At 57.8% G+C, this 115343-nt stretch carries 83 protein-coding genes and 1 pseudogene (2 of these 84 cut by a window edge); 35 read left to right on the top strand and 49 right to left on the bottom strand.

What is annotated here, in order from left to right:
• From Mal65_RS23890 to Mal65_RS23880, 4 genes are all read right to left on the bottom strand, one after another.
• Positions 1-253, bottom strand: the start of a protein-coding gene (locus Mal65_RS23890; protein ID WP_145303593.1) for a chorismate synthase. 998 nt of this gene lie to the left of the window's left edge; 253 of the gene's 1251 nt are visible here — the first part of the coding sequence; the start codon lies at positions 251-253; its stop codon lies beyond the left edge, outside the window.
• A 184-nt stretch (positions 254-437) separates the two neighbouring features.
• Positions 438-2291 carry a sulfatase-like hydrolase/transferase gene (locus Mal65_RS23885; RefSeq protein WP_145303590.1) on the bottom strand — a complete coding sequence of 618 codons (1854 nt, stop codon included), beginning with the start codon at positions 2289-2291 and terminating at the stop codon, positions 438-440.
• 285 nt (positions 2292-2576) lie between these two features.
• Positions 2577-2747: a hypothetical protein gene (locus Mal65_RS26720; RefSeq protein ID WP_165701497.1), complete on the bottom strand. Its 171-nt coding sequence runs from the start codon at positions 2745-2747 to the stop codon at positions 2577-2579.
• Positions 2748-2857: 110 nt separating this feature from the next.
• The gene (locus tag Mal65_RS23880; protein WP_145303587.1) at positions 2858-4234 is read right to left on the bottom strand and encodes a glycerate kinase type-2 family protein; all 1377 of its coding nucleotides are present in this window, start codon (positions 4232-4234) and stop codon (positions 2858-2860) included.
• Positions 4235-4375: 141 nt separating this feature from the next.
• Here Mal65_RS23880 and Mal65_RS23875 point away from each other — a divergent pair, with 141 nt between their 5' ends.
• Positions 4376-6862: a DEAD/DEAH box helicase gene (locus tag Mal65_RS23875; protein ID WP_145303585.1), complete on the top strand. Its 2487-nt coding sequence runs from the start codon at positions 4376-4378 to the stop codon at positions 6860-6862.
• A gap of 90 nt (positions 6863-6952) precedes the next feature.
• A complete protein-coding gene (locus Mal65_RS23870) occupies positions 6953-7444 on the top strand; it encodes a DinB family protein (protein WP_145303582.1) in 492 nt (163 codons plus the stop codon).
• 42 nt (positions 7445-7486) lie between these two features.
• On the opposite strand, the gene Mal65_RS23865 is transcribed toward Mal65_RS23870, so the two are convergent.
• The 17 genes from Mal65_RS23865 to Mal65_RS23785 form a co-directional block, all read right to left on the bottom strand.
• Positions 7487-9184, bottom strand: coding sequence for a vWA domain-containing protein (locus tag Mal65_RS23865; protein WP_145303579.1), 1698 nt, complete (start codon positions 9182-9184; stop codon positions 7487-7489).
• 66 nt (positions 9185-9250) lie between these two features.
• A complete protein-coding gene (locus tag Mal65_RS23860) occupies positions 9251-10675 on the bottom strand; it encodes a magnesium chelatase ATPase subunit I (RefSeq protein WP_145305164.1) in 1425 nt (474 codons plus the stop codon).
• A 433-nt stretch (positions 10676-11108) separates the two neighbouring features.
• Positions 11109-12764: a hypothetical protein gene (locus Mal65_RS23855; RefSeq protein ID WP_145303576.1), complete on the bottom strand. Its 1656-nt coding sequence runs from the start codon at positions 12762-12764 to the stop codon at positions 11109-11111.
• Positions 12765-12793: 29 nt separating this feature from the next.
• The gene (locus Mal65_RS23850) at positions 12794-13576 is read right to left on the bottom strand and encodes a TIM barrel protein (protein ID WP_196784411.1); all 783 of its coding nucleotides are present in this window, start codon (positions 13574-13576) and stop codon (positions 12794-12796) included.
• 240 nt (positions 13577-13816) lie between these two features.
• A complete protein-coding gene (locus Mal65_RS23845; RefSeq protein ID WP_145303573.1) occupies positions 13817-16219 on the bottom strand; it encodes a carboxylesterase family protein in 2403 nt (800 codons plus the stop codon).
• Positions 16219-16875, bottom strand: coding sequence for a hypothetical protein (locus tag Mal65_RS26715; protein WP_165701496.1), 657 nt, complete (start codon positions 16873-16875; stop codon positions 16219-16221). The genes Mal65_RS23845 and Mal65_RS26715 overlap by 1 nt, the downstream gene beginning before the upstream one ends.
• Positions 16872-17480 carry an RNA polymerase sigma factor gene (locus tag Mal65_RS23835; RefSeq protein WP_145303567.1) on the bottom strand — a complete coding sequence of 203 codons (609 nt, stop codon included), beginning with the start codon at positions 17478-17480 and terminating at the stop codon, positions 16872-16874. Before Mal65_RS23835 ends, Mal65_RS26715 begins: the two co-directional genes overlap by 4 nt.
• 4 nt (positions 17481-17484) lie before the next feature.
• Positions 17485-18171 (bottom strand): FHA domain-containing protein, encoded by a 687-nt coding sequence (locus tag Mal65_RS23830; protein WP_145303564.1) that lies wholly within the window; start codon positions 18169-18171, stop codon positions 17485-17487.
• Between the two features lie 288 nt (positions 18172-18459).
• On the bottom strand, positions 18460-19242 hold the full coding sequence (locus Mal65_RS23825) for a lipoate--protein ligase family protein (protein WP_145303562.1): 783 nt from the start codon (positions 19240-19242) through the stop codon (positions 18460-18462).
• A 3-nt stretch (positions 19243-19245) separates the two neighbouring features.
• Complete coding sequence (gcvPB, locus tag Mal65_RS23820; protein ID WP_145303559.1) at positions 19246-20712, bottom strand: aminomethyl-transferring glycine dehydrogenase subunit GcvPB; 1467 nt, start codon at positions 20710-20712, stop codon at positions 19246-19248.
• A 79-nt stretch (positions 20713-20791) separates the two neighbouring features.
• A complete protein-coding gene (gene gcvPA / locus Mal65_RS23815) occupies positions 20792-22162 on the bottom strand; it encodes an aminomethyl-transferring glycine dehydrogenase subunit GcvPA (RefSeq protein WP_145303556.1) in 1371 nt (456 codons plus the stop codon).
• Between the two features lie 144 nt (positions 22163-22306).
• Entirely contained in the window at positions 22307-22699 is a 393-nt protein-coding gene (gene gcvH / locus Mal65_RS23810) for a glycine cleavage system protein GcvH (RefSeq protein WP_145303553.1), read from the bottom strand.
• A 59-nt stretch (positions 22700-22758) separates the two neighbouring features.
• Positions 22759-23874, bottom strand: coding sequence for a glycine cleavage system aminomethyltransferase GcvT (gcvT, locus tag Mal65_RS23805; RefSeq protein WP_145303551.1), 1116 nt, complete (start codon positions 23872-23874; stop codon positions 22759-22761).
• Between the two features lie 250 nt (positions 23875-24124).
• Positions 24125-26404, bottom strand: coding sequence for a ribonuclease R (gene rnr, locus Mal65_RS23800; protein ID WP_145303549.1), 2280 nt, complete (start codon positions 26402-26404; stop codon positions 24125-24127).
• A 134-nt stretch (positions 26405-26538) separates the two neighbouring features.
• On the bottom strand, positions 26539-28737 hold the full coding sequence (locus Mal65_RS23795) for a bifunctional SulP family inorganic anion transporter/carbonic anhydrase (RefSeq protein WP_145303546.1): 2199 nt from the start codon (positions 28735-28737) through the stop codon (positions 26539-26541).
• Between the two features lie 236 nt (positions 28738-28973).
• Complete coding sequence (thiC, locus tag Mal65_RS23790; RefSeq protein WP_145303543.1) at positions 28974-30302, bottom strand: phosphomethylpyrimidine synthase ThiC; 1329 nt, start codon at positions 30300-30302, stop codon at positions 28974-28976.
• 346 nt (positions 30303-30648) lie between these two features.
• Entirely contained in the window at positions 30649-32157 is a 1509-nt protein-coding gene (locus Mal65_RS23785) for a c-type cytochrome (RefSeq protein WP_196784410.1), read from the bottom strand.
• A gap of 368 nt (positions 32158-32525) precedes the next feature.
• On the opposite strand from Mal65_RS23785, the gene Mal65_RS23780 reads away from it, so the two are divergent.
• The 7 genes from Mal65_RS23780 to Mal65_RS23750 all read left to right on the top strand — a co-directional run bounded on the left by Mal65_RS23780 (position 32526) and on the right by Mal65_RS23750 (position 40517).
• The gene (locus Mal65_RS23780; protein WP_145303540.1) at positions 32526-33443 is read left to right on the top strand and encodes a UDP-2,3-diacylglucosamine diphosphatase; all 918 of its coding nucleotides are present in this window, start codon (positions 32526-32528) and stop codon (positions 33441-33443) included.
• 300 nt (positions 33444-33743) lie between these two features.
• Positions 33744-34949 (top strand): BtaA family protein, encoded by a 1206-nt coding sequence (locus Mal65_RS23775; RefSeq protein ID WP_145303538.1) that lies wholly within the window; start codon positions 33744-33746, stop codon positions 34947-34949.
• Positions 34946-35674 carry a class I SAM-dependent methyltransferase gene (locus tag Mal65_RS23770; RefSeq protein WP_145303535.1) on the top strand — a complete coding sequence of 243 codons (729 nt, stop codon included), beginning with the start codon at positions 34946-34948 and terminating at the stop codon, positions 35672-35674. Before Mal65_RS23775 ends, Mal65_RS23770 begins: the two co-directional genes overlap by 4 nt.
• Entirely contained in the window at positions 35671-37533 is a 1863-nt protein-coding gene (locus tag Mal65_RS23765; RefSeq protein ID WP_145303532.1) for a methyltransferase, read from the top strand. The genes Mal65_RS23770 and Mal65_RS23765 overlap by 4 nt, the downstream gene beginning before the upstream one ends.
• 30 nt (positions 37534-37563) lie before the next feature.
• Positions 37564-38055: a DUF1801 domain-containing protein gene (locus Mal65_RS23760; protein WP_196784409.1), complete on the top strand. Its 492-nt coding sequence runs from the start codon at positions 37564-37566 to the stop codon at positions 38053-38055.
• A gap of 160 nt (positions 38056-38215) precedes the next feature.
• Positions 38216-39601, top strand: a complete 1386-nt coding sequence (locus Mal65_RS23755; RefSeq protein ID WP_145303529.1) for a Gfo/Idh/MocA family protein — start codon at positions 38216-38218, stop codon at positions 39599-39601.
• Between the two features lie 133 nt (positions 39602-39734).
• Positions 39735-40517: a hydroxypyruvate isomerase family protein gene (locus tag Mal65_RS23750; RefSeq protein WP_231131233.1), complete on the top strand. Its 783-nt coding sequence runs from the start codon at positions 39735-39737 to the stop codon at positions 40515-40517.
• Positions 40518-40543: 26 nt separating this feature from the next.
• Here Mal65_RS23750 and Mal65_RS23745 read toward each other — a convergent pair whose 3' ends face one another.
• The 4 genes from Mal65_RS23745 to smpB all read right to left on the bottom strand — a co-directional run bounded on the left by Mal65_RS23745 (position 40544) and on the right by smpB (position 45030).
• On the bottom strand, positions 40544-42031 hold the full coding sequence (locus tag Mal65_RS23745; protein WP_145303523.1) for a sulfatase: 1488 nt from the start codon (positions 42029-42031) through the stop codon (positions 40544-40546).
• 136 nt (positions 42032-42167) lie between these two features.
• Positions 42168-43682, bottom strand: coding sequence for an ABC transporter permease (locus Mal65_RS27035; protein WP_196784408.1), 1515 nt, complete (start codon positions 43680-43682; stop codon positions 42168-42170).
• Positions 43683-43778: 96 nt separating this feature from the next.
• Positions 43779-44453: an ABC transporter ATP-binding protein gene (locus tag Mal65_RS23735; RefSeq protein ID WP_145303520.1), complete on the bottom strand. Its 675-nt coding sequence runs from the start codon at positions 44451-44453 to the stop codon at positions 43779-43781.
• Between the two features lie 76 nt (positions 44454-44529).
• Positions 44530-45030: an SsrA-binding protein SmpB gene (gene smpB, locus Mal65_RS23730; RefSeq protein WP_145303517.1), complete on the bottom strand. Its 501-nt coding sequence runs from the start codon at positions 45028-45030 to the stop codon at positions 44530-44532.
• A 123-nt stretch (positions 45031-45153) separates the two neighbouring features.
• On the opposite strand from smpB, the gene lipA reads away from it, so the two are divergent.
• Positions 45154-46077: a lipoyl synthase gene (gene lipA / locus Mal65_RS23725; RefSeq protein WP_145303515.1), complete on the top strand. Its 924-nt coding sequence runs from the start codon at positions 45154-45156 to the stop codon at positions 46075-46077.
• Positions 46078-46212: 135 nt separating this feature from the next.
• On the opposite strand, the gene Mal65_RS23720 is transcribed toward lipA, so the two are convergent.
• Positions 46213-47778, bottom strand: coding sequence for a sigma-70 family RNA polymerase sigma factor (locus Mal65_RS23720; RefSeq protein WP_145305159.1), 1566 nt, complete (start codon positions 47776-47778; stop codon positions 46213-46215).
• A gap of 1235 nt (positions 47779-49013) precedes the next feature.
• On the opposite strand from Mal65_RS23720, the gene Mal65_RS23715 reads away from it, so the two are divergent.
• Positions 49014-49562 carry a hypothetical protein gene (locus tag Mal65_RS23715; protein WP_145303512.1) on the top strand — a complete coding sequence of 183 codons (549 nt, stop codon included), beginning with the start codon at positions 49014-49016 and terminating at the stop codon, positions 49560-49562.
• Positions 49563-49679: 117 nt separating this feature from the next.
• Here Mal65_RS23715 and Mal65_RS23710 read toward each other — a convergent pair whose 3' ends face one another.
• From Mal65_RS23710 to Mal65_RS23700, 3 genes are all read right to left on the bottom strand, one after another.
• A complete protein-coding gene (locus tag Mal65_RS23710; RefSeq protein ID WP_145303509.1) occupies positions 49680-50489 on the bottom strand; it encodes a class I SAM-dependent methyltransferase in 810 nt (269 codons plus the stop codon).
• Between the two features lie 134 nt (positions 50490-50623).
• The gene (locus tag Mal65_RS23705) at positions 50624-51181 is read right to left on the bottom strand and encodes a DinB family protein (protein WP_196784407.1); all 558 of its coding nucleotides are present in this window, start codon (positions 51179-51181) and stop codon (positions 50624-50626) included.
• A 139-nt stretch (positions 51182-51320) separates the two neighbouring features.
• Positions 51321-51812, bottom strand: coding sequence for a hypothetical protein (locus tag Mal65_RS23700; protein ID WP_196784406.1), 492 nt, complete (start codon positions 51810-51812; stop codon positions 51321-51323).
• A gap of 198 nt (positions 51813-52010) precedes the next feature.
• Between Mal65_RS23700 and Mal65_RS23695 the strand changes: the two genes are divergently transcribed.
• The 4 genes from Mal65_RS23695 to Mal65_RS23680 all read left to right on the top strand — a co-directional run bounded on the left by Mal65_RS23695 (position 52011) and on the right by Mal65_RS23680 (position 58006).
• Complete coding sequence (locus tag Mal65_RS23695; protein WP_145303506.1) at positions 52011-54059, top strand: efflux RND transporter periplasmic adaptor subunit; 2049 nt, start codon at positions 52011-52013, stop codon at positions 54057-54059.
• A 73-nt stretch (positions 54060-54132) separates the two neighbouring features.
• Positions 54133-55098, top strand: a complete 966-nt coding sequence (locus Mal65_RS23690; protein ID WP_145303503.1) for an efflux RND transporter periplasmic adaptor subunit — start codon at positions 54133-54135, stop codon at positions 55096-55098.
• Positions 55099-55181: 83 nt separating this feature from the next.
• Entirely contained in the window at positions 55182-57419 is a 2238-nt protein-coding gene (locus Mal65_RS23685) for a site-2 protease family protein (RefSeq protein ID WP_196784405.1), read from the top strand.
• A 188-nt stretch (positions 57420-57607) separates the two neighbouring features.
• A complete protein-coding gene (locus tag Mal65_RS23680) occupies positions 57608-58006 on the top strand; it encodes a DUF3467 domain-containing protein (RefSeq protein WP_145305155.1) in 399 nt (132 codons plus the stop codon).
• Positions 58007-58097: 91 nt separating this feature from the next.
• On the opposite strand, the gene Mal65_RS23675 is transcribed toward Mal65_RS23680, so the two are convergent.
• A complete protein-coding gene (locus Mal65_RS23675; RefSeq protein WP_145303500.1) occupies positions 58098-59900 on the bottom strand; it encodes a PQQ-binding-like beta-propeller repeat protein in 1803 nt (600 codons plus the stop codon).
• A 243-nt stretch (positions 59901-60143) separates the two neighbouring features.
• On the opposite strand from Mal65_RS23675, the gene Mal65_RS23670 reads away from it, so the two are divergent.
• Positions 60144-60728, top strand: coding sequence for an LURP-one-related family protein (locus Mal65_RS23670; protein WP_145303498.1), 585 nt, complete (start codon positions 60144-60146; stop codon positions 60726-60728).
• A gap of 16 nt (positions 60729-60744) precedes the next feature.
• Here the strand turns inward: Mal65_RS23670 and Mal65_RS23665 are convergent, their stop codons facing one another.
• Positions 60745-61455: a hypothetical protein gene (locus Mal65_RS23665; protein ID WP_165701495.1), complete on the bottom strand. Its 711-nt coding sequence runs from the start codon at positions 61453-61455 to the stop codon at positions 60745-60747.
• A 453-nt stretch (positions 61456-61908) separates the two neighbouring features.
• Between Mal65_RS23665 and Mal65_RS23660 the strand changes: the two genes are divergently transcribed.
• Both Mal65_RS23660 and Mal65_RS23655 read left to right on the top strand, forming a co-directional pair.
• A complete protein-coding gene (locus Mal65_RS23660; protein WP_165701494.1) occupies positions 61909-66216 on the top strand; it encodes a hypothetical protein in 4308 nt (1435 codons plus the stop codon).
• 60 nt (positions 66217-66276) lie between these two features.
• Positions 66277-72423 (top strand): protein kinase domain-containing protein, encoded by a 6147-nt coding sequence (locus Mal65_RS23655; protein ID WP_145303490.1) that lies wholly within the window; start codon positions 66277-66279, stop codon positions 72421-72423.
• 39 nt (positions 72424-72462) lie between these two features.
• Here Mal65_RS23655 and Mal65_RS23650 read toward each other — a convergent pair whose 3' ends face one another.
• The 3 genes from Mal65_RS23650 to Mal65_RS23640 all read right to left on the bottom strand — a co-directional run bounded on the left by Mal65_RS23650 (position 72463) and on the right by Mal65_RS23640 (position 77131).
• The gene (locus Mal65_RS23650; protein WP_145303487.1) at positions 72463-74562 is read right to left on the bottom strand and encodes an HlyD family efflux transporter periplasmic adaptor subunit; all 2100 of its coding nucleotides are present in this window, start codon (positions 74560-74562) and stop codon (positions 72463-72465) included.
• A 107-nt stretch (positions 74563-74669) separates the two neighbouring features.
• Positions 74670-75761 (bottom strand): HlyD family efflux transporter periplasmic adaptor subunit, encoded by a 1092-nt coding sequence (locus Mal65_RS23645; RefSeq protein WP_145303484.1) that lies wholly within the window; start codon positions 75759-75761, stop codon positions 74670-74672.
• The gene (locus Mal65_RS23640) at positions 75755-77131 is read right to left on the bottom strand and encodes an efflux RND transporter periplasmic adaptor subunit (protein ID WP_165701493.1); all 1377 of its coding nucleotides are present in this window, start codon (positions 77129-77131) and stop codon (positions 75755-75757) included. The genes Mal65_RS23645 and Mal65_RS23640 overlap by 7 nt, the downstream gene beginning before the upstream one ends.
• 135 nt (positions 77132-77266) lie before the next feature.
• Between Mal65_RS23640 and Mal65_RS23635 the strand changes: the two genes are divergently transcribed.
• Positions 77267-79183, top strand: a complete 1917-nt coding sequence (locus Mal65_RS23635; RefSeq protein ID WP_196784404.1) for a TolC family protein — start codon at positions 77267-77269, stop codon at positions 79181-79183.
• Positions 79184-79203: 20 nt separating this feature from the next.
• Here Mal65_RS23635 and Mal65_RS23630 read toward each other — a convergent pair whose 3' ends face one another.
• The 8 genes from Mal65_RS23630 to aroF form a co-directional block, all read right to left on the bottom strand.
• On the bottom strand, positions 79204-80862 hold the full coding sequence (locus Mal65_RS23630; RefSeq protein WP_145303476.1) for a putative manganese-dependent inorganic diphosphatase: 1659 nt from the start codon (positions 80860-80862) through the stop codon (positions 79204-79206).
• A 1-nt stretch (position 80863) separates the two neighbouring features.
• Positions 80864-81427, bottom strand: coding sequence for a flavoprotein (locus Mal65_RS23625; protein WP_145303474.1), 564 nt, complete (start codon positions 81425-81427; stop codon positions 80864-80866).
• Positions 81424-81696 (bottom strand): DNA-directed RNA polymerase subunit omega, encoded by a 273-nt coding sequence (locus Mal65_RS23620; RefSeq protein ID WP_145303472.1) that lies wholly within the window; start codon positions 81694-81696, stop codon positions 81424-81426. Before Mal65_RS23620 ends, Mal65_RS23625 begins: the two co-directional genes overlap by 4 nt.
• Before the next feature lie 3 nt (positions 81697-81699).
• Positions 81700-82359, bottom strand: a complete 660-nt coding sequence (gene gmk, locus Mal65_RS23615; RefSeq protein WP_196784403.1) for a guanylate kinase — start codon at positions 82357-82359, stop codon at positions 81700-81702.
• Entirely contained in the window at positions 82356-83291 is a 936-nt protein-coding gene (locus Mal65_RS23610; RefSeq protein ID WP_165701492.1) for a YicC family protein, read from the bottom strand. Before Mal65_RS23610 ends, gmk begins: the two co-directional genes overlap by 4 nt.
• Positions 83292-83408: 117 nt before the next feature.
• The gene (gene secG, locus Mal65_RS23605) at positions 83409-84017 is read right to left on the bottom strand and encodes a preprotein translocase subunit SecG (RefSeq protein WP_145303466.1); all 609 of its coding nucleotides are present in this window, start codon (positions 84015-84017) and stop codon (positions 83409-83411) included.
• A gap of 150 nt (positions 84018-84167) precedes the next feature.
• Positions 84168-84923 (bottom strand): triose-phosphate isomerase, encoded by a 756-nt coding sequence (tpiA, locus tag Mal65_RS23600; RefSeq protein ID WP_145303463.1) that lies wholly within the window; start codon positions 84921-84923, stop codon positions 84168-84170.
• Positions 84920-85957, bottom strand: coding sequence for a 3-deoxy-7-phosphoheptulonate synthase (aroF, locus tag Mal65_RS23595; RefSeq protein WP_145303460.1), 1038 nt, complete (start codon positions 85955-85957; stop codon positions 84920-84922). Before aroF ends, tpiA begins: the two co-directional genes overlap by 4 nt.
• 446 nt (positions 85958-86403) lie before the next feature.
• On the opposite strand from aroF, the gene Mal65_RS23590 reads away from it, so the two are divergent.
• The gene (locus tag Mal65_RS23590) at positions 86404-86838 is read left to right on the top strand and encodes a GNAT family N-acetyltransferase (RefSeq protein ID WP_145303458.1); all 435 of its coding nucleotides are present in this window, start codon (positions 86404-86406) and stop codon (positions 86836-86838) included.
• Positions 86839-86871: 33 nt separating this feature from the next.
• On the opposite strand, the gene Mal65_RS23585 is transcribed toward Mal65_RS23590, so the two are convergent.
• The 3 genes and pseudogenes from Mal65_RS23585 to Mal65_RS27350 all read right to left on the bottom strand — a co-directional run.
• Positions 86872-87291: an SseB family protein gene (locus Mal65_RS23585; RefSeq protein ID WP_145303456.1), complete on the bottom strand. Its 420-nt coding sequence runs from the start codon at positions 87289-87291 to the stop codon at positions 86872-86874.
• Between the two features lie 80 nt (positions 87292-87371).
• On the bottom strand, positions 87372-88193 hold the full coding sequence (locus tag Mal65_RS23580) for a TIGR00266 family protein (protein WP_261343548.1): 822 nt from the start codon (positions 88191-88193) through the stop codon (positions 87372-87374).
• Positions 88194-88337: 144 nt separating this feature from the next.
• Positions 88338-88427 (bottom strand): annotated as a pseudogene (locus Mal65_RS27350) (MJ0042-type zinc finger domain-containing protein); the annotation flags it as partial.
• Between the two features lie 447 nt (positions 88428-88874).
• Between Mal65_RS27350 and Mal65_RS23575 the strand changes: the two are divergent.
• From Mal65_RS23575 to Mal65_RS23555, 5 genes are all read left to right on the top strand, one after another.
• Positions 88875-90242, top strand: a complete 1368-nt coding sequence (locus Mal65_RS23575; protein ID WP_231131231.1) for a Gfo/Idh/MocA family protein — start codon at positions 88875-88877, stop codon at positions 90240-90242.
• 226 nt (positions 90243-90468) lie between these two features.
• Positions 90469-91779 (top strand): O-acetylhomoserine aminocarboxypropyltransferase/cysteine synthase family protein, encoded by a 1311-nt coding sequence (locus Mal65_RS23570; RefSeq protein ID WP_145303450.1) that lies wholly within the window; start codon positions 90469-90471, stop codon positions 91777-91779.
• A gap of 101 nt (positions 91780-91880) precedes the next feature.
• Positions 91881-93632, top strand: coding sequence for a homoserine O-acetyltransferase MetX (gene metX, locus Mal65_RS23565; RefSeq protein WP_145303448.1), 1752 nt, complete (start codon positions 91881-91883; stop codon positions 93630-93632).
• Between the two features lie 81 nt (positions 93633-93713).
• Positions 93714-95051, top strand: coding sequence for an MFS transporter (locus Mal65_RS23560; RefSeq protein WP_145303444.1), 1338 nt, complete (start codon positions 93714-93716; stop codon positions 95049-95051).
• 73 nt (positions 95052-95124) lie between these two features.
• Positions 95125-97200 (top strand): BPL-N domain-containing protein, encoded by a 2076-nt coding sequence (locus Mal65_RS23555; RefSeq protein WP_165701491.1) that lies wholly within the window; start codon positions 95125-95127, stop codon positions 97198-97200.
• A gap of 94 nt (positions 97201-97294) precedes the next feature.
• Here Mal65_RS23555 and Mal65_RS23550 read toward each other — a convergent pair whose 3' ends face one another.
• Complete coding sequence (locus Mal65_RS23550) at positions 97295-97663, bottom strand: hypothetical protein (protein WP_145303439.1); 369 nt, start codon at positions 97661-97663, stop codon at positions 97295-97297.
• 413 nt (positions 97664-98076) lie between these two features.
• Between Mal65_RS23550 and Mal65_RS23545 the strand changes: the two genes are divergently transcribed.
• The 3 genes from Mal65_RS23545 to Mal65_RS23535 all read left to right on the top strand — a co-directional run bounded on the left by Mal65_RS23545 (position 98077) and on the right by Mal65_RS23535 (position 104724).
• Positions 98077-100818 carry a cation-translocating P-type ATPase gene (locus tag Mal65_RS23545; protein ID WP_145303436.1) on the top strand — a complete coding sequence of 914 codons (2742 nt, stop codon included), beginning with the start codon at positions 98077-98079 and terminating at the stop codon, positions 100816-100818.
• Positions 100819-101020: 202 nt separating this feature from the next.
• Entirely contained in the window at positions 101021-102505 is a 1485-nt protein-coding gene (locus tag Mal65_RS23540; RefSeq protein ID WP_145303434.1) for a sulfatase-like hydrolase/transferase, read from the top strand.
• A gap of 110 nt (positions 102506-102615) precedes the next feature.
• Positions 102616-104724, top strand: coding sequence for an FAD-dependent oxidoreductase (locus tag Mal65_RS23535; RefSeq protein ID WP_145303431.1), 2109 nt, complete (start codon positions 102616-102618; stop codon positions 104722-104724).
• Positions 104725-104820: 96 nt separating this feature from the next.
• Here the strand turns inward: Mal65_RS23535 and dapB are convergent, their stop codons facing one another.
• Entirely contained in the window at positions 104821-105627 is an 807-nt protein-coding gene (dapB, locus tag Mal65_RS23530) for a 4-hydroxy-tetrahydrodipicolinate reductase (RefSeq protein ID WP_145303428.1), read from the bottom strand.
• Positions 105628-105686: 59 nt separating this feature from the next.
• Positions 105687-106997, bottom strand: a complete 1311-nt coding sequence (gene purD / locus Mal65_RS23525; protein WP_145305152.1) for a phosphoribosylamine--glycine ligase — start codon at positions 106995-106997, stop codon at positions 105687-105689.
• Between the two features lie 740 nt (positions 106998-107737).
• On the opposite strand from purD, the gene Mal65_RS23520 reads away from it, so the two are divergent.
• From Mal65_RS23520 to Mal65_RS23495, 7 genes are all read left to right on the top strand, one after another.
• Positions 107738-108565 (top strand): cupredoxin domain-containing protein, encoded by an 828-nt coding sequence (locus tag Mal65_RS23520; RefSeq protein ID WP_196784400.1) that lies wholly within the window; start codon positions 107738-107740, stop codon positions 108563-108565.
• Positions 108566-108698: 133 nt separating this feature from the next.
• Positions 108699-110108, top strand: a complete 1410-nt coding sequence (locus tag Mal65_RS23515) for a cytochrome c (RefSeq protein WP_145303427.1) — start codon at positions 108699-108701, stop codon at positions 110106-110108.
• A gap of 117 nt (positions 110109-110225) precedes the next feature.
• Complete coding sequence (locus Mal65_RS26710) at positions 110226-110399, top strand: hypothetical protein (RefSeq protein ID WP_165701490.1); 174 nt, start codon at positions 110226-110228, stop codon at positions 110397-110399.
• A 95-nt stretch (positions 110400-110494) separates the two neighbouring features.
• Positions 110495-111562, top strand: a complete 1068-nt coding sequence (locus Mal65_RS23510; protein WP_145303424.1) for a COX15/CtaA family protein — start codon at positions 110495-110497, stop codon at positions 111560-111562.
• Between the two features lie 137 nt (positions 111563-111699).
• A complete protein-coding gene (locus Mal65_RS23505; RefSeq protein WP_196784399.1) occupies positions 111700-112761 on the top strand; it encodes a protoheme IX farnesyltransferase in 1062 nt (353 codons plus the stop codon).
• Positions 112740-113648 carry an SCO family protein gene (locus tag Mal65_RS23500; protein ID WP_196784398.1) on the top strand — a complete coding sequence of 303 codons (909 nt, stop codon included), beginning with the start codon at positions 112740-112742 and terminating at the stop codon, positions 113646-113648. The genes Mal65_RS23505 and Mal65_RS23500 overlap by 22 nt, the downstream gene beginning before the upstream one ends.
• Positions 113649-113661: 13 nt before the next feature.
• Entirely contained in the window at positions 113662-114120 is a 459-nt protein-coding gene (locus tag Mal65_RS23495; protein ID WP_145303421.1) for a DUF420 domain-containing protein, read from the top strand.
• A 200-nt stretch (positions 114121-114320) separates the two neighbouring features.
• On the opposite strand, the gene Mal65_RS23490 is transcribed toward Mal65_RS23495, so the two are convergent.
• On the bottom strand, positions 114321-115343 hold the 3' portion of the coding sequence (locus Mal65_RS23490; RefSeq protein ID WP_145303418.1) for a Gfo/Idh/MocA family protein. Its footprint extends 153 nt past the window's final position; the window shows 1023 of its 1176 coding nt (coding positions 154-1176); its start codon lies beyond the right edge, outside the window; it ends in the stop codon at positions 114321-114323.

Genomic DNA, 115343 nt, shown 5'->3' with positions numbered 1-115343 from the left:
GGATCTTGGTTCCGGTCAGCAATTCGTCGTGATCGTCTTGATACAGCCCCGACAGAAAGACCACCTTGTCTTTCTCGTTACGCGGCGTGCCGTGCTTGTTGCCACCGGGACGGCGTCGGTCCAGAAAAGTCTGGACCTGCTGGCGACGGAAAAAGAAGCCGGGCGGACATCCGCCCACGATGGTGGTGACCGCCGGCCCGTGGGATTCACCCGCGCCGGCGACCGTAAACAGCGGCCCGCCTAGGATTTCCATCGTGACCTGTCTTTGCCTTGGATCGATTCAATTCAACACATTCGTGGCCACATGATCGGCCGCGACATCGCCCCGGGGCGGGGCGATGGAAGTGCCTAAAGCCTAAAAGACAGAATCCGAATTGGCCATCGGTCCGGCCCCCATGCATCGCGGGGCGGCGGCGCCGGTGCCAAGCGGGTGCCAACTAAGGCAGCGACTGAACGTGCTTCAGCAGGCGACCGACATAGCCGGAAACACGCTGCGGGGCATCTTTCGTTTTTTCCGGCAACGCTTCGACGCGTTCTCGTAAATCATCGGGAAGCTCGGACCAGTACTTGTCCAGAACGTTCAACGCCGCGACCGGCACCAATTGGCCATAGTTATCCACGTCGGCCAGATTCGCCAGCACGGCCGGAGCACGCTGCCGTAAAGGACCGTCCATTTGCATGGCGACTTCCGCCGCGGCCACACGGACGCTGGGGGAATCATCCAACATGGCGGCTTCCAGCATCTTGGCGATCGATGCGTCGTTCTTCCACGCATCGTCCGGTCGGCACAGGAAACTGCGCACCGCCCAGTAGCGGACGCCCGATTCACTGCTGCGAACCCACTGATTCAACTTGCCCAATGACGGCGGGTTTTCTCGATCGGTGCAGGCATAGGCGACCTGAACCAACTGTTCGATTTCATAGTCGGGGCTCAATCCGAACGTCCGCGGCGCCTGGTCGCCGCTGCGTCGATGGATTTCCGCTTCGGTCAGCAAACCCAAGTCACGGGTTTCGATGCTCCAGTCTTGCATCGCCTGACGCATCCGACGAAGCCGATCAGCATGCTCGGGGCGACCAGCCACGTTGACGGTTTCATCAGGGTCGCTTTCCAGATCGAACAATTCCTCCGACGGCTTGGGTTGCCAGAACTTGCTTTGGGCATCGTTCAGCTTGCCTTCGTCAAACATCCGTTTCCACACTTGCGTGGTCGGTGTTTGAAACATGAATTCGACGTGCTTCAAGTAGGGACGGTCCGGATAAAAGTGTTTCATGTACACAAAGCGACCATCGGTACAGCTTCGGACCTCGTCGATTCGTTCGTCCATCCGGCCGCGATAACCGAAGATGAACGGCTTGGCTTCGCCGGCGAACTGACCCGCAAAAGGAACGCCTTGCATGTTTTCCGGCGGTTGGATGCCCGCCATCGACAACGCGGTGGGGGCCAAATCAACAAAGGCAACCAATCGGTCCGACATACCGCCGGGAAGATAGTTCTCCGGTGCAACGGGACGAAACTTTTCAGGGACATGAACCAACAGGGGGACGTGCAGCCCCGAATCAAACGGCCAACGTTTGCTACGTGGCATGCCGCTGCCATGATCCCCGTAGTAAAAGACGATGGTGGAATCGTCCAAGCCGTCGGCCTTCAAGTCATCCAAAACCTTGCCGACCATCGCATCCATTTCGGTCAACCGGTCGTAATACTGCGCCCAATCACGCCGGACCTCCGGTGTGTCGGGATGGTAGGCGGGCAATTTGGCTTTGGCCGGGTCATGCACCAAGGTGTGAGGCTTGTTACGGATCTTGCTTTCGTGGCTGACCGTGAAGTTGAAAACGGCAAAGAAAGGCTGGTTTTCGGCGCGACCACGCCAGTGCGCTTGGCGACTGCTGTCGTGCCAGCCGGGTTCGGGATTCGCAAAGTTATAGTCGGTCTTGTTGTTGTTGCTGGTGTAATAACCGGCGTCGCGAAAGACCAGCGGATACAGACGCATGGCATCGGGCAACCCGACGGCGCTTCGCATGTGATGCGCGCCCAGGCTGGTGGCATACATGCCAGACACGATCGTCGTTCGCGCCGGCGCGCAAACCGGGGCGTTGGACCAGCATCGCTTGTATCGAAGCGATCGCGATGCCAACGCGTCGATACGCGGCGTGTCGGCGTAAGCGTCGTTGTAGCAACCCAGTTCGGGCCCATTATCCTCGCTTGTGATCCACAAAATATTCGGGCGGTCGTCGGCCCGCGCCGTGTGGATGGTTCCCAAGATGAACGAAGCCGCAGCGATGGCGATCATCGTTCGGGTAACGATACGGGTGTAGCGTCTACACATTCCATTTCCCCCACGTTTCTTTGGAAAGCCGACAACATTGGGAAGACCCACGTGTCGGGACAGACTGTTAATGCAATCGTTTGACTCACCCGATCTTTCGGCCGAGGGATTTTGTCAAGCGTTGGTCGTTGGCGCCGTTGGCGACAACATTGAAAACGACGACAGTCTACCAAAGGGTGGGGGGGCAAGGGCTCGCTAGTGGCCGGAGTAAGGCGAGCGGGGAGAAACGGTCGGGCCCCAGACGCAGGCCTACCAGTTGAACGGCCAGAACCAATACTTCTTCAAACGCCTTTCGCATTGGTGACAGCCATAAACCGCCTTCACCAACATCAGCTTTTCGTACCACCGCCTTCGTTCACGATAAGCCGTTGTGCCGCAACGTTGACAATGCCCTAAATCGGTCACGAGTGTGGTCGTCATTGGTTGCTCCAAAGACGGGAAAGTCGACCCCCCGGTATACACAGAACACCCGCGTGCGGTCACGCCGGTTGCACGCCTTTGTTGTAGCGATCAAACGGCAAGACGCACTATCAAAAACAAGATGAATTTTTGATAACCGCGACGCGGACGTCACAAACGTTCGTTCCGGTCGGTCCAGTGATCAAAAGTCCGCCGCAGTGTAGGAAAAAGGTATACGCGTCGTTCCGTTGAAGGTGGTCTTGGACATTCAATCCCGCTTCGCGAGCGCGTCGATGCACCTGAGCATCGATCAATGCACCCGCCGCATCGGTGGGTCCATCTTCACCATCCGTGCCGCCGGACAAGATGCAAACTTGTTCCCACTGTTGCGGGGTAAGGTCGTGCTTTAACAATTCCTCGTACGCGGCCAGGACCAGTTGTTGATTCCTACCGCCTTTACCGCGTCGTTCGGGTGGGGCAAGTCGAACGGTCGGTTCACCACCACTGATCAGACAGTTCACCGGGTGGGCGGAATCACCACGTCGCAGCATGTCGGTGGTCATGCGGGCCAAGTGTCGCCCAACGTCTTCGGCGAGACCTTCGGATTCGCGAGCCGATTGCATGACGTGGTTGTAGCCAAGTGATTCTGCGCGAATGCCGGCTTCGTCGATGGCCAAAGGATTATTCCCCAAGACAACGATGTCGTGCGGCATGTTGCCCGTGGTGTCCGACTTGCGGGGATGTTGCAAACAACGATAGACCGATGGTGGCAGCGTTTGTTGCGGATCGTATTTTCGCAGCACTTCGATTGCGTCAGCGCCGCTGGACGGGTCCATCACGGTCGGCCCTGATGCAATCAGATCCAGCGGATCTCCCAAGACGTCCGACAAAACCAATGTCACCAGTCGCCCCGCCCGGCAGGCCGACAACAGCCCGCCGCCTTTGATCCGGCTGAGGTGTTTGCGAACGGTGTTCAGTTCTTTGATGTCGGCGCCTGCACCGCTGAGCCATCGGGTCACGGCAACCTTGTCGTCCAGAGTGATGCCGGCCGATGGTGCGGGCAACAGGGCACTGCCGCCGCCGGAAATCAACGCGATGCACAGGTCGCGTGGACCGGCCTGTGCAACGATCTCCAAAATGCGATTGGCCCCGATTACGGCGTCTTCGGTCGGTTCGTTCACGCCGGCCGGTCGACCGACGTGGACCGTGATTCCCGGCAGATCGCTTTGCGTGCCGTCGGGAACATTGATCCAGCCGCTGACCGGGACGACGTCTTGGACGGCATCCAACAAACCTGTCGCCATCGCGGTTGCCGCCTTCCCGGCACCGACCACAATCAACCGGTCAAACTGTGTTCGTTCGATCCGGACGTCTTCGATGCACAACGCATCGCCGTCGAAACGAATACTGCGCGTGACCAGCGGTCGGGCTCGCACGGCGTCCAGGCCGGCATGCCAGATACTTGTCGCGTCTTGACGAGGTGTCGTGGGGTGGGCGGCATCGTTCATGTCAATCGAAATCCGGTGACGTGCGAAGCGGCTGATTGGATGAAGATTTGCCGTTCGCTCTCGGCCATCGATTGTTCGATCGCAATCCTCGACCTGGGCGGCCGGAGAACCAGCGGCAGTAATCTGCTACAACCGTCCAGCATGAGCACTGAAGAAGGATCCACCAAGACGCCTCCGACCCGCGACGATGTCGCGACGGAGTATTTTGATCTGCTGAAATACGACCCCTATCCGGTCCAGGAAGAGGCATTGCTGGCGTATTTTGCCGAGCCGGCCGAAGATGCATCGGACGTCGGCGAAGGGGTGTTGGTTTGCGCGCCCACGGGCACCGGCAAAACGTTGATCGCCGAAGCCGCCGTCTATGAAGCGTTGCGGACCGGCAAACGGATGTACTACACGACACCGTTGATCGCGTTGACCGATCAAAAACTGGACGAATTGCGTTTGTCGGCCGTTCGTTGGGGATTCGACGCGGATCAAGTCGGGCTGGTCACGGGAAACCGCACGGTCAACCCACAGGCGCCGGTCTTGGTCGTCGTCGCCGAAATCCTTTTAAACCGCCTACTGAATCCAGAGGCCTTCGATTTTGCGGAGGTTTCATCCGTCGTCATGGACGAATTTCATTCGTTCAACGATCCCGAACGTGGCATCGTTTGGGAATTGACATTGGGATTGCTGCCACCCCATGTTCGCTTGCTGTTGTTGTCGGCAACGGTTGGCAATTCGATGGAGTTCACGTCTTGGCTTTGGCGATCGCACCGGCGAAGAGTGAAGCTGGTGCAGGGGACCGAACGAAAGGTCCCGCTGCAGTATGAGTGGGTCGAAGACGAGATCTTACAAGGTTTTGCCGAAAAGATTTCCGCGGGAGACGATGAGGTTCGGCGAACGCCTGCGTTGCTGTTCTGTTTCAGTCGGTCCCAATGTTGGACGACCGCCGAAATGTTGAAAGGCAAAAAGCTGATCGACAAAGAACGTCAATCAGCTTTGGCTGATTATCTGGATGACATCGACATGGCCCAGGGCGCCGGACCCAAATTAAAAGCGATTCTGCAGCGAGGCGTTGGCGTGCACCATGCCGGAATCTTGCCACGCTATCGGCGTATCGTCGAAGATTTGTTCCAACGCAAGTTGCTTTCGTTTTGTGTGTGCACCGAAACCCTGGCCGCGGGCATCAATCTGCCGGCCCGCAGCGTGGTTTTGCCCAGTCTGCTTAAGGGACCCCGGGACAAAAAGAAACTGGTCGATATCGCATCCGCGCAGCAAATCTTTGGACGCGCCGGACGCCCACAATTCGACGATCGCGGTTACGTGTATTCGCTGGCGCACGAAGACGATGTGAAGATCAATCGCTGGCGGGAAAAGTACGATGCGATTCCCGAAGACACCAAAGATCCGGGCTTGCTGAAAGCGAAAAAGCAACTGAAGAAAAAGATGCCTAAACGTCGGTCCGGCGAATCGTACTGGACCGAATCGCAGTTTTTGCAGCTTCAAGAGGCGTCCGCCGCTAATCTGGCCAGCCGTGGGCGTTTGCCGTGGCGATTATTGGCGTACTTGCTGCAGCGAGATCCGGACGTCCAGCCCATACGTGATCTGGTGGCCAGTCGTTTGCTGTCGCCCAAAGGTGTTGAAAACGCCCAGAAAGATCTGAACCGCATGTTGATCACGCTGTGGTCGGCCGGCTACATCGAATTGGATCCCAAACCACGGCCTAAATCGGCCACTCCCAAATCCAAAGCGTCGGATTCCGAACAGGAACAACCCACGGCCGGCTTGTTTGGCCATCTGTTGGATGAAATGAAGGCCCAGGGGCATGACGTGTCGTCGGAACAGGCCGATGATGAATCCGAAAACGTCGACCAAAGCCGTGGTTACGAAGTTGAAGATTATCGGCCCGATACCGCGACGCCGACCGAACGTCTGCAACGCTTGGTGTATCTGCGAAGCATCAATCCGTTGTACGGCGTCTATCTGGCCGATCAGCTGGCGATTGCTGACCCCAACGAACGCATCGCGACGCTGGAAAGCGTTTTGGAAGTGCCCGGTACCGTGGCAAGATTGGCTCGAGTGCCGCAAGCCGATGAAATGCCGCCGGGCCCCTTGGCGACCACGCGATTGGATTCCCAGTTATTGCAGTTGGGCTTAGCGACGCCGGAAGAATTGGGTGCCCGCGCCGACGAAGACGATGACGAACCGGTCGCCAACCGTGGGTTTGGTCGCGTCATGTTTGATGAACCTCGCGTGTGGCCACTGACGATCGGCGAAAAGCTGCTACGGATGTTTCGACACGAGTTTCCACGTGTGGATGACGTTCGTGTCCGGCCTGTTTGGATCGTCGGCGAACTGTTGGAATTCGGCGGCGATTTCAACAAATACGTGACCTCGCGCAAGTTACAGAAAGAAGAAGGCATTCTGTTTCGACATTGCCTGCGAATGATCTTGTTGCTTGATGAAATGGCAAACGTCCCGCCGTTGGAATCGACGATCGAAACTTGGGAAGACCCGTTGGACGAATTGGCCGAACGTTTGACCGAAACTTGCAAGCAGATTGATCCGCAAAGCACTGACGAGATCCTCAGCCCCAACCATCAGCGAAACGATGACCTGTTGGCTCCGGGGCGACGCAAGTGACCCGTTCGGTGCGATGGGAAGCCCTCTGCTATCACCTTTTTTCAAGTCTTGTCCCCTGTTCCCGTTGAAACTACTTTTCCGAGATTGACGATGAATGCAAAAGACGCGATTCGATATTCGATGCAACTGAGCGACCAAGTCTTCAAGTCGTACCTATCTGATTTTGACGATGGCGAAATCATGAATCGTCCGGGCGAAGGTTGTAATCACATCGCCTGGCAGTTGGGACATTTGATTTCATCGGAAGTCCATCTGCTGCAGCAAGCTTGTCCAGGGCAGGGCATTGAACTACCCGACGGCTTTGCCGAAGCCCACAGCAAAGAACAGGTGGGTTGTGACGACCAAACCAAGTTTCATTCGCTGGGTGAATACCTGGAGCTTTATGACCAAGCCCGCGCCGCTTCGGCCAAAGCACTTGATGCGATGTCGGACGATCAACTCAGCGCCGCGGGCCCCGAAGCGATGCGGGAATTTTGCCCGACCGTCGGGAGCCTTTTTACCTTGATTGCCACGCACCCCATGATGCATGCGGGACAGATCGTGCCGATTCGTCGACGACTGAACAAGCCGATTCTGTTTTAAGTCACCCCGACGTGACGATCGGTTTACGGTGCCTTGGGGGCATCAACCGATGATTTCCCGACGGTGATTGACATAGTCCCAGACGACAAAGCGGTCCAAATTGTTACCGCTGGTGAAAAAGACGCGTCCGCCGGTGCTTTCGGCCATCCGACGCGCAAAGCGGATGTCTTCTTCGCTCTGTGACCAACTGGGGACCAAGAAGATGTTGATGGTGATCCCTTCTTTGTTGCACAGCATGGCTTCTCGCATGGTGGCCGCTTCGGTCCGCGGGTCTGGCGGATACAGCATGTACAACCATTCGTCCTCCAGGTGCGCGGTGGGCAATCCGTCGGTGATCAGCACGATTTGACGATTGGGAGTGTCACAGTTTGCCAAGTTCTTCCTGGAAAGCTGTAACGCGTGTTGAATGTTGGTGAAGTGGGGGTGAATTTGATGTTCGCTGATCTGATCATCGGACATGTCACATTTCAGTTGCACCCAAGGGTCGTGGATGGTGACCGGTTTGGGCATCAGTTCGATGATTTCGCCGGGAGCCCTTAATTTGGCGAACGTATACATCTCAATGAAGCGAAGAAAGTCACCGGGGTATTCACTGGTGATCAATCCCTGCAGGGCCAGGGCCATCCGTTTGACGTTGATGTACTGGCCGTCGTAGCGCATCGACCCTGACATGTCCATGATGACACTGGTCGCGCACTTCGGATGATTGCGTGTTTTATGAACGACGATGTCATCGCTGTGCAATCGAAGCGGTCGTTGGTCGCCATGTCGCAACAAGGCATTGGTAACGGTTTGCGGCAGGTCGATGTTGGCGACGCTGTCACCGAATTCATAGGGCTTGGTCTGCTGCAGTTCCACCGCACCTTCCCCAATCACATCACCGTGGTGGCGACCACTTCGTGATGGTTGCAATTCGCTGAAAATACGCTGCAGCAATTTACCTTGAAAGATTTTGTAAGCTTGGGGTGTCAAGCGGAATCCGCCACCAGGCTTGTCCTGTTCCAGACCCTGGCGTTGGGCGTGTTCCCGCACCAAGTTTTCGACTTGCTGTCGCATTTCCTCCAAGGATTGCATGTCGCCGGGTTCGGCAAACTCGCTTAACAGATCCATGTCGATAATGCCGATCTGCGCCGTTTCCGCAGCCTGTTCCAATTGCTGCAACAGTTCATCGATCTTTTCCAGTTCCTCCTTGATTTCTAGCGATTTGGGGACGGACATGGACTGCTGGCCGGTGAAGTCGTACTTGCTGGCCAGTTCTTGAACCTGGTGTTTGTCCGACATCCGTTCGGTCACGTTCAGCAAACCTCGGGCGGTGTCGCCACCGTCGTCACCGGCTTGAAACCAGAGTCGTTCCAAAAGATACGGCTGTTCCCGATGAATGGCTTGGCGGAACAAGCTTTCCATTTTCTTTGGGACTTTGACGCGTTTGGCCGCGTTCTGAAATGCCTTGCGAGCCTTCTTTTGAACGGAGTACGTCTCGTAGGTCTCCAATATCTTCCGTTTGCGCTCCTCCAGCATCGCCCGCAACATGTCCAGGCTGGGACCAAGGCCCGCGATCTGGCTGGGATCCAAGCGAACAGCGTTGGCCAATTCCTCTTCAGTCAGTTCACGATAATTCCCATACATCATCGCCTGTTCAAACGCCGACGACACCAAGTCGGGCGGCGGTGCCGAAGGCGGTGGGAACTGGACGGGATCGTATTTTTGGTAGGCGTGAATGACGCCGCCGACTCGTCGCATGGCGATGATTTCGTTACGGGATAAATGCTGGAATCGTCAGAGACAGGGACGCGAAGGTCATGCCGCCTAGAATTCGTATTCGATTTTGCCGAACTGCGTGGAACGGCTGATTTTGTCCATGGCGTACAGGCCTGCTAGCACGAATTCCACGCACGATGCACGGACCGCTTGGTCTTCGCTGGCATTGACTTCGAAAGCCTTTTCCCATGCCGGTGGTACGCTTTGCAGTCGTTGGGCGTATTGGCTGCTGGGCAGTTGGTCGCCGACTTCGACACGGACACCGCCGCGGAAAATCTCAGCGATCTCTGCCAACCCGTGTTCTTCGACATATTCACCGAAAACGGTTTCAATCGCCTGGGCAACGATCGAATCGATGATGTGCTTCTCGCTCATTTGATGCGAACCCATCAGGTCCAATTCCAATTTGCCCAGTGCACTGGAATAAAGGTGCCCCAGATCGCTGATTCGCGGCACGGCGGGTTTTTCCCCGTGCAGGATGCCACGCTGTCGGGCCGAGGCAACCATGTTGCGAAAGTTCGCCAAGGAAAAACGAGCTGATACACCGGAGGCTTGGTCGATGTACTTGCTGTGTCGTGCCTGCGCCGTGATTTCTTCGACGATCTGATACATAAAGAACGGCACCTGGACCGGGTAATCACCATCCAGGTCATCGGCCAGTTCTTGACGCAGGATCTCAATCCCCTCCACACGATCGTGTGGGTAGTGAGTCTGGATGATGGATCCGATTCGGTCCTTCAGCTGCGGTATCACCTTTCCGCTGCGGTTGTAGGTCGCGGGGTTTGCCGAAAACAGAATGGCGATGTCCAAGTCGAATCGAATCGGAAACCCGCGGATTTGAACGTCGCGTTCTTCCAGAATGTTGAACAAGCCGACTTGGACCAAGTCGTCCAACTCGGGAAGTTCGTTCATGGCAAAGATGCCACGATGCATGCGAGGGATCAGCCCAAAGGAGAGCGCTTCTTCGGCACCCATGCTGACGCCACCGGTCAACTTGGCCGGGTCAATTTCACCAATGATGTCGGCAAACTTGGTTCCGGGGCTCAAACGTTCGCTGTAGCGTTCGTTTCGGTGCCACCACGCGATCGGGATGTCTTCGGGATCGTGTCGTGCAATCAGGTCCTTGCCCAGCGAGGTGATCGGGCAATGGGGATCTTCGTGAACCGGCAACTCGGGGTGATCGATGTAGGGCACCCATGGATCCAAAAATCGCGGCAACAACCGCATGATCTTTGACTTTGCTTGGCCTTTTTCCCCCAGAAAAAGCATGTCGTGCCCGGCCAGAATCGCCAGATTGATCTCGGGGATCACGGAATCTTCATAGCCAACGATGCCCGGAAACAGTTCTTGACCGTCGGCCAGCATCCGAGTCAGGTTGTCACGCATTTCGCGTTTAACCGTCTTGGATTGCCAACCGGTTTCGCTGAGCTGACGAAGGTTTGATGATTTCGGTGGAGCCAAAACGGCATTCATGGACATCTCAAGTCGAACGGGCGATGGAACAGAAAGGGCTGCGGCGACGGCCAGCGAACGGAACGCGAAATTGTATCGGCTGGTGCAGTGGCACAAAGAAAAGACGTTCGCCAAGTGCGGTCCGCAACGACGTTTCACCGCTGACGGCGTTGGTCAAACAGCCGATCGGATTCCAGCCGGACACCTGGTCAATCACGGTCGGTCAATGACGGTCGGCGCGACAGCCGACCCAAAACCAACATTTGCATCGCCCCCGCAACACGGCGGTCCGGCGGTCGGCCGACGAATCGTGCGTCACATTGGGGGTGGTCTGATGCCTTGGGGCAAAGTTTTCCGTGGCATGATTGCGACCAATAGCCAAATGCCGCGATCCAGAGGCCGCCGGATAGAGATGGCGCATTGGGACGACGATCCGACGGATCCGCGTCCGACGTCAGTTCGCCGATTGTACCGCGGGCATGGAATCAAGAATCTTGTCCAAATCCAGCCGTTGCAAATTCGTGGCGACTGCGGCCGCCCGTTGCAACTGGTCGCGGACGTACAGGTGAATCGATTCGCGTTCCCGACCCGATTCGTCGTCCGCGGTACGCAGCCACAGCTGTGCAACGCGAATCAGTTCGCGCACGTCGTGGGGGTCGCGCCGCAACTGTTGCTGGGCACTGCGTGCGAATCGTCCGCTGGCGGTCGGCGGCACCATCGCTAATCCGCTGTCCCAATCACGCAAGATCAAACAGCGGTAACGGGCGGTCAACAGTTGAGTCTCCGGGGACTGTTCGAACAGTTGTTGGAATCCGCCCACGCGTTCGGCGACGACTTTGGCTTGGTCGACATCCTGCCGCATTTGATCCCACTGCTGCCGCTGTTGATGCGACAAGTTCATCGTGTCGACGGAATCGATCATTACATCGCAAGCATCGAATGCTTCGTGGCGAAGGCTGGTCTCGCATGCGTCCAAGCCGATTTGTGACCACAGGATCATTTGATCGGTGCTGGTGGTCTGCTCGGCTGCCCACGCGAAAGCGGTTGCACACCGCTGGTCCGGTGCGTCAATGAAAGACCGTGTCGATCCGGCGATTGTTCGAAAGACGGATGCAAGGTCCGCGGTCAAATCGTTCCAGCGAATCTTCAGAAGGCTTTGTTGCCGTGCATCAAGCTCGCTTTGCCGAGGGTCCGATTCACCGTCAAATGGCGACGGCGTGTCGGCATCCGGTCCAGACGATTTGGCCGAGTCGTTGCCCGTTTTGCTGCGGAGCGAATCAAAGGACTTGGCATCGATTTCCGGGGCTCCGGGCGTCATGCCGGTGGATGATGCATCCGTTGCAATGATGCCGGATACCGATGGATCTGGTTGCGTCTTCAGCGAAGTCGAATCGGGTGTCGGCAAAGTCACCCGGTCCGTCGCATTTGGTGTTGGCGGGATCACTTTACCGTTGGTGCCAAGGGGCATGACCGCGGCGGGCAAGGACGCATTGGCTGGCAACGCATCGTTGGTCAAGGCTTCCGCTGGGCGATCGGACGAACGGATCGATCTCAGTACCGGCAAAATGCAAGCCAACGCGATCACGCAACCCGCGGTGAACCAAGCCCACTGACCGATCCATTGGGCAGGTCGATTGCCGCCGCGCGGCCGACGTGACCGAGTTGGGGGCGTCACAATCACGACGGGATCGTTGCAAAACCGCTGGTCGGTTTGACCTTGATGCCCACCGGGGCGATCCGCATCGGCGGACAGCCATGGCGTGGTGCGGTCATCGGGCAGAATCAGCGGCTGGAACTGTGATTCGGCAATTTCGGAATCCGCCAACTCGCAGGGCAGGATTCTCGCCACGTGGGCACGCTGCACAAAATCGACACGGCGTCGTGGATCCAACAGCCGATAGGTGGACGTCGCAAGTCCGGAAAGGTGATTCGATGTTTCTTTTAAGTCAAAATGCTCCGATGCCGCCTGGCTGAAAATGGCTTCCGCGATTTTGGAAGCGCGATGTGCGGCGGCTTCGCGGATGACCGCTTGTCGACATTCGTCACGTCGGACTCCCAAACGACGGAAGTCGTTTCGCAGGTCGTCGTTGTGTTGAATGTCTTGGACCATCCAAGGGGCTCAAAATACCTGGTAAAAAATCATCCCTGGCAAATCTGGAAAGCGTGTTCCAGCGACGCCATGGGGGTTTCGGCGGTGGGGATGAATTCTTGGGCCAAGAATCCGTCAAATCCGGTCCGCCGTATCTCTGTTATCACTGCGGGATAGTTGATTTCTTGAGTCTCGTCCAGTTCGCCGCGTCCTGGATTTCCTGCCGTGTGATAATGCCCCACAAAGTCGTGATAAAGGCGAATGTGACGGATCAGGTCTCCGTGCATGACCTGCACATGATAGATGTCGAAAAGTAGTCGAAAGTTCCGGGAATCCATCGACCTGACCATGTCGACGCAGCGGTGAACGTCGTCGCCAAAGTATCCCGGGTGGCCCTTCATGGGATGGCTGTCGTCGACGCTGTTCAGGTGTTCCAAGACCAGCGTGATCCCCTTGCTTTCTGCGTAAGGGAGCACCCTTTTCCAACACCGCAAGCAGTTGGCGGTAGCGGCTTCATCCTGAATGCCCTTTTCCCGCATTCCGGTGAACGTGATGACATTGGGGGCCCCGTTTTCGACCGCCACGTCGATGGCTTCCACCAATTGGGCCTCGACCATGGCGTGATTTTCGGGGTTCACCGGCCCCTGGCGAAATCCGTGGCTGCTGACCAGGCTGATCTCGAGGCCCATTTCTCGGACTTTCGGATAAGCCGACCGGTCGATGCCTTCGAGCGCAGAGTAGCCGATGCGTTTGGCATGTTGCGCCAGAGTCAACTCGTCCATGGGTTTGAAGCACCAGCCCATGATGGATTGTCGGAACGTCGTGTCGGTCATTTTGGGGGTCTCCGAAATGGAAGTTGGAGACAACAGTATGACCAAGTTGTCGCCGAGATTTCGGCACGCGACTCCCGCGATCCGCCGATGATCACCGGCCACGAACGGGTTGATCGTGTCGTGGGCGATTCGCCCAAGAAGGTCGCATCCCTCTGACGCCGATGATCGACCGACTTGAGGGTTGCTAGGCGAAAGAGAAACACTCAATACGCCCTGACGAAATCGGCAAATCCGACGGCGTCAGGGAATTTGAATGAACATCCAAAATGGACGACGTCGATCCGCACGACTACGGACATCATCCAGCATGGATTGCACACCACCGTCATAATCGAACGACGCACGGCTGTTGGTGCCATAGCGGACGATGATCGGTTCGGCCAAGTCGATTCCCATGTCCGGGGTCAAACCGATCCGAAACTCTTTGGCTGGTCCTTTGACGCGGATCTGATTCCCTTCATTAACCTTGGAATCAATGGAACCGGCGCGACGAACGTTTTCCCACAGCACCGGATCAACCAGAACCGCATCGTTCATTTGGTTCAATTCCAGCCACCAAAAATAGTTGTCGGTCGGTCGCATGGTGGCCAGTTCCAGATCACGCGGAATGGCGGGGCGGCGATGCGAAGACAACTGCATCCATTGAAACAAGTCGGGCGATTCTTCGAAGAAATGTTCGTTGCCGCGGCCACGGTATTCAACCACGACTGAATCGTCATTGGGTTTCAAGTAGTCGTCATAAATGGCACCGTTGCGTGCCAAGGGAGGCGGGCTGCCGTCGATTTCCCCGATCACAAAGTACTTGGGGATGTAACGCGAATTCTTGTCATAGTGCAGAATCGTCTTGTCTGGTTCACCGCTGATGGCGATCAGCCCGGCCCAGTGATCCGGATGCGACACCGCGATGTCCCACGCGGCGGTGCCGCCGTGGCCGTGGCCGGCAATGAAGACGCGATCCGAATCGATCGACACGCGACGCATCGCGTGACGTAACGCCGACAGGACGCGATGGTGTTCGGTCGCGGTGTATTCATAACTGCGCTGACCTGGTCGATTCCATCGCGGCGCGACCACAACAAATCCGTGACGGGACCCCAAGCCGACACGCTGTTGCAGGCCTTCGTTGTACTGGCCTGCCCACCAAATGATCTGTTGTCTCGGGCTTCCACCGGCCGGATGCAATGCAACGATGCAAGGATAAGAACGTCGGGGATCGTATTCCGGCGGCAATTGGACTTCGTACTGAAAATCGGTGGTCACCGGATCTGAATCGATCTCCGGTGCATCCGTTTGTGCCTGTGGTGGCCACGCGATCAAACCGACACGATCTTCGACAAATGCTCGATCCGGATACGTCAGTGCCGGTGGAATCAGCGGAAGCATCCGAGCGATGTATTCAGGTTGGCCACCTTCCAGGCGATTGATGCGATCCAGGATTTCCGTGCGTCGCCGGGCGGTCGTTTCCCCCAAGTACTCTACGACCAAGTCACGGACTTCGATCAGTGAAGTGGCGACCTTCAGGTTCTGTTCACCCGAACCACCGCCCATGATCCAGCCGCTGACCGCAAGCGCGACTCGGCTTTCGAGCGGCAAATTGTCCAGTTCACCCAGGCGGAGATAGTCGCTGAGTCGATCCAGCGTTGCCGGGTTAAAGTCCCGGGCCAATTCATCCAGCCATGTCTGAAGCGCGTCGGCGGAATGCTGTGGCAATTGGGCGACTTGCTCGGTCAAACGCTCGCGGACTTCATCGACACGCTGCTGCTGCGACGTCATGGCCGCCTTTGCATCGGACACCTGCAGCCGACGTTCACGGCTTAGTTCGCCGACGGGAATTCGGTTCAAAATGTCGGAAGCCAGCTGGGGTTGTCCGGCATCCAATCGCGTTTGTGCTTCCTGCAAATACTGCATCGCGATTTGTTCGGACATTTCGGTGATGCTGGCATCAAGATCCAAGCCGTCATTGGCGTCGGGAAAGTCCTTCTTGATCCTCTGAAGTTCTTCTTTCGCGTCGGCGTAGCGTTCGGTGGAGATGAAAAAGCGAACCGCCTTCAATCGTTCTTCACGACTTTGTTGGTCAAAGATGGAACCGAACAAGCTTCGCAGTGAATCGCTGCTGATGGTCGACGTCGCCACTCGCATGTCCCACTTGTAGGACGGTCGACCGGTCAATGCTTCCAAGCTGGCGTAACGCGGCGTCAATTCGGTGATGCCTTGCAGCACGGCTTCGGTATCGCCCTTGGGACCGCGGATAAAAATCTCACGGCGTCCATGGGCGTTCAGCGGGCTGACGCCATAGATGCGACCCAAACCACCGACGGGAGTCCCGCTGCCGTGTTTGGGCTGCCAGATCTCGATGGCTTGACCACGTGGATCGATCTGATTGACGCGAACGACCATGCCGCGTCGATGCACGTAAGTTCGTTTCAGTCCGTCGTCGATCATCGCGATGGTCAGCGCACCGCCGCCGGTGGTCCCGCCGCCGGAAAACGCGTTTTTGTCGATCGTGGGGATTTCGATATAGTTGCCACGCAGTTCCATGCCGTTGCGCAGCAGGACCAACTGTTCCGCAGCCACGAATGTGGGGCGAAGCAGGGTGGCACCGCAAAGGATGACAGACCAAACGAAGAACCAGATCCGATTCATTAACTGGTTTCTCCGGCCCGATCTGAAGTCAACAATGCCATGGCTTTCAGAAGGGACCGACCGACCGGTGCAACACTGCTGCGAACCGAACGGACGACCGGCATGGTTTGACCGACCCACATGTCCGGTCGCCATTGTTGCCACGCCGATGCCGACGGGCTCGGCGTCGGACTTCCGGCCAGCCATTGATCCGAAAGCACTGATTGTGGCAGTCCGGGATCCGTGTTGGTGATGCGGTCGATTGGCGATGTCGGATCGGACGTCTCGACTAGCGCGGGTTCTTTGGGCAGAATCGCTTTGGCGTAACGATTGGCCTGCGTTTCGGACCGACCGGCGGTCTGCACCGATGGGCTGGCTGGATCTGGCCATGCGTAGATCATCAAACCTATTGCCACGCACGCCGCCGACGCCCAGGCTATCGAAAACGGTTTGGTGCTGTGATTTCTGGTGTTGTGGTGCTCGGTGGAAGGTGCTGCCGACGGATGGTTCGCGGTGGTGGCGGGTTCCATCTGTTGGATTGAACGGGCCACCGAGAGATTCACCGCGCATGTCGAGCAGTGTTTCGCATGCTCGATCAGTTGCGAATCCTGATGGACCGGTTGGCGGCGGTCCATTTGATCATCCAATCGCTGTTGGAATTGTTCGCATCGGATCATGGTTGGGTCTCCGAAACGAAAGACGGCGTCGGGGCAACCGCTGGCGTCACCGGTTCGTCGGGGCGAATCGCCGGCGTGACATCACGGTTCCGCAAGTGCTGCATCATGGCACGGCGTGCACGGTGAACCCAAGTCTTGGCGGTTCCGGTTGGGCAACGCAGTCGCCTGGCGATTTCGTCGTAACCGATGCCATGTTCATGAAACAATTCGAAGGCCTCACGCTGCTTGACGGGCAACTGCCGCAGCGCGAGGTGCAATTCTTCACGAAGCAGGACCGTGTCCGGTTGGCCCACCGGGCAATTGGCATCCGCCAACGCCGACATGGCCGGTTGACGCGATTGTTTGGACAGCCAAGTTCGACAACGGTTGGTCGCGATCGATAGAAGCCACGGACCAAAAGGCTTGTCGGGATCGAAACGATCGATGTACTTCGCCGCGCGTGCGAACGTTTCCTGTGTCACGTCTTCGGCATCTTGGCGATGTTGAAGCCAGCGAAAACAAGCTTGAAAGACGACCGATTGATGACGCACCAGCAATTGTGACAGCGCGGCCCGATCGGAACACGCGCGACGTGCCAGAGCCGCGTTGGTTTCGGCTGTCGACACGGAATCAGCGTCCGGTGAAGAAACGTTTCAACGCGTCGTCGGCAGCGTCGCGTGAGTTTTCCGTCAAGTTGCGTCGCACATTGTCGGGCAACTTGCCCGGCTTTTGTTTCGAAGGTCGCTTGGGCTTGTCCGATTCTTCGACGGACAATTCGCCGCTGTCACTGTCGCTGTTGGTGCCGTGTTCCGCGTCCACCGACTCCGATGCATCGATATGAAACTGTCGGGTTTCTGGATCCGCCAACTGACGCACGCGATCAATTTGGTCGGCTTCGTCCAGCCAACTGCTGACGTCGATATCTTCGAAGCGGCTTTCCTCGGCACCCGATTGAACCACGCGTTCGGCCGCATCACCCACGTTTTTGACTTCGGGCTTCTTGGCGGCATTCAGACCGTGTTCGATCAGAATTTCAAATTCCAGTTTGCCGATTCGCAAACGATCACCGGGCTTCAGAACCTTGGCCTTGTCCGGTGGCAAGCGTTTGTCGTTGACAAAGGTTCCATTGCGGCTTTTTAGGTCCTGCAGCAGGACGCGACCGTTTCGTAACACCAAGATGCAATGCTTGCGGCTGACCGATTCGCTCTTGGGGCGAAGTTGGCAAGATTCGCTGCGTCCGACCAAGAACTTCTCGGACGCGACCGCGATCTCTTTTCCTTCGTGACTTCCCGTGCAGACTTTCAGCTTGACCAGCATGCGACACCCTTTTTGTCAATTCATTGCCGTGTCGAGGCTCCGGAAACTATCGAGCCATAGGCTCGCTTGGAAGAATCGAAACCGCGACATGGTTTCAATTTACAGCCTTCGTCAAATCTCCAAACCGTCTTCCGCAGGTTGAAGGGGAACCTGTAAACCGATCCCCCAGTTTATACCGAAACTTGGTGGGAATGAATGCCGATAACACGCCGTTACAGCGATAATATCGCCCGTCGCGGGCTTCAAATTTTTACTCTCCGCCGTCTCTTTTGTTTGCATTTTTCGGACTTAGCGGCGGTGTGTCCAAGAAGATTCGTCGAATCTTTGGTCGCGGATGATTGCGGCTCGGTCAACTACCGACGCGGGGATTTCGGCTTCCTGGAACCGCCAATGCTGGTTTTCGGCCAGCGTTGCGCACCATCGATCGGCGATTTCTGTTGCCGTCAGCCGGGTCCCCGACAGCTCGGCAATTCCCGGTAATTCAGGGGCGTGTGGGCTGACAGACAGCACCAGACTGCCGTGTTGCAGCACCGCGTCACCGCTGCGACGTTGGGCGCTACCCAGCACTTTGTAGCCGGCCACCAGCAGATCTTCGTCGGTGCGTCGCTGGAAACAAAGGAAAGGTGACGGTGTTGACCCGTCCGCCGGCAACGGCACCACGGATGGCCTGGATACGCTTGCCCAACGGACCGCGGAGATTCCATACCCGCGAAGCATGTCGGTCACGCTGCCGTGCATGATTTCATACAGATCGGTTCGCGTGGCCGCTTGCCGACGGGGTTGCGGGACGACCAGGCTGTACGTCAATTCCCGATGGTGGACGATCGCGCCGCCGCCGCTGCTGCGACGTACCAAGTCGATGTTTCGACTGTGTGCGTGATCGTGGCGGTCGGCCGACGACTGAAAGTATCCCAGTGAAAGTGTCGGGCCCTTCCAGGTGTAGAAACGAAGACATCCGGGGGCACCCGATGCGACCGATTCCAACAGCGCCTGATCGATGGCCATGTTGGTCGGGCCGTCAAATTCGCTGGGTTGAAACAATCGCAGCGAGAAAGGTTTCGCGACCGTCATCGATCAATCGGTTTCGGATTTCGGCTGCCACCGCAGCACGGGACGCCGCGCCGCGGTCACGTCGTCCGGTCGGCTGATACGTGTCGTATGAGGCGCCTGGTGAACCAAGTCGCCGGCTTCTTCGGTGATTCGGAACAGTGCTTCGGCAAATGCGTCCAGCGTTTCTTTGCTTTCCGTCTCGGTCGGTTCGATCATCACGGCTTCATCGACGACCAGGGGGAAATAGACGGTGGGGGCATGAAATCCGTAGTCCAGGATTCGCTTGGCCAGGTCCATCGCTGATAAACCATGTTGTTTCTTCAGCTTGGTCGCCGATGCGACGAATTCGTGCATGCAGCGTTCGCCGTGCGGAACATCCATGATGTGCTTGACTTTGCTTAGCAAATAATTCGCACCCAGTAGTGCGTCTTCGCTGACGCGACGGAGTCCTTCGCCACCGTAGGTCCGGATGTAAAGGTACGCCCGCACCAAAACGCCGACATTGCCAAAGAAGCTGCGAACACGACCAATGCTGCTGTCCGGTCGTCGCAATCGGTACGTTCCCTGATCGTCTTTATCAACGATCGGTGATGGCAGGTACGGCGCCAGGAAATCACGAACACAAATCGGACCGGCACCTGGGCCACCACCACCGTGCGGTCCGGAGAACGTCTTGTGTGGATTGAAGTGCATCAGGTCGGCGCCGAAATCACCAGGCCGCGTGATGCCAAGGATCGCATTCATGTTGGCACCGTCCAAATAAATCAGGGCTCCCGCCTGGTGCACCAGGTCGGTGATTTCCTTGATCTGTGAATCGAACAAGCCCAAGGTGTTGGGGTTGGTCAACATGAAGACGGCCGTTTGGTCATCCAGCTTGGCGCGTAAATCGTCCATGTCGACCAAACCGTCGGCATTGCTTTTGACCGCCTTGGTCTTGAATCCGGCCATCTGGGCGCTGGCCGGGTTGGTGCCGTGCGCCGAATCGGCCGTCAAGACGATTTTGCGGTCTTCACCGGAGTCACGGAAATAGGCAGCCGCCACCAGCAACGCAGTCAGTTCACCGTGCGCACCGGCGGCAGGTTGCAGCGACACACCGGGCAGGCCGCTGATTTCCGCCAGCATGTTTTGCAGGTCATACAACAACGCCAGCAAACCTTGCGTGGTGCCTTCGGATTGCATCGGGTGCACATCAAGGATGCCGGGCAGCGATGCCAGGCGTTCGTTCCGCTTGGGGTTGTACTTCATCGTGCAGGAACCCAGCGGATAAAAATGGGTATCCACGCTCATGTTCAGCGTCGATAAACCGACGAAGTGACGGACGACATCGCCCTCAGCCAACTCCGGCAACGGTGGTGGTTGATCGGCCCGATGTTCATCAGGAATCAAGTGTTCGACGTCTGGCGAATCAATGTCCAGGTCGTCCAACCGATGGGCACGGCGTCCGGGACGGCTTAATTCAAACAGCAGATTGGTGGCTTGTTGGTTTCGCATGATGCGGACAAATGACTCGGAACCGGATGGCGAAGATGGAAGACGCGTGGCACGCTTGATCGGGTGCCGTCATGACGGCCTAGGCGGATGCCACGGCCGAACGGCAGGGCGCGTCGGAGAGGACAGCGGCCAACCGGTCGATGTCGTCGCGGCTGCGTTTTTCCGTCACCGCCACGAGGAAGCAATCGTTCATGGACGGGTCGAACTGGCCCAAGGCAACGCCGGCCAGGATGCCCTGGGATTCGGCATGCCGCAGCAAACCGTCGACATCATCGGATCGGTCGCGGACGACGAACTCCTTGAACACCGGTCCGTCGTGGACGATGTCGAATCGGTCCGACGCGGTGATGCGTCGCTTGGCGTAATCAGCTTTCCGCAGGCAGTGTGACGCGGTTTCGCGTAGGCCTTCGGGGCCCAGCAAACTGAGGTAGACGGTCGCCCGCAACGCCAGCAACGTTTGGTTACTGCAGATGTTACTGGTCGCCTTTTCGCGACGGATGTGTTGTTCCCGCGTTTGCAACGTCAGGACCCAGCAGCGATTTCCGCGGCGGTCGGTGGTTTGCCCGGCGATTCGCCCCGGCAGGCGTCGTACCAGATCTTCGCGGCACGCCATGATGCCCAGGTAAGGACCGCCATATTGCAATGGGTTGCCCAGACATTGGCCTTCCGCCACCGCGATGTCGGCCCCCAAGTCACCGGGGCGTTTCAGCAATCCGGTGCTGATCGGATCGAATGATTGAACCAGCAACGCGCCCTTGGAATGTGCCGCATCGGCGATGGCGGTGACGTCTTCCAATCGCCCCAAGAAATTGGGGTGCTGGATCAGCACGCAGGCGGTTTGTTCATCGATGGCCGAAATGATCGCTGACGAATCCCCGTTGTCACCAACGGGAACCGTGACCAAAGTGGCGCCGATGTTTTTCAGATAGGCTTCCAGAATATCGCGGTATTCCGGGTGGACGGCTTCGCTGGTGATGACCTTTTCACGGTTGCGAACCGACGCCAACGCCATCAGGACGCCTTCGGTGGCCGCCGAACCACCGTCGTATAGGCTGGCGTTGCTGACGGCTAATCCGGTGATTTGGGTGATCAAAGTTTCGTATTCGAACATCACCTGCAGATTGCCCTGGCTGACCTCGGCCTGATACGGCGTGTACGAGGTGTAGTATTCGCCGCGAGATGCAATTTCATCGACCGCTGCGGGGATGAAATGGTCGTACGCGCCACAACCTAAGAAGCACGCGTGGCTGGAGGCCGAAGAGTTTTGGGCGGCAAGCCGACGCATCTCCGATTCAAGCGTTAGTTCACCGGCCGCATCGCCCAGGTTCAGCGACCGCTGCAGCTGGACATCTTGGGGGACTTGTTGGTCGATGATCTGCTGGACCGAATCGGCGCCGATCGATGCCAACATTTGTGCACGGTCGGCGTCGGTGTGAAATAGATAGGCCATGACGCTGTCGCAAAGGTTTTTCAGAGGCGTGTTTGATCGCTTCCTTGACCAGAGCGTCGGTCGTCCTGTCCGACGTTTCGTAATGCTGTGACGGAATTGCAGCCGTGTCTGGCAAGCCAGTCGGGCAAACCTGTGAGGTGCGGGTCAGCCCGCTTCGCTGCACTGTTTTTCGTAGGCCGCATGGTCCATCAAGTTTTCGACCTCCGACGCATCGGTCATCTTGATCTTGATGATCCATCCGAATTCGTATGGGTCTTCTTTCAGGTTGTCCAAGTTGTCTGGCAACTCGGTGTGAACTTCGACCACCTGTCCGGATACCGGGCTGTACAAAGGGCTGACCGCTTTGACCGATTCGACTTCACCGATTTCGTCACCCACGGCGACATCTTTTCCGACTTCGGGCAGGTCCATGTAGACCAAGTCGTTCAACTGTTCGATCGCGAAGGCGGAGATGCCGATCGTTGCGACGCCGTCATCGCCGGCATCGACCCACTCATGAGTTTCCGCGTAGCGAAGTTTGGATGTGTCACGGGCCATCTTGGGTCTCCTGAAAGATCTGAAAACGGAATTCGTGGGGGAACGCGTGTGCGCGGGGTTCAGCGTTTGTAGAAGGGCAGGGCGGTCCGAATCGCCGCGACGCGTTTGCCGCGAATGTCGATTTCGAATCGCTGGTTGTCGGCTTGGGCCGCATCGATGCTGGCCATCGCGATCGGTCGTCCCAGAGTCGGCGATGGGGCGCCGCTGGTGACACGTCCGATCACTTGGCCGTCGGATGAAACGACGTCACAACCTTCGCGGGCCGGACGTTTTCCTTCGGGCAACAATCCAATGCGCACCTTTTCGGGACCGCGATCGGCAATCTGACGCAGCGCTTCGTCGCCGATGAAAGATCGGTCCTTCAGGTTGCAGGCGAACGAAAGTCCGGCCGACAACGGGTCAATCTGTTCGGTCAATTCGTGACCGTACAATGGCATGCCGGCTTCCAAACGCAGCGTATCGCGTGCGCCCAGACCCGCCGCAATCACGCCATGGTCCCGTCCGGCCAACAACAAGTTTTCCCATACACGCGGTGCGTCTTCGGCACGCACGATCAATTCAAATCCGTCTTCGCCGGTGTAACCCGTTCGGCTGACGATCGCAGGTTTCTGGAACTGTTCGGTGACCGTGGCGCGGTAATACTTCAGACGCGACGGCGGCACCTTGAACAGGCGATCGCACAGTTCGATAGCCTTGGGGCCTTGGACAGCGATCATCGCGGTCAATTCCGTCCGGTCGGTCAGTGTGACGCCGGGGAAATCGTCCAAATGAGGTTGGATCCATTTCCAAATCTTTTGGCGGTTGCTGGCGTTGACCACCATCAGGTGATACCGCTGGCCGGACGGTGTTTCCAGATGTGAAACCAGGACGTCGTCCAACACACCGCCTTCGGCATTACAGAGCAATCCGTATCGCACTCGGCCAACCGGCATGTCACTGACGCGGCGTGTCAGTAAGTGATCCAGCAACGCTTCGCTGCCCACGCCATCGAAACGCAGGCGTCCCATGTGCGAGACGTCAAAGAGTGCCGCCGCTGTGCGGCATGCTTGATGCTCGGCGACGATTCCGCCCCCGGCGTATTGAACCGGCAGCGCGTAGCCGGCAAAGTCGACCATTTTCCCACCGGCTTGGCGGTGCCAGGAATCTAACGGCGTGGTGGCCGGGGCCAAATTCATGAATGCTGGTCCTGGGTGCACAAAGGTATCGCCGTAGCAAACGCAATGAATTCATCGCGATGCCGTAGGAATCAATTGCCGTGATGGAAAGGATCAGTGTTGGGGCGACCGTATCGGCCGCCTCGGGCATTCAGTGTAAACGACCCGTCACGACCGCCTACCCCCGATTTCACATTGCCGCGATGCCTGGGGGGGAAAGCCGAACGGGCCATCGGGACGATGATGCGCGGAATCACCCCCGTGTCGGCGATTAGCGTTTGCGACGTTTCTTTTTCGCACGCCGTTCCGTCTGTCGCTTGGCTTTGTATTTCGGTTTTTTGCTGTTCCGCTCGCGCGGACGATCCGCCGACGATGAAGCACTGTGGTTGGTCACCACTTCCAAAAACAATTGACGGTCCTGTAGATCGACGTTTGCGATCTTCACCGTCAGTTGGTCGCCGAGGCGAAATTGGTTCCCCTTTTTGAATCCGACGATCATTTGACCGCGTCGTTCAAAACGGTACTGGTCTTTGGGCAAACTGGAGACGGGAATGAATCCGTCGACCGGTAATTTGATGCATCGCGCGTGCAGCCCATCGGCGAAAACGCGGCTGATGACCGCGGACAACGTTTCACCAACCTTCTTTTTCAAGAAGTGCAGCAATTTCAGTTCGATCAGTTCCCGTTCGGCCTGTTGCGCGTTGCGTTCCATGTCGCTGCAATGATGGCCGAGCTTGACCAATTCGGCGAACGAATCGTCCGGACGTGAACTTTCGTTCGCAGGCGAACGATTTTCAATCAATCGCTGGACCAATCGGTGCACCGACAAATCGGGATACCGACGGATGGGGCTGGTGAAGTGACAATAGTGTTCCATGTCCAAGGCGTAGTGACCTTCGCGGTTGGGCGCGTAGATCGCTTTGCTCATCGCTTTCAGCACGGCAAAATTGACCGCGTTTTCAAGCGGCTTGCCCGCAACGGCATCCAGGATCGCCTGGATTTCAAATCGGCTTTCAACCGACTGTTTGGTCAATCCCAGGTCTTGTAGGAACGTCGACAGTTGCCGCAACTTGCGCCGCTCGGGCGGGGCGTGAATGCGGTGCAGGAAATTCAATTCTTGGTCGTCCAGCCAAGTTGCCACCGCTTGGTTGGCCGCCAGCATGAATTCTTCGATGATCTGGTGGCTTTCGGTGTGTTCGACCAGATAGGCACCTTTGACTTTACCGGTGCGATCCAAATCCAGTTTGATGTCGGGCATGTCCATCGACAGTGATCCCGATTTGAATCGACGTCGCCGGATGTGCATCGCCAGTTCATGCATCCGTGACAACAGATCGCAAACCGCGTCGCCCCATTTGCCGCGATGCTGTAGCGGGTCGGCCAAGAAGCGATCGACTTGTTCATAGTTCAATCGCATGTCACTGCGGATCGCCGCGTTGTGCACTTCGGTGTGCGTGATGACCAGGTCATCGGTGTATTCAATTTCGACGGTTTTGGTCAGCCGCATCTTTTCCGGCTGCAAGCTGGCCAAATGGTTGCTGATGATTTCAGGGATCATCGGTACAACGCGGTCGGGCAGGTAGACACTGGTCGCACGGTTCTGGGCGTCGCGGTCCAGCGGGCCGCCGGGACGTACGAAATGACTGACATCGGCGATGTGGACCCACAATCGCCAACGGCCGTCTTCGCGTTCCAGCGAGATCGCGTCGTCGAAATCACGCGCGTCACGCGGGTCGATGGTGATCGTCAGTTTGTCGGTCAGGTCCAGCCGGTCGTCCGGCACCGATTCGTCGTCAAAAGCGTCGGCGGCCTGGCGGGCGTCGTCTAACACCGCTTCGGGGAAGTGGTCGGGCAATGCAAATTGCCGCATGATCGACAGTGTGTCGATCGCAGGGTTCTTGCTGGTGCCCAGTCGTTCCAGGATGACCGCTTCACCGCCCAAGCCGTCTTCACCGGGGAATTCCACCAGTTCGACAAAGACTTTGTCGTCGGCCGTCAACGGCATCCCCCGAACGTCCCCGACATGGACCGGGTGTTCGTACGGCGTCCCATCCAGGTAAACGACCGGAGATCCCTGTTCGTTTTGAAACGTGCCGGTGAACTGGCGGCGAACCCGCTGCAGAACCTGAACGACTTCGCCCTCGGTGCCGCCACGCCGTCCGGGTTCGATGCGGACTTCGACAATGTCGCCTTCCAAGGCCCCCATCGTTTTGCCGGGTGGCACAAAGATATCGTCGGGGACTTCGGCGTCACGATCGTTGCCGCCATCGCCGGGGCGGACGAACCCGAATCCGCCGCCCATGGCGCGGCGAAACTTGCCGCGCAGAGTGTCCGATCCGCCTTCGAACGCACTGGCCGGAATGACCAAATGGTTGCCGCCGTAGACCAAGCGGCCTTCGATGACCAATTGTTTGATGACACGCCGCAATTCGCGATACTCATCCGGATCCAGCTTCAAAGCGGCTGCGATGTGTTTCGGTTTGCTGGGGCGATATTCGGCCGTATGGACCAACTGCATGAGGCGGTCGGTCAATTGTTGAGAGACTTCCATGGGGCGCAGGATACCCGTGCGTCGCGGGAACGGTAAGGATCAAAGATTGCCGAAGTGGGCGTCGCGGCGAAGTGACATGCAGGGCCCGGCCCGGTGTGACGCCGGGGCGATGTCGGTGTCGCGGGCCGTTTCGGTCAAGTGGTCGCCGTGTCGGAGAGGCGTTCGATCATGCCGCCGAAGAAATCGACACGGCCTTCTTTTAGGTGGTACATGCCGCCGACGATATCGACTTTGCCCTCTTTGATCAGGTTCGCAATGATTTCGCTGCGACGGATGATTTCGTCGATCACGTGCAGAACATTTTGCTTGGCAACTTGATCGACAAATTCGGCGTCTTCTTCGCCCGTATGGTGGCTTCGGACGTTCTGCGCGATCGGCGAAATCTTTTCGATCAGCTCGGTCACATGGCCCAGTTTGACGCCTTGGCAAGCCGCGGTAACCGCACCGCACCGGGTGTGTCCCAAGACGACGATCAGGTTCACTTCGCCGACTTCTGCGGCGTATTCCAGCGATCCCAGGACATCTTCGTTGACCACGTTTCCGGCCACACGAACGGAAAAGATGTCACCGATGCCGACGTCAAAGACCAATTCCGCCGGGACGCGACTGTCGATGCACCCCAGCAGCGCGGCCATCGGGTGTTGAGCCTCGGATGTTTGGTCGCGTTGGTGTGACCAATCACGTTCCAGCATTTCGCCAGATAAGAATCGGTCGTTGCCCCGGCGAAGCAAGTTCAACGTTTCCAACGGTGTCAATTCCGCTTGCTTGGCTTGGGTCACAACATCGCTGTATCCCTTGCGGTCTTCCAACGCATAGCGATCACGGAAGCCGACAAAGCTGACATCGATCTTTTTGGCGGGCGCTTTGACATCGCGGAAGTCACGGATCGTGTCCAAGACGTCGGGGTCGATGTATTCGGTTTTGCTGGCGTCCAAAATCAGGTGACTGCCTTCGGCAAACTTGTCCAACGTTTTGCGGACGCGGGATTGATTCAAGAACGTCAGGTGTTGACCGAATTTCAAGCGTGTCACATTTCCCGTGACCGGGTTTTCTTGCTCGCTTAAAAATGGCGTGCGTTCCATCGATCGAAGAACAAAGATCACACCGACGATCAAACCAATGACGATTCCGATCAGCAAATCGGTGAACACGATTGCCAGCACGGTCAGGGCGAACGGCAGGAATTGGTTCCATCCCTTGTTCCAGGCGTCCATAAAGATCGCCGGTTTGGCCAGCTTGTAACCGGTGAACAATAGGATCGCGGCCAAAGCTGACAACGGAATCTGTTCCAGCAACCAGGGGATGGTGAACACGGTGCCGCCCAGCCAAATGCCGTGCATGATCGTGGACGCTTTGGACTTGGCTCCCGAGTACACGTTCGCGCTGCTGCGGACGATCACGCTGGTCACCGGCAGACCACCGATCATACCGCTGCAGATATTGCCGATGCCTTGGGCGTACAGTTCGCGGTTGGCCGGGCTGACGCGTTTCTGTGTGTCCAAGCGGTCGACCGCTTCCAAGTTCAACAATGTTTCCAGCGATGCGACCAAGGCGATGGTGACCGCAGCCAGATACAGCTGGGGATCTTGCAGTGCACTGAAATCAGGGAACGTAAACAGGCTGGACGACGAATTGGCGCCGCCGGAAAGTTGCACTCGGTGGCTTGCGCCCAGGGCATAGTCGGGGGCGATCAGCCCGACCAATTCGTTGATCAGCGTGCCCACGACGACCGCCACCAGGGGGCCGGGAATGGGAGTCTTTCCGGAAAAGCGTTTTTCCCAGAAAACCAGAATGCACAGGCATCCCAGGCTGATCACCGTGGCCGTGACGCTGAACGCTTCGAACATGTGCCCCAGTTCGGTGAACGTGTTGTAACCGTCGGCTTGAAAGAAACTGAAATCGCCTTCGGCATCGCGGTCATAGCCCACGGCGTGTGGCAATTGTTTCAAAATCAGGATGACGCCGATCGCCGTCAGCAGGCCTCGAATCACACTGGACGGAAAGTAATAGGCAATGACGCCGGCCCGCATCGCGCCTAAGAAAATTTGGATCACGCCGGCCAGCGAAACGGCCAGGACAAACGCCTCGAACGATCCCAACGCTTCGGTTTGGGCAATCACGATCGCAACCAAGCCGGCCGCCGGACCGCTGACACTGGTGTGCGATCCGCTGATCGAACCCACCACGATTCCACCGATGATGCCCGCGATCAGCCCGCTCATCAGCGGCACGGGGACCGCGTCGCTGCTGGACGCAAGTGCGATCCCCAGACACAAGGGCAACGCCACCAAAAAGACCGAAATGGAGGCGGGAAGATCGTCGCGAAGTTTCATACAACCGGGCGGTCTTTGGGGATCTATCGTGTCGCCGGGCGTTCACCAATTCAGCCGACCATCGGAAGGGCAAACGCGTGGCGGCGGTGGCGTGGCGGTCGTGTTGCACCGAAGCGACCAAGCGAGGTGCCGGTGGCACCATCGGGAAACGCGCTCAGGCCTGGGGGCTTCGATTCGCGTGGTCGCTATGGAAAAGGAGGCTGAATCGGCGTGTGGCGTGGCATTGCCGTCGACGCTTACGGTTCCAGATTCACCAGCTTTTTCTCGCGGGCCATTTTGCGAATGTCTTCGGTGATCTTCATTGAACAATACTTCGGGCCACACATGCTGCAAAAACTTGCACTTTTGAAGGTTTCTTGCGGTAATGTCTCGTCGTGATAGCGGCGAGCGGTTTCCGGATCCAGTGACAGGCGAAACTGTTCGTTCCAGTCGAATTCGAACCGTGCTTTGGACAGAGCGTCGTCCCGGTCCTGGGCACCCTTGCGGCCCCGCGCGACGTCGGCGGCATGAGCGGCGATCTTGTAAGCGATCACACCCTGTTTGACGTCTTCTTCGTTGGGCAACCCCAAGTGCTCTTTGGGCGTGACATAGCACAGCATTGCGGCGCCGTACCATCCGGCCATCGCGGCACCGATCCCGCTGGTGATGTGGTCGTATCCCGGTGCGATATCGGTGACCAGAGGACCCAAGACGTAGAACGGGGCGCCGTTGCAGACTTCGATCTGCTTTTCGATGTTCATTTGGATCTGGTGCATCGGGATGTGTCCCGGGCCTTCGACCATGACCTGCGTGCCGTTTTCTTGCCCGCGTCGGGTCAATTCACCCAGCACGTCCAGTTCGGCAAACTGCGCTGCGTCGGAGGCATCGGCGATGCTTCCCGGCCGCATCCCGTCGCCCAGGGACCAAGTGACATCGTATTGCCGCATGATGTCACACAGATCGTCAAAAGCATCGTACAGCGGGTTTTGTTTGTTGTGCGCCATCATCCACTTGGCGATCAATGATCCGCCGCGGCTGACGATGCCCGTGACACGATTGACGCTCAGGTGCAAGTGTTCCAGTTTGACGCCACAATGAATCGTCATGTAATCGACACCCTGCTTGGCTTGGTGTTCGACCATGTCCAAAAAGTGCTGGGCGTTCATGTCTTCGATGTTGCCGCCCAGTTCTTCCAGCATTTGATAGATCGGCACTGTGCCGATCGGAACGGGGCTGTTGTCGATGATGACGCGGCGGATGTTGTCGATGTCTTTTCCGGTCGACAGGTCCATCACCGTGTCGGCGCCATGATGGATGGCGGTTCGCAACTTTTGCAGTTCTTCGTCGGCGTTGCTGGTGACCGCGCTGTTGCCGATGTTGGCGTTGATCTTGCACTTTGCGGCGATGCCGATGCCCATTGGTTCCAGCGCACCGGCGGCGTGAACCTTGTTGGCGGGGATGACCAATCGGCCGGCAGCCACTTCGTCTCGAATCAGTTCGGCATCCAAGCCCTCACGCTCGGCAACGAACTTCATTTCTGCGGTCACTTCGCCGGCGCGAGCGGCCAGAATCTGTGTGCTGGTCATCGAATCGAACTCCTTAAATTCTGGTCGCCACGGCGCGAGGCCTCCTCGACGCAGCGGCCGTTTAGGTCGGTGTTGGCGGCGACGATGGGCGGCCGTTGGGCACCCGCCATGCGTCGCCGTCGAGCGAACACACCGTTATACGCATGCCCGGGCCTGCCGAGTAGACGGGCGATTTTCGCTCGACCGGCGACCGATGTGACGGTTCGCGACCGCGATGCGGTACCGGCACGTGGGGGAGCGACGACGACGGCCCGAAAGAAATCGAAAGCCGTAAGACTTCGATAGCGAAACGTGACGACAAAGAAGAGGCGTGACGGGACATCCATGGCGACACATGGGAGCGTCGCTACAGCGTCTTCAGATACTCCAGCACGGCACGTTTCTCCAAGTCCGTTAGGACATCGGGATAATCATGGCCGGTGCGACTTTTGCCGGGCAGACGGGTGTCGAAATAGGTGCGGCGGACGGCGGCGTCGGAAACGATGACGGGGACTTGATCCACCACTTCGTGACGCAGCCCGATATCCCGGGAATCGAACTCCAGGCGATCCGAACGCCAAACCGCCGGTCGTTGCTCGGGATTCAAAACACCCCACAACGTGGGCACGCTGCCGTTGTGAAAGTAGGGCGCGCTAGCCCAGATGCCGTCCAGCGGTGGTGCGACGTAACCATCGGGAGCCGCAATGCTGCGGCGTTCCGGCGTTTCCGTTTTGGCGAACCAACTGTCGGCGTACTTCTGGCGGCCGCTAACCGACAGCGCATCAAAGCGCACGCGATCGGTGCCGATGTCATCGATCGGAACACGCTGGTTGGGATAGGTCCCGTCGGTTCCGTAAGTGCCATGGCACCTGGCGCAGTGTTCTTCGAACAATACTTTGCCTTGTCGCGCGACGGCCGTGTCGATCTCTCCTTCGAATTTCGGCGGCGTCAACGAAGACAGGTATGCGTAGACGTCGCGGAAGTCGTCTTCGTGGTCGGAAAAGAAAGTCGGGCCGTTCTCGGGCACCAACATGAACTGCATCAGTCCACGATGGCCTTTTGCCGCGAACCCGTCGATGTAGATGTACGGTCGCTTTGCGAAGTGCCACCAAGGCGGTGCGTCCATGTCATGGTGCGTGAACTTGCCCGGAATCTTCGGTTGGAAATTCAGTTCGGCGTCGCGGTAATGCATCAAGCCCATGCCGAAGACCACCGCGTTGGTGGTGCCGTGAGTGCTGCCCAGCGGAATGACCATGGCGCCCAGATCCATCCGCGCCAACGGCTTGCCCAAGATCCATTTGGTCGCCCGAATTTCTTCGGTAAACGTTTGTAGTGCAAATCGGTTGTTGGGGGCTCCGGGGGACGGTTGCCCGTCGACCATGCCGCCGTGACAGGCGAGGCAATTCATCGTCCAGCGTCCCTGATCATCGACGACATACTGCATCGGCCGTTCATCGGGCCGGTCGTCGACGTCACGAAGGCCCGCCGGACGTGGCGTCAGACCGTAACGCTCGAACGCCATCTGTCGTCGAATTTCCGGGGTGGATTGTTCGGCGCGGCTTCGTAGGGGCTCCGGCCAGCTTTGCCAGACCGCGTCAAACGTCTCCTGGTCAAAGTCGGAGGGGATCAGGGGGGTCTCGAGCAGCAGACGGAGCCCACGCCGGGCATCGCCGCCGACTGCCTCGGCAGACGCCTCGACTGACGTGAAAGAATCGGAGTTTTCGGCGCAAACGATCGATCCCAACAGGCTCGTGATCAGAACCAGCGCGAACGAGCGGATCAATCGCTGGACGCTCGGTGGGCACCGTTTGATCCGACCCACAACGATGATTTTTTGATAAATCCAGGCAATCGACGGGACGGGAAAGCGACGCATGACGCGGATTGGACCGATGACGGAAGGGACAAAAGGCAAGCAATTTCGGACGCCGGAGCGGCAAGCCGGCAAAATTTTGCGATTGCCACGTTTCCTTCACTGTATCCCGCAGTCGATCGGCCCCGTTCACACCACCTTGATCGATACGGCCCAGCGGCGATGTTGGTTGTCGGGCGGCGGAGCCTACAAAACTTCAATTGACCAACGATTTTTGCCTCCAATGCTGACAAACTTTGCACAACACGTATGTCAGCGTCATCGAATCTGAACACTCAGTTGCTAAGGTTCGACTCGTTCGCCAGGAAGCGAAGTATCCCGATCGCGGTCGCCTGTCGGTGCCGCGGATTCCCGAAACGACGGAACACCCCATGGCCTCTGCTGCAACGTCGGTCCGGACCCTTCTGATCAGCGACGTTCATCTCGGATGCAAGCACGCGCAAGTCAAAGCCTGCTTGGACTTTTTGCAATCCTATCAGCCAGAACAGATCTATCTGGTGGGTGATTTCATCGACGGCTGGAAGTGCAACAAAGGCTGGCACTGGCCGGACGAATGCAACCAGATCCTGAATCACTTGGAGCAGTTGATCCGCGAAGGCACCGAGGTGTTTTATGTGCCCGGCAATCACGACGCGTTTCTGCGAAACGCCGACTATCTGCGGATGATTCCGGAAGCTTTTTCCCAAGTGAAAATCGCCGACGAATTCGTGTTTGAAACGCTGCAGGGTTGGCGTTTGCTGATCACCCACGGCGACCTGTTCGACTTCTTTGAAACCCGTGCACAATGGGTTTCACGCGCGACCGCCGGTGTGTACGACTTCGTGCTCAGCCTGAATCGGTGGGTCAATCGACGACGTGTCGGGTCGAATCCCTATGGTGCGTGTGCGTTTTTGAAAGACCGAGTCAAACGAGGCGTTCGGTTCATCAGCAGTTTTGAAGCCTCGATCATGCAACACGCGCGACAGCGACGCTGTGAAGGCGTGGTGTGTGGGCACATTCACACCCCGGCCATCGTCCGCCGCAAAGACTCCATTTACTTCAACACCGGCGATTGGGTCGAAAACTGTACCGGGTTGGTGGAACACCACGACGGCACGATTCGCTTGGAATCGACCTATGGAACACCCCAAACCCTGCAACTGAATCCTCACGAACGATTGGCGATGCGGACCCGGTCGGCTTCGACCGACGATCGTTCGGATTGGTATTACGGCAGCGATGCCGAACGTTTCGATGGAAACGCCGGTGTGGAATCGGAATTCGAAAAAGTACGTCAAATTGCGGGCTAGTTCGCACCGCACGAGGTCAGGGATCCGCACAATTCGGCTGATCCACCTGCGACGCTTCTTCGACCGTCAACCTTTCGAGGTTTCGGTCGATTTTTTTGCGCCGCGGGTCGCCGTTTTGGGCTCTGAAGCCAAGGCCGATCTTCGCCGGACGCCGTCAAGCTTAGCGGAACGTCAACATCGGCAAAGTTGTTGTGATGTTTGTGTAAACGTTTGGGTGTGATCGCGTGGCCAGAGCCGGCCAGTCTGGTATTTTTCCGGCATCCACCCGCGTGAATTTTCGAATAGGACCGTTTGCCCGCCATGGCATTTCAAGGTATCGCCAACCGTTGCTTTAACGTCGTTCACAAGCAAAACCTGATTTACAACACGTGCTGGGAAGATCCGTCGCTGGATCGCCAGGCGTTGCAGTTGGGGCCACAAGATTCAGTGGCTCTGATCACATCAGCGGGATGCAATTCGCTGGACTATGCGTTGGAAGGCCCGGCGGAAGTCCACGCCATCGACGTCAATCCGCTTCAAAACGCCCTGCTGGAGCTGAAAATCGTCGCCATTCGTTCGCTGGAGTTCGATGATTTCTTTCAACTGTTCGGACATGGACGCCACGCGGACTGGCAATCGATTTATCGCAATCGCGTTCGTGCCCAGTTGTCGGATGTGGCCAAGCGGACTTGGGACAAACGGATCAATTTCTTTGACGGCAGCCATCGTCGACGCAGTTTCTATTTTCGGGGCACGTCCGGGCTGTTTGCGTGGTTGATCAACCGGTACGTCCGTCGGCGACCAGAACTTCGGAGCGCCGTCGATGAATTGCTGGAAGCCGATTCGCTGGAACAGCAGCGTGAAATCTATCGTCGTCGCAACGTCGATCATCTGCTGTGGACCCGTCCGCTGCGATGGATGCTGCGTCGCGATGCGACAATGGCGATGTTGGGGGTGCCGCGCAGCCAAAGAAATCAAATTGACCGTGACTATCCCGGCGGCTTGGCAAAGTTCATCCAAGACCGGATCGCGCATGTGTTTCAGAACATGCCGCTGAAGGACAACTATTTTTGGCGGGTCTATCTGACCGGCGAATACACCCCGGATTGCTGTCCGGAATATTTGCGTGCCGACAATTTTGACGCACTCAAAGCGGGATTGGTCGATCGCATCCAGGTTCACACATCGACGGTGGAAGGCTTTCTGCGGCAACATGATCGGCCGATTTCACGCTACGTGTTGCTGGATCACATGGATTGGTTGTACGACCGTTTTCCGGATCTGTTGGTCAGCGAATGGCAGGCGATCGTCGATCGTGCATCGGCGCAGGCACGTGTGCTGTGGCGCAGTGCCGCGTTGGAGGTCGATTTCGTCGATCCGCTGCAAGTGACGGTCGATGGCAAGCCCGTCCGCGTCGGCGATCTGTTGACCTATCAAAACGAATTGGCGGCATCACTTCACCAAGACGATCGCGTCAACACGTACGGCAGTTTCTATATCGCAGATTTGCGAGGGTTGGCGGCATGACCGATTGGGCAAGCGATCTGCGGGTGCTACGGCAATTGCTGTGGCATCGAACCACCGGCGATACGCACCAAGAACGGCTGGAGAGTTTCTATGGCCGACAAGCCGGCGATTACGATTCCTTTCGGCGTCGTATGTTGCACGGTCGTCGACCGTTGATCGATCAGATCGATTTTCCCGAAGGCGGGACCTGGGTCGACCTGGGATGCGGCACGGGTGAAAACGTCTTGTTTGCCGGGTCAAAGGCGGCCCGGTTGAAAGACATTCATCTGGTTGATCTTTCACCGTCGCTGTTGGAAAAGGCGGGACAGCGTCACGTTGCCGACAGTTCCACCAAAATTCAAACGCATTTGGCTGATGCGACGTTGTTCGATCTGCCGGATCAGTCGGTCGACGTCGCTACGTTCAGCTATTCGTTGACGATGATTCCCGACTGGTTCGCCGCGGTCGAAAATGCATTGCGCATGTTGCGGCCGGGTGGCATTTTGGGCGTCACGGATTTCTTTGTTTCACGCAAGCACGCTGACGAGGATTTGGTTCATCACGGCTGGTTGAAACGCACGTTTTGGCAACAGTGGTTCGCGATGGACAACGTGTTCTTGTGTGGCGATCACTTGGCGATGTTGAAGCGTCGAACGCGGGTCGTTCACTTGGAACAACATGGGGGCAAGGTCCCTTACTTGCCGCTGTTGAAGGCACCTTACTACGTCTTTTTGGGGCGAAAATGAGTACGGCAACGACACGAACCGCATCCCAGCATGCTGTTGATTGGATCGGTTGGTGGACTTTGGTCAGCCAAGCCGACGCGCGTCAGCGTTGGCAAACGTTGTCGCTAGAATTTCTTCGCTTTCATCGTCGGCCGCTGAACAATCTGTTGCACGGGATCACGACGCCCGTTTCATTGCTGGGGTTGCAAGGCTTGTTGGTGCTGGCCCATCCATGGTTATTGCTGTGGACGCTGCCGTACTTGGCGGTCATTTGGTTTTGGATTCCGGCGGTGGTGTTCGTTCCGACCGCCGCCATTGTCTTGGGATCTGCCGCGATCGCGTATTCGTCACAGTTGGGCTTGTGGGTTTGTCTGGGACTGTTTTTGGGCGGGTACTTTGGCCAAGACGTGGCTCACCTGCTGACCGGCGAACGAACGTTCCAGAGCAGTTACAGTCGCACTGGCAATCGCTGGATGCACTTCGTTTGGCATCTGGTCTATCAGGTGCCGTTGGTCGTGTTGTCTTGTTTGCAGCGGACAACGTCACCGCTACGCATGCTGGTTCAGCGAAAAGCAATCCACTTTCACAAGTTGGAAGATTCGCAATCGGAGTCGGATCTGCATTCGATTCGCCAGTGGGCAACCGAACTGCATCCCAACCCGTCGCAAAGCGTGCACTATTGGCCGGCCGATATGCAGGGTGACCCCAAGGCAGCGTTCGATCGTTTGGCCGTCCAATCGGACTTGATGCGCCGGATTCAGCGTTTCCATGGGGCCGGGTACGAAGTGGCCCCGGTCTTTGGCATGAACGAGTTGTACGTCACGGGACCGCCCAAACGCAGCACGTCCGATACGGTCTTTTACATGTCACATGTCGACGGGCCATTTTCGGTGTTCCCGGGCGCTAGACTTTATCGATGCATGGTGGCTACCAGCCCAAACACAACGGTGACCACTCATTTTCCGATGGTCGGTGCCGCCTATGACCAACCGGAAAGCTTTCGACTGGAAACCGGCCAAACAGTCGCCTTTGATTTCAATCGCGAATTGCATTACATCACTCGTGACGCATCCGCCGACCAGGTCGGGCCACGCGTGAATTTGAAGTTGCACTTCGTGGCGTATCCCAAAGTGATGCGTTGGTATGGAAAGCTGCTGGATCGTTGGACGACGTCCTACGACATCAAAGCTCGAAACCTGTTCTTGCAGACGATCGCGCCCGATGCGTTTTTCAGCCGATGGAAGGCGAAATGGGTTTTGGCATCCACAAAGTTTTACGAATGGGCGGTGCGGTACGTTGGATGGACCAATGTCGCGTACGTGGCGTTAGTCGCAATCATTGCCGCATGCGTGGGTGATTATCGCTGGTTTGTTTTGGCCACCAGTTTTGTGCATTACCTGATTTACTTGGGAACACTCCGCGAACGTCGCGGGGTGGCATTCGGATTGTTTGTCCGGGACGCGATCTTCTTCAAAGCCGTGGCGATGGCACAGCTGATCGGCTTGTTTGTCGGGACGCTGTCGTCCGTGGCACCCTCGACCGCGGGGATCGCCATCGCCGTGGTGACGATTGGGTTTTCGTTGTCCGGCTATGCGGCACATCTGTTGGGTCTGCGGCGAACGTATTTTTCGTCGGAATTGGGGTTGGATCCACCAAAGCGAATCGATGCGTTTCCTTACGGATACATTCCACATCCGATGATTGCCGGTACTCTGTTGGCCCTGGCCGGCATTGCTTGGGTGGCACCCGTCGGTGAATTCCTGTTCTGGGTGGCGGTGATTCACTCGATTTTTTACTTGTGTGTTCTGCTGCACGAAATCGTCGTTCACCGCGAACGATCCGGCCACCAATCCGACGCCGATGCGGTTGGGGTATCCTGATGGCTTTCCAGTCACAACGGTGCAGCAGCCATGGTGCAAAGCAAAGCCACGTCGGTCGATCAGTATCTGGCGGAGCTAAGTCCGGAACGGCGTGAAATTGTTTCGGCGGTTCGCCAAGTCATCCAAAAGAATTTGCCGGCCGGATACCAGGAGGGGATGCAGTACGGCATGATCGGCTATTACGTGCCGCATGACTTGTATCCGGCGGGGTACCACTGCGATCCCAAGCAGCCCTTGCCGTACGCCCATCTGGCGTCGCAGAAAAACTATTGCTCGCTGTATCTGTGTATCTATCAAGACAGCGACGACATGGAATGGTTTTCCGAACAGTGGGCAAAGACTGGCAAAAAGCTGGACATGGGAAAATCGTGCGTTCGGTTCAGGAAACTGGATGACCTGCCGCTGCCGTTGATTGGAAAGGTCATCAAACGCTATCCGGTCAAGAAGTTCATTCAGCGATATGAAACGCTGATGGAAGATCACGGGCCCAAACGCCTGCGTCGCAAGAAAAAGTCGACCTAGGCCTGGCACGTGACCAACGGTCTCTGCCGCGGCTGACGCGCATGCGGTGTCGGCTGTCCGTTTCTTCTGGGTCCAGTGTGGAAATCCCCACGGCGACGTCCGCTGCTCCTACAATCGGAGGCCCCCCACTTTGTTTCCACAGGCGTGAGTAGACCCGACCATGAATCAGCGACCGAACGAGGACCAGCTTGGGTCAAACGCAAAACTGGATCGCCGCACGTGCTTGAAGAAAACACTCGCAGCCGGAGCGGCCACCGTTCCGGCCGCGATTCAGGCGAAGGCGTTTGCGGCGGGATCGGATGAAATCAAAGTGGGTTTGATCGGATGTGGCGGCCGCGGCAGCGGGGCGGCGGCCCACGCCATGACCACGGGAAAAAACGTCACGTTGACCGCGATGGCTGACGCGTTCGAAGATCGTCTTTATTCCAGCATGATGTCGTTGTCGAGCGGCAAGGCGGGCAAATCAAAAGTCGAAAAGGGCGAAGGTTTCGGCGGTGCGATGCGAGTCCCGGGCGAACAACGGTTTGTCGGTTTGGATGCATATCAACGCATGATGGACAGTGATGTTGATCTGGTCATCTTGACCGGGCCTCCCGGGTATCGCCCGCTGCATTTCGAAGCGGCTGTGGATGCCGGCAAGCATGTCTTTATGGAAAAACCGTTGGCCACCGATCCGCACGGGGTGCGCCGCGTCCTGGCGTCCGGTGACAAGGCAAAGGAAAAGAAGCTGAAGGTCGGCGTCGGTCTGCAACGGCACCATCAAGCGACCTACCAGGAAGCGATTCAACGGATTCACGACGGTCAAATCGGACGTATCGTCGCCATGCGTTGCTTCTGGAATGGAGGGCCGCCGGCCAAGAATGCGATTCCACGAGACCAGATGACGGAATTGGAATATCAGGTTCGAAACTGGTACTTCTTCGATTGGCTAAGCGGCGATCATATTTGCGAACAGCACATCCACAACTTGGATATTTGCAATTGGGTCAAAGGCGGCTTGCCGGTCAGAGCCCAAGGCATGGGCGGACGTCAGGTCCGCACCGACAAGCGTTTCGGAAACATCTTTGATCATCATGCCGTGTTGTATTTCTACGAAGACGGCGTTCCGATGCACAGTTACTGTCGCCAGCAATTGGGATGCATGCGGCAGGTCGGTGAGATCATCGAAGGCAGCGAGGGAACAGCGGAGCTGGGCACCTCGCGTTGCAGCCTGACGGCGCCCGACGGAACGGTCATTTGGCAGTCACCGCGACGGCGTGGCGACGACTACATGAGTCCCTATCTGGTCGAATGGCATGATTTGATTGATGCCATCCATGGTGAAAAGGATTACGACGAGGTCGACTATGGTGCAACCAGCACAATGACCGCAATCCTGGGCCGATTCGCGACCTACAGCGGAAAAGAAATCGGCTGGGATGAAGCGTTTGCCAGCCAAAAGGTGACCACCACCGATTCGGTCGACTGGAAGTCGCCGGCTCCGGTGCAACCGCTTGCCGACGGTTCCTATCGTATTCCCACCCCCGGTGTCACCAAAGTACTGTGATCTAGCGATGAAACGACGAGAGTTTTTACAGGTCGCCGCTGCGGCATCAGCGGGTGTTGTGGCTACGACGCCATCGGTCCACGCTTCAGAATCTGTCACGCGTTTTCGGATGGCTTTTGCGCCCCACTTCGGAATGTTCGCAAGTTCCGCAGGTGACGATCTGGTGGACCAATTGAAATTCGCCGCCGACCAAGGCTTTACCGCTTGGGAAGACAACTTGATGCGCGACCGAAGTGTGGCGGATCAAGAGCGAGTCGCCGCGGCGATGCAGCAGTTGGATATGAAAATGGGAGTGATTTCCGCGCTCCGCGGAATCAAGAAGGCGGTCAGTTTTGCCGGCGACAACGCGAAGGAACGTGACATCATCGTCCAGGCGTTACGCGACGTGGTTCCGGTTGCAAAACGCGTGAACGCGACCCACATGACGGTGGTTTGCGGTTTGTCCGATCCGAAGCTGCCCCGCGACTATCAGACGGCCAATGCGATTGATCTGCTGAAGCGATGCTGTGATGTCGTTGAGCCACATGGTCTGGTGATGGTTTTGGAACCGCTGAATAGCAAAAAGAATCATCCCGGTATGTTTCTGAGCGAATCACCACATGCCTATCAAATCTGCAAAGCGGTGGGGCGTCCGTCCTGCAAAATCTTGTTTGATATCTACCACCAGCAGATCACCGAAGGAAACCTGATTCCCAACATCGATCGTTGTTGGGATGAAATCGGCTATTTTCAATGCGGTGATAATCCGGGACGCAAAGAACCCGGAACGGGAGAGATCCATTATGGAAACGTTTTCCAGCACCTAGCCGACGCGGGATACGACGGGATCGTGGGGATGGAACACGGTAATTCCAAGCCAGGTGTGGCGGGCGAACAAGCGGTAATCGACGCATATCGCAGCGTCGATCCCGCTTGAACGGTACCGCATCAACGTCCGCCAACTTATGGGTCGATCAAGATCGGCAGGTATTGCGGATGCTTGATCTTTGGGGTGTCGCCGTCGGGTGATGCGACGGAGATCGCATCCGTTAGGGTGTTTTCCAGTTCCAGACAAACACTTGCGAATTCCGGTTGGGCGGCCAGATTGGTGTGTTCCAGCGGATCGGCGGCGTGGTCATAAAGTTCGACCCCACGTTTCGCGTCGTCCCAGCGGGTGTACCGAAATCGGGGCGTCCGCAGACTGTATCCCATGTAGGTCTGTTTCTTTTGTGTCCGCCGCACTTGGGTGATCGACCATCCTCGCCCCGGTTCGGTCGGATCGTCCAACATCGGTACCAGGGATTGGCCGGTGATCGGCGACGGTGTGGGCACGCCGCACAGTTCGGTTAGTGTCGGGTACAAATCCACCAAGCCCACCGGAGCTTCGCTGGCGACGGCGGACTTTCGACCGGGGGCGGCAATGATCAACGGGACTCGGGCGCTTTGTTCAAACAGGCTCATCTTTTGCCACAGGTTCTTTTCGCCCAAGTGATAGCCGTGGTCACTGGTGAAAACCACGATGGTGTCATCGGCCAGCCCCAGCTCATCCAGCTTGGCCAGGATTTTGCCGACCTGGGCATCCATAAAACTGGTGCTGGCATAATAGGCTTGGATGCATTCACGCCGCAGGGAATCGGTCAGTTTGTCCTGTTCCTTTTTCTGGCTCAGTAGCGCCGCTTCGGGGACGTCCTGGATGTCTTCTTGGATGTTTTGCACGACCGGCATTTGTTCGACGTCGTAAAGATCGAAGTACTTTTTTGGCGCAACGTACGGGGTGTGGGGGCGATACATGCCGACGGCCAAAAAGAATGGGCGGTCGTCACGCTGGGCACAGCGTTCCAGAACCCAGCAAGCTTCGTCCGCCATCATTCCATCGGTGTGCTGTTCGTCGCTGCGAGGTGATGCGTACCAGGAAAGCGTGCCGCCAAAGCTGCCTTCACGTAGCGAAAAGATGTCGGGTTGTTCAATCAATCGATCGCATCCGGCCGGATTGATTTCCATTTCCCAGGATGCGGGATCGTCGTTCCCGTTGGTGCCCATGCTGCGGGGGACGTGATAGTGATAAAGCTTGCCGATTCGTGCCGCGAAGTATCCGGCACGTCGGAACGCTTGCGGCAAACTGACTTGTTCAGGAATGCTTTGACGAAAGATGGCGGCGTTGACCAGGATGCCGGTTTGGTTGGGATACAGCCCGGTCAGCATTGAATTGCGACTGGGACCACACAATGGGTATTGGCAATAGGCGTGTTCGAACCGGACACCACGCTGCGCCAATGCGTCTAGATTCGGTGTTTGGACTTGTGGATCGCCGTAGCACCCGATGCGTGTGTTCAAGTCATCGGAAATGATAAACAGCACGTTGGGGCGATCGGCAGCCGGCAAAGGGGCAGGGCAGGAAGCCCCTGCGGCGATCAACACGATCAAAGATAAAACGGATCGATGGATCAGCATGACAGTGGACCAGTCGCGATGGAGGGAGGGGCGGGAAGGCAGGATTATCGAAACGACAATTCTAGTTTCCCCCGTCACGTCGCGGTGGATGCGTGTGACGGTTCCGACGCGTGATGATCTGGTCCGACCGCGCCGTTTACGCGGAAAGGTTGCTGCCCACGTCCGTCCGGTAAGCCGACCAAGCGGGCAACAGACCGGCCAACAATGCCAAGATTAGAACCAACGGCAGAACGGCGATTTCCATCTTACTGGTGGAAAGAAAGCCGACTTGGATACCGGTCTGGGATTCGATGTAACCGCTGGCGAAGAAGATCGCCGCGTGTGCCGAAACCCATCCGACGATGCCGCCAATCAGTGCGATGATCAGGCTTTCCATCAAGATGATCGTCGTTACGGTTCCTCGCCTTGCCCCCAAAGCTCGCATGATCGCGATGTCTTTGCGCCGATCATTCATGCTGTTGTAGATCGCCACCAAAATGCCCACGGCGGCGACAATGCAGGTCAGCAATGTGATGGCCATCAGCGCGGTCAGCAATGGTCCGACGATCGCGCCCATTAGTTTGTTGATTTCCCCGATCGGTGCGACCGCCTGGCGAGTCTTCGTTTCCTTGATCATGTTCTGCATCATCGGTGCGAACATGAGATTACCGTTGCGAATCAAGATCGCCGTGATTTCGCGTTCGGGGATCGACAGCGGTGTGACTTCGGCAGACTGCTGAGCTTGTTGTTGTTTCAATTCCGCCGCGGCGACCGCATCCTTCGCTGTTTGGGCGGCGACCGGCACGGCACTGTTCAGTTGATCGGTCATGGTTTCCACGAACGCGTCGTCCAGGTCGCCATCGAACTCCGATGCAATCGTCTGTTTGACGGATTCGCCCAGGGTGTATTCAAACACCGTCGCGCTGTCGACGGGCTTGGCGTGCCCCTTCATCAGATAGAAACCTTCCAGGTTGATGAACGCGGCACGGTCATTTGGTGTGCCGGTAGGGTTCATCACGCCGACGACGGTGAATGCTTCGTCGTGTTGCTTGCCTTCGGGGTCGCCGTGCGTGGGATAGATGACATCGCCGACATTGATGCCCATCTCAGCCGCGACACGGGATCCCAAGACGGCTTCGAAGTATCCGTGTTCTTCGCTTTCGGTGACGAAGGCACGCCCATCGCGAAACGTGAACTCTTGATCCACCATCGGGCCGAAGCGAAGCTTTTCGAAGAAGTCCGGTGTCGTGCCGACCAAACGAAACGTGCCGTAGTAGTCACCCAACGCAAGTGGAATTGCATAACCACCGGCCAGGAAGTCATAGTACTTTCCGTCGTCTTCGGCCAAACTCGGGTCGCCACCGAACTGTTCCACCTGATCGGCCCTTTGCGCCTGGGACATGAAGTCCATGTAGTCGGTGTAGTCCAGGTTTTCGATTGGTTGGCTGAGATAGAAAATGCTGTTCAGCGTCAACTGCAACCCGCTGCCCGCGGCGCCCACGACCAAGTTGGGCCCGACCGAAGCGTTGCGTACGAATGCTTCGCTGATGATTCCGTAGATCGACAATACCAATACCACCAAGCCGACCCCCAACGCCAATGACAGCGTGGTCAGCAGACTGGACAGCGTTCGGAAACGAAAGTTTCGCCAGGCGATTCGAATCAGCGACATGACGGCATTGCGAAAAAATGGAAAGTGGGCGGGCAGGGCGGTCCGACAAATCAGCCGGCCGTTTGGAACGATTGGGGACGCGGCGTCTGGCGACGGTCAAACGCCGGTCAGCGCGCGGTTGATGTCTTCCAATCGAACGGTCGTGTCCGTCATCGCGGCAATTTCCATGCTGTGGGTCACCATCAACAGGGCGATGCCTTCGTCACGACATGACCCGCGAATCAAATCCAAAACGGTTTGGGCGCTGGACGGGTCGACGTTGGCCGTGGGTTCATCGGCAAGCAGGATCTTGGGTCGGCCTGCCAGAGCGCGGGCAATCGCAACACGCTGCTGCTGGCCGACGGACAACTGGCCGGGACGATAGCCCGCACGATCGGCCAAGCCGACTTTGTCCAACAGGTCCATCGCGCGTCTGGGGTCGACGCGATTGGGGCCAAAGGTCATTCCCAGCCGCACGTTTTCCAGTGCCGTGAACGCGGGCAGCAAGTTGAACGTCTGAAACACATAGCCGACGGTCGCGGCGCGGAAACGATCACGGCCTTGTTCGCTGAGTCGGGTCAATTCGGTCCCGGCCAATCGGATTGATCCGGCGTCCGGTGCCAACAAGCCGGCGATTAAATGCAGCAGCGTCGTTTTGCCGCCACCACTGGTCCCGATCAACGCCATTTGTTGGCCATCGTCAATCAAGAACTCGGGGACATCCAACACCGTCAAACGTCCGCCACCCGGTTGGTCGAACGTCTTGGTCAGTTCACGTATTTCTAGCAACATAGTCGGCACATAAGCTTCACGGCGTGGTTTGGTTCACCGCTACCATGGGAAATTCCTTTCGTCGGGCACTTGTAAATCAGCGGCGTCGCATTGCCCGCTGCAGGCCACGGTCGGATTCGCGTTTCTTGATCGCTTCGCGTTTGTCGTGCAACTTCTTGCCTTTGACCAATCCCATCACACATTTGGCGATTCCACGGGCGTTGAAATACACCCGCAGCGGGATCAGCGTCAGCCCTCTTTCATGGGCACGCCCGGCAAACTTGTCGAATTCACGACCGTGGACCAGTAGCTTGCGCGGCCGTCGCGGGTCGTGATTCCACATTCCCGCGTTGTTGTAATGGGCGATGTCAGCGCCGATCAGCCACAGTTCGTTGTCTTTGGTGCGGATGTAAGCCTCGTCCAGCGAAAGCTTGCCTTCACGCATCGATTTGACTTCGCTGCCGATCAACATCATGCCGCATTCGACCTGGTCCAGGATTTCGTACTTGTGCCGGGCTTTGCGATTCTCCGCGACCATCGTCACCTGCGGAGCGGCCTTTTTTCCGGCCTTTGTCTGCTTTTTGTTCTTCTTGGGCATGCGGCGATTGTAATGTGCCCGGCGAATTCGACGTAGCGTGCCGGGATCTGTGGATAGTCGAATTTTGTGCGGCCACTACAATGAAGTCACCTTTGAACCGTTTGACCTTGAACCAGGACTGACATGGCCTTTCGTCTTCCCGTGGTTGCCGAACCCGAGATGCCCGCCGGAACCTTGACCAGCGGATCGGGCAGGCTGCCGAAGTGGCTGAAGCGACCCATTCCACGTGCCAACAGCAATCATTTGACCGATTCGCTGGTGGATGAATTGAATTTGGAGACGGTTTGCGAAAACGCGAAGTGTCCCAACCGCATGGAATGCTACAGCCAGCAAACGGCGACATTCATGATCCTGGGCAATGTGTGCACCCGGCCCTGTGGGTTTTGTGCGGTCAATCGCGGACGGCCTCCGCAGTTGCCCGAGGCGGATGAGCCCCAGCGGGTCGCCGAAGCGGCGGCGCGTCTTGGGCTGAAACATGTCGTCATCACCAGCGTCACGCGTGACGATTTGCCCGACGGTGGTGCCCGCCATTTTCATGATTGCGTCATTGCGGTGCGGGAGCGAACGGGAGCGACGACCGAGGTGCTGACCCCTGATTTTGTCCACTGCAAACCGGCATTGAAAACCGTCATCGATGCGTTCCCGACCGTGTTCAATCACAACATGGAAACCGTGCCACGCTTGTACCGGCGGGTTCGCGGGCCCAAAAGCGACTATCGCTGGACGCTGGAAATGATGCGCCAGGTGAAGCGGTACAACCCCGATGTCAAAACCAAAAGCGGTTTGATGCTGGGGCTGGGCGAAGAACGTGGCGAACTGTTGGATGCGTTGGCGGATCTTCGGGAATACGGCGTCGATTTCTTGACCCTGGGCCAGTATCTGCAGCCGGGTGAAAAGTACCTGCCCGTCGTTCGCTATGTTCCGCCGGAGGAATTTGACGAGCTGGCTGATTTGGCCAAGGCGATGGGGTTCGCGAAGGTCGCCAGTGGACCGTTTGTCCGCAGCAGCTATCACGCGCGCGACATGGCGGAAACCGATCTGAACTAGTGTTGCCGTGGTGGGGCGACAGAGCTCTGCCGGCGGTCGATGCGGTGGCTACTAAAAAACGAAAAAACGCGGCGAACCGATTTCGGGACGCCGCGTTTTGTTTTGGATTCATGCACGCAGGTGGGACCGTCGGGATCAGTCCAGGAAGCCCACCAGTTCTTGACTGCGACTGGGTTGTTGCAGCTTGCGAACCGCTTTTGCTTCGATCTGGCGGATCCGTTCTCGGGTCACTTTGAAGATGTGCCCGACTTCTTCCAGGGTGTAACTGTATCCGTCGCCCAGGCCGTAACGCAGCTTGATGATTTCGCGTTCACGGTAGGACAGCGATTTCAGCACGCCGGTGATCCGGTCACGCAGCATTTCCTGGGTCGCCCCGATTTGCGGGCTTTCCGCGGTGCCGTCGGGCAACAGATCGCCGAATTGGCTGTCTTCGCTGTTGCCGACCGGGCGATCCAAGCTGATCGGGAACCGGCTCATCGTCAGCACACGGCGGGCTTCTTCGACGGTGACGTCGGCGCGGCGTGCGGTTTCTTCGATCGTCGGTTCACGGCCAAGTTCTTGCAACAGTTGGCGTGCCACGTTTCGCACGCGAGACATGGTTTCGACCATGTGCACGGGGATACGAATCGTTCGGCTTTGGTCGGCCACGGCGCGAGTGATCGCTTGGCGAATCCACCAGGTCGCGTACGTACAAAACTTGAACCCACGGCGGTATTCGAACTTGTCGACCGCACGCATCAGGCCCGCATTGCCTTCTTGGATCAGGTCCAGGAAAGACAAGCCACGGTTCCGATACTTCTTGGCGATGCTGACGACCAGCCGCAGGTTACCTTCGCTCAGTTCACGTTTGGCTTGTTGGTAATCGCCGTAAACGCGGCGCAGCATCTTGACGCGATTCCGCAGGGACGTCGGCGTTTCTTGGCAAGCGGTCAGGATCTGGCGACGTTCGTGCAGCAAGCTTTCGCGGACTTCGCGACCGTGCTTGGTGCGTTTTTGCTGCTTGATCAGCTCGTCGATCTCGGTCAGCCGTTGGGAGAATCGGTCCAGCAGATCGATGCGGGTTTCGATTCGTTGGGTCCGCAGACCCAGTTCTTCGACCAAGCGAACGGCGCGGCGACGGCGCCGGCCCAGTTGACGCCAAGCTTCGGCACGACGCCGTTGCGAAGCACTCTTGCTGAGGGCGACCTTCCAATCGTGGCGGTTTCGCTGCAGCAGGGTTTGCAGTGTCCGCAGGTTGTGGGGCAGCCGTCCGACGATCTGTTCTTTCTCCAGGCGATCGGTCACCGACACTTGGACGGTGCGATCGAACGGCAGTTGGCCGCGATAGACCTTCTTCAGCGTCTTGTAGGCTTCGACCAAGACGAAGTGGTTTTCCAGCAGCTTGGTGCGGAAGCGTCGACGAGTTTCCTCGATCCGTTTGGCCAATTCGATTTCTTCGCGACGGGTCAGCAGCGGGATCTCGCCCATTTGGGTCAAGTACATCCGCACCGGGTCATCGGACCAGGATTCACTCTCGTCGATGGGCAGCAGTTCGTCGGGGCTGTCCAATTGGACTTCACCTTCGGCCAGTTCGCCGGCGGATACGGCAACCGTGCCGTCGTCTTCGCCGTCATCGGCCGGCAGTTTGCGAAAATTGCCGGTCACGACATCGGTGCTTTGTGCACTGACGTCGTCGAACTCGTCCATCATCGTATCGAACAAGGGTGTCACTCCTTAGAAAGTCTGTTGTGTCGGGGTCGGCGGGCTGTTGCCGCGACCGCCATGGCTTGGGTTGGGTTGCGAAACGGGCGGGTGGCTAGTGTGGTGCTTGGTTCGCTGTGGGGTGCCGCGCGGTTTGCGTCCGAAATCTAATCAATAGCACGCGTTTGGTTCCGGCACGTCGTCTTGGCGAAAGATGGCGTGGAAAGCCGAAATCCGGTGGTGCGTCAAGCCGGTCATTTCCAACTTTACCACCCGCCATACCAACGGTTTGCGGCGGCCATGGAATTGGAAAGACTTTCGTTTTGATCGGGCTGCGCGGACTGGGTTTCCTTTGTTGGCGAAGTCAATCGGAGGGGCCATTGCGGGCATCAAACGAAAACGCTGTGCCACCTTGGTTGCCGAATCGCTAGGGCGTCGAACTGTTCGGGGTATGTAATTTGAAATCCGTACGATCGTGTTTCCACAATGTTCGCCAATGGTTGATGTCTGTGACCTGCGATCCGTGAAGCACCGGGGTGGTGGACCCAATAGACCACCATGCCAATGCAGCACGTACCGTCGCGCCATCGACGTTCGTTCATCGCGGCGAATCCGATCTTGGCCCCCGCAATGGTTCGCCGCGGTCCCGTGTTTTGCGACGGCGCAACATGACACAGGACGTCATGAAACCGTTCTGGCAAAACGACAATTGACCGGGGTGGACGAGTGCGTCAGCACGAGATCCGAATACGCTTTCGGGTCGAACGTTTAGGGAACCGGTTTTTCGCGGCACGAAAGACCGGCGCGGTCACAACGAAAATCTTCGCCCGGCGACGGTTTTCGTGTGCCCCATGGGTTCGACCGTTCACATCCGTGAGACATTCGGCAAATTTGACCACTCGAAAGCGAACCCAACTCCGTTGGGACGCGAAGACGAACAAAACAGTTCATTGTTTCCCCCCGCGATTCGTCTGGGACGTTCCCTGGTACCTGAACCCGATTCGAATCGTCGCTGCAGGCGAACGTTGACCGTTCCGTTTGCCAGGATCGCTGGCGTGGGGAAATCGAATCAACGGGCGGCCGTGCGTCGGCGTCTCGGAAGGAATTCAGGCGGGAAGCGGTGGTGCTGTGGCGGTGGTACCGTTTGCACACCTGGATTTTAGTCCGACCAACGGCCGGGTCCAGGTCTGGGTGGTTTTATTCACCGATCGGATTTGTATGTTTGTCAGTTTCCATTTTGCGAAAGTCGCCCGCAGATGCACCTGTTGACGTGTCCCCATTGTGAAGCGGCAATCGAGGTCAGTCCGGCCCAAGCCGGCGGCACGACACCCTGTCCGTCCTGCAACGCGGTGGTGGACGTGCCCAAGTTGGGGCAGTTGCGTCAATTGCCGCGCGTCGATGACGCCGGGCCCTTGGGGGATGCCCCCAAATCCGAGGTCAACGCGGTGGGGCGCGGGCTGTTCGTGGTGTTGGGCTTGGTCGGTTTGGTTTTTCTGCTGGTGGCCGGTTTTTGCGGGCTTCGCTGGGCCGTGATCGATGTGCCCATGACCACCGAAATGCACGCACAGCAGTTGCGTGACGAGTTCAAAAAGCTGAGCCCCGCGGAACTGATTCGCGTCTGGGAAGACATCGAAGAATTTGGCATCGCGGCCACCGCGCCGACCGATTACCGGGTCGCTGAGATGAAAAAACAGTCGATGGGGACGTACGCGCTGGCGTCCGGTGGTGTCGCCGCGGCCTGTCTGTTGGGCGCGTTTCTGTCGCTGTCGTTGGGCCGATCCAAAACACCGGCGGCTTCCGGGTAAGCGTGGCGGCCATGCACGGTGATCGGGCTCCGGTCAGTCGGTCCGCCGTGCGGGACACTTTGGCGATGGTGTTTCGGCGCCCGGTTGTCGCGATGTCGGAAGCGACCAGGCGGATCGCTATGCGTTGGCTTTTCGTCGCAGTATATAGACGACGTCTTCGGTCGACGCGTCGACATCAATCGGTTCGTCGATGTCATAGGCAAAGTCGAATGTGTCGGCGATTTCCCAAGCCGGACTGCTTTTAATCAGCCGTTCCATTTGCGGCTTGGTGTAACTGCGCAGCACCAGCACGTCGTTGATGCGGAACGATCGCTGTGGCGTGTGCACGTCGAACCGAATGCCGAACCGTTCGATCCGCTTTTTCGGTTCGCGCGAGATCGTCCACATGTGCGTGTTGATCGCGAGGTGTCCGCGACGTGCCGACCATGATTCGGTTTCGCTGGGCACGCCTGTGGTTGGGGTCAGGTGAATGCCCAGCAGATACAAGCCGCCCGGACGAATCGCGTCGGCCATGCAATCCAGATGGGCTTTGGCGGCCCGTTCGCTGGCAACATGTCGAAAGCTGTTGATCGTGTTGAAAGCGATGTCGTACGGCTTGTCAACTTGAAAGTCGCTCATGTCGGCAACAAACGCCGACTGTGGAAAGCCACCGCGTGCAAATCGGGCGTTACAGAATTCAACCGCTTTGGGATTCAGGTCCAGCCCGGCCACCGTGTGGCCTTTGCGGGCAAAGGCGTTCAGTAATCGCCCGGTCCCGCACGCTGGTTCAAACATCCGCCACTTCGAAGGCGATTTCTTGCCCACCGCGCCGTCGGCATACCAGTGCCCGCATTCCATAATGAAGCGAGTTTCCGAGGCACAGTCGGCGCCGAAAACCAAGTCGTAGTATTTCGGGTGGTCGTAGATCGATTCGTCTAAGGTTTCCATCGGCAATTGCGTTGTGCGGGTTTGTGGCCCGGTGGGTGTGTGTCGTGCAGGTCACCGACGGGGGCCGGCCATGACGGCGAAAGTCGTGAAACCCAATGCGCACCGATCGTGTCGCGTCTGCTGACTCGGATCTTTCAGCGGACCGGATCCAGATCCAGCAATCGACGGGTCAGACCGATCTGTCCGCTGTGGATCTGTTCGTGTAGCGGACAGAACAGGATCGCGCCCAGTTTCACGGGATACGCGGCGTACGGCATGTCCACCGGTTCCAGCAACTGTTCGGCGACGTCCGGCGCGTCCAGCAACGCATGCAGTTCCGTCATTGCTTGCTGGTGGACGCGCCCGAAGCGTTCCAGAAGTTCGTCGGGTGATGCGGTCTGTTCGCCGATCGCTGCGGGGTCGGAGCCGCGACCGAATGCTTTGCGAAACTTACCCGGGATCAAATCCAGGTCGTCGGGCTGGCGTCCACGGACCCGAAACATCAACAGCCCGTACTGGCTGACCGTCAGGTGTCCGATCTGCCAAGCGATTGACGTCGGCGAATTCGGCGGGACTTCGTGCCACAGTTCCTTCGGCGTCGCGTCCAGCAAGGCGACGGTGTAATTCCTGGCGAAATCGATCTGGCCCAATGCCGATCGCAGCATCGACGGGACGTCATCGGGCGAAGGCAGATCGGGGGCTGCGTCGGTCATCAATCAGGTCGGCGTCCGTGGGGGGCCAAATCGGGCAAGGGGGGATTGGTGTGTCGTCGGCCCGCCGGATCGGCCGCACCGCGATGCACGCAGGTGGGGATCGTACCATCTTCACCCGATACAGAAATCGCCCGTGTCGTTACTTGGGTTCGCGACGAGTCGCCTTGGCACGCTTCGGTTTGGCGACCAGTCGCAATTCGGGGATCACGCCGGCGCCGCCATGGAATGTCCGCCGGCCGTTGATCGTGTGGTCAAACACGAAAGCGCCGCGCGGGGACCCCTTGCGAGGCGATGCCCGCAGGATCGCCGGGTGACCGCATTCGCTGCACTGCACCCGCAAGCCTTGGCTGTCCAGTAATTCGTGCAGCTCGGTCGCCAGAGTCTGGTTGGCCTCCAACGTGTCGCAGGATTGTCCCTGCAAATGGAGCAGTCGGGCCTGGATCGTCAGCCGGATCGTCCGCTGCATGCGGTTTAGTTCCATCCGCAGCTCGGTGATCGTCCCCTGGGCCTGGATGACATCTAGGGAGACCGCCTTTCCGTTCGCCCCGGCCAGCCCCGTTTGCTCCTGGCCGCCGGTCAAACCGCGACTTTGCGCGGCGGCCGTCATCTGGCGAGGGTCGGGGGTCTGCATCGGGACGCTGCCAAGGATTCAGGCGGTCAGCCGGGCGGGGCTGAAAAATTCCAAAAAGCCAACTCTTTACATACTTATACAAGTTGTATAAATTGTCAACGTGGCAATTTCGCCCGCGTTTCAGTACCGTCACAAAATCGACGACATCGGTCCCCCAACCAGCTTCCCACCACTCCCTGTTTTCGGGTTCGCACAGCCATGGCGGTCAATCAGCAATCGGTCGAAGAAACCAAGGCACAGATTCGGGCTTTGGTGAACGAAATTGCGACGTTGTCCAAAAGTGGGGCAACGGCGGAAGAGTTCTATCCGGAGCTTTTGACCCGGATCATCACGGCCCTGGCGGCCGCCGGCGGCGCGATCTGGCTGCTGGATGAAGACCGCCAACTGAAACTGCAGTACCAAATCAACGCCGAGCCATCGGTGCTGTCCAACGACAGCGAAGATGCATCCCGGCACAATCGGTTGATCACCCGCGTGGCCAACGCGGGCCAGTCGTTGCTGGTTCCCCCGTACTCTGGAACCACCGACGGCGAAAGCGAAGGCAACCCGACGCGATACCTGTTGGTCCTGGGGGCCCTCGAGCATGACGGCCACAAGGACGGCGTGATCGAAGTCTTCCAGCGTCCCGACACCGCCCCGGACACCCAACGCGGCTATCTGCGGTTCATGCAGCAGATGTGTCAGTTGGCCGCCGAATGGTTGCGAAGCCAGAAACTGCGAACGTTGGGCGATCGCCAAACACTGTGGCAGCAATCGGACTCGTTCGCCCGCGCGGCCCACGAGTCATTGGACCTTAAAGAAACCGCGAACATCGTTGCCAACGAAGGACGGCGGTTGATCGGTTGTGACCGCGTCAGTGTGGCGATCAAGTCGGGGCGCAAGTGCAAGGTCGAAGCGATCAGCGGTCAAGACACGTTCGAAAACCGATCCAACATCGTTGCCGCCCTGAACAATTTGGCCACCCGCGTTGTCGCCGCCGGCGAACCGTTGTGGCACGACGGCAAGACCGAAGACTTGCCGCCACAAATCGAAGACGCGTTGGAGGAATACGTCGATCAGTCCTACGGCCGAAACATCGCCGTGTTGCCGTTGCGTGAACCGCAACGCGACATCAGCAGCGAAGAAAACGCGGCCACCGGCGCCTTGGACCGCGACAACGCGCACCGCGGCGAAGTCATCGGCGCGCTGATCGTCGAGCAGATCGAAAGCGAACTGCCGCCCGAAGTGTTCCGCGCCCGCTGTGACTTGGTTTACGAACACGGCACTCGAGCGATCGCCAACTCGCTATCACACAGCAACCTTTTCCTGATGCCGGTTTGGCGGGCTCTGGGTCGTGCGACTTGGGTTTTGAAGGCTCGGACGCTGCCCAAGACCTTGGCCGTGGTGGCCGGCGTGATCGGCTTGATTCTGGCAGGCATTTTTGTGCCCCTGGACTTTGACTTGGAAGCCGAAGGCACGCTGTTGCCGGAAGTCCGGCGCGAAGTCTTTGCCAACATCGACGGTGAAGTCATCGATGTTCTGGTCAAGGAGAACGATGAGATCAAAGCCGGCCAGGTGCTGCTGCGTTTACGTAATCCCGATCTGGACATCGAAATCGCCGATCTTCAGGGGCAAATCCAAACGACCTATGCGGAATTCGATCGTCTGCGGATGCAGTTGAAGGATCGTCGCAACATGGAACGCAGCGAAGCGGTCGCTTTGGAAGCCCAGACCTACGAGTTGGGAACGAAGCTGGAGATCTTGAAAAAGAAACTGGAACTGAAACAAGAACGCGAAGCCGATTTGGACGTCAAATCGCCGATCGACGGCACCGTGGTTTCATGGGAAGTCGAAAAAATGTTGCGGGCTCGTCCCGTGACCACCGGGCAGGTCTTGATGGAGGTCGCCGACCTGACACAGCCGATGTATTTGGAATTGAAGATGCCCGAGAAACGTGAGGGGCATTTGGACAATTTCATTCGCGAAAACAGTTTGGATCAATTGGATGTCGAATACATCCTGGCGTCCGATCCTGACGAAACACTTCATGCGGTCCTGCCGACTCGCCAGATCGCGTTGCGTGCCGAAGCCGATGAAGAACACGGCGCGATCATCAAGATGAAAGCAACGCCCGACCAGGACGATCTGAAAAAGCTTGATCCCAGCCCTGGCACACGCTTCACCGCCGACGTGAAGTGCGGCCGGCGCGCCTCCGGGTTCGTCTTGCTGCACGAAGTCTACGAGTGGGCTTGCAAGTTCTTCTTCTAGTCAACGCTGTCGATCACCAGTCACGCCTCCACCCCCTACCTTCATCCACGCCGCCCTTATCTTTACCAGCGATATGACCAACCAACCCAAAGCATCGTTGCTGTTCTTGTTGCCGGCCATGATGGCATGCCTGTTGGTCGTCAGCAGCGATGCCAGCGGCCAGGAACGTGGCAGCCTGGCCACTCCCTATGCCGGGCTTGGCGGCCAGCGGTCCATGGCCGACGGCCAACTGCGTTCGGAAAACGGCTTCGTCAAGTTTCGTCGTAACATCAAGATCCCGGCCGAAGTGGAAGGCAAACTGACCCAGCTGAATATCGAAGAGGGCAGCACGGTGAAGGCCGGCGAGATCATCGGTGTGATCGATGACCATTCCGCACGCTTGGCCGTGGAGTTAAAGAAAGCTGAAAAGCTGGAAGCCAAGCTGAACGCCGAAAACGACATCAACCGACGTTTCGCAGTCAGCAGTCGCAAGCTTGCCGAAAAGGAAGCCGAAGCGCTTCGTGAACTGTTCCGAAAAAACGTTGCCAGCCGTCTTGAAAAAGAAAAGAAGGAACTCGAAGTCGAAAAGGCCGGTCTACAGATCGAACTTGCGGACATCGAAACCAAGGGCAACCAAATCAAATTCATCGCCCGCAGTGTGGAATTGGCGATGGCCGAACACGAATTGGATCGGCGACAGATCAAGGCCCCCTTTGACGGCGTGATCGAGATCGAAGAACGCGACGCACAACAGGGCGAATGGGTCCAACCGGGCAGCCCGATCGCCAGCCTGTTGCAGATGGATGAATTGAAAGTCGAAGCCGATTTGCCCGCCATCGGAACGGGCGACCGCGTTTATGCCGGTGCCCCATGCGAAGTCTGGGTTTACGCCGACGGCAAAGACGGCGAACCGATCCGCATCAACGCCCAGTTGGGCTTTGTCAGCCCCGGAATCAACAGTTTGGAAAGCTATCGCGCTTGGGCCGTGATCAAAAACCAGCAAGTCGATGGACGCTGGATCATCCGGCCTGGAATGTCGGCCGACATCGTCATCAAGTGATTGGTGATCTAAGAATCGTCACTGCTCCGTTCGTTTTCTAGTTTGAGCAACCCCCTGCATCCTTTTCTCTGTCGTAATTTGTCATGACCACTTTGGCCGAATCCCTGGTAAGCAGCTCATCGCGGCCGCTGACGGTGCGCAAACGGCCGGACCTGACGGGCAGTCGGCACCATTATCAGGGTGCGGCCTATTGGGTGGTCAAAGAACCAATCGGGCTGCAGTACTTCCGCTTTCATGATGAAGAATATTTCATTCTGAACATGCTGGACGGTCACGTCAGCCTGCAACAAATCAAAGACGGATTTGAGGCTCGATTCGCACCGCAGAAGATCACCTTTGGGGATCTGCAACAGTTCATCGGAATGCTGCACCGCAGTGGGCTGGTGATCAGCAATTCGCCAGGGCAGGGAAAACAGCTTCGCGAACGTGGTCGGAAGAAGCGTAACAAGGAACTGTTGGGCAAGTTTTCCAACATCTTTGCGATTCGTACCCGTGGTATCGACCCCGAAAAAATCTTGAACCGGCTGTTGCCGTGGTTCGGGTGGATGTTCACAGTCCCGGCACTGTTGTTCTTTATCGGTTTGTTTCTTACCGCGTCGTTGTTGTTGGCGACTCAGTATGAAACCGTTTATGCCAAGTTGCCCACATTCCAGCAATTTTTTGCAGCCGACCGGTGGCTGATTCTTGCGGCAACGATGGGAGTCGTGAAAGTCATTCACGAATTCGGTCACGGGCTGAGTTGTAAGAAATTCGGTGGTGAATGCCACGAAATCGGTTTCATGCTGTTGGTGTTCACGCCATGTCTGTATTGCAATGTTTCCGATTCATGGATGTTGCCCAATAAATGGCAGCGTGTTTGGATCGGTGCGGCCGGGATTTATGTGGAAATGATCCTGGCATCGATTGCAGCATTTGTCTGGTTCTTCAGCGAACCCGGAACGACCGTCAATGATTTGTCGCTGAATATCATGTTCCTGAATGCTGTTAGCACGATTCTGGTCAACGGGAACCCGTTGCTGCGGTTCGACGGCTATTACATTTTGATGGATTTGTTGGAAATTCCCAACCTTCGTCAGAAGGCCACGGAAGTTCTCAAGCGATGGTTTCAAGAAACCTGCTTGGGGTTGGAACTGCAGGAAGATCCTTTCTTGCCCCAGCGAAATCGACTTGCCTTTGCGATGTTCACCATCGCGAGTGTGATTTATCGATGGGTGGTTGTGTTTTCGATCGTCTGGTTCGTGATGAAGGTGTTGGAACCTTATGGGCTTCAGGCGGTCGGCCGATTGTTGGCGGTGGCCGGATTTGCCGGCCTTGTGATGCAGCCCATTATTCAAACTTGGAAATTTGTTCGTACGCCTGGGAGGTTGGCAAAAGTGAAGAAGGGCCGACTGTTTGCAACGCTGGGCATCGCGGGAGCGATCCTGGCGGCGGTGGCGTACATTCCGCTGCCGCACCATATCGATTGTGCTTTTGAGATCCGACCCAGCGAAGCCGGTTCGGTCTATGCTGCCACAACGGGACGTGTCCGTTGGACTGCACAGCCGGGAGACATCGTTTCCAAGGGAGATCCGGTTGCCAAACTGGAGAATCCCGACCTGATCATTCGTTTGGCGGATCTTCAGGGCCAAGAAGAACTTGCACGAGTCCAGCGTGCGAACCTGACGCGTCGTGCACGAACCGATGAATCGGTCAAAGTGCAGCAGGATTATCAAGATGAGGTCCTGGCGTCGATCGTCGCGCTGCGTGAAAAAACCGAAGAAGAAGTCAAGCGGTTGACCGTTCGTGCGGTTCGTGACGGCCAAGTTCTGCCGCCGGCCGACAAGCCATCACAAGATGCCGGCGACGGACGCTTGCCTGGTTGGACGGGGACTCCGATGCAGCCGCATAACATCGGGGCTTTGATGACGCCGGATGATAAGATTTGCGAGATCGGCACCCCTAAAGATTATGAGGCGGTGCTGATCATCGACCAGGGCGACATGCAGCTGGTTCGTGTCGGCCAGGAGGTTGATTTGAAATTGGATTCCAAGCGATTGGAGACCTTTCATGGGAAATTGACCGAGATGTCGATCAATCCGATGCAAGCAGCTTCGACGAATATGTCCAGCCAAACCGGGGGCGATTTGCAAACCGAAATTGACCCGCGGACAGGCCAGATCAAACCACGCAGTGTTTCATTCCAAGGACGAGTCCCGATTGATTTTGATGAGACCGTGCTGAGAGCGGGCTATCGCGGATCGGCCAAGATTCATGTGGATCCAATGTCCTTGGGGCAACGCTTGTGGCGGATCATTGCCAAGACGTTCAACTTTGAATTTTAGAACGGTTGTCGAACACCGGTTTAATCCATTTTGCGCAGTTTTGTCTTTTGACACTTATGACGATCACTTTTTGTTTTCCACGGGGGAAAAAGGTATGACGTGCGTTGCGTCATACCCCCCGCAAGTTAGGATGGGCGGCCTCACCAATGTGATGTTTGTCCCAAGACCCATGTTTGGAGATTTTCCCAATGGCCGACGAAGCCGCCAAGACCGCCGAAGACACTCAGACCGCTGCTCCTGCTCCCGCACCAGCCGCTGAAAAGGCACAAACCCAACAGCCCGTTCAAGTTCAAGTGGAAGATGATCACGCGGTCGCCACCTACGCGAACTTTTGCCGCGTGACCGGTTCGCCCGAAGAACTGATCGTCGACTTTGGTTTGAACCCGCAACCGATCGGTGTCCCGAAGGACCCGATTCAAGTCAAGCAACGAATCATTTTGAACTTCTTCACCGCCAAGCGACTGTTGGCCGCACTGCAAATGTCGGTCGCCCGCCACGAGTCGGTTTTCGGCGTTTTGGAAACGGACATCAACAAGCGTGTTCGTCCGGGCCTGCAACAACAGGCTGCTCAGGCCAAGAAGGACTGAGGTCCACCGAGATTCGATTGAATCCAATCAAAACGCACCATCGGTTTTCCGGTGGTGCGTTTTTTTTAGGCTCCACGCTTAGTTGTGGCGTCTACTTTGCCGCCAAGTCTTGTTCCGGCGTTTCGTTTTTCTTCAGCGGCATTTGATAACAGGCGGCCTCTTGAGCGTTACGGATGTAAAGCCGGTCGCCCACCAGTACCGGATGATTCCACGTTTTGCCATCCAGGGCTTGAAAGCGTGTGGTTTCCTGTAGCTGCTCGGGATTGGCCCGCAGCAGGACGACTTCGCCTTTTTCGGATGAAACCAATAGTTGGTCGGCGTCGGCCAGCAGGAGAACTTGGCCGTTACCGTATCGTCCGCGTTTCCATTGACGTTGGCCCGATTTCAGATCGATGCAGGCAAAGATGTTTCGGTCGAAACCATACAGGAATCCATCGGCCACCACGTAATCGTTGTAATCAGGTTTCAAGTCCAGTGATGTCCAGCGTTCAACGGTGGACCATTGGTTGTCGGATTCGTTCCGAAGGACTTGGATCTTACGCGTGCCTTCGCCCAGGCTGGTCCCAATCAGCACCGTATCGGAAACAACCAACGGCTGGATGGCACGATAGTTTTCCACGGGCCAATCGTGCTGCCAGATGGTCGAACCGTCGGCAATGCTAACGAACTGCAGGGCTTGGTTGGTCATCATCAAGATGCCCGCGGTCCCAAAGAACTCGGCCAATTGTGCCGAACTGTAGCTGTGGTCACCCGAAGGGACGGACCAAGCGATGCTTCCGTCAATGGCTTCATAGGCCAGCAGCCCCAAATCATCTTCACCGCCGGCATGCACGATGACCTTGCCGTCGACGACCAAAGGTGAAGACGAAAATCCCCATTGTGGCGGATCGCGTCTGGCATCGTCCTTGAGGTCTCTTTCCCATCGCAGGGTACCGTCGGTGGGATCCAGTGCCATCAAGATCCCATCGGCACCCAACGCGAACAATCCTTCGTCGGCGTACGTTGGGGTGGCGCGTGGGCCCGCACCGCCGATGGCTTCCCAGAATCGGCTGGGATACGCGTGGGTCCAAATCGACCGGCCCGTGTCGGCGTCCAGGCACAGCACGGCTTCTTCGTCGCCACGTTGCTCTTGGGTGTAGATGCGATTTCCGGCAACAGCGAAGGACGACCACGCCGGACCAATTCGGTGTTTCCAAACCAGCTTCGGCGGCGTCGTGTCCCAGTCTTCCATCAGCGCCGCGCCGCGGACCACGCCGTTACGATCGGCCCCCCGGAAGGCCGGCCACTGTGCATCGGCCAGCGCGATCATGTCGCCGGCATCGACAGGTTCGGTGGTCTCGCGAGACGCAAGTTCCTTTAAATAGGATTGTTCAGCGGTGGGCTGCCATCGCCACAACAGCTGGGATTCGAACTGACCGGTGACGCCTTCGCTTTGCTTCAGGTTCCAAAATCCAAAGCCGATCGTGGCGGCAACCAACGCGACCGGTAGACGCCATTTCGGTTGCCGTGAAAACAGGATCAGTGCGACCGCAAATAGGGCGATGGCCGTGGGGATGACCATGATGACGGTCGCCATGCCTTGCAAAGATGGGTGCATGAGCGCGACCGAAATGACAGCGATGACGACAAGCCCGATCAGCCCGATGGCTTTTTCACGTATGGTGGCGGCACTTCCAAAACACCACCAAAGCAGAATCAACAGACAGACCGCCGCCGGTCCCATGAATGCCAGCATCATCATCGACAGGCTGGGCGATTCCGTGGAACCAAGGCCATATCGCAGGGCCGCCATCAGCAACAGCAGCGCCGCAGCGGGCCACCAACGCAGGCTGTGGACGGGCGGTTGCGAAGCCGTATCAACGGGCACTGCCGAAGTTTGTGGATCATCTGGCATGACGGTACGTCGCTGTGATGGGAAAGGGGCGGAGGAGGATACGGGCGCCGATGCATTCGTCCGGCGATCGGACGTCTTGGCAGCACGAAAGAGATTTCGATACGTTGACCCACGCCGCTGTAACCCATTGGATAGGATTCACCGATCGATTCGCTGTGACGCAGTGAGCTTTGGGTTTTGCAGGGCATCGGGCATTCGGCGGTGGCCGCGAGAGCGAAACAGAACATTCACAAACGGTGCGAGATGCAATATCCGATCGAATTGTCGTTCAAGCTGTTGACGTTTGGACAGCGTATCAGCGCGACCGATGCCAGCGGCAAGTTGTTGATGTTCGTCAAGCAAAAGATGTTTCGCTTCAAGGAACAAGTGGAGATCTTTTCTGATCAACAGCAGACCCACTTGTTGTTTCGCATCGACGCGGATCGCATGATCGACTTTTCAGCAAATTACCACTTTACCGATCCACAGGGAAATGATTGGGGATCGGTGCGGCGTCGCGGCATGCGATCACTTTGGTCGGCGCACTACCAGATCATTCAGGACGGCCAGGTCGACATGGAAGTCGAAGAGGAAAGTGCGATCAAAAAATTCGTCGAAAGCCTGCTGGGTGAAATTCCGATCATCGGGATGATCTTCATCTATTTGTTGAACCCCAGCTACATCGTGCGTCGCCCCGATGGAACACCACTGCTGCGTCTGATCAAGCATCCGGCAATTTTCGAAGGTCGATTTACCTTGGAAAAGCTGTCGGAGATGCCCGAAGACGATGAGCTGCGTTCGCTGTTGGCGCTGATGATGGTCGTGTTGTTGGAACGCCGTCGAGGCTAGGTGTCTGACCTGCCGTTTACATCAACAACAGGAACGTAAAGCCGGCCATCGCGGCTTCCGCTGTCACGCCCCGGCATTGAAGATGGCCATCATCGCGACGCTGCAATGGTTCGACCGCAGGAAAGCGGTCCTGTTGGCAGCAACGACAGTCACCCCACGACGTGACGCATCGACAGTGGGGTTGCGTGGCCAGACGGTACGGCAGGACGGTCGTGTTGAATACGAATCGCCAGGTGCTGACGGCGTTCTGGAAGTATCCACAGTGGTCACCACAACGTTCCAAAGCGATTTCTTGGAAGTACAGAGGTTGATGGCAGAACGGTTCGTGGACCCGGGAAGCAATCGGCGTGGGATAGTGCGGGCTGGCCCAGTATCGTTCCGGTTCCTGATCTTGCTGAAGGGCGGCGACATTTGTCGGCACATCATCCAGGATCGGCCGACTGTCCAAACGTATGTCTTGGGCCGGTTTGCGAAGCTCGGCCAATCGTTGTCGCAGTCGGTCGGCATCCGCCATTGATGCATCGGGCTCGGATGCGGTGTCGGTGGCCACAAATTCTTTGTCATCGGTCATCGTCGTCCAATTGCTGGAAACGTTGACCGGCGCAAAGCCGTCATCGGGCGGGTCGCCGCTAGCCGCTGACGTGATCGTCGCCATCAAAAGGATGACCGTGCCGAACCGCCAGCGATCGGATGTTCGATAAATTGCCGTCATACGATGGGTGCACACGACGCTAGCCTGGGTGTTGCCGTCCCACCGGCAAACATGGCGGGACCTTCACCCCGGACCATCGGTGTGCGGACGTCGTTGAATCCAGAACATTCGATTCAGCCGGTAAGGTTTACCACCGCGACGGTTTCGGCCGGCCTCAGCTGGCGGTTCGCTTGGGGGGAGGGCAGGAATGTTCTTGATGACGACCAGCGGCGTGCCTGGGAACCCCGCTGGTCGCGAAAGCAGCCCGCCGGTGTGTCCGGTTTGCGAATTCGGTTTCACAGACAAGGCTGCAAGCATTGGAACGGGCTTTTGTAAGGCGATTTCATCGTGCTTTCTGGCTCGAACCGACCAGACGGTTTTCGTATTTCTCGGCCCTGCCAATTATGATGACTGGGCTTCCATCGAGGGGATTTTCGTCTGCCCACAGCCGCGCAATTCCAAATTCTCGTTTCATTCACAGGCCATCCGATGCAACCAAGCCGACGGAATCCGGGACGCTTGGCGAAGTGGTGGCGACGCCGGCGGGTGGTGGCCGATGCCGCGAGACACCCGAGTGCAGAGATGGCGGGGTGGAAACCACGGGTCCGAATGCTGGAACGTCGGTTGGTTCTGAACGCGACGGCGGAATTGACCGCCTTGGGTGAATTGGTGATCCAAGGAGGCGCCGGTGGTGACTTTGTTCAAGTCCAGCATGCCGCGACGGATGATGTGCGTCTGTTCGATGCTGATGCATCGTTGATTCCGATCCAAGTTGGGACCGATGGCGTGGGTAACCCGGTCTACGCTGATTCGATCCAGAAGTCTGAGATCACTGCTGGATCGTTGCGAATCGACCTGGGAGCCGGTGATGATGTCGCGGTGACACCTTTGATCGACGGATTGGACATCGACGTGACGGGCGGCGACGGCCGGGATCGTGTGGTTTTGGAATCGCCCGTCGTCAACGGCAGTTCCGCCGACGAAGTGACGATCGATTCGGAGCAAGTCGTTTTGGCGCCACGCTCGGGGGCCTTTGACGCCCAAGGTGATCGTCTGACGATCACGGGGCGAACGGATGTGGGCCAGCCCGATCAGCCGACGTTGGTGGATTTGGGCAACGGATCGATTCGAATCGATGGAATGTTGGTCGTCTCGGGAGACGTGACCGTTCAAGCGACGCAAGGACTGGTGGAACTAACCGGTGTATCGACCGCCGCGACAAACGTCGAAAGTTCATTGACGTTTCAACTGGGAAACACAGCCGATCTGAACCTCGGGGATGTGGACCGATCCGTGGGGGAACCCTTGCACGATGTGACCATTCGTGGTGGCAATCAAATTCAATTGTCGGGCGATACGATCGACGTCAGCGGAAGCCTGGCGATTGATTCGCCTGATTCCACTGTTTCGATTCGTTCCGACATCACCGCGAATCACTTCACCGTCAACGCGGGCCAGATGGAATTGATCGACCTGCAGTTGCAGACGTCGGAGGATCTTGTGCTGTCGGTGCCGACGACGTTCGAAGGTGATGTCAGTTTGGTAACCGACCAGGATCTAATCATTGAATCGGAGCTGGCGTCCACCGGCGGCGATGATTCTTTGTTGATTCGCTCGGGGGATTCTGTTCGCATCGAACATTCGTTGGTGGTGCAAGGTGATTTGGATGTCGTGGCTGGCAATCAAATCATTTTGACTGGTGATGTCAGCGTTGCGGATGACGTCCAGCTGCAGGCCACCGAAACTCTGTTGGATTCATCTTTGACGGCAACGAACGTCACCGTGACGGGGCCGGTATCGGGGACCGATGGAGCGATCAATGCTGTGGATCAGATCTTGGTCGACGCGTCGTCAGATCCGTTGGACCTGACGGGGGTGCATCTCAAGTCCGCCGGAATTGTGTTGGGAAATGCAACCACCGTCCGTCTGGGAACGATGCAGGCCGAAACACTGATCATTGGCGAACCGACGCAACCCATTGCAGGTGATGTTCAGCAGGCGAGCGGTCAGACGATCGACATGAATCGCTTGTCGGTGTATGCCGACGGGGCGATTGATTTTTCGCAGCCCGGCAACCAAATCGACGTTGTGGACCGGCTTGTTGCCGGTCGCTCGATTCAGCTACACAGCGATGTCGCATTGCAGGTGGGGGCGGTGGACGCTGGCGAGAATGTCGAACTTTCGGCGCAACGTATCGATGCGATTGACGGTGCCGACGCCCGAATCGACGCGGACGGATTGATTTTGCGTGCCGACGAGGGCATTGGCGGCGTCACGCCGATGCGTCTGGCCGACTTGCGAACCTTGGATGCAGTCACGACCGATGGTGACATCGCATTGGATTGGTCAGGATCGGCCGATGCGGAAGTTTCGCAACTGCGAGCCGACGGAGGCTCGATCCGTGTTGATCGCGTCGGGGCGGGTGATGTTCGATTGGTGGACGTCAGCGCATCCGGTGGGATCGATGTGGCGAATCATCAAGCGAGCCTTGTTTTGCCCGCCGGTGCAAACGTGCAATCACCGGGGCAAGTACGGCTGACCGCGGGCGACGCCCCCGGAAGTTTGGGGGAAATTCGCATGGAGGATGGCGCGGCTGTCATCGCCACTGAGGATGTCGTCCGGTTGACGGCCAGTTCGGACATTATGTTGGGCACCGTGGTCAGCGGTTCAGGCCAAAATGATGCCATACAAGTGACAAGCACTGACGGTGCCATTCAAGACGGAGGCGACAGCAGCATTGACCTTGTGGCCGAATCGGGCGGCGTTGTCATCCGGTCACATTCAGGGATTGGCGATGGGGACGCAATTGAGACGCAGGTGCAGACGCTTGATGGCTTCGTGTCCTCCTCCGGCGCAGTGGCGATCGACGAACTTAATTCTATTCGTATCCAACGTTTGCAGACCGTCGATGGCGGGATTGATGTGCGCTCGGCGGGCACGATGGAAGCCATACTGGTTCACTCGGAAAATCAATTCGGATCAGACGGTGCCGATGGTTCAGCCGACAGTCGCGACATCCGCTTGGAAACCACCGGGACTGGAAGCGATCTTTTGGTCGGTCGGGTTCAAGCCGACTTAAACGCCGATGTTCGGCTGGTGTCCGCGGATGACGTGTTGTCGATCGATCCCGTCGTGGGTGTCGTTGATTCACAAACGGCTTCGGTCGCCGCCGATGATTTGGTGGTGGTTGCGGGCAATGATGTCGCGGATCAGGCCGAGTCAATTGCCCTAACTACCGCTGTCGCCGATCTGGTTGCATCGGTCGATGGAACCAATCCTGGAGATTTGCTGATCGCCGAAACCGATTCCGTTCGCTTGGCGTCTGGTGATTCTCGTGACGATTCGGGCGTCATTCGAACCGGCAACGGAGGCATCGACATTCGAGCCGCCGACGACATCGTGATCGACGACTTTGACGCGACCAATGACGGCAACGATCGAAAAGCGGATCCGGAGATCGTTGCAGGCGGAACGTCGGGCACGATTCGGTTGCGGATGGGTGACAGCTGGATTGTGGGTGATTCGGTTCAACTTCATGCCGATGCAACAACCGGCGGAGCGGTCGATGTCGAAGCGGACACCGTTTCGCTGGGCGATGATTTCGAAATCATGACGGGGCAGGGTGTGGGGATTGCACGCCAGTTCACGCCCTATCCGGGTGAGGGAGTCGTAGCGGACGCGTTTTATGATTTCGATTCCGTCAGCACCAATATTCTGTCTCAAGCGAACTTGAATGATGCGGAGGGAACGCTAAGCGTTGACATCGGAACCCAAGGCGAAACCGGTTTGACGTTGATGATCGACTGGGGGGCTCCGGCGGATCGTTTTCAGCGCGTCGATAATCTTCCCGGTGACGGTGCGACGGCGCAGGTGAGTCATGTTTATCTTGAATCGGACATTCTGAATTCAACATTGAATGGTCGGCAAAGTGCAACCGATCCTTTGGCGGTTCGTTTTTCGGTGTCACACCACGAGTCGATACAGATCCAGGCGGATCGCATTTTTCAAGGCAGCGACCTGCCGCTTCCAGTCGATGGCCGACTGGTCACATCGACCGACAATCCGTTGACGTTGGACCCGGCGGGGCCGATTTTAGAAAACGGAAGGGCGTTTTTCGTGATCCCACAGGTCGACGTCCCGGTCGCCTTTTTTCCCGTTCGTGATGTGATTCCCGAACCGGTGGAATTGCCCACCATTGTGCGACAGACGGAAACCACTTTTGTCACAGATGCCAGCTTTCAAACGTCCGAAAGCACATCGTTGAACGTTTCGATCAGTGATGAATACTTTCAATTGCGAACACTTTCGCCAGATCCCGCGTCGCCGGATTTGATCGAACCGATTCGCTTGCCCGACGACATCTTGGATTTCGAAAAACTTCAGCGATTGTTCCGGCAGCTTCCCGATGGAGCTTATGAGATTGAATACGTTGCCGGTGACGACGACGAACGTTCCATTCTGCGAGTCGATTTGCGTGGCGGTCGTCCGGTGATTTTGAACGACGATCTGGATGGCGGTACCCTGAAGCTGACGCCGCTGGATGCCACCGACGGTTCGGATGGAAACGGGGACGAAATATCGAATTCCCAGGAGGCATCGGCTGGCCCAAGCGAAGACCGTGAATCGGGTGATGCCGGTGTGGATCAGCCGCCGGTCGATTCATTTTGGCCGGATGAAGACGAGGATGCTGAATCTTTGCCGCCGGATGATGCCCCGGTTCAACCCTTTTCTCATTCATCTCGCTTTTTGCGTCGTATCGCCGCAGGGTTTGGGGATCAAAGCCCCGGCACCTCATGATGCGATCACATGAACCCGTACCAAATTCATCGAACAATTGTTTGTTTAGGTTAGCTCTAAATGTCTCGCGACGGTCAACGATCACCGAACGATCCGCATAGGGAACCGGGTCGACAAGACGATGATCCCAGTCGACGTCCGGAGTCATTGGATGAAACCGTTGATCTGAACCAACCGGACGGCGATGGCCATTGCGGTCCTGATGACCAAGACGTTCCCACACCGGATGTTGCAGCGACGGGATCTGGCAGTGCGAAGCCCGGCGAACGCGCGACCGGCGATTCGTCGGCAAACGATCTGGATCGCACAGCGAAGTTGGATGAAACCGTTGATTTGGATGCGACCACACGTTTGGATGAAACGGTGGGAATTGATCCCGACGCGGACGCCGAATCGTCCAGCAAAGAAGACGATCTAGACGCCACCAAACAAATCGATGAAACCGTCGATTTCACGCCAGCGAAGCTGTCGGTTCCGATGGAGGCGTTGGATGAAACCACCGATTTGAGCGCGACGCGGCGTATTGATGAAACCGTCGATGTCGTCCCCGCGGCTACGGATTCGACGGATGAATCGGATCCAAACGCCACCAAGCGGTTGGATGAAACGGTCGATCTGGATGCCACCACACGCATTGATGAAACGGTGGATTTAGACGCGACCAAACGGTTGGATGAAACTGCCGGTTCGGAGACCGTCATGGCTTCCGGCCTCGTCGATCCAAGTGACGAAAATCGAACGGTGGATTTGTCCAGCGACGCGACCGCGGAATTGGACGCACCGGATTCAAAGGGTGATCCGCATTCGGGAACCGTGGACTTTGAACTGGGCGTGGACGATTCGCGTTCTGACCAGTCCACGATGGAGTTTCAGGATCCCGATGATGTTCACACCATGGATGTGGCGCTGGATTCGTTGGTTGTGGATCCGGCGGACGATGCGGATGGGCAACCGAGTGTCTTAGAGGACGACAATCTCGGGCAGACGATCAGCCCACGTCAGTTGAGCGATGAGGAGCAAGATTTTTGGGGCCAAATCTCCGCCGAGTTCGTCGCCGACGACGCGCCCACCAAGATGAAGCCGGCCATCGACCGGTCCATCAGTGAGCAAAAATTGGCTTTGCACAAGCGTCACATGGTGACGCCCATGCAAAATGATGACCAGTTGTCGGACTATCGTTTGATCCGCCTTCTGGGCAAGGGTGGGATGGGCAATGTGTTCGTCGCTCGGCAAGGTTCGCTGGACCGGTTGATTGCCGTCAAAGTCATCCGCCCGTTGGACAAGGCCAAGCGATCCAAGCTTCGCAAACAAGGCAAACTGCAACACGTCGAGGAATCACGTCGGCAACAGTTTTTGTCCGAAGCCGTTGTGACCGGTGATTTGGATCACCCGAACATCGTTCCCATCCATGATGTCGCTGTCACCGGTGACAACACTGTCTTTTACGCGATGAAGCGGGTCGTCGGGACGCCCTGGTCCGACGTGATTGCCGAAAAGACGTTGGATGAGAATCTTGAGATCTTGTTGCGGACATCCGACGCAATCGGTTTCGCGCACACTCGGGGCGTGGTGCACCGTGACATCAAGCCCGAAAACATCATGTTGGGCGACTTCGGTGTTGTGTTGGTGATGGACTGGGGCTTGGCGTTGGCGAAGCCCGAGTTCGAAAAACTGGATTCGATCACGCCATCGCACGGCCTGGGCGGGACGCCGTCGTTCATGGCGCCTGAATTGGCGGTCGGGCCGGTCGATCGCATCGGGCCGGCAGCAGATATCTATCTGCTTGGTGCGACGCTGTTCATGATCATCACCGGTAATCCGCCCCACAATGCTGCGAACGTCAGCCTTTGTTTACGAGCGGTCGCGTCGAATGAAATTCGGCCTTTTGATGATCGTTATCGTGGCGAACTGATGGACATCGCATTGAAGGCGATGGCCACCAATCCGGCCGATCGATATCCCGATGTGCCCAGTTTTCAGGACGCGATTCGACAATACCGCGATCACGCCGAAAGCATCACCTTGGCCAAACGTGCCAAAGATGATTTGCAGCGTGCAGGGCAGACCGAGGACTATTCGTCGTTCGCGAGGGCTGAATTCGGTTTCGAAGAAGCGTTGGTTTTGTGGGAAGGCAACCGGCAAGCCAAGTTGGGATTGTCTCAGGCACGCGTCGAACATGCCGAAGCGGCCTATCGCAACCGCGACTTCGATTTGGGGTTATCGCTACTCAGTGAGAACGATCCCGATCACGTCGATTTGATCAAGCGGCTGAAAGATGGCATTCGTGAACGAGAGCTGAATGCGTCTCGGTTGACGCTGTTGAAAAAGGCTGCGGCAGCGATGCTGGCGTTCATCCTGGTCGGTGGGGCGGCGGCGATCTACTTCATCGACCAGCAACGAGGCTTGGCCGAACACAACGCGAACTTGGCCAGGGAAAACGAAGAGTTGGCTCGAGCTAACGCGGAAGAGGCTCGGTCCAATGCCCAAGTCGCCGAAACGAAGAGAGTGGAGGCAGAGGCAGCACGACAAGAAGCCATTGAAGCACGCGAACAAGCGGAAAAGGCAAAGGACAAAGAGGCGATTGCGCGTGGTGATGCGGAAACGGCTCGGGACGAAGCCTTGAAGGCAAAGCAGAACGAAGAAGAGCAGAAAAAGATCGCCGTCGAAGAAAAGAACAAAGCGGTCGTTGCCAGGAATGAAGCGGTCAAGGCTCGCAGGGAAACGGAGCTTGCCCGGCGTTTGGTCGAACAAGAATACTATCGATCTCAGATCGGCCTTGCCAAAGCACGTGTGGACCAGAATGAATTTGATGAGGCTCGTCGCATCGTTGATGAATTGATCGAAAAGCGGCGGCGGGAAGGGAAAACGGGCGAGTTGCCCATCGAGCTGCAGTGGTTGTCCGATGTGACCCAACAGGCGGCCGAAACCGTGCAACTGGAATCGCCGGCGAAAGACCTATCGATGTCCAAGAACGCGGGTGATTTTGCCGTCGCGCTGGCCGACGGTCGCGTCGTGACTTTGAATCGCCAGGGACAACGCCTACGCATGCAGCCGGCTTTTGCAACGTCCCAAGGAGATGTTGCTAGCGACGTGGCGATCGCGGCGGACGGGAATCGACTGCTAGTGGGAACAGAACTGGGAACCGTCGATCTGATGGATCGATCGCAGGAGCGGCCAATATCGTCTGGATCGATGCTCAGCCACAACGGACGGGTGACGGAATCCATGTTGTTGTCGTTCCCCGATCGTCGTGACGACTGGATCCTGTCCGCGGGGACTGACCGAACGATTCGCGTGCGATCCGGTTCGTCCGAAGATCAAACGTCGGTCCTATGGCACTTGGCGCCGGTCGTGGCGTTTGATGCCGTGGCGCGGGAATCCGATGTTTTGGTTGCCGCCGCCATCGCCGATCAGACGATGGGACGAATCGTATTGTGGTCGATTGATAATGATGGAACCTCGTTCGATCGTGTGGGGGTATATGATCAGCATGAATCACCCGTGACGGACGTTTGCCTGACGCGTGACGGATCTTTGGTGGCGTCTGGCGACCAGTCAGGTGTCGTGTTTCTTTGGGACCCGAAAGCCGTTGCGCAATCGGACCTCGTTTCTGAAATCCAACGGGCCGTGCAGGGGCTTGCACCAGAGACCGCAGGCAATGCGGGGGACATGGCTTCGGTGCCCAAACAGTCAAGTTCCAAGTCCGTTGTGCCGTCGGCTCGTTTGGTCGATCCCGACGTTGGTTCCGGTCGCGAAGACCGCGCGCAAGACGCGGCACATGACTCCAAAGTCTTGTCGGTTTCTTTTTCCGACGACGGTCAGCATTTGGTGACCAGCGGTGATGACTATTTGATCAAGCTTTGGCGGGTCCAGGCATCCGGCGTCGATCAACCACCCGTCGGACAGTTTCAGCGGTCGTTCCGTGGCCATGGCGGTGCGGTGGTTGCGGCGGAATACTGGGACGAGGGGCAGGGAATGGTGATTTCTGCATCCAAGGACATGACGGTTCGGCTCTGGGATCTGCGAAAGCCCGACGTGGAACCCATGCCTGATTCGGATGACGATCAAGCATCCGTGCGGTCATACCGTGCGTTTAGGACTTTGGTCAGTCAGGTATCAAAGAAGCCAAGTAATGCTGATGGTGAATCAGAAAATCAAACCGGATCATCCGGTTTGATCCAGGTGCAGGACGATGCCATCTGGGCGGCACGGTTTTCTCCGGCTTCGGATCGGATTGTGACAGCGGGGCGTGATCGTACCGCAAGGTTGCTTTCTTACGATCAGCAAAACGATCTTTGGGTCACCGACGATCGTACGATGGGAACCGCTTCAGAATCGGATGACGCCGCGCTGGCGGCGACACTTCGGCTTGACGAAGGTACGGATTTTCGTGCGATGGCCATGGCATTGGATCGTCGGTATGGGCGGTTGGTTGTCGGTGCCGCCGATGCGATGGTTCGGTTGTGGGATTTGAAAAAGGGAACAGAACTGACCACCGCGTCGGGAACGGGCATCGGAAATGTGGTCGCTGTTTCCCGTGACGGACGTCGAATGGTGACCGCGTCCAGTTCCAAGAATGATCGTGCGCTGATTTGGGAAATACCGCCGGGGCAGAGCAGTTATCCTCGCGTGATGCACCGATTGGGCGGGCACCAAGAATCCGTTTCGGCGGTAGCGATATCGGATGATGGCAAAACCTTATTGACCGGCGATCGCGCGGGTCGGCTAATTCAGTGGGATTGCGAATCCGGAAAACCAATCGGTGAACCTTGGGACGATCGTTTGGGGCTTCGGATTCACGCCATCGCGTTTGCAGTCAACGGATCATCGGCCTGGATCGCAACCGATGATGGCGTCGTCAGTCGCTGGGATTTGGAAAGCCGGCAAGTGGTGCAGACCTACGCTCAAGACGGTGCCGCGGTGGGATTGTCGTTATCACCGGATAAACGATTCTTGGCGGTGGTGACGGAATTGGCCAAGGTCGATTCCGTCGTGCATCAAGCAGTGCTTGTGGATTCGGTCACCGGAGCGTCACAGATGCTGACGCGATTGGAAATACCGCGAGATGCAAAATCGGTCAACGGTGGACGACCAGGAATTGTCGATGCCTGCTTTGACGATTCGGACGGTCGGTTGGCGGTATTGTTCACGCCCCGCGGCGATGAGCCTTCGCAGATTGACCTGTGGCATGTGCAGACAGCACGCATCGATGACGACAAGTCGTTGGTGGACAACGCGACGTTTGCCCAGCGTCGTGGACGATTCGAGTTGCCCATGCGATTGCCCGATCCGGGGGCCGTCTTGCCGATATCGCCCAATCAGCTTCTAACGCTGCACGGAAGCGCGGCGTTTCTGTGGGACTGCACCACATATCAGCATATGCGCAGTTACCGTTCGCACGGTGCCATCACCGACGTCGCTTTTTCCGCCGATTCCACTCGTGTGGCGACCGCAAGTCGCAGCGTGAAAATCTGGGATGTGGAAACGGGCCGCGCGGTGGCAAAGTTGGAATCGCCGCACGAGGGTGCCGTTCGCTGTCTACAGTTCGGACCCGCATCGTCACCAGACGTTCTGGTGACCGGTGGTGATGACGGTCGGGTGCGTCAGTGGAAGTATCGTGAAAGCGATGAGACTTTGGAATTGATTGATGCGGGGCAATGGTCGGTAACGTTGGGCCGCCCCCTGTCGTTAACTTTCTCGGTCGATGGTCGCCGTTTGTTGGTCACAACGGATCGCGGCGAAGTGGTGGTCCATGACATCGTTGCGAAGAAGACGGACGTGTTGATGGACATACCACAAGCGGGCGCCGTTTTGTGTGGTCGGTTCTCGGCCGACGGGCGTTGGGTCGCTTGCGGAGGAGCCGACCGGTTGGTGCGAATGTGGCCGATTCCAGGCATCAATGACGTCCAGTGGCGTGTGCCCATTGTGTTTCGTGGGCACGCCGAATCTGTCGAAGGCGTCGTTTTTCACGGCAACGAAGACGCCAATTTACGTCTGTTGTCGGTCAGTGATGATGAATCATTACGGATTTGGGACCCGATGTTGGATGCCGTCGCCAAGGACCAGACGTCCACCGAGGGGCGTGAGTTGATCGAGATTCGCCGGCACAACCAACCGTTGACTGATGTCGACATTTCGCCAGATCAGAAACACGTTTTGACCGCGGATCGCGAAGGACGGATTTCGGTTTGGTCCATGAATCCTTAATCGTTCGAAGTGGCGGCTTTGCGTCATGCGAACCCACGATCAATACGAAAAGTTTTCGATCAAGAATCGCCACACACGTTGATAGATCGCGGCTTTGGGTAATTCGATTCGGCCAACCACGGACAGGTGAACCGGCAACGGCCGATGGAAGATCGATGCATCCAGTTCTACGTTGACCTGGTAAGAGTTTGCTGCCCGTGCTTGAGCCGCCGGCAAATCGACATTGAATGAATCGATCGCCGATCGAAGCGACATCCCGGAACCGGTACTTGGCATTTGTGCGATCGAACGAATCGTTCCCTCAGCAGGATCGCTTCGCCCTGATAGCGGAATTCTGACGTGCTGGCCGATACGGACCAGGTCCAACTGTTCCTGTGGAAGTGCCAATTGGACAATACGTTTGTTTGCATCTCCCACCAAGCCAAGACTCTGCCCGGCAGGGACAACGCATCCACGATTTTCGGATGCAAACGGTGACCCGATCCAACGTCGTTGTTTTTGATCCCGCGAAGGCATCACTTTCTGTGTGTCAAAAACCATCTGGCCGGCTTCGGCCCGAAGATGCATCAGTTTCAATTGCGATTGCAGGGTCTGCGATTGCGTGATGGACGCGTGCAGTTGTTCAGTCAACGCCGGAAGCTGTTGTGAAAGGACCGGATTCTGCGTTCGCATCAACCGGATCGCGTTGATATGATTCCGAATCGAATCCGTGGCAGCGTCGCAGCGCAGCAGTTCCCAGCGATTGACCCAATCGTCAGCTTGCAGAATGGTTTGATCTTGTTCCAGCACAATGCCGGGCCGGACCGCATCAATGATCCGGCCTGATCCGGACAGCCGGATCTCCTGGTGCTTGTCCGGAAGCACGACACCGTCGACCGATAGTGTGCGTGGCAACGGAACGACCAGCACCACAAGTGACAGGGCCACGATTGCGGCGCCGACCATCATGGGGCGTCGCGTTTGTTCGGGATCGGCATGCGATGAACGATTTGGTGCGGTATCGGCATCGTCTTGTTTACCGATCCTGGCGAAAAACACGCGTACAACGGTCGCGATGATCAGCAATGTTACCGGCCAAAACCAAGGTGTGCCGCTGACCCAACGCATCGCAACCAAGCTGATGAACGATAGGACCAACGCACGGTACAAAACGCTGGCAAGTCCATAGACCAATAGGGCAACGCTGGTGTCGTCGTCGTCGTGTTCGCAAGCGAGCGATGCATCACGACTGCCGTGAAATAGGTGGTATGCGAATTCACGCAGTGCGGTCGTTGATCGCTGAGCCAAGTTTGGCTTTCCCCAAAGGTCTGACAAAATGAAATACCCGTCATAACGCATCAGCGGATTGCCGTTGAAAACCAGCGTGCTGGCCGTGCAAACCATGATCAACAATGACGCGGTGTCGTGAAGAATTCCCGGTTGGCTGGTCCACCATATCAACACACAGATGGCGGCGATGAACCATTCGGCCATCATGCCCGCGGCAGACACCAGAACACGATGCCATCGCTGTGGCATTAGCCAAGCATCGCTGACATCGCAGTACAAACAGGGGACACCGAACAGAAACATGACGCCGACGTTTCGACATCGCCCGCCGGCCAAATGACAAGCCGATGCGTGTGCAATTTCATGACACACTTTTGCCAACGCGAGGGCCATGATGAACCAAACCCACTGCGTGGGCATGCGCTGTGCTGCGCCGCGGATGTCTGTAACCAGGGCGGGAAAGTCGGTCCATGCCACACCGCCTGCGATGGCCAAGAGTGTCAGGTAGATGCCGAAGGCCAAGGAACGGGGGATGAATCGCGTGCATGTGGCGGCCCAGTCGAAAAATTGGCTGGCGTCGATTCCAGGCAAACGCAGCGCCAATGGATGAAGCGAGTAATCATGACGACGACTTGGCGATGCGACATCGTCTGCGATTGGTCTTTCGTTTCCGACCAACAACAGATGGTTGCCGGCCAGCATTCGGACGAACTCGGAAAGTGCGCCAGGTGACGGAGCTTGGTCCCGCATGTTGTTGCGACAGCGGTCCATCAATTGGCCGATGGTCAGTGGACTTGTCAGTTGTTGAAGGATCCAGTGTTCCGCTTCATCAAAGTAAAAAAAAGCCTCGTCGGCGATTCGCTTGACCACCCAAGTCGTTTTCCGACCGAATCGAATCTTTCGATGAACTAATTTTCGGTTCAGACGAAAGGATGCACCGGAGAGTTGTGTTGCCCTAGCAGAGATTGAACGGACTTTCACGGCGCACCCATCGTCAGAATCGCCGAAAGGCCTGGTTTGATCCTGCGTTCCGGATTCGGGAATTCAAACCAGACACGTGTTTCCTGGGTGATCGGATCGATTTCCGGACTAATGAACTGGCGTGTTGGTTTTACGGTGACGGTTTCGCCGCCTGCCACTTGAATCTTGATGTTCAGATTGGAAGTTCGGCGAAGTGATTCGACATCTGCAAAAGGGATAAATCCTTCCGCCCGCAAACGCTGCAAATTCACGACACGTGCCACGGTTTGCCCCTGCTCGATCCAATCACCGGGATGGACCGCTACCGATACCAAGGTGCCGGTGATGGGAGATGTCAGCCGGTGTTGATTCAGATGCAGCGATGCCAATTTTTCTTGATGCTGTTCGATTTCGGCCTGCCAGCGCAGAATTTGATCCAGCGATGCGGATTCGATGCGTGCTTGTTCTGCCGCATCGATGCGGGTTTGCAGCGTGTCGATTCGACGTTTTCCTGCGGCAACGTCCAGTTGTGCCAGACTGTGTTCAAATCGGGCTTGTCGAGTTTCCAATTGGCGGTTTTGATAGGCCAACTCCAACGCATCAATCTCGGATTCAGATATCGAAGCGGAGAAGTTCTCGCGTGCCTTTCGGGCGCGTTCGAGTTCGTTTTGTGCGACCGATTCTGCTTTTTCGGCGGCTCGGATCGACAGATCGTTTTCGGCTTTGCGTTGATTGATTTCTTGGGTCGAAAGGAATTCATCCAATAACTGCTTGGCTTCGCGTAATGCGATTTCGGCGGCCGCGGTTTGGCGATTCTTCGACGACCGTTCAACAGCAATTTGAACGTTACTTTTCGCCAATCGATGACGCAGATCGGCTTCGAAGCTGTTCAGCGAAATGACGCATTGATCCTGCGAAACGTCATCGCCTTCGACGGCTTGAACGGATTCCACGCGCCCCTCGATCGATGAAGACACCGCTGCTGAATCCACTGCGACGACGACCAAACCGCCGATACGGTGGTGTGCGTCTTCGGCAAGACAGGGGCGGGACAGCACAACGCAGGCTGCGGACATACCCAACGTAACGATCGAAAGTCGCTTCACCATCGCTGGTTCCTGAAAGCTTCGATGATGGGCCGGAAAAGGACAAATCCAAGCGGACGCCGCCCCGGAGTGATGTGACCAACGATTTCGGCCCCGTTTCGCAGGCCGTTATTCGAATCCACCGGTATCGTCATCTCAACGACTGATGTTCCGTCGGGGCGAAGGGACACCGTATCGGCGACCGTTTGCACGGTTCCCGATAGGTTGGATTCGGGGGCGGACCGTAATCGAAAGTCGCAGGGGATCCTTTCATCGCCGAGGTATCCAAACTGACGTTCGGGCAACGACATGACCGCAACGTAACCTTCGTCATCGGACACGATGTCCATGAACCACTGGCCCGCTGCGATGTTCTGGCCGGTACGATGATTCCATGTCGAATCGCTGTTCACGCGTCCTGTGATGGGTGCACGCAGCGTCAAGGTCTCGTGAATTTGATTGGCCAGTTCGACCTGCTTTCGCAGCGCATCGATTTTTGTGCGCAGCACCGATTGCCGAAGGCCTTGGTTGGGATCGGATTCGCCGGAGGCCTTTGAGGATCCGGCCCGCAAACTGGTCAGCTCGGCTTCCGCGGTTGCCAATTCACCGATCACGTTGCTGCGGCGCAGTTGCAGATCGGCATTTTCCAACACCAGCAAAACTTGGCCTTCTTTGACGTTCTGGCCGTCGGTGACCGCAACCTCGGCGATCCTGCCAGACACCGGGGCATAGATACCAAACTGATTTTTGGCCCGAATCACGCCGTCAACGGGTAAGTGGAACGGTACCGGAACGATGCCGATCAATCCCAAGGCGATGATCAAAACGGTGGCGAGCCGGATCTTTTGTTTTCGGCCGGATGAGGTCGATGATTCGTCCGGAGATGCGGTGGGCGTGAAGGTCCGGTATCGCGCGTACTGGTCTTTCAGAAAGACGGTTTGACACAGTTGCAGTACTGACGTGAGAAACTCGTCGACCGGTTGCTGCTGATCAACGTCCGTCATGGTCGATTGCGACGCTGCGGCGAAGCGGTGCCCCTGTGGCCATTGTGCCATCAGTTCCAAGGCGGTATCTGGGGAAACGTCCGCCCGTCGGATTCGTGCCGTGGTGGTGGTCGTCGCGGGAGTTTCGGACGGTGACGGATCGGACGCGAGGCGACTGGCCAGCACGCGGGGGACACCTTGTTCCAGCAGCGACAAGGTGCATCGGGTCGCGCCGACGGTCTGGACGACAACACCGAGTGCGTTGTCCAAGAATGGTTGAAGCTTGGTGGCGGTCTGCGCAGCAACGTCCAGCTGGTCGATCGCGTTGGCGGCGACATTGGTCCAGGTAGCAGTGTCGCGAGACGTGGCGGCGTCGCGACCGGCGGTATGGGAGACGTTTTGCGGAGCCATGGTCGACATCCAGTCTAACCAACAGCCTTTGAAATCCAGTCGCAGTGAATCGTGAAACAGCCGACATCCGTTTCACGTGCGCGTTTCGTGACGGAATGATTGGATACGGTCGTACCGGTCGGACGAACAATAACGATGATGCGTATCAGCCGGCCTGGCCGGCGTCCGATTCAAAAGACCATGACGCGATTCATCGTCCGATCCGACCGTCGATCCCGGGGCATTTCCGCGGGGTTTCAACAGCGCCGATTCGTCGTCACCGGCTGGCCGGGGATTGCGTGGCTGGTGGTTGCCGCTGTCATCACCGCGGGCGTGGGCTGTCGGGCCTATCGCAGTGTTCCGGAAACGATCGGCAACGACACCCGGTGCGTGGATGCGATCATGTGCGACGTCGACGCCGGTGCGCCGCCGGAGGTCTACCCCGAACCACCTCCGATGCCGATGACGCTGCGGGACCCGGAGGCTTTTGAATCGGCGTCCTATCGCGATGTGACCTTGTTGGAAGTGATCCAAATCGCGATGACCAACACGCAGGTGCTGCGTGACCTGAACGCCACGGTGCTACGGGCGCCTGAGCAGTTGGCGTCCGATCAGACGCTTCAGTTGGTGCAAACTGATCCGCAGCAAAGTATCGAAGCCGCCCTTAGCGCCTTTGATGCCCAGTTGTACGCGTTTGGCAAATGGCAAAACAACGATCGACGGTTCAATAACCGATTTTTCGGCGGGGGAGCCAATGCGTTCAAGCAAGACACCCACGACTATGTCTTTCAGCTTTCCAAACGCGGGGCAACCGGTGCCGAAGTTGCTTTGCGAAGCGTCACCGACTACGACGCCAACAATGCCACGGGCAACCTGACGCCCAGTGCCTGGCAGACCCAGTGGCATGCCGAGCTTCGTCAACCGCTGCTGCAGGGTGCCGGCGTGGCCTTCAACCGGATCGCAGGACCGGCGGCCCTTCCCGGCGTGTACAACGGCGTTCTGATCGCCAAGGCGGACAACGACATCAGCACCGCGAAGTTTCGCCAAGATGCACGCGATTACGTCAGCAATGTGATCAACGCCTATTGGGATCTGGCGTTTGCCTATCGTGACGTGGATGCCAAACGGGCCGCGCTGGAACGCAGCCGGCAAACGTGGCGAAGCTATGAAGCGCAAAAGGCATCCAACCGACGCGGTGGGTCTGCCGAAGCACTTGCCCGAGAACAGTACTATCGATTCCTGAGCGAATATCAGGATGCGATTGCAGGAAAGCTGATTCAACGGACCCAAGTCAATAATTCCACCAGCGGTGGGACATTCGCCGGGATTGGCGGTGTGTTGGCCGCCGAACGACGGCTTCGGTTGCTGATCGGACTTTCCATCGGCGACGAAGAATTGTTGCGTTGCGTGGACGACCCTTTGACGGCACCGATCATCTTCGATGTCGAATCCCTGACGGCGGAAGCGATTCGGTTGCGGTCCGAACTGCAACAGCAGCGTCTGTTGGTCGCCAGACGACAAATGGAGTTGTTGGCGGCGAAGAATTTCCTGTTGCCCGAACTGGATTTGGTGACCATCTACCGCCTGCGAGGTCTTGGACAGCAACTTGCTGGCGACAATTCAGCGTTCGAAGAATTTGGATCGATGGACTATCAGGAGTATGAAGCCGGCGTGGAATTCCGCATGCCGGTGGGATTCCGCCAAGCCCACGCTGCGGTCCGCAATGCAAAGCTGAACATCGCACGCGAACGAGCGTTGTTGAAGGAACAGGAACGTCAGGTGCTGCACGATCTGGTGGCCTGTGTCGCCGAGGCTGATCGCGCGTTTGTGCAAACGGAAACCAACCTGAACCGTTACTTGGCTGCCAAGGATGCTTTGGACGCACTGGAAGCCAATCGCGAAGCGGGACTGCCGATCAGTTTGGAGCAACTGTTGGATGCACAACGCCGATTAAGCGAATCGCAAACACGTTACTATCAGTCCATGGCTGAGTACACGATCGCGGCAAAGAACGTGCAATTCGAATCAGGCACGTTGCTGCAGGATACCCATGTGATGATCGCCGCGAACTGACCCACATCGCGGCCCATGGGTCAGTTCGGGGTGGCGGGAGCCGTTTCCAGCAAGCTGATGATCAACGGCAGCAACTGTTTCTTTCGGCTGACAACGTTCTTCAGTTCGTACAGGTTGTCTTCCAGTTGCGGATAGTTGATTTCGTCCCATCCCTCCGGTTCATTGCTTAGCAACAGAAGCGAACCGTTGCTGGCGATGTCCGTGACCAACAGTGCCGAGAATTCGTAACCGTTTTCCGCCGCCATGGCTTCCAACGCGGCGGCCAATTCATCTTGTCGTTGCCAGAACAGGTCGAAGCCGATTTCTTCGATTTGGGAAATCGAAAATTGACGCCCGGCTTCTTCGAATTCCTTGCAGTCTTCGCGGACGACTTTCTCCGGCGTGCATGTGCGCAGTGCCGAACCGACCTGAAAGAACTCATCGGCGAATTCTTTCAGATCCACATCGCACAGGGATTGCAGCCAATCCAAAATTTCGCGATCGGCTTCGGTCGCGGTTGGCGACCTGAGGAACAGCGTGTCGCTGATAATGCCCGACGCCATGCATAGGGCGATGCCGGGGGATGGATCAATTTGGGCGGTGCGAAATTTCTGGGCGACCAGGGTGCAAGTCGATCCGACCGGTTCCATAAAGAATCGCATCGGGCCGCTGGATTTGAGAGATCCGCCCAGGCGGTGGTGATCCAAGACTTCGACGATATCTGCCTCTTCGGCGCCGGCGACCGCTTGGGACAGTTCGTTATGGTCCACCAAGACCAATTCCGGCTGGGGCGGGTTCACCAGGTCGCTTTTGCTAAGCACACCGATTAATTCGGGCCCTTCCAAGACCGGGAACACGCTTTGTGGCGACCGATAGATCTGGTTGCGCGCCGTCGTTACGGGCAGTTTACCCGGCAGCGACATGAAATCACGGTCGACGACTTCATCGATCAGTCGTGCCGCTTTGATCCGCATGGTTGTCGTGGCGGTGTCGAACGGGCTGCAAATCACCGTCACGCCACGTGCCTGGGCCAAGTGCAGCAAACCGCTGGACAATTCGTAGCCGCCGGTGACCACCAAGCCCCGGACGCCCATTTCCAGAGCGGGCAATTGAATGGTCGGACGGTCGCCGCTGACGACCAGCAAACGTTCGGCGGGGAACTGCTTCATCCGGTGGGTGAAACCTTCGGCGCTCATCGCACCGACGGTGACGATCAATTCGTCGTTTCGGCCGGTATCGATTGAGTGCTGGAAACTGCCGCCCAATACGCTGACGACCTTATCCAGGTTGGTTCGAACCTGGCGTGATTGGATCGGGTCGACACCGCCTTGGAAAACCAGCTCTAACAGGTCCAGCAACGTGACCAAGCCGATCAGGTGTTTCGAATCGTCCAGCACCGGGATCGAACGGATGCCGTGATGGTTCATCCGCTGATAGACTTCGTAGAACACCTCGTCGGAACGGGCACAGATGACATCGCGTTTACAGATGTCTCGCAGTTCCGGACGAACGTCCATCGTGATGCGGGGCGGCTGCAGTCCGGCTTTACGAAGTGCAAATTCGGTCCGCTCGTTTGGCGGGCCGCAGCTGCCGGCGACCGCATCGGGACGCGTCGTCCGTTGGAGGAAATCGGCATAAGCGATCGCGCTGCAGATCGCATCGGTGTCCGGGTTGCGGTGCCCAAAGACGTGCAGTGTCATTTCAGTTCGTGTTCGTTGGTGCCAACAGGTCTTGGGCGGCTTGGACGATGGTTTCAGGTTCGGACATTCGTCCGGTGCCGGACGCACGGCAACTGAGCCATCCGGTTTCGGGGCCCACGAAATGACAGCCGTCGTCCCGCAAACGCTGAACGTTGCGTTGGACAGCCGGTTTTTCCCACATGATGTCGCTCATCGCCGGCGCCAACAGTACCGGCGCGGTGACTTGCAGATAGGTCGTGGAAATCAAATCGTCGGCGATCCCGACGGCAAACTTGGCCATCAAATTAGCGGTGGCCGGTGCGATCAACATCAAGTCGATCCCATCGGCCAGTTCGATGTGGGGCCCCAGCGGTCGGGAGTGCGGATCGATCGCATCGCCGGCGACGGCGGATCCGGATAGGGCGGCGAAGGTTGCCGGACCCACGAATTGGGTGGCCGATTCGGTCATGGCGACACGGACCTGATGGCCGGCCTGGGACAGGCGGCTGCAGACGGTCGCAACCTTGTATGCGGCGATACCGCCACCGACGGCCAACAGTACCGTCCGTGACGACGCGGAGGTCATAGGTCAGACGCTTCCAGATCCGGGCCTTCGGCCGCTGCGATCGCCGCGTTCAAATCGTCGACGGCCTGAACTTCGTTTTCCGTGTTCAGGACGATTTTGTCTTGCATGATTTCCTGCAAGACGATCGACATTTTATCGTGAGTGTCCACGCTGACCAACGCGCGGCTTCCCTGGTTCAGTTGGACCAAGCGTTTTTGGATCAGGGTGCTGAGTTTGAATCGGCCACCGACCTTGTTGACGATCTCTTCTTCTTTCAGTTCTTCAAGCATCGTTTAGCTACAGTATTCCTTTAGGATCTCACAGATTTCTTGGACCGAATGATCGACCGACTCGTTGATGATTTCATGCCGGTAGTGGTCACTGAATTTCATTTCGCGGGCGGCCGTCTTCAGCCGGGCGACGATCTTTGTTTCGTCTTCGGTTCCGCGCGACCGAAGCCGTCGTTCCAGCTCATTCATGTCGCCGGGATGAATGAAAAAGCTGACCGGATCCCACCGGGAATCCTGGAAAACGGCCAACGCGCCCTGGACGTCAATTTCTAAAATTACCCAGCGACCGTGTTTTAGGCCAGTCGTTACTTCCGAGCGAAGCGTTCCGTAGTAGTGTCCCAGGCCGAAGACTTCCTTCCATTCCAGGAAATCGCCGGCGTCGATTCGACGGCGAAATTCGTCGCGATCCAAGAAGTGATAGTCGACCCCGTTCACTTCGCCCGGACGCGGTGGTCGGGTGGTCGCCGAGACGCTCATCGCCAGCGGCAGGTCGCATTCCCGCAGTAATCGACGGAGAACGGTCGATTTGCCGGCACCGCTGGGGCCCGAGATGACCACCAAGCGAGCCACGGGATCGATCGGGTTTCCAGGCGGTCGTTGTTGCCGCTTGCCCGATTCGATCGATTGGCGTTCGCCGTGGCACATGATTTCAGTCTGCGTCATTCGAGATTTTGAACCATTTCTCGCATTCGTTCCAAAGCACACTTCACCTCAACCACTTGAGCGGACACGTCCGCATTGGACGCCTTGCTGCCGATCGTGTTGGTTTCCCGCACCATTTCCTGAATGACGAAATCCAGACGGCGTCCTGCCGGTGAATGGTTGGGTGAATCCGGGCCGGCGGTCGACGATGAAGTGGATGGACCGTTTTGCCCGAGTGAATCACCGCCCAACACCTGCCCAAACAACTTTAGGTGGCTTTCCAGTCGGGTGATTTCTTCGCTGATGTCGACGCGGTCCGCATAGATCTGGATCTCGCGTAGCAAATCGATTGAATCGATTTTTAGGTCATACGCATCGATGGCCGAACGTACCTTCGATTCCAAACGATCCCGGTATCGCTGAACCGTGTCGGGGACAAAGCCTTTGATGGTTTCGACGTGTCCGGCGATCCGGCCGAGGTCGGACGTCAGGCTGGCCGCCATTTCGGCTCCCTCACGTTGGCGCATCTGGTCCAACGCGTCGACCGCGTGCCGAAGTGTGGTGTTGACCAGGTCGCGAAGTGTTTGATCGACTCGGTCGGTCGCGCCATCGGATACCAGGACGCCGGGCAACTGCATCAATCCCACCCAGTCGATGTCTTGGTCCACACCGCAATGGGTTTGCGCGTCTTTGATTTGTCGAAAGTACGACGACACGACGTCGGTGTTGACCTTCACTGCGGTCGACGTTTCTTTGGGACGCCACGTCAAATTGACGGTGAAGGACCCACGGTGGACCCACTTGCGAACGGTTGTTTCGACCGTTGCGGCCAAATCCGCCAACGAATCGGGGGTTCGCACACTGACTTTGATGCCGCGATTGTTGACCGAACGGATTTCGACGGTCACCGTCCCACAGTCGGCCGAGCATTGGGCGCGCCCTTGCCCGGTCATGCTGCGGATTCCGGCGCCGGATGTGCCCGGGGCGTTAGCGGTGGGGGCGAGACCGTCGGACTGGGCTGTCGTCATCAATCGCAATTGCCGTCGTGGGCCAATCGGGCGGGTGGAAGCTTATTCGGCGGACGTGGATTCGTCCGTCTCGGTCGGTTCGTCGCCGTCTTGGGATCCCGCGTCGTCACCGTTCGTCGCATCGTCGGAGACGGCTTCGTCGTCCGCCGCGGTCTCGGTGTTTGATTCCGTCGCCTGATCATCGGTATCGGCATCGGCATCGGCCGCTGCGTCACCGCCGTCGGCGGGCGTCAGTTGCACATTCTCGTTGGCCGAACCGCTGGCATCGTCGCCGACCGACAGGCCACCGAGTCCCAGCGAATCGCCGGTGGGGATGTTCAATCCGTCGGTCGTTTCGTCGGCATCATCGCCCGGTCCACTGGAAACCGCTGGTGTGTTGTCTGCGACCGGCAACGTGTGGGTGCCCAGCAACCACATCGTGAACGCGCAAGTGAAAGCCCAGACGGCGGCCACCACGACGGTGATCACGGTGAACGTGTCGCCCGCTTTGCTGCCGAACGCACTTTGACCGCCCGGTCCACCCAGGGCACCGGTCAATCCGCCGCCGCGGCCACGCTGGATCAGGACCAGAAGGATCAAGAACAGTGAAAGGAAAGCCATCAGGGTGCCCAGCACGACGCCGGCGAAGCTTCCAAGGATCATCAGGTTCATGGGTTCAATCCGTTTAATTTCTGATTGCGGGCAAGGCGTCGACAGCCCGGAGGGGCGACCGGCGACGCGATTGATGCAGGGGGGCGGCCCGTTTACCGACGCAGCGTTGGGCAAACGTTGCAAGCCGGCCCGGTCAATGTTGGTTGGGGGTCAGGAAGCGTTGATGATCGCCACAAAATCGTCGACCTTCAGGCTAGCTCCGCCGACCAAGGCACCGTCGATGTTCGGCTGGGCCAGCAATTCGGCGGCGTTGCCCGGTTTGACGCTTCCGCCGTACTGGATGCGAATTTGTTCGGCGACTTCGCCACCGAATTGTTTGGTCAACAATCCGCGAATGAAGACGTGGACTTCTTCGGCCTGTTCCTTGCTGGCCGTCTTGCCCGTGCCGATGGCCCAGACCGGTTCGTAGGCGATGACGATTCCCGCGGCGCGGGCTTCGTCCAGTCCGGCCAACGAGCCTTCGATCTGTTTGGCAATGACGTCTTCGGTTGTTCTCGATTCACGTTGTTCCAAGGTTTCACCGACGCAGACGATCGGGATCAGATTGCCCGCCAACGCGGCATGCAGCTTGGTGGAAACATCCTTGTCGGTTTCGCCCATCAATTGGCGACGTTCGCTGTGGCCCAGAATGCAGTAGCGGCAACCGATGTCGGTCAACATCGCCGCGTTGACTTCGCCGGTGAAAGCGCCGTCGGATTCCGGATACAGGTTTTGGGCGCCGAGGCCGACCGAGGATCCGGCGACGACGTCGGCGACGGGAGCCAAGTAGACCGACGGAGGGCAAACCGCCACGTCCACCGCCGGCGTGTTGCCGACAGCGTCGACGATGCCTTTGGCAAGTGCGGCGGCCGATTCGGCCCGCATGTTCATTTTCCAGTTGCCAGCGATCAGGGTGCGGCGAGTCATGCCAGGGCCTCCGGGAGCGGTGAAATGGTCTTTTGAAACAGTTCGGCCAGCTGTCGCATTTGCTTGGCCAGCTCTTGGTATTGGTCGGGTAGCAGTGCTTGAGGACCGTCGCTTTTGGCTTCTTCGGGACAGTCGTGCACTTCAACGTGGACGCCATCGGCGCCGGCCGCGATGCCGGCCAAGGCACACGGCGGGATCAGGTCTGGTCGTCCGGTCGCGTGCGACGGGTCGACGATGATGGGCAAGTGCGTCAGGGCTTTGACCGCGGGGACGGCCGCCACGTCGAACAAGTTTCGGGTGATCGTATCGAAGCCTTTGATGCCGCGTTCGCAAAGCACGACGTTCGGGTTGCCCTGCGACAATACGTATTCGGCGCTCATCAACAGGTCTTTGATCGTCGCGCTCATGCCGCGTTTCAACAGCACCGGACGCGACGTCTTGCCGACCTCGGTCAACAGCACAAAGTTCTGCATGTTGCGGGCACCGACCTGCAGCATGTCGGCGTACTTGGCGACCAATTCGACGTTGCGTGGATCGGTCACCTCGGTGACGATCGGCATGCCGTATTCGTCCCCGACTTCGCGAAGGATCTTCAGTCCGTCTTCGCCCAAACCCTGGAATGCGTAGGGGCTGGTGCGGGGCTTGTAGGCACCGCCGCGAAACAGGTTCGCTCCGGCGTCACGGACGGATTTGGCGATGCGGTGCATCCGGTCGGCGTCTTCGACGCTGCACGGGCCGGCGATCATTCCCAAATGGCCGCCACCGATTTGGACGCCCGACACGTTGACGACGCTGGGTTCGGGGTGGGCTTCCAGGGAAGCCAACTTGTATGGCGGCAACACCGGGACGACTTCGCTGACGCCCGGGATCGATCGCAATCGTTCTTCGCTAAGCTTGGATTCGTCGCCGATGATGCCGACGATCGTGCGGTACGTTCCGCGGCTCAGGTGGGCTTTCAGGCCGAGCGATTCCACCTTTTCGATCACATGGTCGACCTGATCGTCGGTGGCTTTGCTTTGTAAAATCAGGATCACGTTTGGACAGACCGGCTAGGGTTGATACGGGGGCGGCAAAACAATCCGCGGCGTCAGGCTAGTCGCGTGGTTGCCGGCGTCGACCGCTCGGGACTTAGGAAAGGCCGAAAATCCTTGGCAAAACGGAAAGTCTGGCAATGTAGCAACCGGATATCCGAATCGTCGAGGCCAGTGACACATTGCCGGTGGTGTCGTTTTGGGCCGGCGGCAGTGACGCCGAGCCGGGCCGCCGGGTCACGCGGCCACAGCCAGCCGTTACAATCCGCTGCGGCCGATGCAGGTCGGCCGCCCCGGTCATGCCCCCGCAGCTTGGTCAGGCCCTTTTGTGTGGTTCGGTCGGATCCTACGGCACGTGTCCCCGAACACGTCCCCCCGAACACGTGCCCCCGAATTCGAGCAAGTCTCAACTAAACGCTCGCCTCTTGCCGCCTAGTGGAACCGGACCAGTGGAATTCGTGACGATCCAATGGTGCACGCCGCTTTACCAAGAAGCGTTGGACCTGCGCCACGAAGTCCTCCGCAAGCCGCTGGGGATCAGCTTTTCCCCGGAGGATTTGGATGCCGAGCATTCCGATCGGCATTTCGGCGTGACCGTCGACGGCACCCTGGTTGCCACCTTGTCGGCCCGCCCATTGGACGGCGGCGAGGTCAAGTTCCGTCAGATGGCGGTCGCCCCGGAGCATCAGAACAAGGGCGTCGGCGCGTTCTTGATGCGAAATGCCGAGGGGCTGTTGGAGGATTCAGGTGTGAGCTCGTTCCGGCTTCACGCCCGTGATGACGCAACGGGCTTTTATCAAAAGCTGGGCTATCAGAACGTCGATGCCCCGTTCGTCGAAGTCGGCATCCCGCACCAAGCGATGCAGAAACACGCCGGAACTTAGCCGCCGACCCGAGCTGGCCCGAACGCTCATCGACTAGGATGCGTCTTCGTCGACCGGAGGTCGCATCTGGTCCGCGATGTCGGCGTCGATCAGCTGCACATCGTCGGTTTCCGGGTTGATCAGGATCCCATAGTCGTCGGGCAGATAATCCATCAGCAATTCGCCGCCCACGGTGAAGCCCTGGACTTCTTCGATATCCTCAAAGACGTCGGCTTGCGCGTTGACGAATTGTTCGGCGTGACTTTCGCTGCTGAAGACGACCAAGACATCCTGGTCCTCCAGTTCCGCGGTCAGCGCGCCGATCTCCTCGGAATCCTCCGGTTCATCCGGATCTTCCACGCTGATCAAAATGAATTCGGTGCCAGACAGGATCGATTGGATCCGTTGGACATCGCTGTCAGCGATCGCCGCGACGAAATCGGCGTAGGCATCGTCGGATAGTGGTGCAACCATAAATGCCAGATTAGGCTGACGCCGGGAACCGATCAATCAGGGCGAAATGAACATTCATCGCCGTCGACACGGCTGCTTGCTTAGTCGCCCATGAACATTTCACCCAGGCCGCCCAGCACGGTGCCTTCGCCTTTGCTGCTGCCGCTTCCGGCACGAGGGATCGCCGATGCGACGCGTCCGGCCAGACGCGAAAACGGCAACGATTGCAGCCACACCGGGCCCGGTCCGACCACGGTGGCCATGAACAGGCCTTCGCCGCCCAAAAACGCGTTTTTCAGTCCACCGACGAACTCGATGTCGTACTGGACGGTCGGGCCGATCGCCATCAAGCAACCGGTATCCAGCCGCAGTTTTTCTCCGGCCGCCAGTTCGCGATACATCATGGTCCCACCGGCATGCACGATTGCGATGCCGTCGCCCCGCAACCGTTGCATGATGAACCCTTCGCCGCCGAACAGCCCGGCACCGATCTTTTTCTGGAACGCGATGTCGATTTGGATCCCTCGGGCCCCGCACAGAAACGCGTCCTTTTGGCAAATCAGTTCGCCGCCCAATTGGTCCAGGTGCATCGGAATCATGCGACCGGGGTAGGGGGCGCCGAACGCGACCACCGCTCGCCCGCGGCCATGGTTGGTAAAGGTGGTCATGAACAGCGATTCGCCGGTCAGCACTCGTTTGCCGGCGGACATGGCCTTGGCCCAGAAACCGCCGCCTTGCTGGCCGGGGTCACCAAAGACGGTTTCCATCGTGATGCCGTCGGACATGAACATCAACGCGCCGGCTTCGGCGATCGTTTGTTCGCCCGGGTCCAACGTGATTTCTACGTACTGCGTTTCGTGACCAAAGATCTCGTAATCAATCGCGACCGCGTTTCGCGACCCGTTGGCTTGGCCGCCACGCATCGTTGCTTCGGCCGATCCGATCTCGACCGAGCCTGCGCGGAATTCGTCATCGCCGTCGGTCGTCGAATTGGACATCGGGCCGGCGACGACCGCCGGGACGGGCTCGGTTCCGCCGCCCGAACCCGGACTCTGGACCTGAAAGGTTGCACCGCAAGAACGACACTTGACCGTTCGGCCGATAAAGGATTCGTCGACTTGGTATCGGTTGCCGCATTGGGGACAGTTGCAATTCATGGTCACTTCAAGGGGGCAAAGGAGGTAGGATGGGTGGTCGATCGTGTCGGCTGAAACGACTGTGCCAAGCCAACCAAGGCGGATCCGCCATCCGGTTGGGGCGCGCCGAAGTTAGTTTTTAGTGTCGGTCGTGACGGACATATGCGGCAAGATCATTGCCGCCGCGACAGCAAAACTTCACGCTCCCCCCGCGGAAACCCGTTTCGGGCACTCGGATGATTCGATGGTGTTGTCCGTTTTGTCACATCGTGTCGACGTCTCGGCGTTCCGTTCGAATCATGATGGGGCGCGTTCGTCCCGGGCGGCTCGGCCGGATCGATTTCGACTTCCTTGCCTGACTCGATGGTCGGTTTGGTTGTCAAACCGCTCGATTCCAAAGACTCCGCTGGACGTCCCCGTCCGATCTCATTTCGTCGTCCCTTCCCTCCTGACACAGGTGCATCGCCCGTGACACGCCTTCGTCCCACCCGACGTGATTTCCTGAAAGCTTCCGCCGCGACCACTGCGGTGACGACCCCTTACTTCTATTCGCAACCGCGGACGTTGGCCGATGAAACGGCATCGGCCAACAGTCGGATTCCGATCGGCGTGATCGGCAGCGGCGGGATGGCGGGGGGCAACATGAAAGCCGCCAAAGACTGGCTGGACGTCGTCGCGATTTGTGACGCCGACAGCGATCGTGCCGCAAAGTTCAACGAAAGTCACAGCGGTGGAAAAGCTAAGGTTTACACCGATTATCACGACATCCTGGCCGACGACAGCATCCCGCTGATTCACGTGGCCACACCGGACCACTGGCACACCAAGCCGCTGATCGAAGCCATGTTGGCCGGCAAAGACGTCTACTGCGAAAAACCGCTGACGTTGACCATCGACGAAGGCAAACAGATTCGCAAAGTCCAGAAGGAAACCGGACGCATCGTCCAGGTCGGCACACAGCAGCGCAGCACGTTCAACCTGTTCGTCAAAGCAATGGCGATCGTCGCCGAAGGCCGATTGGGCAAAATCAAACGTCTGGAGTGCGGCATCGGCGGGGCACCGTCCAGCCCGTCGATTCCCGTTGCCGATGTGCCCGCCAATTTGGATTGGGATCGCTGGTTGGGACCCGCACCGGAAACCGACTATCGGTTCCTGTCCACCGGCAAGGGGCGTCCGAACACGAACTGCCATTACGAGTTTCGGTGGTGGTACCAGTACAGCGGCGGCAAGTTGACCGATTGGGGTGCCCACCACGTCGACATCGCCAATTGGGCATTGAAGCTGAACGGCCAGACCGCCGGACCGACCGGCATCAGCGGGTCGGCCGATCACCCGGTCGAATTTGCCGATGGCGTTCCCCAACAGGACGACCGATACAACACGGCGACCAAATTCGAGTTCACTGTCAGCTATCCCGATGGGGCGGAAATGGTGATCCGCAGCAATTCCCGCAACGGGGTCCTGATCGAAGGCGAAAAAGGACGCATCTTCGTCAGCCGCCGCAATTTGGACGGAGCTCCCGTCGATGCGCTCAAGGAAAACCCGCTGGCAGACGACACGATCGCCAAGGTTTACAAGAACCTGCCGATGGAGCGCAATGAACGCCAAGCCCACTGGGCGAACTTCCTTCATTGTCATCGCGAAGGCTTGGAACCGATCAGCGACGTCCACAGCCACATGCAGATGCTGAATATTTGTCACTTGGCGGGGATTTCGGCCCGCTTGGGACGTGACCTGAAATGGGACGATTCGGCCGAGCAGATCGTCGGTGACGACGAAGCCAATGCGATGCTGGCCCGACCGTACCGGGAAGGCTACGAAATCCAAATGGGCTGATCCGCCAACGTCCGCTCGGACGAATTCACCGGTCCGGTCATCGCGCCGGCCGGTTTTCATCCCGGGCGGCGGCTGCAGATAGCTACCTCTCACATCGGTTCGTTGCTGGTATCATCACCTGCGACGAACCGTCCGCCCCGAAAAACGGTCCGGTGATTGACGCCGGAACCGACGGCCAATCGTTCGCTCTCTTTCATCCCCAACGCCTCCAGACCCAGCTTCGAATATGTCCGAACCGCAATATCGCGATGCGACGTTGGCGCTGCACGCCGGTCAACAGCCCGACCCCGCCACCAACAGCCGCGCGGTGCCGATCTATGCGACGACCAGTTACACGTTCAATGACACCGAACACGCTGCGGCGTTGTTCGGATTGACCGAGTTCGGAAACATCTACAGCCGGTTGATGAACCCAACCGTCGACGTTTTGGAAAAGCGTCTGGCGGCTTTGGACGGTGGCGTCACGGGCCTGTGTTTTGCCAGCGGCCAAGCGGCGATCACGGCTGCGATTTTGACGATCGCCCACAGCGGTCAAAACATCGTCAGCAGCACGTCGCTGTATGGCGGCACCTGGACGTTGTTCACGCAAACGCTGAAGAACCTGGGCGTCGAAGTCCGTTTCTTTGATCCGAGCAAACCGGAAACCATTCACGGCCTGGTCGATGAAAACACGCGACTGGTCTACATGGAATCGCTGGGCAACCCGAAGAACGACGTCCCCGATTTCAAAGCCATCGCCGATGCGGCCCACACCGCACCGCACGGCGCGATTCCGGTCATCTGTGACAACACCGTAATGACCCCGATGTTGCTCAAGCCGATTCAGCACGGCATCGACATCGTCGTCTACAGCACGACCAAGTTCATCGGCGGCCATGGCACCAGCATCGGCGGTGCGATCGTCGACAGCGGAAACTTCAAATGGGCCGACCAGCCCGACAAATGGCCGGAATTCTGCGGCCCGTCCCCGTCATACCACGGTGCGGTTTTCGAAGAACACCTGCGTCCGATGGGCAACATCGCCTACAACTTGCACATTCGCACCCACTGGTTGCGAGACACCGGTGCGGCGATGAACCCGTTCGCGGCTTTCTTGTTCCTGCAAGGTCTGGAAACACTGCACCTGCGAATGCCACGGCACTGCGAAAACGCTTTGGCCGTTGCCAAGTTCCTGGAATCTCACGACGGGGTTGATTGGGTCAATTACCCGGGACTGGAATCCAGCCCCCACCACGCCAACGCTCAAAAGTATTTGCCCGATGGCCAAGGCGCGATCCTGGGCTTCGGCATCAAGGGCGGATTGGAAGCGGGCAAGAAGTTCATCAATGCGTGCAAGCTGTGTTCGCACTTGGCCAATATCGGCGATGCGAAAACGCTGGTCATTCACCCCGCCAGCACGACCCACCAACAGCTGTCCGAAAGCGAACAGTCCAGCGCGGGCGTGACGCCGGAGTACGTTCGCGTCAGCGTGGGGATCGAGGATGCCCAGGACATCATCGACGACTTGAAGCAAGCTTTGGCCGTCGCGACGGCTTGATCGATGACGTTTTTCGTCGGATGATCCTTCGCCGGACGTGTGGCAACGACCGCCCGTCCGGTGACCACCGTCCGATTGAATTCCCATAGCGTTTCAAGCCCATGCAATTTCAAAGCACCGATGATCTCCGCAGCGACGGCCCGCTGCGGTACGCCCAATCGGTCGACTTTGATCAACCATTGTCGCTGGAGCTCGGTGGTTCGCTGCCGCACGTCCGCTGTGCCTATGAAACGTGGGGCACGCTGAACAAGGACGCTTCCAATGCGATTCTAGTCTGTCACGCGATCAGCGGTGATTCGCACGCGGCGCGGCATGACGATGACGACGCGCCGGGGTGGTGGGACGCCCTGATCGGTCCGGGAAAGCCGATCGATACCGATCGTTTCTTTGTCGTCTGTCCCAACGTTCTGGGCGGCTGCCGCGGGACGACCGGTCCGGGGGATCTGGATCCCGCCACCAAACGCCCCTATGGCGCCGACTTTCCTCGCATCACCATCGGGGACATGGTGGCGGTGCAGCGACGCTTGGCCGATCATTTGGGGATCAACCGATGGAAAGCCGTGGTGGGCGGATCGCTGGGCGGCCACCAAGTGCTGACCTGGGTGACACGGTACCCCGATTCGGCCGACACCTGCATTGCGATTGCCACGTCGCCGCGATTGACGTCCCAGGCGTTGGGGTTCGACGTGGTCGGACGCAATGCGATCCAGTCGGATCCTTCCTTCGCCGACGGCCAATACTACGATCGCCCCAGTCGTCCCGATACGGGGTTGGCAATCGCACGGATGTTGGGCCACATCACGTATTTGTCCAGCCAAGCGATGGACGCCAAGTTTGATCCGGATCGCCATGACCCGCGTCAGATTGCATCGGATTTTGAGCAGCGTTTCAGCGTCGGATCCTACCTGGCGCACCAAGGCCAAAAGTTTGTCACCCGGTTTGACGCCAACAGTTACATCACGCTGACCATGGCGATGGATCTGTTTGATTTGGGCGACACAAGATTGAAGCTGATGGAGCGGTTTGACGATTCGGATTGCAATTATTTGATCGTCAGTTTCAGCAGTGATTGGTTGTTCACGCCACAACAGTCACGGGACATCGTCAATGCGTTGACGGCGCTGGATCACGAGGTCACCTACGCCGAAATTACCACCGACGCCGGGCACGATGCGTTTTTGATCGAATCGGATATCGACCAATACGGTCCGTTGGTGCGTGCGAAGCTTGGCGACATCGACACCAGTCGTCCGCCGCTTAAACCGGCCGACGAAGCCATCTTGGAATTGATTCCCGATGACGCTTCGGTGTTGGATTTGGGTTGTGGCAGCGGGCGATTGTTGTCCGCGCTGGCGACCCGCGGTCGCCGACGATTGATGGGAGTGGAAGTCGCCCAGGCAAAGATCTTGGCGGCGGCCGCGCGTGGTTTGGACGTGATCGATTACGACCTGAACAAAGGTTTGCCCGCGTTCATCGACAACCAGTTCGACTTCGTCGTGTTGAATTCGACGCTGCAAGCGGTGGAAAACGTCGAATCGCTGTTCGGCGAAATGATGCGTGTCGGGCGTCACGCTGTGTTAAGTTTTCCAAACTTTGCGTTTCGTGATCTGCGTGACCATTACGTTCGCCAAGGGCGTTCGCCAAAATCGCAGGGCGAATTCAACCACGACTGGTTCAATACGCCCAATCGACGATTCCCCAGCATCGCGGACGTGCTGGAATTTTGTCAGCGTCGCGGCGTAACGGTGAACGACGCGGTTTATTTGGACACCACACGCGGAACCAAAGTCAGCGACGACGACGACCCGAATTTGAACGCCGACGTCGCCGTGATACTTTTAAGCGCTGTCTGATCCAGCCGATGGCGTCTACTGGGATGGAACCTCCACACAGCGACTGATTCTCCACAGCTGATTCAAGGGAATGCGAAACCGATGAAATCTGACTCGCTAGCCACTCGCAGTTTCGTCGGATTTTTGGTGACGCAGTTCTTTGGTGCGTTCAACGACAACCTGTTCAAACAGTTACTGCTGCTGTTGGCGGTGCCTTCGGCGGCGGCGATCGCGGCCGGTCAAGCGAAAGGCCCCGATCTGCAGGGAATCGCCACGGTGGTCTTTGGTTTGCCGTTTGTCTTTGCCGGTGGTTTGGCCGGGTTTTGGGCCGACAAATTCAACAAACGCACCATCATCGTCGGCAGCAAAATGGCCGAAATCGTTGTCATGGCGTTGGGCATGATCGCGTTTTGGGCAGTCCCCTATGTCGGCTTTTACGGATTGTGGGCGGTCTTGTTTTTGATGGGCCTGCAAAGCACGTTTTTCGGTCCAGGAAAGTACGGCATCTTGCCGGAGATGTTGGAGAAACGTCAGTTGCCCCGCGCCAACGGTCTGGTTTTGATGACCACGTTCGTTGCAATCATCATCGGAACCGCTGCGGCGGGGCCGCTGAAAGACGCTTTGGTGGATCCTGATATCCCCGGCGTTCGCGCGGCCCAAAAGTTGTGGATCGGATCGTTTGTCTGCATCGGCATCGCAATCTTGGGAACGATTTCCAGTTTGTTCATCGCGCGAGTCCCGGTCGCCGATCCGGATCTGAAACTGAAGGCCGAGTATTTGACGGTCCCCAAACCGATGCGGCGATTGTTGGTCGAAGACAAGCCGCTGTTGTGGGCACTGCTTGCGTCATGTGTGTTTTGGTTGATTGCGGGGCTGACCATTCAAGCGGTCAATTCGTTGGGCAAAACACAACTGGGACTGTCCGATACAAACACCAGTTTGATGGTGTCACTGATCAGTGTTGGTATCGCCATTGGTGGTGTGGTGGCCGGATGGCTGACACGGAAGACGTCGGCGCGAACGGTGCTGCACATCGGATGTTGGGGTGTGGTCTTGTTCTGTGTGTTGTTGGCGATCACGGTTCCGGGCCGAGGGCATTTGCTGGGGTTTCCCGGCAGCATTCCCGCCCTGATGTTGCTGGGGGCTTCGGCGGCATTCTTTGCGATTCCCATCCAAGTCTTTCTTCAATCGCGTCCGCCCGATGAGCTGAAGGGACGCATGATTGCGGTGATGAACCAGGCGAACTTCATCGCCATTGTCGGCTCGGGCATCCTGTACCAGATCATGGACTTGGTGATCAGCCAGGCTGCTTGGCCACGCAGTAGTGTGTTCGCAGCGATGGCGGTCTTGTTCGTTCCGGTGGCGATCGTTTACCGACTGGACGACAGCGATGACGCCGTGCCAAGCGGACCCGACGGGATCCCAGAAACGGCGGTTTAGCCCATCCAGCGGCGCCGGGCGGTTAACATCAAGTGGCACGCCTGCTTTCAGTGAACCACTGGAGAAACCCGCCATGCCCGCGCCCGCCCTGTTTGATGATCCACGCGTGGATCACGTGACGAATCCCGTTCAAATTTTCACCGGCGGGCGTCTTTGGCTGACGATCCTTGTCGGTGTGTCATCGTTGGTGGTGACTTGGGCAACGGTTCTGCACGGGTGCACGACCGCGGTGATCAGCGGCCGTGCGACGCCGGACGGGCGTCCGCTGTTGTGGAAGAATCGAGACACGACCTCCAGCGTTCACAACGAAGTCGTCGTCATCGAAGATGGGCCGTTGCGTGCAATCGGCGTGATCAACGCCGGTCAAGATACGTCGGTCTGGATGGGAATGAACGAGGCGGGTTTCTGTATCGAAAACTCGCTCAGTTTGGATCTCCGCGACGATGACGATCAACGACAGGGGCTGGGCAACGGGGCGTTGATGAAAAAGGCACTGCGAACCTGCCGCAATGTGGACGATTTTCGGCGTTTGTTGGATCAGTCCAATGCGACCGGGCGCAGCACCGCGGCGAATTTCGGCGTCATCGATGCCTCCGGTGGTGCTTCGGTTTTTGAAACCGGCCCGAATCAGTTTCAGGAATTCGACATCAATGATCCCGCCGTGGCGCCGGACGGTTTTCTTGTGCGGACCAACTTTGCCACCACGGCAAAGGCCTTGCCCGCCGATCCCGACGCGGATTCGCTGACCGATGTTTACTCCGGTGTAAGGTATTGTCGTGCCGATGACCTGTTGTCAAAAGCAACGGATTCCGGCGGCACGATTGATTTGCGGTTTGTCTTACGTCATTTGGCCCGCGATATGGCGGACACCAATGGCGTTGGTTTTTCCGGAACGGTCAACGGACAAGTGGGGCCGCTGCCTCCGGTGATTCTGATCGACAAGACGATCAGCCGGCGTACCACGGTCTCGGCGGTGGTGTTCCATGGGGTTCAGAAAGACGAACCCAGTGAATCGACCACCATGTGGACCATTTTGGGGGATCCCAAGTACTCGATCGCTGTACCGGTGGAGATGCGTTGTCGCGCGATCGCCGATCCACTGGAAGGTTCACGTGGCGGTGAGATCGGAGAGATCGCTTTGACGCTTCGCGATTGGACGCTGACCAAAGACCGGCATTCGATTCGTACCGACGCGTTGCCCGGGATTTGGGCCGATCTGTGGCCCACCGAAGATCAGCTGATTCGACAAAACTTGGAACACCGTGACCGAATGCTTGATTCGCCTGAATCAGCCTTCGAAGCGTCCCAGTCTCAACACGAACGATTGGCCTCCAAAGCCTACGCGGCGATGCGACAGGAATTGGTGCAAGCCAAACAGGCGGCCTTGCAACACGCTGCGACGCCTGACGAATCGGAATCGCTGGTGCCGCAATCGCGTCCGTCCACCGGATCGGATGATGTGATTCACGTCGCGATCTATGACCACGCCGAAAGCATTCATCGACGTACCAAAACGTTGTCGTCTGTTTTGACCAGCGATCACGGTTTCCGATGCGATCGGGTCAGTCCGGGCGACATCCGCAACGGCGTGTTGTCAGACTATGACGTACTGGTGATGCCGGGCGGATCGGCCAGCGGCCAGTCCAAAAAACTGCAAGACCAGGGGCGCGAACAGATCCGTCATTTTGTTGATGCCGGCGGCGGTTATCTGGGGATCTGCGCCGGTGCCTATCTGGCCACGGCGCACTACGACTGGTCGTTGGGGCTGATCGATGCGCGGGTTTGGGATCGTGTCCACTGGGCGCGAGGCAACGGGCCGGTGACCGTGTCGATCAGCGAAATTGGCCAGCAATGTCTGGGCATTTCGGATCCGCGTGTGGATGTTGACTATGCCCAGGGACCCTTGCTGGTTCCCGGTCGTTATGACCATCTGCCGGACTACAACGTCATTGCCAAGTTTCAAACAACCGTGGCGCAAAAGGGGGCACACGAAGACGCCATGGCGGGCACACACGCGGTGATCCACGGCGAATTTGGTGACGGCCAGGTCGTCTGCATCAGTCCGCACCCGGAATTTCCAGGTGGTCCCAACCAAATGGTTCGTGCCGCGGTTCGTTTGGTCGCGGGGGATGCCGCGGACGACGACTAAGATCGGGAATGCACGTTGACGTGTGCGGTGAATCGTCACGCCGGTCGGACCGCCGTGTGGCGTTGTCACCGCGTGGTTGCGTGCATCACGCGGCTTAAGATCGCTGCCAACGTTCCAGCACGTCCGGCAACGGGTATTGCGTCACGTCGCGATCGCCCGCCCAAGTGTTGATTTCATGCAAGCGTCGATAGCCTGCGGTAACGCGTTGGGTGCGTTCTTCGCAGAACATCGGGTCGAGTTGCCGCCGATCCATTGGGCCGGCTAATTCGACCACCGGGAATCGATCATCGGCGATGAACTGTGCCAAGACGGGATTGCATCGAAGGTGTCGTTCAGGCGTCGTGTGAAGAACCTCGGGATCGATTTCGCCGATCACGTATCGAAGGTAAAGGTCGCTATCGACGATGGACGTGACGTCTTCGCCACACACTTCGCATCGATAACCTTCGTCGCACTTTGCCATCGGTTCTTATTCAACGTGATTGTTTCGAACTTGCCGGAATGGGGTCGGCGTGATTGCATCGCAAATGCGGTTGTTTTTTTCGTCAACACCACCGAAACCGGCGCCTATGCCATCACGACCATCGGGCGGCAACGTGATCGAGTGAGGGAAGTCACTCAATCTGAGGCATTCGCACCGTGATGGGGCGAATCACAAGCGGATATGTCGGGTGTACATCGCCAGTTGACGATAGACGGAAACAATCCCCGGCCGAGATTGGAACGACCGCCGCGCTGAAACGCACAAGGCCAACGAACGCAACGCAAAGTGTACCATCGACGAAGGAGCGGTCGCCGTTGGCACCCATTTTCGCAAACCAATTTCTGCATCCAGGTCTGCTTTGAAAACCTAGATCCCCGCACGAAGGTAGGTCGATGACGAAGCCGCGAACCGACATTTGGTATGACCATCCTGCCGATCAGGTTGCCCAGCGTTTGGAGACCGATATCCGTGAAGGTTTGGGGCTTCTGGAAGTCGGACGTCGGCAAAGTCGTTTCGGCCCCAACCAACTGACGCAGAAGGCGGCCGATGGCTGGCCCGTGATTCTGCTGCGACAGTTCCAACAGCCTCTCGTGTACATCTTGTTGGGTGCCGTCGTGCTGACGCTGGTCATGCGCGAATGGGCCGATGCCGCGGTGATCTTGGCCGTTGTACTGGTCAATGCTTCGATTGGTTTTGTCCAAGAAGCCAAAGCGTTAAAAGCCATCGACGCTCTCAGCCAGTCGCTGCAGACCATGGCCAACGTGATTCGTGGTGGCGAACCCACGACCGTCGATGCCAGTGAATTGGTTCCCGGTGATGTGGTTCAGTTGCAATCCGGTGACCGTGTCCCCGCTGATTTGCGTCTGGTGGAAACCAAAGACCTACAGATCGATGAATCCGCTTTGACCGGCGAATCCGTTCCGGTCGAAAAACAGATCTCGGCTTTACCGGTCGGAACCGTTTTGGCCGAACGGACCAACGTCGCCTATTCCACGACATTGGTGACCTATGGGACGGCAACGGGCATCGTGGTTGCGACCGGTGACCGAACCGAGATAGGACACATCAATGAATTGATCGCTTCGGCCGATGTGTTGGAGACTCCACTGGTCCGCCGGATCAACGAACTGAGTCATCTATTGCTGAAGGTGATCTTGTTTTTGGCGGTGTTGGTTGCCGTCGCGGGCGTGATCCGTGGTGCCAAACCTGTGGACGTCCTGTTGTCAGCGGTGGCGTTGGCGGTCGGTGCAATTCCCGAAGGCTTGCCCGCGGTGGTGACCGCGACTTTGGCGCTGGGCGTCGCACGTCTGGCCAGCCGACGAGCGATCGTTCGCAAGTTGCCCGCGGTCGAAACACTGGGCAGCACTTCGGTGATCTGTTCGGACAAGACAGGAACACTGACACAAAACCAAATGACGGTTCGCAATCTGTGGGCCGATGACCAGCTTTTCAAAGCGACCGGTTCTGGCTACTCGCCCGAGGGGCGGTTGATTCCAGTTGCGGAAGTCGACGCAGACACCGGCGAACCCGGTTCGCTGGAACTGGATGATCAGCCCGTCTTGGCGGAATTGATGCGCGCCGGCCTGTTGTGCAACGACGCACGATTGAATCAAGACGACGATGGGCACTGGCAGGTCGAAGGGGATCCGACAGAAGCCGCTTTACTGGTATCCGCCGCAAAAGGCGGACTGGATCGTCAACTGCAACAACAGAACCGTCCGCGCTTGGATGTCGTGCCATTCGAATCCCAGCACCAGTACATGGCCACGCTTCACCGGGCGGACGACGAAACCATCGTCTATCTGAAGGGATCGGTCGAACGGGTCTTGGCCCGATGCGATACGACCTACAGCGACCGACCCGTCGACGCTGAATCCATCGAACGACAAGTCGATACCTTGGCATCCAAAGGCCAACGTGTCCTGGCTTTTGCGATCAAACGTTTTCCGGCGGATACACGATCGCTGGGCCATGATGATTTGACCGATGGGATGCAGTGGCTGGGCCTGCAAGGCATGATCGATCCGCCCCGTCCCGAAGCCATCAAAGCCGTGGCGGCGTGCCAGCAAGCTGGGATTCGCGTCAAGATGATCACCGGTGACCACGTGGGCACCGCCAAAGCGATCGCCGGGCAACTGGGCTTGAAGGGAAAGCGAAACGACGGGGAATTGGTCGGACTGACCGGTGCGGAACTGGAGGGCATGCGTGATCATGACTTGATCGCCACCGTGGAAGACGTCTGTGTGTTTGCGAGAGTTTCACCGGCGCAAAAACTGCGGTTGGTCGAGGCCCTTCAATCGCTGGGGCATGTCACCGCCATGACCGGTGACGGCGTCAATGATGCGCCCGCACTTCGCCAAGCCAACATCGGCGTCGCGATGGGGATCACCGGCACCGAGGTCACCAAAGAATCCGCCGACATGATTCTGACCGATGACAATTTTGCATCCATCGAAGCGGCGGTGGAGGAAGGTCGTGGAATCTATGACAACTTGATCAAGTTCATCGCTTGGACGCTGCCGACGAATCTCGGCGAAGCCGGAATCATCTTGGTCGCGACGTTGTTGGGATTGCAGTTGCCCATCACACCGCTACAGATTCTGTGGATCAACATGTCGACCGCGGTCTTGTTGGGGGCCACCCTGGCGTTTGAACCTAAGGAAGCGGACGTCATGACCCGGCCACCAAGACGCCAAGACGAAGGCATTTTGACGGGGCCGCTGATTTGGCGAACCATGTGGGTCGGTGGTGTATTGGTCCTGGCCACCTATTTCGTCTTTGCATTCAAGAAATCGTTGGGCGTCGATATGGATGCGGCGCGGACCGCCGCGGTGAATGTCATCGTCATGGGCCAAGCGTTTTATTTGCTGAACTGCCGATCCCTTCATCATTCGATCTTTCGTATCGGGCCGTTCCGAAACCCGCTGTTGTGGGCCGGCATTCTTGCAATGATCGGACTGCAACTGGCGTTCACGTACTTGCCGTTCATGAACCAAGTGTTCGAATCCGCACCGACGACATGGCGTCCCTGGGCGCTGGCCGTCGCGGCCGGACTGTTGCTGCACGTGCTTGCCGAACTGGACAAGTTGCGTCAGCGATATGCAGCGACCAAATCGTCCGGATCGAACGCATGAATTTCGAAACCGGCGTGCGAAGGCAATCGAAAGTGGACAAGACGAAGCGGCGCTCTGTCACGGTGTGACCCGATTCCGCCGGGGCAGGGCGATCAGGCGACGAAGAATCCGTTAGCATCTTTGAAGCGTTGATTGGGTCCCCGACTTATTGGGAACCGAATCGTGTCGGACTTCTTTCCGTTTCAGCCAGCGGCGCCGTGCCATGTTGTTTCGTATTCGTACCGTATGGACGGGGCCTTTCGTGTTGGTCTTCCTGTCGCTGGTCTTGGGAACATTTGCTTGTGCGGCGGAGGGGGAGACGCGTCCGAACATTGTCGTGATTTTGGCGGACGACATGGGGTATGGCGATCTCGGATGCCAAGGCAGCGAAACACTTCGGACGCCAAACTTGGATCGGCTGGCCGAATCGGGCGTTCTGTGCACGCAGGCCTATGTTGCCAGTGCAGTGTGTTCACCATCGCGGGCCGGATTGCTGACCGGCCGTGATCCAAGACGATTCGGTTACGAAGGCAATTTGAACGCTTCGCCGTCCAACTATGCCACGCGCATCGAATTGTTGGGCTTACCCAGCAGTGAACACACGCTGGGCGATCATTTGCGAAATGCCGGCTATGCGACCGCCATCATTGGGAAATGGCATTTGGGTATCGGCCCCATGCATCATCCCAATCGCCGTGGTTTTGATCACTTTTGTGGCATGCTGGGAGGCAGTCATCACTATTTCCCTGCCACGATGAAACATTCCATCGAACGCAATGGCACACGTGTCCAAGATTTTTCGAGCGACTACTTAACCGACTTTTTCACGGATGAAGGGCTGCGTTTCATTCGCCAACAACGTACCGAATCGCCGCAGCAGCCTTGGTTCGTCTTCTTTTCCTACAACGCGCCGCACACTCCCATGCACGCCACCGACGCGGACTTGGAAGTCTTCGCAGCGATCAAGGACAAAAAACGCCGAACTTATGCGGCGATGATGTATGCGTTAGACCGTGGAGTCGGACGTATCTGCGACGAATTGAAACATTCGGGCCAATGGGATCAAACCATGATCATGTTCCTATCGGACAACGGTGGTGCGACCAACAACGGCAGTTGGAATGGTCCGTTGCGAGGTGTGAAAGGATGCCTACGCGAAGGCGGGATTCGTGTGCCCATGATCTGCACATGGCCGGCAAAGATTCCGGCTGGCCAAGTTCACGACGGTGTGGTCAGTTCACTTGACCTTTTGCCCACATTCATGGCGGCGGCGGGTGCGGAGTGCTTGCCGCTTTCCGATCCGTTGTCCCACGAAGACAAATCGAATCGAAAACGAATGGTTCGTCTGTCGGGAACGCACGATGGCGTGAATCTGCTGCCACGATTGATGCGAAAAGATATCAACGACACGCGTCGGTTGTATTGGCGACTACAGGGACAAGCGGCGATTCTGGATGGGAAAGACAAGCTGGTTCGGTTGTCCCACCGACCGGCTGAGATGTTCGATGTTTCGTCGGACGTTTCCGAAACGTATGAACTTTCACAAGATCAACCCGAACGGTTTCGTCAGCTGATGAGTGAGCTTGGCCGATGGGAATCCAGTTTGCCCACGGTTCCGCTGTGGGGATCTTCGCCGTATTGGTCGGGGGATTCCGCCAAGCACTATGATGGTTGGGCGCCGCGACCGGAGCCACCGACTGAACCGTGAGCTTCACGAATGTCGGTGCCGTTGTTCGTTACAGGCTTTCGAGCGTGTGAACACGCATGAATGATGTGCTGGTTGGTCGGCACTCGTTTTTACAGGGTCAGGATTGTTCGATGAGATTGAATTCACAGCCGTGTCTAGGATGGATCTGTTTGGGATGTCTGGTCATTGCTTCGTCGGTGATCGCGCGAGCCGAAGATCCCGAACCGGTCGATTTGGTTGTCTACGGCGGCACCTCCGGCGGGATTGCCGCGGCGGTCCAGGCCCAGCGTATGGGAAAGTCCGTCATCGTGATTGAACCCGGTCGACGCGTCGGTGGATTGACGACCGGTGGGCTGGGGCAAACCGACATCGGCAACAAGGCAGCGATTGGTGGAATCGCACGCGAGTTCTATGAAGACATCGCAGCGCATTACCAAGAACCCTCGGCATGGAAATGGCAGCAGCGCGATGAGTATCGCAGTGGCGGTCAATCGAAGACCGCGGCGGGAGAGTCTGCAATGTGGACCTTCGAACCCGGTGTGGCCTTGTCGGTTTATCAAAGCTGGATCGATCGCGACAAAATTCGCATCGACTATGGACGGCGTTTGGATCGGTCGTTCGTGATCACGACGCGCAGCCTGCCGGCCCAGATCATCGCGATTCGCATGGAATCGGGCGAAACCTATCGGGCCAAGATGTTCATCGATGCAACCTATGAAGGCGATCTGATGGCGGCCGCCGGTGTCAGTTACACGGTCGGTCGTGAATCCAATGATCAGTACGGAGAAACCCTGAACGGTGTGCAAACCGCGATGGCACGCCATCACCAATTGCGTCCAGGGATCGACCCTTATGTGGTTCCCGGAAACCCCGACAGTGGTCTGTTGCCACACATCGATCCCCAGGGACCGGGAACGGAAGGAGGTGCGGATCATCGCGTGCAAGCTTATTGCTTTCGGATGTGTTTGACCGATCACCCGGAAAATCGAATCCCCTTTCACAAGCCGGAAGGCTATCAACCGCAGTGGTACGAGTTGCTGCTGCGTAACTTTGAGGCGGGCGAAGACGGCGTGCCTTGGATCAATTCACCGATGCCAAATCGAAAGACGGACACCAACAACCGATTGGGGTTTTCCACCGACTTCATTGGTCAAAACGATGACTATCCCGAAGCCAACTACCAGCAGCGCGAAAAGATCATCGCGCAACATCGTCTGTATCAGCAGGGATTGATGTGGACGCTTGCCAACCATCCACGGGTGCCCGAACACGTTCGTCGTGAAGTGTCGCGTTGGGGGATGTGCAAAGATGAATTCCAGGAAGGTAAGGGTTGGCAGGACCAGTTGTATATTCGCGAAGCCCGCCGGTTGGTGGGCCACTACGTCATGACACAGAAAAACTGCCAAGGCCGGCAAGTGGAGGATCCCGTGGGGTTGGCCGCCTACACGATGGATTCACACAACCAACAGCGGTACGTCGATTCCCAGGGACACGTGCGAAACGAAGGAGACGTTCAGGTGGGCGGTTTTCCGCCTTATGGAATCAGCTATCGGTCATTGGTGCCCAAGCCCGATGAGGTTTCCAACCTGTTGGTGCCAGTTTGTTTGTCCGCGTCGCACATTGCCTTTGGTTCGATTCGAATGGAACCGGTCTTCATGGTCTTGGGACAGTCGGCCGCGACGGCGGCATGTCAGGCCATCGATGACGGTGTGGCAGTCCAAAACGTCGACTATTCACGTTTGGCCAAGCGACTGGTTCAGGACAACCAAGTCTTGGTCCATGTCGGTGCCAAACCAAGGCCGGGGATTGATGCCCAAACGTTGTCGGGGACCGTCGTGGATAACCGGCGGGCCGAGACCAAAGGAAGCTGGGTGTCCAGTTCGTCATCGTCGGGCCGAGTCGGTGATGACTATCTGCACGACAACGCATCCGCCAATGACGACTGCGTGGCCATTTATCGTGCCGACCTGGGGCAAGCCGGCCGGTATCGCGTGAATTTGTTGTGGCCCGTCCATCCCAATCGGGCCAGCAACGTGTCGGTGACCGTCTTGGATGTCGACGGCAAGCGGCACACGCAACGCATCAACCAACGCGATGCGAAATCCGGCGGCAAAGTGTCGTTGGGTGACTTTGAGTTTGGCGTGCGGGGAACCGTTGAGATTCGAAACGCCGACGCCGATGGTTATGTGATCGCTGACGCGGTTCAGTGGGTGCCTGTCGAAACGGACCGCGTGCGGTAAACGGAATCGTACGGTCCGGCCTTGAGAACCAGAAAATAGTGCCTAGCGACCGTTGGGCGGCGACCTTCGTCAAAATCAGATCAAGACAGGCCCTGATCAAGACAGGCCCAGCACGTCGAACATGCTGTACAGGCCGGGCTGGCGATCCTTCAAAAACTTGGCGGCGGTCAGCGCACCCGATGCGTAACAGTCGCGGTTGCTGGCACCGACGTTGAGCTCGATTTTTTCGCCCAGCATTCCGAACACAATGGTGTGTTCACCGGGATTGTCGCCGACGCGAATGGCGTGGTAACCGATTTCGTTTCGCGATCGCTGACCGGTTTCACCTTCTCGGCCATGAACGTGGCGAATGTCGTCGCCCAGTTGCTGGGCGATCAGTTCGCCGAATCGCAGGGCGGTGCCGCTGGGCGCATCGGCTTTGTAGCGGTGGTGACGTTCCAGGATTTCGACATCCATACCGCCGGGAACATCCTTCAATGTGGCGGCCACCTGTTGGGCCAATTTCATGGTCAAGTTAACGGCCAACGACATGCTGGGCGCCCAAACGATCGGCAGCGATTTGGCTGCTTCGGCCAATTGATTCTTTTGCTCGGTCGACAGCCCGGTGGTGGCCATGACCAGCGGGATCTTGGCTGCGATGCAATTGGCGATCACGCCGTCGACGGCCGAGGGCAATGAAAAATCGATCACGGCATCGGCGAACCCGGGCCACTGGCTGGCGACGGGAACGTCCACCGCGGGGATGCCGGCAAGCAGGCCGGCATCGTGACCGAGGTCGCTGCAGTCAGCGTGTTCGATGGCGGCGACAATTTCGAAATTGGGATCTTGTGCGGCAAGGGCGACAACACGGCGGCCCATGCGGCCGGCAGCGCCATGGACGGCGACTCGGATCGGTTCAGTCATATGCGTCGAAAGAATCGTTTACGAATGAGGGAATATTGACTTGGTGCATGCCGGGGCAATCAGGCATCGCTGTGACGAAGGGCTTTGTCGCTGATGTCTTTGCGGCACCAAGCGCCTTGCCAGCGAATGTGTTTGACCGCGGTGTAGGCTTGCAGTTTCGCTTTGCTGATCGAATCACCGACCGCGGTCACGCCCAAGACACGTCCACCGGTGTTGACGACTTGGCCGTCGGCGACGTCGGTGCCGGCGTGGAAGACTTTCACGTCTTCCAGTTCAGCGGCCTGTTCCAGACCGGATATAGGACGCCCTTTTTCATAGTCGCCCGGATAGCCTTCGCTGGCCATGACGACGCAGATGCTCGGACGCGGGTCCCACTTCAGATCCTCGATTTCACCCAGCCGTCCGTCCACGGCGGCTTCGATCACGTCGACCAAGTCACTTTGCAAACGCATCAACAGCGGCTGGCATTCCGGATCGCCGAAACGGACATTGAATTCCAAGACTTTGGGGCCGGCCGGCGTCAGCATCAATCCGGCATAAAGCACGCCTTTGAAAGGACGTCGGGCACGCTTCATCGCGTGAACGATCGGCACCAACACATCCGATTCGACTTTGGCCATCAATGCTTCGTCAACGATCGGGGTAGGGCAGTACGCGCCCATGCCGCCGGTGTTCGGACCGGTGTCGCCGTCGTGTGCCGGCTTGTGGTCTTGGGCGGCCGGCAGGGTGACGATGGTTTCCCCGTCGGTGATCGCTAGCACGCTGGCTTCTTGGCCGGTCAAACGTTCCTCGATGATCAACTCTTTACCCGCTTCACCGAATTCGCGTCGGCCGGCGATTCGATCGATGGCCTCCAGAGCTTCGTCGCGGGTGCTGCAAACGATGACGCCTTTGCCGGCGGCCAAGCCGTCCGCTTTGACAACGACACTGACCGAATCACCGGGTTCGCTGTAGCGATCTTTGATGTAACGCGTTGCGTCGCCGGCATCGCGAAACGTTCGATAGTCCGCGGTTGGGATGTCGGCCGAGTGCAGCAAGTTTTTGCAGAAGACTTTGCTGCCTTCCAATTCGGCAGCCGCGGCCGACGGACCGAACACGCGCAAGCCGGCGTCGTTCATTTGGTCGACAATGCCGGCGACCAGGGGAGCTTCGGGGCCGACGACGGTCAGGTCGATGGATTCTGATTTCGCGAAGTCGATCAACGCGGGAATGTCCGTGGCCCCGATCGGGACGTTGACCGCGTCGATGGCTGTTCCCGCGTTGCCGGGGGCGACGTAAACGGTTTCGACTCGGGGGCTTTGACCGATCTTCCAAGCCAAAGCGTGTTCACGGCCACCGCCGCCGACGACCAATACTTTCATTTGACTGATTGAATTTCTTTTCTGGGGGTGGACCGAAGGGTGTCGATCATGGCCCGGTTCTGGCCGGTGAAATGGACAGCCATCACCGGTGAGGCGTGAGCCTCCCGAACGCAAAAAACGGCGCACGCGGCGGATCGGCGAAATACCGATGCCTGGGCCGACGAATCGGGCAGCTTAACCGTTCCCCGCCTGGTCGAACACGCCGCCGCTTTTGAAGCGTACCTGGAAACGAGGGGTCGAACCGGGGCTTTCCATTGGGGGGCAGCAGGGGGTGCATGTGAAGCTTTCAAGAGAATGCTGGACAAACGGCCTTTATGGCGTATAATCGACCGCTCCAGCCGACAGGCGACTTCCTAAGTCCCGCAAACTCGTCCACGGCCCGGTTCGTGGATCCCGCCCGATTTGCGGTCTGGTCGCCAGTCACCCCACTCTTTTTTCTGATCAAGGCAGTCCCCGCCGGAGCTTGTTTGCCGGCGGGACTGCTTTTTTTGATTCGCTGTTTTCCACCGCAGCGATTGCTTGGTGGACTTGGGCGTGTTGCATGACCGTCACATCCACCCGACGGCATTTATATTGCTGTCATCCGCAGGGGCTGATCGGTTCGCGTGGGCCTGGCCAGAGCATGGGCGGAAAAGCATCACCGCGGAGATCGGCCGCCGTACATCACCCTTGATTGAACATTATCGATTAACGTGTCGTGTCCTGGCCACGTTCAGTGCCCGTCCGGATTGACGAAACGACACCTTCCAATGACCCAACCGTTTTTCCCGTCAGTGGAGAATTCAGCTTTGAAGATCGCGACATCCTTTTGCCTGCCCGCGTTGCTTGCCGCAGCCGCCTGTCTGTCGAACGTCAGTGCCCTCAGGGCCGAAACCGGGACCCTGCGGATGCAATTGGTCTATGGCGGTGACCCGGTCAAACCGGCGCCGATCGACGTCAACAAGGACGTCCAGTTCTGTGGCAAACACGGACTGACCAATGAGGCGCTGATCGTCAATCCGACCAACAAAGGCATCAAGAACGCGGTGGTGTACGTGTACACCGGTCGTGGGACTCCCGATTTGCCGGAAACCGAGCCCGCAGGTGCGAATCACGTGTTGGCCAACGAAAACTGCCGTTTCGAACCTCGGTACATCATTGCGCAAACCGGCGACGAATTGACGGTCACCAACCCCGATCCGGTCGGCCACAACGCGAACTTGAACTTCCTGCGTAACGATCCCCAGAACTTCACCATCCCGACCGGCCAAGAGAAGTCGGTGGATTTGGTCGAAGCCGAACCGGCACCGATTCCCGTCGAATGCAACATCCACCCTTGGATGAAGGCCTATGTGGTTGTCTTGGAGCATCCGTTCGCTGCGGTCAGCGATGAAGACGGAATGATCGAAATCGAAGGCTTGCCGGCCGGCGAAGAACTGACGTTCCGCATCTTTCACGAAGCGGGCCGAATCGATGAAGTCACGATCGATGGCAAGTCCGAATCATGGCGTCGTTCGCGATTCGAAGTCGAAATCGAACCCGGCATGAACGACATGGGCACCGTGACGGTCCCGGCCGACGCACTGTCGGGCGAGTGATTCGCAGCGGCAATTTTTGAACCGAAGCCGCCGGTTTTCCGCGGCATGCGACGATACGCGGCGTTTGCAAAGACGCCGCTTGGCGGTTCAATGGGTGATCCCAACCCTGCGAAATTCTTCTGCCTTTCCCGCCATGACGTTTCGTTATTCTCGTCGCCCGATCTTGATCTGTTTAGCCGCCGCTTTGTCGGTCGCGGCTTGGGTCGGTTGCGAAAAGACGGTCGACCAGTTCGATCCCAATCTTCTGTACGCGTTGTCGCTGGAAAAAACGCGGGACATCCCCGCAGATGTCGCGGCCGAACATGTTCAATCGGTGATCACCGAATTGTTCGGGACGCCGCTGGAACCACGCTGGCCGTCGGATTGGCTGGACGATGAACAATCGTCGATTCTTCGCGATGTGGACAACCTGGAACTGGCGATCGGCAAAATCAGCAGCGACCAGGCCGACCAGCACCGCGGGCTGTATCGCGAACATTGTGTGATTTGTCACGGCGTGTCGGGCAGCGGCAATGGGCCCGCATCGCTGTATCAGAATCCCTATCCACGCGATTTTCGGCGTGGTGTTTTCAAATGGAAATCGACCGAGCGGCGGTCCAAGCCGACGCGCGAGGATCTGCTGGATTTGTTGAAGCGAGGTATCCCCGGGACGTCGATGCCGTCCTACCGAATTCTCAGTCTTGAGCAACGGCAAACGCTGGTCGACTACACGATTTACCTGTCGGTTCGCGGGGAGACGGAACGTGAATTGATGGCCGTCGCGGTGGACGAATTGGGGTACGAAGACACGCCGCCGGAGGACGATCTGAATCTGGCGATGGTCTTTGAAAGCGAAGGCGGACGTGGCACCGAAGCGGCCGATGTCATCGCCGACGTTCTGGATGACGTCGTCGGCCAATGGCGGGACGCGTCCGACGAAGTGGTCGATGTGCCCCAAGTGCCACAGGACTTGTTGCAGGTGGGCGCCGCGGACGCGAAGAAATTCCAGTGGTCCGACGAAGCGGTGGCGATGGGACGCGATGTTTACGAAGGCGTCTATGCCAACTGTGTGGGCTGTCACGGCAAAGGCGGACGTGCGGACGTGCCGACCCTGGACTATGACGATTGGACAAAAGAATACACGTCGCGGATCGGCATCAGTCCCGACGATACCCAGGCGTTGGCGCCGGTGCGTGCACTGGGAGCCTTGCCACCGCGTCCGGTGCTGCCACGCCGGTTGTCCGACGGCGTTTATCGCGGGGCCGGGACGCCCGAAGCTATCTATCGAATCATTTCGCAAGGGATCGCCGGTTCCCCGATGCCGGCGGTCATGATTTCCGAACAGGGCGATGGCACGTCGCTGAGCCCGCGTCAAATCTGGGCACTGGTCGCATACGTCCAGTCGCTGGGACAGGGGGCGGCACCGGCCGATACGGCCGCCGCGTCGGATCCCGGGGGCGATAAAATGGGGCCGCTGGCATGGAACGCGGGTGCACCGCATGAATCGAATGCGGTGCCATCGGGTATCGCGAATTCGTCCGTTGATATCCCACCGGCCGGCTGAACCTGAATTGACCGCCTGTTGACGGCGGCGGCGGATTGAGAATCCTGACGATCTGAAAGGGTCCCCAAGATTGTTTGTCCGCAACGAGCCGAATTGACTGGCGACGGAGATCACCAATTGAGCCGAGACAATTACCGCACCGTGGGCGCACTGTTGGGTTTGGCCCTGGGCATCGGTTTGATGTTCCTGTTAGGCCAAGACGGCTTGGTCGCCGGAGCGATTTTCGGAGCCGGCGGCTGTGTGCTGGGAGGCATCACGGGCGAAATTTTTTTTGACCGACGAAAAACTTAACGACGCGAAACGGTGTCGACGGCGAAACGGGCGGTGGGACGTCCGAAGGCGTCGATTCCGCCGGATCGCTTTGCACCGACGACTTTGTTGAAACGATGACCGACAGCCTGAAACAAACCGATCCCGTTGAATCCACCCGGATCGTCCGGCGATTGGCTTGGCTGTTGATCGCTTTGGCCTGGCCGTTGATTTGGATCGGCGGATTGGTCACCACCTACGACGCCGGTATGTCGGTACCGGATTGGCCGGGGACCTACGGCTACAACCTGTTTCTTTATCCGCTTTCGACTTGGCTGTCGGGGCCTTTCGACATCATGGTCGAACACGGGCACCGGTTGCTGGGCAGTGTGGTGGGATTGGTGGCGATCGCGTTGTTGTGGGCCGCTTGGCGGAAAGAAGACCGCTTTTGGTTCGTCATGTTGTGCTTCGCCATTTTGATCGCCGTAATCGCACAGGGAGTCTTGGGCGGTTTGCGGGTTGTGATGAGCGACCAGGTTTTGGCGATGATTCACGGCTGTGTCGGCCCGGCCTTTTTTGCGTTGGCGGCCGCCGCGGTTGTCGGCAGCAGCCGGTGGTGGCGTCGCCAAGCGAGCGGCGAAATCAGTGAGGCAGAGCAAACACGACGGCCCGGACGGTTGACGGTGGCGGCTGCCGGGGTGTTGGCGGTGGCCAGCTATGGCCAACTTGTCTTGGGGGCGATGTTGCGTCACGCCCAGCCGGGGGCTTCGCCGGACGGGTTTGCCGCCCTGGCGGTCGCCCACATGTTGATCGCCTTGGGAATTTTGGTTTTCGCGGCCCTGCTTTGGCCTCTGATTAGGGGGTGCGGCGATTTGACGCTCTCGCGTCTGGCGTCGGCTTTGGTAATCTTTGTCGCACTGCAGATCGTTTTGGGCTTAGGCACCTGGGTCGTTAACTACGGTTTTCCGTCGTTCCTACGATGGATGCCGGGAGCCGATGGGTTTCTGGTTCGCGCCAAAGGGTTCGTTGAATCCTGGATTGTGACCGGGCACGTGGCCATCGGGTCGTTGATTTTGGCCCTGGCCGTATCGTTGTCGTTGATGGTCTTGCGTTGCCGGCACGCCGAGGCGGCGGTTTCGGATCGTGGCGTGGCCGTGCCGGTCGATGCGACGAAGCCGCAGACGTCGGTCGCCGCGGCCGTCTGATGCCTTTGACGCGGATTTGCGGTAAACACCCTGGCGGGTTGGGCCGGCCCATGGCCGATGTCTCGCCCGTTCATCCAGTCTGTCGATCATCTGTGGCCATCGACGCCGGTTCACCCTCCTTACCGACGAACAAGCCCTTGTCCAACGCGATGCTGATTGCCGAAACCGCCAAGTCGGCGGATCCGTCATCTTGGTCGGCCGAATCGGAGCAGCCTCTGCAGCCCGGCGGTCTGGGCCACGCGGTGCCCTCGTCCGTGGACCCGGCCGACTGTCGGGACGCTGCAGTGCCTCGTCGTCAATCGGACGCGGGTTTTTGGTCGGACGTCTTAGTTCTTTCCAAGCCTCGGATCGTGACCATGATTCTGGTGACCACGGTCGCGACAGCGATGATCGGTGCGGCTTTGCGTCCCGAGGGAACCGGCGGTTTGTCGGTGGTCGCAATGCTGTGGCTGTTGATCGGGACCGGCGGTGTTGCCGCCAGTGCCGGTGCGGCCAACCAAATTTGGGAACGGGTAATCGACCGCCGCATGGTCCGCACGTCCGGTCGGCCGTTGCCCGCCGGTCGGATGTCGGCGGCTGCCGCGATCGGCTGGGCCCTGTTCTGGGGCCTGGGCGGTACCGTCCTGTTGTGGGCGATGTTCGGCGCGGCGCCGGCCATCGTGGGGATCGCAACGTGGGCGTTGTACGTGTTGGTTTACACGCCAATGAAAACGCGGACCGCATGGAACACGACCGTGGGCGCCGTTGCCGGAGCGTTGCCCGTGTTGATGGGGTTCACGGCCGCGGGGGGACGCTTGGCGGATCCGACGCCATGGTTGCTGTTCGGCGTTTTGGCGGCCTGGCAATACCCGCACTTCATGTCGATCGCTTGGCTGTATCGTCGTCAGTACAAGGAGGCGGGATTCTGTATGACGACCGGATCCGACCCGACGGGCCGTTCGGCTGCGATCCAAAGTTTGATCGGGACGTTGGCCATCGCCGGTTGTGGATTGGTCTTGTGTCTGCAGGGCGGTCTGGTGTGGTGGAATATCGCCGGGGCGCTGGCTGTTTTGGCAGCGTGCTGGCCGCTTTGGAAAGCGTCCTGTCGATTTGCCGCATGTCCGGCCGACGACATCAGCCGCACAATGTTGCGGTCATCCTTGCTGACCTTGCCCGCCGTTTTGCTGGTCACCACCGTGTGCATACTGGCGTCGGCCTGAACCTTGATGGCAACGACGTCGCAAAGCCGGCGTCGCCTGTCACGACCGATCGTCGCGAAAGCATGCACGGCCGGTATGTCGCTTGTGCGGAACAGCGGGTGTTGCATCCGCCGGTGATCGATAAATCGCCAACGCGATCCATCCACAGCAAAACACGCGGCGGAAGATCGATAGCGGAATTCATTCATCAGGTCAGCAATCATGAATCCTTCGAATCGGACAAAGCGAACATGAAAGTTGCACTGAACATCGTCTTTATTTTGGCTGCCGGTTTGATTGCCGGCCTGGTCCTTCGCGCTTCGCGTCAAAACGCCCCGAATGAAGTTCCCGAAGGTGCGGTCGTCTTCACCAATGACCAACCGTTGGATGTGGACGCGACACGCAACGACGAACCAAGCAAGCCGCCGGAAGACGAAGCTTGGCTTAGCCGGTTTGAACTGATCGAACGCAGCGGCCGGAAAGTCAGCAGCGAAGACCTGAAGGGGCGGCCGTATGTGGTCAGCTTTTTCTACAGCACGTGTCCCAGCATTTGTGTCAGCCAAAATCAAAAGCTGCGCGAATTGCAGGACGAATTCGAAGGGCAGGGCGTGCGTTTTGTTGCCATCAGCGTCGACCCCGAAACTGATACACCGGAAGTTTTGCGTGAATACGCCACCCGGTTCGGTGCCGACAAAGACCAGTGGTTGTTCATGACCGGGGACTTGGATTACATCCGCCGTGTGGGCGCGGAGATCTTTCGCCAGCCGGTCGACAAACAGTTCCATACCGAACGATTTGCCCTGGTCGATGCCGCTGGGGAAATCGAAGGTTTCTACAGTTGGCCAGAACCGCGGCAGATGGACAAGTTAAAAGAAAGCATTCGTGGAATGCTGGACGATCAGACCTAAGGATCCGCCAAGTATGTCGTGGGAATTTTTAGCGGCCAATTTGCCCCATGTGACCGCAGCGTTGAATCTTTGTGCCATCGGGTTGTTGGTCGCCGGGCTGGTCAAAATCAAACAGAAACAGTGGCGGAAGCATCGCAATTTGATGATCGCCGCCGTGGTGGTCAGCGGACTCTTTTTGGCCGCGTATCTGCTGCATAAAGTCGCTCTTCAGGTCACCACGGGTGAACCGAATAAGAAGTTTCCGGCCGATGCGCCGCCGGCCGCACGCATCGCTTACTTTGCGATCCTGATTCCACACCTGTTGTTGGCGATGGCCGTTCCGGTGCTGGCACTGCGTGCGGTTTACCTGGCTTACAAGCGTCGCATCGTGGCGCACAAACGTCTGGTTCGCTACGCCTATCCCATTTGGATGTATGTGTCGGTGACCGGCGTGTTGGTTTACCTGATGCTGTATCAGTGGTTCCCCGCCTAGCGGCCGGTTGGTTGCAGTGGGTTGAAATGCTGAATCAATGCCTGGCATCGTTGGCGATTGATAGCCTATGCCTAAACCCCACGCCGTCCACTGAATGCGATGATGGCGCATGAAGAACGCCGAGATTCCGGAATTGGAAATCTCGGCGTTGCGATCGATGGTTGACCACGATCCGTCGCGCGGCGTTGGTGCGATGGGAATTACATATCGACCCAGGCACCGTTTTCTTGATTGCTGCGGACGGCGGCATCGATGAACTGCATGCCAATCAATCCGTCATAGACGTTGGCGTACTTGCTGCCGTCGCAATCGAATGGTTTGCCATCGTTGTACGCGCGGACGTCTTGTTCGAAACAGCGGTGCAAACGCGCGAACGCGTCGTGGAATGCTTCGGGGTGACCGGCGGGAATGTTCGGCTCGGCCATCAAGTCTTCCGGCAGGTCGCCCAAGAAGCCATCGTTGGCGGTCACGCTGGCGCGGAAGTAGGTGCGGTCCGGTTGACCGGGCAGGCAGATCGTCAGTTCTTCGGGGAATTCTTGTCGCCAAGAAAGCGTTCCCTTGGATCCGTTGACTTCAATGCCCAGGTCGTTCTTGTGACCGATCGCGATCTGGGTCGCACGAACAAGCGCCTTGCCGCCGTTGGACAGTTCGCAATAGGTCGTGAAGTGATCGTCCAAAACGCGGCCCTGAACGAACGTTTCCAAGTTGGCCTGGACTCGGGTGACATCCAGACCGGTGACGTAACGCAGTTGCATCAGAGCGTGGGTTCCGATGTCGCCGCCGCACAGGCTGGCACCGGACTTCTTGGGGTCCACACGCCATTCGGCCTGGACCGAACCGGTGTCTTCGGTGCGTTCGGCCAACCAGCCCTGCAGGTAACGCGAATCCACGAAGCGGACGTCGCCGATCAAGCCGCTGGTGACGATGAAGCGTGCGAAACGGCTGGTCCAGTGACCCAGGTAAGTGTGCGAAACACAGAACGGGACCTTGTGTTCTTCGACGGCCGCGACCAGCTGTTTGGCTTCGTCCAAATTCAGCGTCAACGGCTTTTCGCAAAAGACCGGGATGCCGGCTTTGACGCACTTGATGGCGGGATCAAAGTGGACATGGTTCGGCGTGACGATCAGGGCATAATCGATCCGTTCGCCGACCGGCTTCTTGGACTCTTCTTCGATCATCTGGTCGTAACTTTCGTATCCGACCAGCGGGTATTCCCAAGCTTC

This window comes from Crateriforma conspicua, assembly GCF_007752935.1.
Taxonomy (GTDB): Bacteria; Planctomycetota; Planctomycetia; order Pirellulales; family Pirellulaceae; genus Crateriforma; species Crateriforma conspicua.
This window is presented reverse-complemented; position numbering and strand designations above follow the sequence as displayed.

Bases quoted from the DNA above. Each gene is read 5' to 3' on its own strand.
- Mal65_RS23885 (WP_145303590.1), bottom strand. From the start codon at position 2,291: ATGATCGCCATCGCTGCGGCTTCGTTCATCTTGGGAACCATCCACACG.
- Mal65_RS26720 (WP_165701497.1), bottom strand. From the start codon at position 2,747: ATGACGACCACACTCGTGACCGATTTAGGGCATTGTCAACGTTGCGGC.
- Mal65_RS23880 (WP_145303587.1), bottom strand. From the start codon at position 4,234: ATGAACGATGCCGCCCACCCCACGACACCTCGTCAAGACGCGACAAGT.
- Mal65_RS23875 (WP_145303585.1), top strand. From the start codon at position 4,376: ATGAGCACTGAAGAAGGATCCACCAAGACGCCTCCGACCCGCGACGAT.
- Mal65_RS23870 (WP_145303582.1), top strand. From the start codon at position 6,953: ATGAATGCAAAAGACGCGATTCGATATTCGATGCAACTGAGCGACCAA.
- Mal65_RS23865 (WP_145303579.1), bottom strand. From the start codon at position 9,184: ATGCGACGAGTCGGCGGCGTCATTCACGCCTACCAAAAATACGATCCC.
- Mal65_RS23860 (WP_145305164.1), bottom strand. From the start codon at position 10,675: ATGAATGCCGTTTTGGCTCCACCGAAATCATCAAACCTTCGTCAGCTC.
- Mal65_RS23855 (WP_145303576.1), bottom strand. From the start codon at position 12,764: ATGGTCCAAGACATTCAACACAACGACGACCTGCGAAACGACTTCCGT.
- Mal65_RS23850 (WP_196784411.1), bottom strand. From the start codon at position 13,576: ATGACCGACACGACGTTCCGACAATCCATCATGGGCTGGTGCTTCAAA.
- Mal65_RS23845 (WP_145303573.1), bottom strand. From the start codon at position 16,219: ATGAATCGGATCTGGTTCTTCGTTTGGTCTGTCATCCTTTGCGGTGCC.
- Mal65_RS26715 (WP_165701496.1), bottom strand. From the start codon at position 16,875: ATGATCCGATGCGAACAATTCCAACAGCGATTGGATGATCAAATGGAC.
- Mal65_RS23830 (WP_145303564.1), bottom strand. From the start codon at position 18,171: ATGCTGGTCAAGCTGAAAGTCTGCACGGGAAGTCACGAAGGAAAAGAG.
- Mal65_RS23825 (WP_145303562.1), bottom strand. From the start codon at position 19,242: ATGACGGTCGCGAAACCTTTCTCGCTGCGATTGTTTCAACCCAGCGAA.
- gcvPB (WP_145303559.1), bottom strand. From the start codon at position 20,712: ATGCGAAACCAACAAGCCACCAATCTGCTGTTTGAATTAAGCCGTCCC.
- gcvPA (WP_145303556.1), bottom strand. From the start codon at position 22,162: ATGGCCTATCTATTTCACACCGACGCCGACCGTGCACAAATGTTGGCA.
- gcvH (WP_145303553.1), bottom strand. From the start codon at position 22,699: ATGGCCCGTGACACATCCAAACTTCGCTACGCGGAAACTCATGAGTGG.
- gcvT (WP_145303551.1), bottom strand. From the start codon at position 23,874: ATGAATTTGGCCCCGGCCACCACGCCGTTAGATTCCTGGCACCGCCAA.
- rnr (WP_145303549.1), bottom strand. From the start codon at position 26,404: ATGGAAGTCTCTCAACAATTGACCGACCGCCTCATGCAGTTGGTCCAT.
- Mal65_RS23795 (WP_145303546.1), bottom strand. From the start codon at position 28,737: ATGAAACTTCGCGACGATCTTCCCGCCTCCATTTCGGTCTTTTTGGTG.
- thiC (WP_145303543.1), bottom strand. From the start codon at position 30,302: ATGACCAGCACACAGATTCTGGCCGCTCGCGCCGGCGAAGTGACCGCA.
- Mal65_RS23785 (WP_196784410.1), bottom strand. From the start codon at position 32,157: ATGCGTCGCTTTCCCGTCCCGTCGATTGCCTGGATTTATCAAAAAATC.
- Mal65_RS23780 (WP_145303540.1), top strand. From the start codon at position 32,526: ATGGCCTCTGCTGCAACGTCGGTCCGGACCCTTCTGATCAGCGACGTT.
- Mal65_RS23775 (WP_145303538.1), top strand. From the start codon at position 33,744: ATGGCATTTCAAGGTATCGCCAACCGTTGCTTTAACGTCGTTCACAAG.
- Mal65_RS23770 (WP_145303535.1), top strand. From the start codon at position 34,946: ATGACCGATTGGGCAAGCGATCTGCGGGTGCTACGGCAATTGCTGTGG.
- Mal65_RS23765 (WP_145303532.1), top strand. From the start codon at position 35,671: ATGAGTACGGCAACGACACGAACCGCATCCCAGCATGCTGTTGATTGG.
- Mal65_RS23760 (WP_196784409.1), top strand. From the start codon at position 37,564: ATGGTGCAAAGCAAAGCCACGTCGGTCGATCAGTATCTGGCGGAGCTA.
- Mal65_RS23755 (WP_145303529.1), top strand. From the start codon at position 38,216: ATGAATCAGCGACCGAACGAGGACCAGCTTGGGTCAAACGCAAAACTG.
- Mal65_RS23750 (WP_231131233.1), top strand. From the start codon at position 39,735: ATGTTCGCAAGTTCCGCAGGTGACGATCTGGTGGACCAATTGAAATTC.
- Mal65_RS23745 (WP_145303523.1), bottom strand. From the start codon at position 42,031: ATGCTGATCCATCGATCCGTTTTATCTTTGATCGTGTTGATCGCCGCA.
- Mal65_RS27035 (WP_196784408.1), bottom strand. From the start codon at position 43,682: ATGTCGCTGATTCGAATCGCCTGGCGAAACTTTCGTTTCCGAACGCTG.
- Mal65_RS23735 (WP_145303520.1), bottom strand. From the start codon at position 44,453: ATGTTGCTAGAAATACGTGAACTGACCAAGACGTTCGACCAACCGGGT.
- smpB (WP_145303517.1), bottom strand. From the start codon at position 45,030: ATGCCCAAGAAGAACAAAAAGCAGACAAAGGCCGGAAAAAAGGCCGCT.
- lipA (WP_145303515.1), top strand. From the start codon at position 45,154: ATGGCCTTTCGTCTTCCCGTGGTTGCCGAACCCGAGATGCCCGCCGGA.
- Mal65_RS23715 (WP_145303512.1), top strand. From the start codon at position 49,014: ATGCACCTGTTGACGTGTCCCCATTGTGAAGCGGCAATCGAGGTCAGT.
- Mal65_RS23710 (WP_145303509.1), bottom strand. From the start codon at position 50,489: ATGGAAACCTTAGACGAATCGATCTACGACCACCCGAAATACTACGAC.
- Mal65_RS23705 (WP_196784407.1), bottom strand. From the start codon at position 51,181: ATGACCGACGCAGCCCCCGATCTGCCTTCGCCCGATGACGTCCCGTCG.
- Mal65_RS23700 (WP_196784406.1), bottom strand. From the start codon at position 51,812: ATGCAGACCCCCGACCCTCGCCAGATGACGGCCGCCGCGCAAAGTCGC.
- Mal65_RS23695 (WP_145303506.1), top strand. From the start codon at position 52,011: ATGGCGGTCAATCAGCAATCGGTCGAAGAAACCAAGGCACAGATTCGG.
- Mal65_RS23690 (WP_145303503.1), top strand. From the start codon at position 54,133: ATGACCAACCAACCCAAAGCATCGTTGCTGTTCTTGTTGCCGGCCATG.
- Mal65_RS23685 (WP_196784405.1), top strand. From the start codon at position 55,182: ATGACCACTTTGGCCGAATCCCTGGTAAGCAGCTCATCGCGGCCGCTG.
- Mal65_RS23680 (WP_145305155.1), top strand. From the start codon at position 57,608: ATGGCCGACGAAGCCGCCAAGACCGCCGAAGACACTCAGACCGCTGCT.
- Mal65_RS23675 (WP_145303500.1), bottom strand. From the start codon at position 59,900: ATGCCAGATGATCCACAAACTTCGGCAGTGCCCGTTGATACGGCTTCG.
- Mal65_RS23670 (WP_145303498.1), top strand. From the start codon at position 60,144: ATGCAATATCCGATCGAATTGTCGTTCAAGCTGTTGACGTTTGGACAG.
- Mal65_RS23660 (WP_165701494.1), top strand. From the start codon at position 61,909: ATGCAACCAAGCCGACGGAATCCGGGACGCTTGGCGAAGTGGTGGCGA.
- Mal65_RS23655 (WP_145303490.1), top strand. From the start codon at position 66,277: ATGTCTCGCGACGGTCAACGATCACCGAACGATCCGCATAGGGAACCG.
- Mal65_RS23645 (WP_145303484.1), bottom strand. From the start codon at position 75,761: ATGGTGAAGCGACTTTCGATCGTTACGTTGGGTATGTCCGCAGCCTGC.
- Mal65_RS23640 (WP_165701493.1), bottom strand. From the start codon at position 77,131: ATGGCTCCGCAAAACGTCTCCCATACCGCCGGTCGCGACGCCGCCACG.
- Mal65_RS23635 (WP_196784404.1), top strand. From the start codon at position 77,267: ATGATGCGTATCAGCCGGCCTGGCCGGCGTCCGATTCAAAAGACCATG.
- Mal65_RS23630 (WP_145303476.1), bottom strand. From the start codon at position 80,862: ATGACACTGCACGTCTTTGGGCACCGCAACCCGGACACCGATGCGATC.
- Mal65_RS23625 (WP_145303474.1), bottom strand. From the start codon at position 81,427: ATGACCTCCGCGTCGTCACGGACGGTACTGTTGGCCGTCGGTGGCGGT.
- Mal65_RS23620 (WP_145303472.1), bottom strand. From the start codon at position 81,696: ATGCTTGAAGAACTGAAAGAAGAAGAGATCGTCAACAAGGTCGGTGGC.
- gmk (WP_196784403.1), bottom strand. From the start codon at position 82,359: ATGACGCAGACTGAAATCATGTGCCACGGCGAACGCCAATCGATCGAA.
- Mal65_RS23610 (WP_165701492.1), bottom strand. From the start codon at position 83,291: ATGACCGGGCAAGGGCGCGCCCAATGCTCGGCCGACTGTGGGACGGTG.
- secG (WP_145303466.1), bottom strand. From the start codon at position 84,017: ATGAACCTGATGATCCTTGGAAGCTTCGCCGGCGTCGTGCTGGGCACC.
- tpiA (WP_145303463.1), bottom strand. From the start codon at position 84,923: ATGACTCGCCGCACCCTGATCGCTGGCAACTGGAAAATGAACATGCGG.
- Mal65_RS23585 (WP_145303456.1), bottom strand. From the start codon at position 87,291: ATGGTTGCACCACTATCCGACGATGCCTACGCCGATTTCGTCGCGGCG.
- Mal65_RS23580 (WP_261343548.1), bottom strand. From the start codon at position 88,193: ATGCGTGGCGGCCAAGCCAACGGGTCGCGAAACGCGGTCGCGATTGAT.
- Mal65_RS23570 (WP_145303450.1), top strand. From the start codon at position 90,469: ATGTCCGAACCGCAATATCGCGATGCGACGTTGGCGCTGCACGCCGGT.
- metX (WP_145303448.1), top strand. From the start codon at position 91,881: ATGCAATTTCAAAGCACCGATGATCTCCGCAGCGACGGCCCGCTGCGG.
- Mal65_RS23560 (WP_145303444.1), top strand. From the start codon at position 93,714: ATGAAATCTGACTCGCTAGCCACTCGCAGTTTCGTCGGATTTTTGGTG.
- Mal65_RS23555 (WP_165701491.1), top strand. From the start codon at position 95,125: ATGCCCGCGCCCGCCCTGTTTGATGATCCACGCGTGGATCACGTGACG.
- Mal65_RS23550 (WP_145303439.1), bottom strand. From the start codon at position 97,663: ATGGCAAAGTGCGACGAAGGTTATCGATGCGAAGTGTGTGGCGAAGAC.
- Mal65_RS23545 (WP_145303436.1), top strand. From the start codon at position 98,077: ATGACGAAGCCGCGAACCGACATTTGGTATGACCATCCTGCCGATCAG.
- Mal65_RS23540 (WP_145303434.1), top strand. From the start codon at position 101,021: ATGTTGTTTCGTATTCGTACCGTATGGACGGGGCCTTTCGTGTTGGTC.
- Mal65_RS23535 (WP_145303431.1), top strand. From the start codon at position 102,616: ATGAGATTGAATTCACAGCCGTGTCTAGGATGGATCTGTTTGGGATGT.
- dapB (WP_145303428.1), bottom strand. From the start codon at position 105,627: ATGACTGAACCGATCCGAGTCGCCGTCCATGGCGCTGCCGGCCGCATG.
- Mal65_RS23520 (WP_196784400.1), top strand. From the start codon at position 107,738: ATGACCCAACCGTTTTTCCCGTCAGTGGAGAATTCAGCTTTGAAGATC.
- Mal65_RS23515 (WP_145303427.1), top strand. From the start codon at position 108,699: ATGACGTTTCGTTATTCTCGTCGCCCGATCTTGATCTGTTTAGCCGCC.
- Mal65_RS23510 (WP_145303424.1), top strand. From the start codon at position 110,495: ATGACCGACAGCCTGAAACAAACCGATCCCGTTGAATCCACCCGGATC.
- Mal65_RS23495 (WP_145303421.1), top strand. From the start codon at position 113,662: ATGTCGTGGGAATTTTTAGCGGCCAATTTGCCCCATGTGACCGCAGCG.